Genomic DNA, 115,343 nt, shown 5'->3' with positions numbered 1-115,343 from the left:
ATTTCGCGCGCAGCCACCCGCAGGTGCCGCCCGGCACCTGGTCCGACGACGGCGCGCAGGCGCTGTGCCTCCTCGCGTCGCTGCAGCACGCCGGCGGCCTGGACCTGGACGACTTCGCGCATCGCCTCGTCAACTGGCGCGACGTGGGTTATCTCGCGGTCGACTACGACGTGTTCGACGTCGGCATCCAGACGAGCCGCGCGATCGCGAACCTGCGCAACGGCGTGCCGCCGCACCTGGCCGGCCCGAGCGGTGAACGCGACAACGGCAACGGTTCGCTGATGCGCGTGTTGCCGCTCGCGCTGTGGCATCGCGGCGGCGATCGCGAACTCGTCGAACTCGCCGCGCGGCAGTCGCTGCCCACGCACGGTCACGCGCGCTCGCAGGCCGCTTGCGCGTTCGCGTGCCTGTGGGCGCGCGCGGAACTCGACGGCGCGGCCGACGCCTGGTCCGCCGCCGCGACACGGCTGCGCGAGCACGCGCCGGCCGCCGGCCTGCCGGCCGCTGAAATCGATATCGTTCTCGACACGCGCAACGCCGATCGCGTCGCGGGCTCGGGCTACGTCGTCGATACGTTGTGGTCGGCGCGCCACGCGCTGGCCGCCGGCGCGTCGTTCGACGCGGTGGTGCGCGCCGCGATCGCGTTCGGCAACGACACGGACACCACCGCCGCCGTGGCCGGCGGCATCGCCGGCATCCGTCACGGCGAGGCCGGTATTCCGCGTGCTTGGCGCGAGGCGTTGCGCGGCCGCGAACTCGTCGCGCCGCTGCTTTCTCGACTTTCCTAAGGCACGAGCTCGATCGCAAACACCCGCCCGGTCGCGCCGAACCGCGAGCCGGCACTCGTCGAGCCGCTGATCGCGTAGAAGCGTCCATTCGCTGCGGCGCCGGCGACGCCGTGCACCGGCACCGGCAGGTTCGGCGCGAACGCCCAGCGGTCGCCGCCGGCGACGATCACCTCGACCGTCGGTTCGAGCCGGAACGGCGTGATGTTGATCAGCTCCCCGCCGCCGACGACGATCTGGTCGCCGACGACCGCCGCGGCGAAGCCGCCGCGCGTATTGCCCATGCGCGGACCGGCGCGCCAGCGCTGCGCGGCCGGGTCGTAGATCGCGACCGTGTCGGTTTCCGGACTGCGACCGCCGATCACCCACAGCTCGCCCAGAAACGCGACGACCTGCGCATGATCGCGCTCCGTGAGGTTCGGCGCCTCGATGCGCCGCTTGCTGCGCGCGCGCGGGTCGTATTCCTCGACGCTGCCGTCGCCGGCGCCGACGTACGCGCGGCCGTGCATCACCGCGGCCTGGCTGCCGAACGTGAACGACATCTCCGGGCGCGGCTCCCACGCGTTCGTCGCGACATCGTAGCGGTACGCCGATACGTCCTGACCGGCGCTGCCGATCGCGTCGCCGCCGACGAAGTACACGCCGCCGTCGATCGCGAACGCGGCGAGGTGATGGCGCCCCGACGGCAGGTCGGGCAGTTCGGTCCACTGGTTCGCGGCCGGGTCGTAGCGCTTGAAGCCGTTGCCGTCGCCGTAGCCGCCGAGCGCGTAGATCTTGCCGTCGAGCACGGTCGCGGCGTGTTCGGACTGCCCCGGCGCCGGCGTCGCCGCGACTTCGGTCCAGGTGCCGCTTCGCCGCAGCTGCGGCGTGCCGTCGATGCACGGCGCCGACGCGAGCATGCCCAGGCGCGTCGCCGTGCGTGCGTTCGCATCGTACCCCGGCAGCACCGATGCGTAGCGAAAGTCCGCTTTGTTGCATTCGGTAAACGTGAACTCGATCGAACCCCAGCGCGTGCGCTGCACGGCGGCGGGATCGAAGCCGCTGCCGAAGCGCGTGCCGCGCGTGATGGTCTGCTGGTCGACGACGAGACGCTCGCCGTCGCGCACGCCGGCGCCGACGGTCCACGCCTGATTGCCCTGCGGATCGTAGGTGAACCAGTACACGACGGTGACGCCGCCGGCGAGTTCCTCGACGAACCAGCCTTCGCCCGAACGCGTGGCGACGAACCACGGCCCGCTCTTGCTGCGCAGGCCGGCGAGCGAGCGCGCGCCGTTCGGCGTCGTCGCGCGCGCGCCGTCGCAGCGCAGTTCGTCGAGTTCGGTCAGCCGCGACAGTTCGAACGTGCCGCTGCCGTAGGCGGGCGTGCCGGCGTAGCGCACCGTCGCGCTCGTACAACTGTGGAATTCGAATTCGAGCGTGCCCCACGGCACGTTTTCGATGCGGGCGGGGTCGAACGCATCGCCCCAGACGCCGCCGCGCGTACGCGTGACGAGGTCGAAGCGGATGCGGTTGCCGGCGAGGCGTCCGCCCTGACCGATCAGCCAGGCCTGTTCGCCCGGTTCGCCGGCGGCGGGGTAGGTGAACCACACGACGACGGCGCTGCCGTCGGCGAGCACTTCGAGCACGAAACCCTCGCCGTTGCGCGCCGGATCGAACCACGAACCGCTGAGCGCGGGGCCGGCCCAGTATTCCCCGCCGGCCGGCACGGGATCGGAGTCTTCGCGATCGTGCAGCGCGGTGTGATGCGCGTGCGCGAGGAACGACGCGAGACAGAACAGAAGTACGACGCAGCGGCGGATCATGCGCGTTCTCCGCAGTCATACGAACGGGCTCGTAGTTTAGACCCGCGCTGAAGCGGTGCAAAGCAGACTCGACCTTCGCCTGTTGCAAGCCTCGTTTTTTCGGACTACTCTCCGCGCCTTCTTTCCCTTCCACCCTCGACCGCAAAGGAGCACGCGCCATGAAACTGGTCACTTGCCTTTGCAGGCTCAGCCTGGGTTGATTCGCCCGCGGCGTCGTCCGACGCCGCTTTCGCGTGTTGCCCCTGGCCTTGCGCCTGCCGTTCCAAGGCTTTCTTCCCTTTTGGAAAGGTACAATGGGCAACTCCATTCGGATTCCGTCCGACGGCGTCAGCGTCATCGCCGTGGACGACACGTGGATCGAAGGCAAAGCGATCCAGCAGCTTGAAACCACCGCCCGGCTGCCGGGCATGCATCGCGTCGTCGGCATGCCCGACCTGCATCCGGGCCGCGGCTATCCGGTCGGCGCCGCGTTCTTCTCGACCAACCGCCTGTATCCCGCGCTGGTCGGCAACGACATCGGCTGCGGCATGGCGCTGTGGCGCACCGACATCGCCGCGGCGAAGCTCAACATCGACAAGCTCGAAAAACGCCTGGGCTCGATCGACGCGCCGCTCGATCCGGCGTGGAACGACGTCGTCGCCGCGCTCGACCTGCCGCCGACCGGACACGAGCGCGCGCTCGGCACGATCGGCGGCGGCAACCACTTCGCCGAACTGCAGGCGCTCGACGAGTGCTACGACGACGATGCCGTGGCGCGCATGGGCATCGACCGCCGGCATCTGCTGCTGCTCGTGCACAGCGGCTCGCGCGGACTCGGCGAGGCGATCCTGCGCGACCACGTCGCCCGTCACGGACATGCCGGCCTCGAACGCGGCGGCGCCGACTGCGCGCAGTACCTCGACCGCCACGCGCAGGCGTTGCGTTTCGCGCGGGCGAACCGCAGCCTGATCGCGCAGCGCATGCTCATGCGCCTGCGCGCGAGCGGCTCGACCGCGATCGACGTCGACCACAACCTGGTGGCGCCGGCGATCGTCGACGGTCTCGCCGGCTGGCTGCACCGCAAGGGCGCCACGCCGTCGGACGCGGGGCCGGTCGTCATTCCCGGTTCGCGCGGCGACTACAGCTATCTCGTCGAACCGGTCGCCGACGCGCGCAGCCTTTACTCGCTCGCGCACGGCGCGGGTCGCAAGTGGATGCGCACCGAGTGCAAGGATCGCCTCTCGGCGCGCTACAGCGTCGCGCAGCTCGCGCGCACGGCGCTCGGCAGCCGCGTCGTCTGCGACGACCGCGCGCTGATCTACGAGGAAGCGCCCGAGGCGTACAAGAGCATCGACTCGGTCGTCGCGGCGCTGCGCGCGGCCGGCCTCGTGCGCCTGCTCGCGCGGCTGCGACCGGTGCTCACGTACAAGACGCGGGAGTGTTGCGAATGATCCTTTTGCAACTTTCCGCGGCGCAGGGGCCGGACGAATGCTGCCTTGCCGTCGCCAAGGCGCTCGCGCGCGTCGAGGCCGAAGCGCACGAGGCCGGCGTCGCGCTCGACGTGATCGAGCGCGACGCCGGTGCGCGCGCCGGCACGTGGCGATCGGTGCTCGTCGCGCTCGACGGCGACGGCGCCGAAGGGCTCGCGGCGCGCTGGAACGGCACGGTGCAATGGATCTGCGCCAGCCCCTACCGCCCGCAGCACGGCCGCAAGAACTGGTTCATCGGCGGCCGCCGCTACGCGCCGCCGCCGGCCGCGCTCGAAAGCGAAATCCGCTTCGAGACCGCGCGCGCGTCCGGCGCCGGCGGCCAGCACGTCAACAAGACCGAATCGGCGGTGCGCGCGACGCATGTCGCGAGCGGCATCGTCGTGCGCGTGCAGTCCGAGCGCAGCCAGCACGCGAACAAGCGCGTCGCGGTCGCGCTGATCGCGCAGAAACTCGCGCAGGCCGCGCAGCGCAACGAGGACGACCTGCGCGCGCAGCGGCGCCTCGCGCATCACGCGCTCGAACGCGGCGCCGCGGTGCTCGTGTTTCGCGGGGAGCGGTTCGAGGCGGCATAGCTTTCCTGACGGCGTGCGGTAATCGGACCGTGCGCGTGTTACTCAAGCGCGCGGCATCCGATTGCCGTGCGTGCTCCCATCACCGGAACAAGGCATCGACATGCGCCTCGCCCTATTTGCACAACCGCCCGGACCGAATGCGTTGCGCGCGATCGACATCCGTAGCGACGACGAAAGGGACTACGCCGCGTTCGATTGGAACGACGGCGCGCCGATCCACGACAGCTGGTATTACCGCGCCGTCGGGCGAGCGGAGCCGCATCTGCTCGAAATCGAAATCGCGGGCGGGCGCCTGCGCTCCGTCGATTGCCTGATCGGCCGCGCGACGCCGGGATTGTTCGACGCCGCGCGGTCGATCACCCGCGTCGCGCTCGACGCGCATCCGCTGCTGGCGCTCGAAGCGCTCGACACCGCGTCGGTCGCGCGCGTGATACCGCGCGGCGTCGATGTCAGAAGGGACGTGCAGGTGTGGCGTAGCCCCGGCCGGTTGATGGTCGGCTTCGGTTTCGACGAGGCGCGGCGGGCGTTCGGCGTCGGCTCCGATGTCACGTATTTCACAACCGAAGAAATGCATCTGGTCGGCCTGGATCTGCGCACGTAGCGGGCCGGGCCGCCTCAACCGCGATTCGCCGCACGGCGCCGATGCAACGCCCACAACAATCCCACCGCCAGCGCCGCGCTCGCGATCCGCAGCGAATTGCCGTACCAGCCCGTCGCCGCCGATTCCGACACCGCGAACGCGTTCCAGGCCGCGTTGAGCGAAACGTGAAATATCCAGCCGCTCCAGATCGTATAGCCGTCGAGCGCGTCGAGTATCGCGAATACGACGCCGCCGAACGCCGTGATTGCCAGCACCTGCAGCGCGATGCCGCTGCCGCCGCCCATGCCGTACCAGTGTACGAACCCGAACGCGAGCGCCTGCACCAGCACCGCCGCCACGATGCGCCAGCCGAGCGTACGCCGCGCGAACACGAAGCCGAATCCGCGGAAAACGATTTCCTCGGCGAACGGAAACACGACGGCGAGCATCAGGAGTGACAGCGCGGAACCTTCCGTCGACAGCGCGCTCGTCGCGCCGAGGCCGATCCAGAACGGCAGCGTCGCCGCGAGTGTCAGCGCCGGGCCTTTCCAGCCCGGCCAATGCAGTCCGAGGCCGCGTACGAGCGACGCGCCGCGACCCGACAGCACGAACGCCGCGATCAGCGCGAGCGCGACGGCGATCGCGTTGTCGAGAATCGCGCCGCCGTACGGCATCGGCAGGCCCGGTATGCGCAGGCCCAGCGCCTTGCCGATGTCCCGTACCTGCAAACCGATGCCGAGTACCGCGACGACGACGATCGCATTGATCCACGCCGGAAATTTCGTCGAATGATGCATTGCACGTACCTCAAGGTATGACGTCGGGACTGTCGATCCGGATCGACGCGTCGACGGGCCGCGCGTGTCGCGAATCTTGCGTGCGCGTCGGGCGAACGCCGACGCAGCCGATGCTTGATGCGCGCCGCGACGAAAGGGTTGAAAGAAACGTCTTCGTTGCGACGCCGATCAATCGTGCATCCCGCGCGTCGGGACGCCGCGCGATTGAGCGCTCCGTCATGGTTTGTCGCGACGGTCACAAATACAGTGTGCGCAGTTCGGCGCCGGGGATGGCCATGCAGCGGTCGTTTTTTGCGGGTGCGCTCGCGCGTGTCGCGTGCGCGTTGGGCGTATGCGCCGCGGGTGCGGCGAATGCGCAGCTCAGTCATCGCCCCGATGCGATGCTGCAGCACGGTTTCGAAGCGGCAAGCGCGGGTCCGGTCGGCGACGCCGCCGCCGCGCGGTTTCTCGCGCAGGCGACGTTCGGTCCGACGCTCGCCGACATCGCGCATCTGCGCGCCATCGGCTACCAGGCGTGGCTCGACGAGCAGTTCGCCGCGTCGACCACCACGAGCGAGCCGTATCTCGACTGGGTCGCCGGCCTGCCGGACGAACCCGACGGCAACAACTACGTCACCGACGATACGCGGCTGGAAAGCTGGGCGATCAACGTCGTCGGTTCGCCCGATCCGAGCCGCGGCAACCGCGTCGCGACCGACCAGCTGCGTCAGCGTGTCGCGTTCGCGCTGTCGGAAATCTTCGTCGTGTCGAGCGAGAACGGCACGCTCGCCTACAGCCCGTGGTCGCTCGCGAGCTATCACGACATGCTCGCCGCGAACGCGTTCGGCAACTACCGCACGCTGCTCGAACAGGTGACGCGCCATCCGGCGATGGGCATCTATCTCAATTCGATCCAGAACCAGAAGGCCGACGAAGCGCAGAACATCCATCCGGACGAGAACTACGCGCGCGAAGTGCTGCAGCTGTTCTCGGTGGGCCTCGTGCAGCTCAATCCGGACGGCACGGTGCTGCTGTCGGACGGCCAGCCGGTGGCGACATATACGCAGACGACGGTGCGCGGCTTCGCCGCGGTATTCACCGGCTGGAACTGGAGCAACGTCGGCTGCGGCGAGAACACGTATACGTGCTGCGACGAGGAAACGTTCCACTGGTGCGGGCCGAGCAATCCCGACGAGGCCCCGTGGCAGCGGCCGATGGAACCGGTCGACGCGTATCACGACACGACGACCGACAAGCAGCTGCTCGTCTACGACAACGTGGTGCTGCCGAACGGCCTGCTCGTGCACGGCGGCAATGCGCAGGTCGAACTCGGCAAGGCGCTCGACAACATCGCAAAGCACCCGAACGTCGGACCGTTCATGGCGCGGCGCCTGATCCAGCGTCTCGTCACGAGCAATCCGACGCCGGCCTACGTGCAGCGCGTCGCGGGCGCGTTCGACGACAACGGGCAGGGCGTGCGCGGCGATCTCAAGGCCGTGATTCGCGCGATTCTGCTCGATCCGGAAGCGCGCTACGGCCAGTGGTCGCGGCAGGACACGTTCGGCAAGCTGCGCGAACCGCTCCTGAAACTCACGCACCTGTGGCGCGCGATGGAAGGCCGTTCGACGGGCGGGCGCATCGGCAGCCTTGCGCCGTGGCCGCCGATCGAGGACTGGTACGGCCAGGCGCCGCTGCGCTCGCCGACGGTGTTCAATTTCTTCAAGCCGGATTTTCGCTATCCCGGCGAAGTGCGCACGCTCGGCCTCGTGAGTCCGGAATTTCAGATCCTGTCGGACACGATGGTCGTTTCGACGCCGAACAATCTCTACTACAACGTCTTTTGCTACTACACCGGCAGCGACCGCTGCTGGGACAGCGAAGACGCCGACACGATCCAGATGAACCTCGCGCGCGACGCGCCGCTCGCGGCGAGCAATCCCGCGCAGCTGATCGAAAAATACAATGTGCTGTTCATGTCGGGGCAGATGTCGCCGTTCATGCGCAACGTGCTGGCGACGCAGCTCGCGACGATCACGCAGTCGACGCACGGCTCGGCCTACGGCCGCGTGCGCGTGCAGAACGCGCTGTACCTCATCGTCAATTCGCCCGAATACTCGATCCAGAAGTGAGGCCGCGGCCATGCGCGTGAACCGACGTGATTTCATCAAGCGCAGCATCGCCGCGGCGCTCGGCGGCGCCAGCCTGTATTCGGCGTTCGGCAGCCTCTCGGCGATCGCCGCTGCCGCGACGCAGAAACGCTACGCGTTCGGCGACTACAAGGCGCTCGTCTGCATTTTTCTCTACGGCGGCAACGACAGCTTCAACACGATCGTGCCGTACGACACGACGAACTACGCGCGCTACCGGCAGTCGCGCAACGGCCTCGTCTCGGCCGGCGGCCTCGCGCTCGAGCAGGCCGCGATCCAGGCGCAGAGCCTGAACCCGCTCGCCGCGTCCGGCGGCCTGCCCGGCGGCCTGCCGGGCGACGGCAGCACGTACGGCCTGCATCCGTCGCTGGCGCCGCTGCGCGGATTGTTCAACGGCGAAAAAATGGCGGTCGTCGCGAACGTCGGCACGCTGCTGCATCCGATCACGCAGTCGCAGTACCAGAACGGCACCGTGCCGACGCCGCCGCAGCTGTTCTCGCACGACGACCAGACCACGTACTGGCAGACGTCGCGCCCCGACGATCCGAACGCGAACGGGTGGGGCGGACGCATCGCCGACCTGCTGTACGGCGCGAACACCGGCCTGATGCCGATGAGCATTTCGCTGTCGGGCGAAAACCGTTTCCAGCGCGGCGCGGTGATCAACCAGTATTCGATGTCGCCGGGCGGCGTCGACAAGATGAGCTATCTCGGCGACGGATCGGAGTCGTGGATCCAGGGCGACAACCCGAGCGGCAAGACCGCGTACGAAGCGCTGATCGCGCACGGCACGCAGACGCACGTGCTCGAACGCGCGTTCGCGAACGCGGCCGGCAGCGCGATCGACAACTACGAGATCCTCAGTGCCGCGCTCGACGGCTCGCCGCCGCTCGCGACGGCGTTTCCCGACACCGATCTCGGCAACCAGCTGAAGATGGTCGCGCGCCTGATCAAGATCCGCGCGGCGCTCGGCATGAGCCGGCAGGTGTTCTTCGTGTCGGCCGGCGCGTACGACACGCACGGCAGCCAGATCGCCGACCACGCCTACAACCTCACGGAGTTCGCGAACGCGACGAAGGCGTTCTACGACGCGACCGTCGAGCTCGGCCTCGCCAACAACGTCACGGCGTTCACGTCGTCGGACTTCGGCCGTTCGCTCGCGGTCAACGGCGACGGCACGGACCACGGCTGGGGCGGCCACCACTTCGTCGTCGGCGGCGCCGTGCGCGGCCGGCGTTTCTACGGCACGATGCCGTCGCTGGCGCAGAATACGAACGCGAACCCCCATGCGAACCCCGACGACACCGGCTATGGCCAGATCATTCCGACGACCGCGGTCGACCAGTACGCCGCCACGCTCGCGAGCTGGTTCGGCGTCGACGCCGGCGGCATCGCCGACATCCTGCCGAACCTCGGCCGCTTCGCCGCGCCGAACCTGCGGTTTCTCGGCTAGCGCGATCGCGCTCGTCGCGTGCATGGCGCTTGCCGGCGCCGCGCACGCGCGCACGCACATCGTGATCGCCAACCCCGATCTGACGTTCACGCCGACGCACCTGACGATCTACCAGTACGACGTGGTGAATTTTCGCAATGGCGGCGGAGTGCACAATGTCGTCGCCGACGACCGGCGCTTCAAGTGCTCGGTCAACTGCAATACGAACAACACGCCGAGCGCGCTCGCGTGGAGCGCGAACGTGCAGTTCACGCGCCTGGGCACGTTCGGGTATTTCTGCGAGCAGCACGGCGACACGATGATCGGCATGCGCGGGTCGATCACGGTGCTCGATCGGGTGTTCGTCGACGGGTTCGAGGGCGAGACGCCGACCGCTCCGTAGCTTTCGACAGTCGACAGTGTGCCGCGCGAACTCAGATCGTCGCGTCGCGCGGCCCGCCCGCCGCGCCTCGCGAGCCGCCTTCGATGACATTGATGCCGGCGCGGCGGCGTAGCGCGGCGCGCTCGCGCTTCTGCGCGTACATCGCCACGTCGGCGCGGCGCACGGCGTCGAGCAACTGGTCGGCGCGCGTGAACTCGGCATAGCCGTGCGACACCTGCACCGACGGGTCGCCGCCACGCAGCTTCGCGTTCAGCGACTCCAGCCGCGAGCGGAATTCGACGCCGTCGAGCGCGATCGTGATCAGCAGGAACTCGTCTCCGCCCCAGCGAAACAGGTGATCGTCGCGGCGCACGAGGCCGCGCAGCGTGTTCGCCACGCGCACGAGCGCGGCGTCGCCGGCGGCATGGCCGAAGCGGTCGTTGATCGTCTTCATGTCGTCGACGTCGATCACCGCGACGCAGCCGTGCGCGGTGTGCTGCTGCACCGCCAGCTCGTCGAGCAGATGGAAGAACGCGTGGCGGTTGCACGCGTCGGTCAGCGCGTCCTGCTCGGCTTCGATGCGGAAGCGGCGATTGTCGGCGAGCAGGTCGCGGTTGCGCACCGCGAGCGAACGGTGGCTCTGTTCGAGCACCAGCACCGCGCCGCCGAAACCGAGCACGAATTCGAACACGAGGTGCGCGGCGGAACTGAGCTTGAGCGCCGTCATCGGCAGCGGTTCGTTGAACAGGAGGTTCGCGCCGAAGATCGGGATGTAGTACAGGAAATTGACGATCAGGAGCGCGAGCGCAATGCGCATCGCGAGCAGGCCGGGGCTCGACGGATAGCGCTTCACGGCCGGCCGCAGCGCGAGCAACGCGACGATGAAGAAGCCCGACAGGAGCGTCGCCTGCACGAGAAACACGTTGCGGAATTCGTAGCCGATCAGCTGCGGCATCGCGATCGCGACGACCGCGGCGGGTGTCAGGAGCGGCTGCAGCAGTCCGGCCGGCCAGCGCCGTCCGGCAAAGTGCGCGCACCCGGCGATCAGGAAATAGCCGTAAAGGTATTCGCCGAACATGTACATCGGCAGCGTGAACGCCGACGTCTTCGGCGCCGCCTGCTGCACGAGCATCGCGATGAGCGCGAACGCGAGGCTCAGCCAGCCGGCGCTCCAGGCCGACAGCGCGGGCCGCTGCACGACGCGGTTGAGCATCAGACACAGCATGCCGATGAGTCCCGCGCCCATCGCCTGAATCGTCAGACCCAGCACATGCACGTTGTCGAATAGAGAGGCCATTCCGGCTCCCCCTCCCTGTTTGACATCGACTATACGCGCAGGTAAGGACAATGGCCAGTTTTGGACCCCCGCGAACCGAGGGGCTGTAAGTCACTGAACTTTGGCGTTTTTGTCCCGTAGACAGCGACGTGTTTCCGTCGACGCGGTTTCCGGACGCGCTGCCCGGGTCGCCATGGGAATACGGCGAGGTCCGGCGGCAGGTGCGGCGACCTTCTGGTAACCTTTCGCATTTCCTGGGCCGCTTCCGGCACGGGAGCGGATGTCAACGGAGCGACGCGAAACGCATGAAAACCGTACTCGTGACTGGCGGCGCCGGCTTCATCGGCGGCAACTTCGTGCTCGACACGCTCGGCCAAGGCGGCTGGCGCGTCGTCAATCTCGACAAACTCACCTACGCGGGCAACCTCGACACGCTCGCGCCGCTGCGTGCGAACGCCGATCACGTCTTCGTGCAGGGCGACATCGGCGATGCCGCGCTGCTCGAAAAAATCCTCGACGAACACAAGCCCGACGCGATCGTGAACTTCGCGGCCGAGTCGCACGTCGACCGCTCGATCGACGCGCCGGGCGACTTCGTACAGACGAACGTCGTCGGCACGCTGAACCTCCTGCAGCGCGCGACGGGCTACTGGCGCGGTCTGCCGCTCGACCGTCAGGACGGCTTCCGCTTCCTGCACGTCTCGACCGACGAGGTCTACGGCTCGCTCGGCCCGGTCGGCTACTTCACCGAAGAAACCGCGTACGCGCCGAATTCGCCGTATTCGGCGTCGAAGGCCTCGTCCGATCATCTCGTGCGCGCGTTCCATCACACGTACGGCCTGCCGACGCTGACGACGAACTGCTCGAACAACTACGGCCCGTACCAGTTTCCGGAAAAGCTCATTCCGCTGATGATCCAGAAGGCGATCGAAGGCAAGCCGCTGCCGGTCTACGGCGACGGACGCAACGTGCGCGACTGGCTGTACGTGCGCGACCACTGCCGCGCGATCGCGCGCGTGCTCGAAGCGGGGCGGCCGGGCGAGGTGTACAACGTCGGCGGCGATTCCGAGCGCGAAAATATTCATGTGGTGAAAACCATCTGTGCACTTCTGGACCAGCGCCGGCCGCTGGCCGACGGGCGCCGGCACGAAGCGCTGATCACGTACGTGAAGGATCGCCCCGGACACGACCGCCGCTATGCGATCGACGCGTCGAAGCTCAAGCGCGAGCTGGGATGGGCGCCGCAGGAGACGTTCGAAACCGGCATCGCGCGCACGGTCGACTGGTACCTCGCGAACCAGGAATGGTGCGGGCGCGTGCTCGACGGGTCGTACCGGATGGAGCGGTTGGGGGGCGTTTGAGCGTCCGCGCCGATTCGGCGCGAACGAAAACGGCGGCTGTCGTCTTTTGCTCGTCATTCCAGCGAAAGCTGGAATCCAGCTCTTGAGGTCGAACGGCAAAGGCTGGATCCCGGCTTTCGCCGGGATGACGGCCAGGGGCAGACGTTGCGCGAACAACCGTCCTTGCAAATAGAAGGGCAAAACATGTCCAGCAAGAAAGGCATCATCCTCGCCGGCGGTTCCGGCACGCGGCTGTACCCGCTGACGCAGGTCGTCAGCAAGCAGCTGCTGCCCGTGTACGACAAGCCGATGATCTACTACCCGCTGTCGGTGCTGATGCTCGCGGGCATCCGCGAAGTGCTCGTCATCAACACGCCGCACGAGCAGGCGCTGTTCAAGCAGCTGCTCGGCGACGGCTCGCAGTGGGGCATCTCGATCAGCTACGCCGTGCAGCCGTCGCCCGACGGTCTGGCGCAGGCGTACCTCATCGGCCGCGACTTCGTCGCCGGCGATCCGTCGTGCCTGATCCTCGGCGACAACATCTTCTACGGCCACGGCCTGACCGACGTGCTCAAGCGCGCGGCCGGACGCGAGCACGGCGCGACCGTGTTCGGCTACTACGTGCACGATCCCGAGCGCTACGGCGTCGCGGAGTTCGACGCCGCCGGCAAGGTGATCGGCCTCGAGGAAAAGCCGCCGCAGCCGAAGTCGAACTACGCGGTCACCGGCCTGTACTTCTACGACGGCCGCGCGTGCGACTACGCCGCGCAGTTGAAGCCCTCGTCGCGCGGCGAGCTCGAGATCACCGATCTCAACCGCTGCTATCTCGACGACGGCTCGCTGATGCTCGAAAAACTCGGCCGCGGCTATGCATGGCTCGACACGGGCACGCACGAATCGCTGGTCGAAGCGTCCAACTACATCGAGACGATCGAGAACCGCCAGGGCCTGAAAGTCTGCTGCCCGGAGGAGATCGCGTTCTCGCAGGGCTGGATCGACGCCGACCAGCTGCGCGCGCTGGCCAAGCCGCTCGCCAAGAACGGCTACGGCCGTTATCTGCTGCAGATCGCGGAACACGGGGTGATCGCGTGAAGTTCGTCGAAACCCGGCTGCCGGGCTGCGTCGTGATCGAACCCGCCGTGTTCGGCGACGCGCGCGGCTTTTTCTACGAAGGCTACAACGCGGCGAAGTTCAAAGAGGCGGGGCTCGATCTTTCATTCGTGCAGTCGAACGTGTCGCGTTCGGCGCGCGGCGTGCTGCGCGGGCTGCACTACCAGTGGCCCAATCCGCAAGGCAAGCTCGTCAGCGTGCTCGAAGGCGAGGTGTACGACGTCGGCGTCGACATCCGCCGCGGCTCGCCGACGTTCGGCCAGTGGGCCGGCGTCGTTCTTTCGGCCGAGAACAAACGCCACTTCTACGTGCCCGAAGGCTTCGCGCACGGCTTCGTCGTACTCAGCGACTACGCGACCTTCTGCTACCAGTGCACCGCGCTGTACGACGGCAAGGCCGACGCCGGCGTGCGCTGGAACGACGCGGACATCGGCGTCGACTGGCCGGTGAGCGCGCCGCTGTTGTCCGACAAGGATACGAAGGCGCCGTTCCTCGCCGACATCGCGCCCGAACGCCTGCCCGAGTATCGCGGCCGATGAAGATCCTGCTGCTCGGCGCGAACGGCCAGGTCGGTTTCGAACTGCAGCGCAGCCTTGCGCCGCTCGGCGAACTCGTCGCGGCGACGCGCAGCGGCGCGCTGCCCGGCGGCGCGCCGTGCGAAGTCGCCGATCTCGCCGACGCGCACGCGTTGACAGCGCTGCTCGATCGCGTCGCGCCGGATCTGATCGTCAACGCGGCCGCGTACACCGCGGTCGACCGCGCCGAGGACGAAGAAGCGCAGGCGACGCGCGCCAACGGCGACGCCGTCGGCGACATCGGCCGCTGGGCCGCCGACCGCGGCGCGAGCGTCGTGCATTACTCGACCGACTACGTGTTCGACGGCGCCGGCATGCGCCCGTATCGCGAAGACGACGCAACCGCGCCGCTCGGCGCGTACGGCCGCTCCAAGCTCGCCGGCGAAGACGCGCTGCGCGCGAGCGGCGCGATGCATCTGAACTTCCGCACCGCGTGGGTGTACGGCGCGCGCGGCGCCAACTTCCTGCGCACGATGCTGCGTCTGGCGCGCGAGCGCGATCGCCTGACGATCGTCGCCGACCAGCGCGGCGCGCCGACGCCGGCGCGGCTGATCGCGAACGTCACGGCCGCCGCGCTCGTGCGGTGGCTCGGATGGGACGACGCGCGCCGCCGCGCCACGAGCGGCACGTATCACCTCGTCAGCGCGGGCGAATGCTCGTGGCACGACTTCGCGAGCGCGATCGTCGCGCGCGCGCACGCCGCGGGGCTCGTCGAACGCGCGCCGGAAGTCGCCGCGATCACGACCGCGCAATTTCCGACGAAGGCGCGTCGGCCCGCCTACTCGGTACTCGATACCGCGCGCCTCGCCGCAACGTTCGGACTGCGTTTGCCGTCCTGGGAAGAGGGCCTGGCCTGCGTGATCGGCGAGATGGCCTGAGCCGCTCGCCGCACGTCGGTCCGCATCTGGTGGAAAAGTACCCATGTTGATTCCTGTCATTCTTTCCGGCGGCGCCGGAACCCGTCTCTGGCCCGTCTCGCGCAGCGCGTATCCGAAGCCGTTCATGCGCATGGGCGACGGCGAAACGCTGCTGTACAAGACGCTCGATCGCGCGCTCGCCGTCGCCGACGACGGCCACGTGCTGACCGTGACCGGCCGCGACTACTATTTTCTGACGCGCGACGAATACGCGACGCACCCGCGCGCGAACCTCGACCGACTGCCGTTTCTGCTCGAGCCGGCCGGGCGCAACACCGCGCCGGCGATCCTGCTCGCGGCGCTGCACGCGCACGCGCACATCAGCGCCGACGCCGTGCTGCTCGTGCTGCCGGCCGACCATCTAATTCGCGATCTCGACGCGTTCGCGGCCGACGTCGTGCGCGCCCGCGCGCTCGCGCAGGACGGCTGGCTCGCGACGTTCGGCATCGTGCCCTCGCACGCGGAAACCGGCTTCGGCTACATCCGCATGGCCGATGCGATCGCCGGGCGCGACGGACGGCAAATCGACGCGTTCGTCGAGAAGCCCAGGCGCGAGGTCGCCGAAGGCTACGTCGCGTCGGGCGACTACGTGTGGAATTCCGGCATGTTCTGTTTTCGCGCCGACGCGCTGATCGCCGCCGCGCAGGCCGCGTGCCCGGACGTGCTCGCCGCCGCGCGCGCATGCCACGATGCGGCGACGAGCCACGAAAGCCCGGTCGAGTACGCGCGCGAGGCGTTTCTCACGCAGCCCGATATCTCGATCGACTACGCGGTGATGGAGCGCGCTGCGCGGCGCGCCGTCGTCGCGGCCGGCTTCGACTGGAGCGACATCGGTTCGTGGAAGGCGATCAGCGATCTCGAGGCCGAGTCGGACGAGCACGGCAACCGCGTGCGCGGCCACGCGATCCTGATCGAAAGCGAGAACTGCTACATCCAGAGCGACAAGCGCATGGTCGCGGCCGTCGGCGTGAGGGATCTCGTGATCGTCGACACCGACGACGCCGTGCTCGTGGCCGACCGCGAACGCGCGCAGCAGGTCAAGCTCGTCGTCGACCGCCTGCGCGCCGACAAGCACGACGCCGCCGCGTTCCACCAGACCGTGCACCGGCCGTGGGGCAGTTTTACCGTTCTGGAAGATGCGGCGGATTGCAAAGTGAAGCGTCTGGTCGTGAAGCCCGGCCATGTGCTGAGCCTGCAGCTGCATCACCGGCGCAGCGAGCACTGGACCGTGGTCAAGGGCACGGCGAAGGTGCGCGTCGGCGACGACGAGAAGTTCCTGCACGCGAACCAGTCGACGTACATCCCGATGAACACGCTGCACCGGCTCGAAAATCCGACGACCGAGGACATCCACCTCATCGAGGTGCAGTGCGGCGAATACTTCGGCGAGGACGACATCGTGCGCCTCGAGGACCGCTACGGGCGCAAGTAGGGTCCTGGTGGCCCGTAGCGGACAAATCGAAAGCAGCTCGCTCGTCCTGGCCGCGCAGGACTTGCTGCTCACTCGGCCGATAGCGAGTGCTATCGGCGTCGCTCCGCAGCGGCGTCCTGCACGACCGGTCCTTCGCGATCCCTCTTCGCGGGCTTGATGTCGCGAGGCACGACGAGGTGCCGGTGCGCGTAGTCGACCGCCTCGCACGCGCCCGGGAACAATGCGAGCCGCGCGTCGAGGTCGAGCCTGTGCGCGTCGCACCACGCGTCGATCGGTTCGCCGTCGACGTGTTCCATCGCCAGGTACGGCGTGCCGGTATCGGCGTGCCCGGTGTCGATGAAGCGCGCGACGCCGGAGTGTTCGAGCCGCGCCAGCAGGTTCTGCTCGCGCAGAAATCACTCGGCGAAGCGCGTGCGGCTCACGCGCAGGAACTTGATCGCGACGCGCTGCTCCACCTTGCCGTCGTCGCGTTCGGCGAGCCACACCTCGCCCATACCGCCGGTGCCGAGCGGGCGCACCAGCACGAACGCGCCGACGCGTTCGCCCGCTTGGCGCCGCCCGGTCTGCGCCGCGCTCGTTGCGCAACGCTTCGAAGCCGGTGAACACGCGCTCGATCGCATTCAGATGCGCCGCCTCGACGGGCGACAAGCAGGTCAGCTCGCTCGCTTCCTCCGCCGTCGCGACGACCGGTTCGTCGCCGAGCATGCGCGCGACCAGTCGCTCGATCGTCGGTTTTTCGTCCGGCATTACGGCGGTCCGGGTTCGGCCATCGCGACCACCATCTTCTTAAGTGCGCGATTGAAGCGGCATCGCGATCGGCGGCTTCACGCACGCAGGCGGCGATCGGCATCGAAGCCGGTGCCGGCTCGTCGATCGTCGGCAACGACATCCGCGCGCCGGCCGCCTGTGTTTTCCGTGCGCCTGCGACTGGAAAATTTCCACGAATCGTTCCGGTCCGAAGTGCAAATTTGGCGAGGAATCTCGCTAGAATCCGCGCGGGGGTCCGGCTCTGGGCGCTGGACGTAGTCCACCATCCGCATTGGAGCCGCGCATGTTGCTGCGTAGTAACGTCTTGCGTCCGCGTTTTCTCGTTCAATCTCTCATGGCCGTCTGCGGCCTCGCCGCCGTCGCGCAGGCGCAGGCCGCGCAGCCGCTGCCCGTCGCCGATTTCGCCAAGCATCTGCAATACCGCACGGTGAAGATTTCGCCGGACGGCAACCACATCGCCACCGACAGCATGATCGACGGCAAGCGTCATCTGACGATGATCGATCTGGCCAATTCCAAAGGCATCAATATCCGTCCGCGCGGCGACGACGAAGTCGACGATTTCTGGTGGGTCGGGCCCAACCGCGTCGTGTACACGCTCTCGACGCTAGACGGCGGCCTCGAACAGCCGCTCGGCACCGGCGAACTGCTCGCGGTCGACGCCGACGGCAGCGCGAACGACATCCTGTTCGGCCGGCGCGTCGACGGCCAGGAAGCCGGCTCGCACATCAAGAAGAAAAAGAGCGAGCTCGCGTCGGCGACACTGATCGATACGCTGCGCGACGACGACGAGCACGTGCTGATCTCGACGATCCCGTTCGACAGCGGCTACGAGGGCGCGATGCCCGAAGTGTTCAAGCTCGACGTGAAGGACGGTTCGAAGTCGAAGCTGTTCTCCGCGCCGCTGCGCAACGCGCGGTTTCTCACCGACCACAAGGGCGTCGTGCGCTTCGCGTACGCGCCGGGCGCCGACAATTTCATGCGCGTGATGTATCGCGACGGCGACGGCAAGAACTGGGAAGAGGTATACAAGGCAAAAGATCGCACCGGCGCCGAGCGGCCGCTCGCGTTCGACCGCACGAACGAAATCGTCTACTGGCGCTGCGAGAAGGAAGGCGCGGTCGCGGCCGTGTGCACCTGGAACGTCAAGGAGCGTACGTTCAAGCCGGTGTGGAGCAGCAAGGACGTCGATCTGACGGATCTCGTGACGAGCCTGGACGAGCAGGACGTCGTCGCGATCACGTCGATGCCGGGCCGCGCCGCGGTCAACCCGCTCGACAAGAATTCCGACACGATCAAGACGCTGATCGAGCTGATGAAGCAGTTCCCGGGCGAGCAGGTGACGATCACGTCGTGCGACAAGGCCGGCAACCGCTGCATCGTCAAGGTGGCCAGCGACATCAATCCGGCCGAGTTCTTCCTCGTCGACAGCAAGGCGAAGAAGATGCAGCCCGTGCTCAAGTCGGCGCCGTGGATCGATCCGGAGAAGATGGCATCGAAGGAGCCGTTTGCGATCAAGTCGCGCGACGGCCTGCCGCTGCACGGATACCTGACGAAGCCGCTCGGCAAGGAAGCCGAAAAGAACCTGCCGCTCGTCGTCTACGTGCACGGCGGCCCGTACGGCATTCGCGACCTGTGGGAATACGATCCCGACGTGCAGCTCATGGCGAGCCGCGGCTACGCGGTACTGCAGGTGAACTTCCGCGGCTCGGGCGGCTACGGCGCGAGCTTCGAAGCCGCCGGCTACCGCGAGTGGGGCGCCAAGATGCAGGACGACGTGACCGACGCGACGAAGTGGGCGATCGAGCAGGGCGCGGCCGATCCCAAGCGCATCTGCATCTACGGCGCGAGCTACGGCGGCTATGCGGCGCTCAACGGCGCGGTGCGCGAACCGGACCTGTACCGCTGCACGATCGGCTACGTCGGCGTGTACAGCCTGCCGCTGATGTTCTCGCGCGGCGACATCCAGCAGTCGCTGTACGGCGAAAACTATCTGAAGACGGTGCTCGGCGAGGATCAGACCGTGCTCGCGCAGCGTTCGCCGGTGAACTACGTCGACAGGATCAAGGCGAAGATCATGATCGTCGCCGCCGGCATGGACAAGCGCGTGCCGCCGGTACATTCGCAGGACCTGCGCATCGCGCTCGAAAAGAAGGGCATCGCGCACGAATGGCTGTATCAGCGCAACGAAGCGCACGGCTACTACGACGAGAAGAACCGCGAAGACATGTATACGAAGCTCGTCGCGTTTCTCGATGCGAACATCGGGGCGAACGCGGGGGCGGCGACGGCCGCGCCGGCGGCGGCGAAGTCGGAGTAAGGTTTTCGGCTCGGAGTGCTTTGTCGCTTTCGTGCTCTTTGCTCGTCATTCCAGCGAAAGCTGGAATCCAGCCTTTGATGTTGCTTTTTGCTCGTCATTCCGGTGCGCCGGAATGACGAGCCGGGCTGAGACGAAAAAAGCGCAGAAAGCAAAAAAACTGGATCCCAGCTTGACTCGCGACTATGTCGCTCGCCCTTCGGGCCGGCTGCGCCGTTGTCGCTTCGCTCCTCGCTGGGATGACGAGCCAAAGCGACCGGCAAAAGATCAGCCCCCGAACCCCTCCAGCACGATCTTCCCCTTCGCCTTCCCGCTCTCGATCAACGCATGTGCGCGGCGCAGGTTTTCAGCGTCGATCGTGCCGTAGTGTTCGCCGAACGTCGTCTTCAACGTGCCGTCGTCGATCAGCGCGGCCACTTCGTCGAGCAGCTTGTGCTGCTCGATCATGTCGGGCGTTTCGAACACCGGTCGCGCGAACATCATTTCCCAGTGCAGCGACAGCGCCTTGCGCTTGAGTTTCATCACGTCGAGCGGCGTCGCCGGATCGTCGATCAGGCCGAGCCGGCCCTGCGGCTTCAGCGCTTCGACGATCGCGTCGTAGTGCTCGTGCGTATGCGTGAGACTTGCGACATAGTCCACTTGTTGCAAGCCGATGCGCGCAAGCTCGTCGCCGAGCGGGCGCGAATGGTCGATCACGTGATGCGCGCCGAGCGCTTCGACCCACGCGCGCGTTTCGGCGCGCGACGCGGTGCCGATCACGGTGAGCCGCGTCAGCTGGCGCGCGAGCTGTACGAGGATCGAGCCGACGCCGCCGGCGGCGCCGGTCACGAGCAGCGTCTGTCCGGCGCCGCCCTCCTGCGCGACGCCGAGACGGTCGAACAGCAGTTCCCACGCGGTGATCGCCGTCAGGGGCAGCGCCGCGGCATGCGCATGGTCGAGAGACGCCGGCTTGCGCCCGACGATGCGTTCGTCGACCGCCTGATACTGCGCGTTCGAACCTTGCCGCGCGATGGAGCCGGCGTAGTAGACGGCGTCGCCGGGCTTGAACAGCGTGACATCGGCGCCGATCGCGCGGACGACGCCCGACGCGTCGAAGCCGAGCACGCGGGCCTCGCCCGGTGGCGGCGCGGCATGGCGGCGCACCTTCGTGTCGACGGGGTTGACCGACACCGCGCGCACTTCGACGAGCAGATCGCGTGCGCCGGGCACGGGTTCGGGCAGTTCGAGGTCGACGAGCGCCTGCGCGTCGTCGACGGGAAGGTTCCGGTAGTAGCCGATCGCTTTCATGGGGGGTTCCTGTGGTGAGAAGAATGGCTCTAAATCGGCGCGACGGCGCTTATGTTGCCGCAGCTTCGCGGCGCGTCTTCGTATCGCTCAGCGCCCAGCGCGCGATCTGGTCCTTGCGTGCGCAGACGACGCCCGGCCTTGCGAGCGCGTAGGTCAGAAAGTCGTCGAGCGCGCGTGCGATAGCGGGACGCCCGCCGATGCGGTCGTGCGTGCTGATCGACATCATGCGCCGGCGCTTGCCGCCCTCGGCGTACAACTGGTCGAACTCGTCCTTGAGCTGCTCGAAGAACTGCCGGCTGGAAAAATGCCGTCCCTCGACCAGGACGATGTCGTTGCAGTGCAGCGTATACGGTACGACCGCGAAATCCTTTCCGTCGACCGGCACGACGAAGGGCTCGTCGCGGCTCAGATCGTCGATGTGGTAGAGAAAGCCGAGTTCTTGCAAGATGGACAAGGTATTGACGCTGCGACGCAGCCAGTTGCAGTTGTAGCCGACCGGGCGCACGCCGGTGGTCTTCTCGACGGCCTCGACGCCGGCGCGCACGAACGCGGTTTCCTCGGCCCGGCTCATTCCGAACTGCGACTTCCAGTCCATGCCGTGCGCGGCGGCTTCGTGGCCGCGCCTGACGATTTCTCGCGCGAGTTCGGGCGACTTGAGCACGGCCGAGCCGACCATGTGCGACGTGACCTTGACGCCGTGCTTGTCCCACAGATCGAGGAGGCGCGTCACGCCTTCGCGATACCCGTACTGGAACCAGGTGCGCGCCGGCAGGTCGGGCACGCCGGCCGGCAGCGGCTGGCCGGAGAACGGGCTGTCGGCGCCGGTGTCCGGCTCGCCGCCCGCTTCGAACTGCATCGAGATCGACAGCACCAGCCGCGCGTCGATCGGCCAGCGGCCGGCATCGACCGGCGCGGAGGGTTTCGGCGCGGCAACGAGCGAGCCCGCGGCGCCGGCGGCGGCGATCGCGCCGCTCGCGGCGAGGAAGTCACGGCGGGACAATCGGCTTGACGGGTTCATGCGGCGCTCCGTTTCGGGGTGAGGCATGCTCGCCTGTCGACGCCGCGAGAAAAACCGGGCCGGGCTAGAATCAGTTTCAACGATCGGTTGAAACCGACGCGCCGCCGGAGCGGTTATGAAAGCGTTGCTGGAACTCGAATTCTTCGTGCGCGCCGCCGATCACGGCAGCCTGTCGGCCGCGGCGCGGACGCTCGATCTCAGCCCCGCCGCGGCGAGCGCGGCGATCAAGCGGCTCGAGGCCGAACTCGGCGCGCCGCTGTTCGTGCGCTCGACGCGCAGCCTGCGCCTGACGCCGCAGGGCGAGCGTTTTCTCGCGCACTGCCGCATCGCGCTGCAGGCGCTCGACGAGGGCGAGCAGGCGCTGCGCGGCGATGCGACCGAACTGCGGGGCGCCGTGCAGCTGTCGGTGCCGTCGGATTTCGGCCGGCACGTGCTGGCGCCGTGGCTCGACGAATTCCTCGCGCGGCATCCGGCGCTGCTCCTGCGCCTGCAGGCGTCCGACCGCGTCGCCGACGTGTATCGCCAGCCGGTCGATCTCGCGGTGCGCTACGGCGCGCCGGCCGATTCGTCGCTGGTCGCGCTGCCGCTCCTGCCGCACAACCGGCGCGTGGTCGTCGCCTCCCCGGCGTGGATCGCCGCGCACGGCCGGCCGTCGCATCCGAACGATCTGAAAAAGCTCAACTGCCTGCGCTTTCTGCTCAGCGACGACGTGCACGCGCGCTGGCGCTTTGCCGGCGACGGCGGCGAGATCGCCGTGACCGTGCACGGCGACCGCGTCAGCGACGACGGCGACGTGGTGCGGCAATGGGCGCTGGCCGGACGCGGCGTGGCGTACAAGTCGTGGGCCGACGTCGCGGCCGACGTCGGCGCGGGCCGGCTCGAAGTATTGCTGCCGCACTGGCGCGGCGAGGCGGCACCGCTCCACTTCGTCTGCGCCGACCGGCGCCTGCTCAGTCCCGCGCTGCAGAAGCTGCGCGAGTTCGTCAGCGAGCGTTGCGCGCACCTGCCGCCGGTGCCGGAGCCTATTTGACCCCGTGCATCCACCGCCTGAGCCACGGCGCGACCAGAAACGCGGCGACGCCGCAGCCGACGCCGATCCACAGCATCACGGTGAAGAGGTGCGCGTACTTCGGCGCGGCGTCGGCGAACGACAGCGCCGTGCCCTCGGGAATCTCGATCGCCGCGAGCTTGCCGAACTGCGCGGCGAGCGTTTCGGAGAACGCCGTGGCGAGAAACCACGTGCCCATCATGAGGCTCACCACGCGCGGCACCGACAACTGCGTCACCGCCGACAAGCCGACCGGCGACAGGCACATCTCGCCGAGTTCGAGGATGAGATACGCCAGCACGATCCACCACACGCTCGCCATCGCGCCGCTTGCGCCCGCGATGTCGGCGGCGAAGATCAGCGGCACGAACGACACGCCCGCGAGCATCAGGCCGAGCGCCGACTTGGCAGGCTTGGACGGGTCCATGCCGCGCCGGTCGAGCCAGCCCCACAGGCCGCTGAACAGCGGCGCGAGCAGCACGAGGAAGAACGCGCCGAGATAGGTCAGCGAGCTTGCGGTCTGCGGCAGCACGACGAGATCGCGGATCAGCACCGCGAGCATCAGCGCGAACGACACGGCGAACATCAGCTGCGGCGCGCGCGACGCCGGATCGCGGTCGGACAGCTTCGCCGCGACGACGAAGATCAGCGGCGCGAGCAGCACCGACGCGCTCGACCACGGTGCCGTGCGCGCGAACAGCGCGAGGTTCGCGAGCCAGTCCGAACCCCACACGACGGGCGGCGTTTCCTGCACGAGCGACGGGAACACGTTCTTCGTCAGGAGGCGGTCGTTGAACGTCACCCACGAGCCGTACGTCTGCTCGTACAGCGTGAAGAACACGAGGCACATCGCGATGAGGCAGATCAGCGCGATCATCTGGTCGCGCTGCACCTTCGTGCACTGCGTGACGACGAACCAGACGAACCAGCCGAGCACGACCAGCATCATGAGGATCATCAGCGCGAGCGCCGGCGTGATCTCGTCGCCGAGCTTGAACGCGCCGTTCGCGACGGACCACATGAGCGCGGCGACCGGTACGAGGCCCGCGACCGCGGCGATGTAGATCCATGCTTCGCGCGGCAGGCCGGCGACGTGTTCGCGCAGGCGCTCGGGCGCCGGCGCCTCGGCGTGGCCGCGCAGGTACTTCTGGCCCCACAGGAACTGCGCGAGGCCGAGCAGCATGCCGATGCCGGCGACGCCGAAGCCCCAGCTCCAGCCGAGCGTTTCGCCGAGATAGCCGCAGATGATCGCCGAGAACAGCGAGCCGAGATTGATGCCGGCGTAGAACAGCGCGAAGCCCGAATCGCGGCGCGGATCGTTCGGTGCGTACAGCTTGCCGACGATCGTGGAAATGTTCGGTTTGAGAAAACCGACGCCCATGATGATCAGCGACAGCGAGAAGTAGAACGCGAGCAGCGCGCCGCCGTCGCGCACGACGACGCCGTCGACGACCGTCGCCGCGTGTCCCTCGATCGCCATGCCGATATGGCCGAACACGAGTAGGAGGCCGCCGAACACGACGGCCTTGCGCATGCCGAGCCAGCGGTCGGCGAGCATGCCGCCGATCACCGGCATGCAGTAGACGAGGCCGCCGTAGGCGCCGATGAGGTCGTAGCCGGTCTTGTCGCCGAACTTGTGGTGCTGCAGCAGATACAGCAGCAGGAGCGCCTTCATGCCGTAGAACGAGAAGCGCTCCCACATCTCGGTGAAGAAGCAGACGTAGACGCCTTTGGGGTGGCCCAGGAAGGTGTCGGTCTCGTCGTAGCGTTCGGCGAGCGGGAGGGCGGCGGACATGCGCGGTTCCGGCACTTGGGCGGGGCGGGGAGTATAGGGCGGGACCGCTCCGAGGCTTGCGCTTTTTGGCTCGCCGTTCCAGCTTTTGGAGGCGCGAAAACGAAGAGTAAAGGCCGGATCCCGGCTTTCGCCGGGATGACGAGCAAAGATCCGCGCAGGAAACGCAACCCCTGCGCCGCGGACGACTGTCCCGGAACCATTCAGGGACAATCAGGGCGGATTCGTCAGGTATGCTTGGCGCCCCCGCGTCAGCCGCGCGGGCCTAGACCTTCGGAGTCCGCATGAGCCAACCTGCCGCCGTCCCGCAGCTGACCGTACGCGCCGTCGTACTGTCGGTAGTGCTGGCGATGATTCTCGCCGCCGCCAATACCTATCTGGGCCTGTTCGCCGGCCTGACCATCGCGACCGCGATTCCGGCCGCCGTCGTTTCGATGGCCGTGCTGCGCCTGCTCGGCGGCGGCAGCATTCTCGAGAACAACATCGTGCAGACCGGCGCGTCGGCCGGCTCGTCGATCGCCGCCGGCGTGATCTTCACGATCCCGGCGCTGATCATCCTCGAATACTGGCAGGACTTCCGCTACTCCTGGGTGCTCGCGATCGCCGGCCTCGGCGGCCTGCTCGGCGTGCTGTTCTCGGTGCCGCTGCGCCGCACGATGATCGTCGAAGAACCGCTCGCGTTCCCCGAAGGCAAGGCCGCGGCCGAAGTGCTCAAGGCCGGCGAAAACCCGGGTCCTGGCGTGAAGATCCTCGCGATGGCCGGCGCGCTCGGCGCGTTCGTCAAGCTCGCCGCCGAAAGCGGCATGCGCCTGATTCCCGACACCGCCGCCGGCGGCGCGTTCTTCGGCAAGTGGATCGGCTACATCGGCACGAACCTGTCGCCGGCGCTGCTCGGCGTCGGCTACATCGTCGGCCTCAACGTCGGCATCGTCGTGCTGTCGGGTTCGATCCTGTCCTGGCACATCGCGATTCCGGCCTACTACGCGTGGTTCCAGGATTCCGATCCGACGTTCGCCGCGCGTCTGGCGACCATGACCGACGCCACGCCGATCGCGTTCGCGATCTGGTCGGCGAAAGTGCGCTACCTCGGTGTCGGCGCCATGCTGATCGGCGGCGTGTGGACGCTGTTCTCGCTGCGCAAGTCGCTGCTGTCGGGCATTCGCAGCGGCATCGCCGCGGCGCGCAAGGGCACCAATGCCGACGTGCCGGAAACCGAACGCGACCTGCCGATGAAGTGGATGCTGATCGCGCTCGTGATTTTCGTGCTGCCGCTCGGCGCGCTGTACCAGGCCATCGTCGGCAACTGGGCCGTGAGCATTCCGATGACGATCATCATGATCGTCGCGGGCTTCCTGTTCGTGTCCGTGTCGGGCTATCTCGCCGGCCTCGTCGGATCGAGCAACAACCCGGTGTCGGGCATCACGATCGCGACGATCCTGTTCGCCTCGCTGGTGCTGATGCTGCTGCTCGGCAAGGCGTCGACGATCGGCCCGGTCGCCGCGATCATGATCGGCGCGGTCGTGTGCTGCGCGGCCGCGGTCGGCGGCGACAACCTGCAGGATCTCAAGGCCGGCTATCTCGTCGGCGCGACGCCGTGGAAACAGCAGGTGATGCTCGCGATCGGCGCGTTCTCGTGCGCGCTCGTGATGGCGCCGGTGCTGAACCTGCTCGCGGCCGCCTACGGCATCGGCGCGCCGACGCCGGAACATCCGAACTCGCTCGCGGCACCGCAGGCGATGCTGATGGCGTCGGTCGCGCGCGGCCTGTTCGGCGGTGATCTGCCGTGGACGATGATCGGCCTCGGCGCCGTCGTCGGGGCGTTCGTGATCGCGCTCGACGAATGGCTCAAGTCGCGCAAGTCGTCGTTCCGCGTGCCGGTGCTCGGCGCGGCGATCGGCATCTACCTGCCGCTCGAACTGATGGTGCCGATCTTCCTCGGCGGTCTGCTCGCGCACGTCGTCGAGCGCTACCACGGCGTCGTCAACGGCAGCGAAGAAGACAAGGACCGCGTGCACCGTCCCGGCACGCTGTTCTCGGCCGGCCTCATCACCGGCGAGGCGCTGACGGGCATCCTCATCGCGATTCCGATCGTCGTGTCGCAGCGCGCCGACGTGCTGTCGGTCGGCCTGCACCTCGGCATGTGGGTGGGCCTCGGCGTGCTCGCGTTCACCGGCTGGCTCCTGTACCGCGTGGCGACGAAGCCGCATTCCGAAGGCACGCCGCCGCTCGCCACGCCGAACCGCCACTGATCAACTCAGCGAGAAAACCGCATGAAATCGACCGCAACACTGACGCTCGCGCTGCTCGCCGCCACCGGTGCGTCCGCGCACGCCGCGACGCGCGGCTTCAACGCCAGCGATCTCGTCAATCTCGACCGCGTTTCCGATCCGCAGGTGTCGCCGGACGGCCGCTACGTCGCGTTCCAGCTGCGCGAAACGAACTTCGACGCGAACAAGGGCGTCAACGGCATCTGGCTGCAGAAGCTCGACGGCAAGTCGACGCCGGTGAAGATCAGCGCGACCGGTGCGAGCAGCACCACGCCGCGCTGGGCGCCGAACGGCCGCAGCGTGTTCTACACCGCCGCGAAGGACGGACAGAGCCATCTGTGGCGCGTCGACATCGCGCCGGCGCTCGCCTCGCAGGACAAGGCGCGCGTCATGAGCGCCACGTTCGAGGCGTCGCCGCAGGCGCCGGTGCAGATCAGCGAAGGGCTGCCGCTCGACATCGGCTCTTTCAAGCTGTCGCCGGACGGCAGACACGTGCTGCTGTCGCTCGAAGTGTTCACCGACTGCGCCGATCTCGACTGCACGAAGAAGCGCCTCGACGACGCCGCGGCGAGCAAGGTCACCGGCAAGGTGTACGACCAGCTGTTCGTGCGCCACTGGGACACGTGGGCCGACGGCCGCCGCAACCAGCTGTACCTCGCCTCGCTGACCGACGACGGCCGGCTCGACCGCAAGCTCACGCTGATGTCGCGCGGCATCGACGGCGACGTGCCGTCCAAGCCGTTCGGCGACGACAGCGAATACGCGTTCTCGCCCGACGGCAAGACCGTGTACTTCGGCGCGCGCATCGCCGGCCGCACCGAGGCGTGGTCGACGAACTTCGATCTGTATTCCGTCGCGACCGAAGGCAAGGCGACGCCGAAGAACCTGACGCCCGGCAATCAGGCCTGGGACTCGTATCCGGTGCCGTCGCACGACGGCAAGACGCTGTATTACCTCGCGATGAAGCGTCCGACGTTCGAGGCCGACCGCTTCGGCGTGATGGCGCTCGATCTCGCCACCGGCGCCACGCGCGAGATCAACGCGGCGTGGGATCGCTCGGCCGGTTCGATCAAGCTGTCGCCGGACGGAAAAACGATTTACGCGACCGCCGACGACAACGGCAACCACGGCCTGTTCGGCATCGACGTCGCGAGCGGCAAGGCCGCGGCGATCGTCGGCACCGGCCACGTCGAAGGTTACGACGTCGCCGGCAAGACGCTCGTCTACGCGCGCGACACGCTGAAGGCGCCGGCCGATCTCTACCTCGCGGACGCCAAGAGCGGCAAGGGCAGGAAGATCACGAACTACAACGCCGACAAGCTCAAAGACGTCGCGTTCGGCGACGTCGAGTTCTTCGACTTCAAGGGTGCGAACGACGAGCGCGTGCAGGGCTACGTCGTCAAGCCGTGGAACTATGAAAAAGGCAAGAAGTACCCGGTCGCCTTCATCATTCACGGCGGGCCGCAGGGCGCGATGACCGACGATTTCCATTACCGCTGGAACCCGCAGACGTACACGGGCCAGGGCTACGCGGTGGTGACGATCAACTTCCACGGTTCGACCGGCTACGGTCAGGCGTTCACCGACGCGATCTCGGGCGACTGGGGCGGCAAGCCGCTCGAAGACCTGCAGAAGGGCTGGACGGCGGCGCTGGCGAAGTACGACTTCCTCGACGGCACTCGCGCGTGCGCGCTCGGCGCGTCGTACGGCGGCTACATGATCAACTGGATCGCCGGCAACTGGCAGCAGCCGTGGAAGTGCCTCGTCAACCACGACGGCGTGTTCGATGCGCGCATGATGGGCTATTCGACCGAAGAGCTGTGGTTCGACGAGTGGGAACACGGCGGCACGCCGTACGACAAGCCCGAGAGCTACGAGAAGTTCAACCCGGTGAACCATGTGGCGAAGTGGAAAGTGCCGATGCTCGTGGTGCAGGGCGGCCTCGACTTCCGCATTCCGCTGGAGCAGGGCCTGGGCGCGTTCACGGCGCTGCAGCGCCGCGGCATCGAGAGCCAGTTCCTGTATTTCCCCGACGAAAACCACTGGGTGCTCAAGCCGCAGAACAGCGTGAAGTGGCATGACACCGTCAATGCGTGGTTGAAGAAGCATATCGGGCAGTGAGGCTTTGCTCCCTCTCCCGACGGCCGTTGGCGAGAGAGAGAGTCCCTCGTTTCTGCTTTGCTCCCTCTCCCCCAAGCTCGCTTGGGGGAGAGGGCTGGGGTGAGGGGGAGGACGCGTCGTACTTCGTCGATGTCGAGGAAGTGCCGAGCGTCGCCCCCTCTCCCCTGACGGTTGTCGGGGGAGAGGGAGTCTTGTGTCACGGGTTGCGCCCCTTCACCCAGGCATCCCGCGCCGCGACACCCTTGTCCGGATTGTCGGTAAAGAACCCGTCCACGCCGCCGTCGAGCAGCGCGCGCACTTCCTCGTCGTACGACAGCCCGCGCGTGCGGTACTGCGTCTCGGTGCGCAGCGTGTACGCATGCACGCGCAGCCCCTGCGCCTTCGCCGCCGCGACGATGCCGTGCACCGTGGCCTCGCGCAGCAGGTCGTCCTTCCACGGCGCGATGCCGGTCGCATACGACTGCCGCATCCACCGGAGCGTTGCGGGCGACGCAAGGTCGGCATAGCGCGAGGGCCGCGACGTCAGCCCGGGATAGAGCGCCGCGAAATCGCCGCCGTGCGCGGCGTTCCAGCGCAGGTCGTAAGGCATCGCGAAATCGGCGTCGCCGCCGCTGCGCGACAGATCGCCCATGAGCTGCATCAGCGGAAAATCGACGCCGGCCTGCGGCATGATCTCGCGCTTGAGTTCGACGAGGTTCGCGATCTCGAACGACTGGATGTACACGCGTTCGCGCTCGACGAACTTCGCCTTGACGAGCGCGTCGATCAGCAGCCGCCCGAGCGAACGCCCGATCGGCTTGCCGTCGAGATAGCGGCCTTCGACCGCGAAGTACGTCGGATGCTTGGTTTCCGGATAGATCGCGACCTTGCGCGGCGACGCCTGCGCCAGCGCGATCACTTCGTCGAACGTAGGCACGTCGAACTGTCCGTCGTATGCCGTGCCGCGCAGTTGCGGCAGGCGTTCGCGCGCACGCAGCGATTTGATCTCGGCGAGCGTGAAGTCTTCGGCGAACCAGCCGGTCACGGCGACGCCGTCGACCGTCTTGGTCGTGTGGCGTGAAGCGAATTCGGCGTGCTGCGCGACGTCGGTCGTGCCGCCGATCTCGTTCTCGTGGCGCGCGATCAGCACGCCGTCGCGCGTGACGACGAGATCGGGTTCGATGACGTCGGCGCCCTGTTCGATCGCGAGCCGGTACGACGCGAGCGTGTGCTCGGGCCGATAGCCGCTCGCGCCGCGATGTCCGATCACGATCGGATCGGGATGGCGGTGCGCGTCGGCGGGCGAATCGGCCATCGGTAGCGTCGCGGTGAGAACGGTCGTCGCGACTATCGCAAGGCAGGTGGGCAGGAACAAGTTCATGGCCGCGGCGTTCGCAGGGAAAACGCGTACGGTGCGCGCGCAACGTTGCAGCGTCGCGACGCCTCGTTCGAGGCGTCGCGACCTTCCGTCAGCAGCAGCGCGAACGGCCCTTGCCGTAACGCGCTTCGAGCCGGTTTTCGAAGAACTGCTCGTACGTCATCGGCGTCGCGTCGGGATGCTGCGCGCGCATATGCGTCACGTACGCCTCGTAGCTCGGCACGCCGACGATCAGGCGGCCGAGCTCGCGCAGCCAGCGCCAGGCGGAACGCACCGACGCCGCCGCGCTCATGACGACGGCGCCAGCGCCACGAACGGCGTTTCCTGCGCGGTCGGCTGGTCGGTGCGGCGCGCCTTGAGCGCCGCGAGCAGGCCGAACACGACGACCGACAGGACCACCAGCAGGAACAGCGCGCACAACACCGCGTCGACGTACTGGTTGAACACGATGCGTTCCATCTCGGCGACCGATTTGGCCGGCGCGAGCAGCTCGCCCTTCGCGAGCGAATCGGAGAAGCGCTTCGCGTTCGACAGGAAACCGATCTTCGGGTTCTCGTGGAACAGTTTCTGCCAGCCCGCGGTAACCGTGCAGATGACGAGCCACGCGGTCGGCAGCGCCGGAATCCACAGGTATTTTTCGCGCTTCATCTTGATCAGCACGACGCACGCGAACACGAGCGCGATCGCCGCGAGCATCTGGTTGGCGATGCCGAACAGCGGCCACAGCGTGTTGACGCCGCCGAGCGGATCGACCACGCCCTGGTACAGGAAGTAGCCCCAGCCGGCGACGCACAGCGCGGTCGCGACGAGGTTGCCGGTCCACGATTCGGTGTGGCGCATCGGCGGATACACGGTGCCGAGCAGGTCCTGGATCATGAAGCGGCCGACGCGCGTGCCGGCGTCGATCGTCGTCAGGATGAACAGCGCTTCGAACAGGATCGCGTAGTGGTACCAGAACGCCATCATGCCGTTGCCGGAGACGAGCCCGTGGAGAATCTGCGCCATGCCGACCGCGAGCGTCGGCGCGCCGCCGGCACGTCCCAGGATGCTCGGCTCGCCGATTTCCTTCGCGGTCTGCGTCAGCATTTCGGGCGTGATCACGAACCCCCAGCTGCTGATCACCTGAGCCGCCGACTCGACCGTCGTGCCGACGATTCCCGCCGGCGCGTTCATCGCGAAGTACACGCCCGGCTGCAGCGCGCACGCGGCGATCAGCGCCATGATCGCGACGAACGCTTCCATCAGCATGCCGCCGTAGCCGATGAAGCGCGCCTCGGTTTCGTTCGCGACGAGCTTCGGCGTGGTGCCCGACGAGATCAGCGCATGGAAGCCCGACACCGCGCCGCATGCGATCGTGATGAACAGGAACGGGAACAGGCTGCCGGACCAGACCGGGCCCGAACCGTCGATGAACTTCGTCACCGCGGGCATCTGCAGGTTCGGCGCGGCGACGAAGATCGCGAGCGCGAGCAGGAGGATCGTGCCGATCTTCAGGAACGTCGACAGATAGTCGCGCGGCGCGAGCAGCAGCCACACCGGAATCACCGACGCGACGAAGCCGTAGGCGATCATCATCCACGCGAGCGCCTTGCCGTCGAACGAGAAGCGCGGACCCCACACCGGATCTTCGGCCACGACGCCGCCGAGCCAGATCGACAGCATCAAGAGCACGAAGCCGATGATCGACATCTCGAGCACGCGGCCCGGGCGCAGAAACTTCAGATAAAGGCCCATCAACAGCGCGATCGGTATCGTCATCGCGACCGTGAACGTGCCCCACGGGCTGCCCGGTTGCGTGCCGGTCGAGGCGAGCGCCTTGACCACGACGAGGCCGAGCACGGCGAGCAGGATGATCATGATCATCAGGATGCCGACCATCGCGATGGCGCCGGCGACGGGCCCCAGTTCGCTGCGGATCATGTCGCCGAGCGAGCGGCCGTCGCGGCGCAGCGAGCAGAACAGGATGATGAAATCCTGCACCGCGCCGGCGAGCACGACGCCGAATAAAATCCACAAAGTGCCAGGCAGATAGCCCATCTGCGCGGCGAGCACGGGACCGACCAGCGGACCCGCACCGGCGATCGCGGCGAAATGGTGGCCGTAGACGACCCACTTGTTCGTCGGCACGAAATCGAGGCCGTCGTTGCGGCGCACGGCCGGTGTCGCGCGATTCGCGTCGAGACCGAGCGCGGTCACCGCGATGTAGCGGCTGTAGAAGCGATAGGCGATCGTCAGCACGGCGATCGCCGCCGACACCAGCCAGATCGCGTTGATCGATTCGCCGCGTTCCAGCGCGACCACGCCGAGGCAGGCCGCCCCGAAGATCGCGAAGGCTCCCCAGCCCAGTTTGCTCACCATGCCGTTCATGCGCCGACCCCGTTGGACTCCGGCCGCAAGCGTCGTTCCGCGACCGCGCGCCGGTCAAGCCGCAGTGCGGGAAAAACGGATGGACATTGGTCGAACTGGCCGGATGTTTGAGTTTCTCAATCGAACGGCGCAAGCAAAGCTTGCGCACCTTCTGACGAGATTCAATCGCTTGCGCGATCGATTCTCGGGCGATCCATCCCTGGATCGCGTTGGCGCTCGGTTTCTCAGCAGTCTGCTACGCGTTCAATCCGGCCCGATGGAACGCCGCGGCCCACTGCGACTGCGCATCGGTGTCCGGCACGAGCGTGCCGCGCGCCCGCGCGAGCATCGCGAACGCGGACGGCGGCGCATGGCCGAGCCGCGACAGCACGCACGCGGCGATCAGGCCGGATCGCCCGATGCCGGCGCGGCAGTGCAGGACGACGCCGCGCCCCGCGCGCAGCTCGGCGACGAGCGCGTCGGCGAGATCGCGCACGGCGTCGTGGCGCTCGGGCACGCCGCGGTCGGGGATCGGAAACCCGATGTAGTCGATATCGTACCGCGCGCACAGCCGCGCCTCGTCGGCGAGATCGAGATCGCGCGCCTCGTGCGCTTCCAGCAGCGATACGACGACGTCGACGCCGTCGCGGCGCCAGCCGGCGAATTCGTCTTCCAGCCACTCGCCGGCGCGCGGGCGCGGCGCGATCGCCAGCCGCAGCGGGGCGACGTCGCTGACCCAGTAGACGTCCGGTCTCATGCCGCCGGCTCGTGCACGAGTTCGAGCTTGAGCCCGTCCGGGTCGGCGAAGAACACGGCGTAGTAGCCGGGCGAGTAGTCGTATTCGGCCGGCGCGTCGAGCACGGTCACGTCGTGCGTGACGAGAAATTTGTGGAATTCGTCGATTTGTTCGCGGCTGCGCGCGGCGAGCGCGAGGTGATGCAGGCCGGGCGCGTAGCGGTCGTGCGGCGTCGCGCTGCGCGCCTGGTGCAGCCCGAGGCTCCAGCGCCACGGGCCATCGGCGGGCGGCGCCCAGCACGGCACGTCGCCTTCGTAGTCGCCGATCCGAGCGTAGCCGAGGCGGCCGAGCACGAGGTCGTACCACCGCGTCGAACGTTCGCGGTCGGCGACGGTGAGATCGAGGTGGTGAATCACCGCGCGCCGCCGGCGAGCTGCTGCGCGATCTGCGCGCGCGTGCCGCCGTCGAGGCCGAGCGCGAAGCCGAGCTGTTCGAGCCAGTCGCTCTCTTCGAGCGTGTCGACGCGCACGGCGAGCAGCGCCGCCGCGTACACCTGCGGCGCGAAGCCCGGACGCGTGGCAGCGGCGATCTGCGCGGGCGTGCGCGGCGACGCGAGCTCCGTCTCGAGCAGGCGGCGCTCGTCCGCGTCGATGCCGGCCGCGCGCGAAAGAATCGCCTGGCGTTCGTCGTCGTCGATGCGGCCGTCGGCGGCGGCCGCGGCGATCATCGTACGTACGAGCAGGAGTGCATCGTCCTTTGCCTGCGTGGTCGGCGTCGCCGCGCGTGTCGGCGGCGGGGGCGGCGGCGGTCCTGCCGAGGGCGGCGGCGGAGGCGGCGGTCCGCCGGACGCCGGCTGCTTCTGGCTTTCGGTGTAATGCTCGTACGCGGCGATCGCGACGCCGAGCGCGCCCATTCCGAGCGCGGTCTTGCCGCCGAGATCGCCGCCGAGCAGCGAGCGGCCGCGACCGCCGAAAATATTGCCGAGCGAGCCCGAGAGCATCTGGCCGAGCAGGCGTTCCGGATCGAACATGCGTTGCACTCCGTGATCGTGTGGCTTGTCGTTTACGGCAGGCGCGCGCACGCCGTCAGTGCGCAAGGTCACTGCGCTGACGACGTGGGGATCGGTCGGCCCTCATCAAGGCGGGCGCGAGCGCAATGCACGTCGGAACGGTGGCCCGGTTTGCGAGCCACCGTTCCGGCCGTGCGGCGGGGCGGTCAGCCCGGTATCGACGGTTCCACGATGCGTTCGAGGAGCGTCAGGGATTCCTGCCAGCCGAGGTAGCACGATTCGGCGGGAATCACGTCCGGAATGCCGTCCTGGACGATGTGGATTTCGGTACCGCACGTCACTTCGCGAAACGTGATCGTGGTGACCATGACGCCGGGCAGGTTGGGATCGTCGAAGCGGTCGTCGTGGACGATGCGCTCGTTCGGCACGAGTTCGAGATAGGTGCCGCCGAAGCTGTGGCTGCCGCCGGCGGAGAAATTGGTGAAGCTCATGCGATAGCGGCCGCCGACGCGCGCGTCGAGCTCGTGCACGGTGCAGGTGAAGCCGTCGGGCGGGAGCCACTTGGCGAGCGCGGCGGCGTCGAGAAACGCGCGATAGGCGCGCTCGGGCGGGCAGGTGAATACGCGGTGCAGGCGGACGGTGCCGGGCATGGTGAAGCTCCTTGGGTTGGGAGGCGAATGTGCCTCATTGACTCCGACGAATGGGGGTGGTGGGGATCGACATCTTCTCCGAAGAAATTTTCCGTCTACGACTGAGGAGGGGCTTGCCGGTCTTTTGATCGACGGCCTTGCCGCTGCGATCGGCGCGCAGCACGTCAGTACTTCTTCGCACGTCCGTGCTGTAAGCGGCGTCGTTACGATGTCCTGGCGCCGACGTAGAAAAGACTACGCCGCATGCAAAAAAACGTTCTAGGATCGCCCCAGACTCCGGAGCACCCCCATGGCCGACCCGTTCAAGCAAGAAGCTCATAAATTGATCGATCAACTGCCGGACGATGCTTCATGGAGCGATCTCGCCGAACGCGTTCGCTTCCTTGCCGAAGTCGAGGACGGTGTCAAAGAGGCTGATCGGCGCGAATTTGCGAGCGCAGAAGAAATCCGTGCAATGTTCGCCGAATGGGGCGTCGATGTTGAAGCTTGAGTGGACGGCCAAGGCGGCTGTCCAGTTCAAGAAGAATCAGCGCTACTACAACCACATCGATCGTCAGGTCGCGCGCCTGCTTGCCATGCGTGTGAACTCCGCGCTGCTCCGTCTGCGTGTATTGCCCGACAGCGGGCGCAAAGGCATTTACTCCGGCACTCGCGAATGCGTCGTACAGCGCAGCCCTTACATCATCGTCTATCGTGTCGTTGACGACACGCTGCAGGTAGTCAGAGTCTGGCACGGGCGCCAGGACTGGACGAACGTTGTCGAGTGACATGCCCAATCCGGGCATCGAGTTCTTGCCAAAGCGGCGCATTCGCCTCCACGGATAGAAACCTTCCTGCTGTACCGCAGCATGACATTCCCCCACTCAGCAGACAGAATGAAAACGTTTACATCACCGTGAACGGGCAACGCATGCGTCGTCAGAGGTCGCCATGACCGTCACCATCAAGGATGTCGCGCGCGCCGCCGGCGTTTCGGTCGCGTCGGTCTCGCGCGCGCTCAACGGTCACGACAACGTCACGCCCGAAACGCGCGAGCGCATCGAAGGCGTCGCGCGCGAACTGCGCTACATGCCGCACGGCGCGGCGCGCAGCCTGATCACGAAACGCACGCAGACGATCGGCGCCGTGCTGCCCGATCTCTACGGCGAGTTCTTTTCGGAACTGATCCGCGGCATGGACGTCGCGGCCCGGCGCAACAACCTGCATCTGCTCGTGTCGAGCTCGCACGGCTCGGCATCGGAAACGGCGCAGGCGCTGCGCATGCTGCAGGGCCGCGTCGACGGTCTGCTCGTGATGTCGCCGCATGCCGACGCCGATCTCCTCGCCGAAAACCTGCCGACGCGACTGCCGGCCGTGCTGATGAACACGCGCGTGCGCGGCAACGGCTATCCGTCGCTGATCATCGACAACTACGCCGGCGCCTACGCGATGGTGCGGCATCTCGTCGAGCGCGGCTTTCGGCGCATCGCGCTGATCGCCGGTCCGGAACAGAACTTCGATGCGCAGGAGCGCCGTCGCGGCTATGCCACGGCGCTCGCGCAGCTCTTGCCCGGCGCGGCGGAAATCGTGCTGGCGGGCGACTTCACCGAAGGCGCCGGCTACCGCGCCGCGCAGGCCGTACAGGCCCGGCGCGAGCGGCCCGACGCGATCTTCGCGGCGAACGACACGATGGCGCTCGGCTGCCTGTTCGCGCTCAACGAAGCCGGCGTGCGCGTGCCGCAGGACATCGCCGTCGTCGGCTTCGACGACATTCCGATCGCGCGCTACGTCACGCCCGGGCTGACGACGGTGCGCGTGCGCATCGCCGAACTCGGCGAGCGCGCGATGGCGCGTCTGATTTCCTTGGTCGAGCAGCCGGACAGCGCGCAGACGCACGCCGAGACGCTCGGCTGCGACCTGATCGTGCGCCAGTCCTGCGCACGCACCGCCTGATTCGCGCAGTCGCGCGGCATTCGAATCGCAGGGAGCGTCCACCGAAAACCGAGCAACAGACAGCCACGTTGGGGAGGGGCCAGAAAATGAAACGTTTACATCGCAGCGCTCGCAAGCTGCTCATCACCGCCGTCGCCGCGGCCTTGGCGACGTTCGCCGCGGGCGGCGCATTGGCGCAGAACGTCAACGCGACGATCCGCGGCAAGGTCGAATCGGCGACGACCGGCGCCGAAGTCGTCGCGCGCGAGACGTCGACCGGCTACACCACGCGCGTCGCCGTCGGCGCCGACGGCCGCTATGTGCTGACCAGCCTGCGGCCGGGCACCTACGAGATCAGCGCGAGCGCCGGGGGAACGTCGCTCGGGTCGAGCGTCGTGACGGTGCTCGTCGGTCAGCAGCTGACGATCGATCTCGGCGCCGGCAAGCCGACGACCGAACTCGAAACGGTCAACGTGACCGCCGCCGCGCCGATCGAGCTGCGCACGTCGGAAGTCGCCACCAATATCACGCAGCAGCAGATGCGCACGCTGCCGCAGAGCGATCGCAACTTTCTCGCGTTCGCGGCGCTCGCGCCGGGCGTGGTCGTGTCGAACGAGAAATACAACAAGACGATCTCGGCCGCGGGCCAGCCGGCGAACCAGACCAACGTCTTCATCGACGGCGCGAACCTCAAGAACAACATCCTGCAGGGCGGCCTCGTCGGCCAGGATTCGAGCCGCGGCAATCCGTTCTCGCAGGAGGCGGTGCAGGAATTCCGCGTGCTGACGCAGAACTACAAGGCCGAGTACGAGCAGGCCGGCACCGCGATCATCACCGCCGTGACGAAGTCGGGCACGAACGAGTTTCACGGCACCGCGTACGGCTACTACCAGAACAAGGACATGGTCGCCCTCGACAAGATCAGCGAGGACAACGGCCTGGAGAAACCCGAGTATTCGCGCAAGCAGTACGGCGCGACGCTCGGCGGACCGATCGTCAAGGACGTGCTGCACTTCTTCGTCAGCTACGAGGTGAAGGAGGAGACCGGCAACCAGACAGTGCTGTTCCGCAACCCGACGAATCCCGCGTACACCGGCACGCCCGACTTCACGCAGTTCAACGGCAATTTCAATATCCCGTTCGAGCAGAAGGTCGGCTTCGGCAAGCTGTCGTGGCAGCCCAACGACGACAACAGCGTCGACCTGTCGTTCTCGCGCCGCAAGGACACCGAGGTGATCGGCGTGACGAACACGACCGCGTACACCGCGCGCCAGGACCGCGACAACAAGGTCGACGACACGCTGCTCAAGTGGCAGTACCGCGGCAACGGCTTCGTCAACGACATGCTGATCGACCACGGCTACTACCAGTATTCGCCGCGGCCGGCGCAGTCGGACATCGTCTCGTCCGACTACGAGGGCGCCGGCGTGATCGGCGGCGGCTCGAGCCTGCAGGACAAGGAACAGAAATCGACGACGTTCCGCAACGACGTGACGCTCGATCCGCTCGACTGGCACGGCGAGCACGTGGTCAAGTTCGGCGTCAAGTTCGCCAAGTACAATCTGAGACTTCTGGAAAACAACACGTCGAACCCGCGCTACTCGTACAGCTTCCGCTTCCCGACCGGCTACGAGATTCCGTACCGCGCGTCGTACTCGCCGAGCGGCAAGTTCGCCGACATCGACAACAAGCAGACCGGCCTCTTCATCCAGGACGACTGGGACGTCACGCAGCGCCTGCAGGTAAATCTCGGCCTGCGCTGGGACTACGAATCGGACGCGTACAACAACGGCTACGTCACGCCGCAGGCCCAGCTCGCGGTGATCGACCTGCTCGGCATCTCGCACGACTACGTCTCGACCGGCAGCGAGCGCAAAGCCTTCAAGAACGCGTACCAGCCGCGCCTGGGCTTCTCGTGGGACGTCAGCAAGGATGCCGACCAGTCGACGACGATCACCGGCGGCGCCGGCCGCTACTACGACCGCACGCCGCTCGACAATCCGATTCAGGAGTCGTTCCACTCGCAGTATCCGTATTACAATATCTACTTTTCTCGCGACGGATCACCGGTCGACGGCAATCCGTCGGTCGCGTGGGACCCGCGCTATCTCACGGCCGCGGGTCTGCAGGAACTGATCCAGAGCGGCAACGCCGGCAGCGGCGAGATCAACCTGCTCAACAACAAGCAGAAGCCGCCGTACAGCGACGCGTTCAGCCTCGGCGTCAAGCAGGTGCTCGGCGACTGGATCACGTCGGTGACGCTCTCGCGCGTGCTCGGCTACCGGCAGTTCACGTGGATCTGGGGCAATCGCCGCGAGAACGGCGACTTCATCGCGCCGCTGCCGAACGGCTACGGTCCGGTGCTGCTGTCGTCGACGAAGAAGTACTCGTCCAAGGGCGTGTTCTGGACTTTGGAAAAGCCCTACACCGACGAGTCGGGCTGGGGCTTCGGACTCAACTGGACGTTCCAGCTCGCCAAGAAGCAGGGCGGCGACGCGTATTCGCTCGACTACTCGACGCCGGCGATGTACCTCGGCAACAACGTCGGCGCCAAGCACAACGTCGTCATCAACGGTACCGTGAAGATGCCGTGGGACATGCGCCTGACCGGTCTCATCACGTTGAATTCGGGCGATCCGTATCCGCTCGCGACCGACTACCGCTACAACGGCGGCATCATCCTCGGCGGGTCGTATCCGAAGCGCTACGACTTCATCCTGCCGAACTTCTGGGCGTACCGCCAGGTCGATCTCGCGCTGTCGAAGGAGTTCCGGTTCGGCAAGGAACAGGCGCTCGAAGTGCGCGCCGACGCGTTCAATATTTTCAACTTCACCAACTACGACTGCTACAACCAGAACTTCAACGAGCCGACCTACGGCAAGGGCTTCTGCACGAAGGGCCCGACCCGCAGCTTCCAGGTCAGCGCGCGCTACCGGTTCTGAGCTGACGCCGGGGAACGGGCTGCAACCCGTTTCCCGGCTTTGTCGAAGGCCGGGCGGGGCGACGGCGCTCCCCCTCCTCAAGCAGGTCGACGTCGACCGCCCGGCCGCTTTTTGAAGTCCGCAACAACGACGCTGGAATCGCATGCGCAAGTTCGATCGCTTCCTCGCCACCATCGCCTTCGTCTTCACCGTCGCGTTCGCCGCTTGCGCCGGCGCCGATACGCGCGTCGCGCCGACACCCGCCGCGCAACCGGCGCTGTCGGGACAGGCGCTCGTCGACGACGTGCAGAAACGCGCCTTTCTGTATTTCTGGGAAACGGGCAACCGGCCGCACGGCCTCGTGCCCGACCGCTATCCGTACCAGGAGGCGTTCTCGAGCATCGCCGCGATCGGCTTCGGCCTCACGGCGTACGGCATCGGCGTCGAGCGCGGCTGGATCACGCGCGAGGCGGCGCGCGAGCGCACGCTGACGACGCTGCGTTTCTTCGCGAACGCAAAGCAGGGGCCGGAGGAAAAAGGCGTTACCGGCTACAAGGGATTTTTCCACCATTTCCTGAAGCTCGAGGACGGCACGCGCTATTCGGACTGGGTCGAGCTGTCGTCGGTCGATACCTCGCTGCTGCTCGGTGGCGTGCTGTTCGCGCAGAGCTACTACGATCGCGACGAGCCCGGGGAAAAAGAAATCCGCGCGCTCGCCGAAACGATCTACGGCCGTGTCGAATGGCCGTGGCTGCAGGTGCGCCCGCCGCTGATCTCGATGGGCTGGTATCCGTTTCGCGGCTTCATCCAGCACGACTGGAAAGGCTACAACGAGGCGATGCTCGTCTACGTGCTCGCGCTCGGCTCGCCGACGCATCCGATCGGCGCCGAGGCGTGGAGCGCCTGGACGAGCGGCTACGCGCGTTCGTGGGGCACGTTCTACGGTCAGGAACACTTGGGCTTCGGGCCGCTGTTCGGCCATCAGTATTCCCACGTGTGGATCGACTTTCGCGGCATCCGCGACGTCTACATGCGCGGCAAGGGCATCGACTATTTCGAGAACAGCCGCCGCGCGACGCTGTCGCAGCGCGCGTACGCGATCGAGAATCCGATGGGCTGGGCGGGCTACGGCGCCGACGTCTGGGGACTCACCGCGAGCGACGGCCCGCAAGGCGTCAAGCAGCCGTACAACGGACAGATCCGCGAATTTCGCCACTACTCGGCGCGCGGCGCGGGCCTCGTCGACGCGTACGACGACGGTACGATCGCGCCGACCGCGGCCGTCTCGTCGCTGCCGTTCGCGCCGGAGATCGTCAAGCCCGCGATCCAGGCGATGTACGATCGCTACGGCAAGACGATCTATTCCACCTATGGATTTCTCGACGCGTTCAATCCGAGCTACACGTATGCCTCGCCGCCGCTCAAGTACGGCAAGCAGGTCGAAGGCTTCGGCTGGGTGGCCGACGACTGGCTCGGCATCGACCAGGGGCCGATCGTCGCGATGATCGAAAATCACCGCAACGGCTTCGTCTGGCGCGTGATGCGCAAGAATCCGCATATCCGGCGCGGGCTCGAACGCGCGGGCTTCGCGGGCGGCTGGCTCGACGCCGACACCGCGGGCAAGCCGTGATCGCCGCGTTCGCGCGCCGCTTCGCCGTCGCGTGCCTGGTCACGTTGGGCCTTGCCGGTTGCGGGCGTTCCGACGATGCGACCGTCGTTCGCTTCTGGGCGATGGGCCGCGAGGCGGAAGTCGTCGGCGAGCTGATCGCCGACTTCGAACGCACGCATCCCGGCGTCCGCATCGATCTGCAGAAACTGCCGTGGACCGCCGCGCACGAGAAACTCCTGACTGCGTTCGCCGGCGATTCGCTGCCGGACCTGTGCCAACTCGGCAATACCTGGCTGCCGGAATTCGCCGCGCTCGGCGCGCTCGAACCGCTCGATGCCTACGTCGCGAAATCCGGCGTCGTCGACGCGTCGGACTACTTCCCGGGCATCTGGGATACGAACGTCGTCGACGAGCGTCTGCTCGGCGTGCCGTGGTACGTCGACACGCGATTGTTGTTCTACCGGCGCGACCTGCTCGCCGCGGCCGGCTTCGATGCGCCGCCGCGAACCTGGGACGAGTGGCGCCGCATGCTCGCCGCGATCAAGCGCAATGCCGGCGCCGACAAGTACGCGGTTCTGCTGCCGCTCGACGAATTCGAGCCGCTGCTGGGCCTTGCGATACAGCAGTCCGATCCGCTGCTCGCCGAACACGGCACGCGCGGCAATTTCGACAGCACCGGCTTTCGCCGTGCGCTCGCGTTCTACGTCGAGATGTTCCGCGAGACGTGGGCGCCGCCGATGAGCGACACGCAGATCGCCAACGTGTGGTTCGAGCTCGGGCGGGGTTTTTATACCTTTTACATTTCGGGGCCGTGGAACATCGTCGAGTTCAAGAAGCGACTGCCGCCGGAGGCGCTGGCCGAATTGCGCACCGCGCCGCTGCCTGGGCCGGACGGCGCTGGCGTCGGGGTCGGCGGCGGCACGAGCCTCGTGCTGTTCGCGCAGTCGAAACGCAAGGCGGCTGCGTGGCAGTTCGTCGAATACCTGTCGCGGCGCGAGGCGCAGCTGCGCCTGCACGCGCTGACCGGCGACCTGCCGCCGCGCCGCAGCGTGTGGGCCGATCCGCAGCTCGCCGGCGACACGCTCGCGCACGCGTTTCGCGAACAGCTCGAAAGCGTGCGACCGGCGCCGAAAGTGCCGGAGTGGGAGCGCATCGCGAACACGATGCAGCTGACCGCCGAGCGCGTCGTGCGCGGCGGCCTGCCGTTCGACGAAGGCGTCGCCGCGCTCGACGCGCAGGTCGACGCGATCCTCGAAAAGCGCCGCTGGATGCTCGCGCGGCAGGCGCCCAAGCCGTGAAGGTCGAGCGCGTCGCCTGGACGTTCGTAGCGCCGGCGCTCGCCGTGATCGGCCTGTTCTTCGTGCTGCCGGTGATCGCGGCGCTGCTGCTGAGCCTGACCGACTTCGACCTGTACGCGCTCGCCGACACGTCGAACCTGCGCTTCACGGGTTTGCGCAACTACATCGACACGTTGCACACGCCGCTGTTCTGGGAAGCGCTCGCCAACACGCTGTACTTCGTCGGCGTCGGCGTGCCGCTGTCGATGCTCGTTTCGCTCGGCACGGCGCTGCTGCTCGATTCGAAGCTCGCGCGGTTCAAGGGCTTCTTCCGTACCGCGCTGTTCGCGCCGGTCGTGACGACCGTCGTCGCGGTCGCGGTGATCTGGCGCTATCTCTTCAACACGCAATATGGGCTCGTGAACTACGCGCTCACGTCGCTCGGCTTCGGCGCGATCGACTGGCTCGGCGACGCGAACTGGTCGATGCCGACGATCATCCTGTTCGCCGTGTGGAAGAACTTCGGCTACAACATGATCATCCTGCTGGCCGGTCTGCAGGCGATACCGGGCGAGCTGTACGAGGCCGCGCGCATCGACGGCGCGTCGGCGTGGCAGCGCCTGCGCCACGTCACGTTGCCGATGCTGGCGCCGACCTTGCTGCTGGTCGCGATCATCACGGTCGCGGGCTATTTCCAATTGTTCGCCGAACCGTACGTGATGACGCGCGGCGGGCCGCTACGCAGCACGACGAGCGTGCTGTACTACATGTACGAGGAAGGCTTCCGCTGGTGGAATCTCGGACGCGCCTCCGCCATCGCGTTCCTGCTGTTCGCGCTGATACTCGCGGTCACCGCGGGGCTGCTGCGCTTCGCGCGCGGGAGTCGCGCCGCATGAGTTGGCGCCAATCAAGTCAAGGCGCGTCGCGCTGGCTCGTCAACGGCGCGCTGATCGGCGCGACCGCGCTGACGCTCGCACCGCTCGCGTGGATGCTGTCGGTGTCGTTCATGACGCGCGGAGAAGCGGCCGCTTTTCCGCCGCCGCTCGTGCCCACGCGGCCGACGCTTGCGAACTATGTGGAACTCTTCACCGTGCTCGGCGTCGGCCGACATCTCGTCAACAGCCTGCTGCTCGCGGGTGCCGTCACCGCACTGTCGCTGCTGTTCAACCTCGCGGCCGGCTACGCGTTCGCGAAGCTGCGCTTCGCCGGCCGCGACGCCCTGTTCCGCGGTCTGCTCGGCGCGCTCGTGATTCCGCTGCAGGTCGCGATGATGCCGCTGTTTCTCATGATGAAGAGCCTCGGCCTCGTCAACACGTACTGGGGCGTGATCGTGCCGTCGCTCGCGTCGGTGTTCGGCGTTTTTCTCGTGCGGCAGTACGCGCGCTCGATACCGGACGAACTCATCGAAGCCGCGCGCATCGACGGCGCCGGCGAATGGCGCATCTTCTTCTCGATCGTGCTGCCGCTCTTGCGGCCCATTATCGCGACGCTCGCGATCCTCACGTTTCTCACGTGCTGGAACGATTTCATGTGGCCGCTGATCGTGCTGAGCGGCGATGCGCAGCAGACGATGCCGGTCGCGCTCGCGTCGCTGTCGCGCGAGCACGTGCAGGACAACGAACTCATGATGGCCGGCGCGGTCGTCACGGTGCTGCCGGTGCTCCTTCTGTTCCTCGCGCTGCAGCGGCACTACCTGCAAGGCCTGATGCTCGGCGGCGTGAAAGGATGAAGGGCGTGCTTGCCGCGCTCGCGCTTCTCGTTGCCGGCGCCGCGGGCGCGCACGAGGCGCGCGTGCTCGACGATTTCGCCGATACGTCGGCGTGGCAGGCCGTCGCGTCGGACCAGGTGAGCGCGACGCTGCGTCGCGCCGACGGCGCGTTGTGCCTCGCGTACGACTTCAACGGCGTTTCGGGTTACGCCGGCATCCGGCGCGCGCTCGCGATCGACTATCCGCACGACTACGAATTCGACTTCCGCGTGCGCGGCAAAGGCCCGCCGAACGCGTTCCAGTTCAAGCTCGCCGATGCGAGCGGCGAGAACGTCTGGTGGGTCGAGCGGCCGAACACGACGTTTGCGGCCGACTGGCAGCCGGTGCGCTACAAGCGGCGGCAGATCGCGTTCGCGTGGGGGCCGGCGAAGGACAAGACGCTCGTGCGCAGCGACAGCGTCGAATTCACGATCTACGCGAATCAGGGCGGCGCGGGCGAGTTCTGCGTCGATGCGCTGACCTTGCGCGAGCGCGATCCGCCGCTGCCGTTCGGCACGCCGACGGCGAGCGCGTCGTCGTCGCTGCGCGGCGCGCCGGCGACGTTCGCGGTCGACGGCGATACGGCCTCGGCCTGGCGTGCCGTTACGAGCCGCGAGGTGCAGCTCCTGCTCGACTTCGGCCGCGTGCGCGAATTCGGCGGGCTCACTTTGCGCTGGGCGCCGGACCAGGCGGCGACGCGCTACGCGGTCGAGGTCTCGGACGATGCGAAAACGTGGAGAACGCTGCGAGAAGTGAAAGGCGGCGACGGCGGCGACGACGCGCTGCTGCTGACCGAGTCGGAAGCGCGGCTCGTCCGATTGCGGCTGCTGGCCGGGCAGGGCGCGACGTTCGGCCTGCGCGACGTCGCGGTCGAAGACCTCGCGTTCGGCGCGAACCCGAACGCGTTCTTCCAGGCGCTCGCCAAGCGCGAGCCGCGCGGCCGCTATCCGCGCGGATTTTCCGGCGAGCAGTCGTACTGGACGCTCGTCGGCGTCGACGGCGGTCGCGATTCTGGCCTGTTCGGCGAAGACGGCGCGATCGAACTTTCGCGCGGCGGCCTCTCGGTAGAGCCGTTCGTGCTCGACGGCGCGCACGTCGCGAGCTGGGCCGACGTGCGCATCGCGCACACGCTCGACGACGGCTATCTGCCTTTGCCGCACGCGATCTGGCGCGGCGACGGCTTCGACCTCGACGTCGGCGCTTTCGCGAGCGGCGACGCGAACGCCGCGAACCTCGTCGCGAGCTACACGTTGCGCAATTCGTCCGAACGCCCTCGGCGCCTGACGCTCGCGCTCGCGGTGCGGCCGTTCCAGGTCAATCCGCCGGCGCAGTTCCTGTCGACGCCGGGCGGCGTCGCGCCGATCCGCTCGCTCGCGTGGGACGGACGCGCGCTGGCCGTCGACGGCCGCGAGCGCCTGCGACCGCTCGTGGCGCCGGACGCGTTCTTCGCGAGCGGCTACGACGCCGGCATGGCGACGTCGCGGCTCGCCGAAACGCCGCGACCGGCGGCGCAACGCGTCGACGATCCCACCGGCTTCGCCTCGGGCGCATTTCTCCACACGTTCGAACTCGCGCCGGGCGAATCGCGCACGGTCGGCTTCGCCGCGCCGCTGATCGGCGCGCCGCCGCGTATCGAAACGACCGACGCGCCCGCGTGGCTCGCCGCCGAACGCGAACGCGTCGCGGCGCGGTGGCGCGCGACGCTCGATCGCGTGCGCATCGCGGTGCCGCCGGCCGGGCGCGCGCTGGCCGACAGCGTACGCACGGCGCTCGCGCACATCCTGATCTCGCGCGACGGCCCGATGCTGCGGCCCGGTACGCGCTCGTACGCGCGCTCGTGGATACGCGACGGCGCGATGATCGCCGAAGGCCTGCTGCGACTCGGCGATACGCAGGTCGCGCGCGAATACCTCGACTGGTACGCGCCGTACCAGTTCAGGAACGGCAAGGTGCCGTGCTGCGTCGACGCGCGCGGCGCCGATCCCGTGCCCGAGAACGACAGTCACGGCGAACTCGTCCACCTGGCCTGGCTCGTCTACCGCTACGGCGGCGACAAGGCGCTGCTCGCGGCGACGTGGCCGCGCATCGAAGCCGCCGTCGCGTATATGGATACGTTGCGGCGCAGTGAACAAGGCGAACAAAACCGCACGCCCGAACGCCGCGCGCTGTACGGCCTGATGCCGGCGTCGATCAGCCACGAAGGCTATTCGGCGAAGCCGATGCATTCGTACTGGGACGACTTCTGGGCGCTGACCGGCTACAAGGACGCCGCGAACGCGGCGCTCGCGCTCGGCCGCGACGCCGCGGCGATCGCGCGTTCGCGCGACGAATTTCGCGACGACCTGCACGCGTCGATCCGTGCGGCGACGGCGCGGCACGGCATCGATTTCATCCCCGGCGCGGCCGAACTCGGCGATTTCGACGCGACCTCGACGACGATCGCGCTCGCGCCGGCCGGCGAACAGCGCGCATTGCCGCAGGACCTGCTGCGCAACACGTTCGAGCGCTACTGGCGCGAATTCGTCGCGCGCCGCGACGGCGCGAAAGCCTGGAACGACTACACGCCGTACGAGTGGCGAACAGTGGGCACGTTCGTGCGACTGGGCTGGCGCAAGCGCGCGACGGAAGCCATCGACTTCTTCATGCGCGACCGCCGGCCGACGGCGTGGAATCAGTGGGCCGAAGTCGTCGGCCGCGATCCGCGCGAAGTGCGCTTCATCGGCGACATGCCGCACGCGTGGGTCGCGTCGGATTTCCTGCGCGCGGCGCTCGACCTGTTCGCGTACGAGCGCAGCGAGGACCAGGCGATGGTGATCGCCGCCGGCGTGCCGGCCGACTGGCTCGACGGCGACGGCGTCGCGATCGACGGGTTGCGCACGCCGTACGGCATTCTCAGTTACGCACTCGAGCGAGACGCCGACGCGATCGTCCTCGTCGTGCGTGACACCGGATTTTCGGCGCCCGGTGGAATACGCCTCGTGTGGCCGGAAGACGGTGCGCCGGGCCGCACCACGATCGACGGACGCGTCGCGCGGTGGCGCGACGGGGAACTCGCGATTCCCCGCGTGCCGGCGACAGTGACCGTCGAGCGCCGCTAGCCGTCCAGCGCGATCGCCGCCGCGCCGAGCAGCCCCGTGTGCGGGTGCGTGATCGCGAGCGTCGGGATCTTCGCCATCGTCGGCGAAAAACGGCCCTTGTCTTCAAAGCGACGGCGGAAGCCGCCGCGGCGTATCCACGGCAGCATCGGTTCGAGCAGTCCGCCGGTGAGATACACGCCGTCCCACGCGCCGAACGCGAACACGAGGTCGCCGCAGATCGCGCCGAAGATTTCGCAGAAGAGTTCCACCGCGCGTACCGCGTGCGCGTCGCCGCCGTCGGTCGCGGCGAGGCTCACGGCTTCCTGGTTCTGCGCGCGCGGTGTCTCGCCGGCGATTTCGCACAACGCGACGTAAAGGTTGTACAGCCCGTTGCCGCAGACGACGCGCTCGTTCGACACGCGGCCGAAGCGCGCACGTAGCCGCGCGAGCACGGCCACTTCCTCGTCGGAACCCGGTGCGAAGCTCAGGTGCCCGCCTTCGGTTTCGAGTTCGATCGCGCGGCCGTCGCGCATCAGCAGCGCGCCGACGCCGAGCCCCGTGCCGGGGCCGGCCACGGCGACCGTGCGTGCCGCGCCGCCGGCGAGCGACGGCGCCGGTACGCTGCCGATGACTTCGAGATCGTCGGACGTCAGCAGCGGCAGGCAGCGGCTTTGCGCGGCGAAGTCGTTGACGAGACGCACCGACGCGAGCGACAGCTGCTTCGCGACGGCCTGCGCCGACACGGTCCACGGCAGGTTCGTGATCTTCACCTCGCCGGCGTCGACGCGCCCGGCTACCGCGAACACGCCGGCGTGCGGCTGCACGGCGAGTTCGTCGACGTAGCGTGCCGCCGCTTCACCGAGCGAGCCGTGATCGGCGGCGCGGTAGCGGCGGATGCTGTCGGCGCGCAGCGGCTGCGACGGTCCTTCGCCGAGGGCGAAGCGCAGGTTCGTTCCGCCGATGTCGGCGAGGAGCACGGGCCTGATCGAATCAGGCTTGATCAACTCGGGCAAGGCGCGATCCATGAATCCCCCGATCGGCAAAGCGCCTAGGATAGCCGGCTATTGACCGTCGAGCACCGCGCCGTGCGAGGCGATGACTTCGGCGTAGAGTTTTCCGCTGGCCTTGATCGTGCGTTGCTGTGTCGCGTAGTCGACGTGCACGATGCCGAAGCGCTTGGAATAGCCGAGCGACCACTCGAAATTGTCGAGCAGCGACCACGCGTAGTAGCCGCGCAGATTGCAGCCGGCCTCGATCGCGGCGTGCACGGCGCGCAGGTGCTTCTTGAGGTAGCTCACGCGTAGGGGATCGTCGATCGCGCCGTCCTCGGCGACCGGCGGATCGTAGAACGCAGAACCGTTCTCGGTGACGTAGATTTCCGGATTGCCGTAGCGGTCGCGGATCCACGCGAGCGTGTCGGTGAGCCCTTGCGCGTACACCTCCCAGCCGGTTTCGCTGTAGGTGGCGCCCGCCTGCTTCACGCCGCTCGCGCGCAGCGGCCAGTTCGCCTCGTCGTGCCGCGTGACGTTGCGGGTGTAGTAGTTCAAACCGATGAAGTCGAGCGGCTGTTTGATCAGCGCGAAATCTTCCGCCGGCCAGTCGGGCCAGGCTTCGCCGAAGATGTCTTTCAGTTCCGGCGGATAGCTGCCGAGCAGCGCGGGGTCGAGGTACTGGCGGTTCATGTACGCGTCGGCGCGCTGCGTGGCGGCGAGGTCTTCGGGCGACTGCGACGCCGGGTACTTCGGTTCGATGTTCACGACGAGGCCGATCTTGTGCTTGCCCTCGGCGCGATACGCCTGCACGGCCTTGCCGTGCGCGCGCATGAGGTGATGCGAGGCGAGCGGCGCTTCGTAGAAATTCTTGTGGCCCGGTGCGAGCGCGCCGTGCAGATAGCCGCCGTCGGTGACGACCCAGGGTTCGTTCAACGTGGCCCACATCTTCACGCGATCGTCGAGCTTGCGGTAGACGACCTGTGCGTAGTCGGCGAACCAGTCGGCGATGTCGGGGGTGAGCCAGCCGCCGCGGTCGTCGAGCGCGGCGGGCAGGTCCCAGTGATACAGCGTGACGTTCGGCGCGATGCCGGCGGCGAGCAGTTCGTCGACGAGGCGATCGTAGAACGCGAGGCCGGCCGGATTGACGCGGCCCTTGCCCTCCGGCAGCACGCGAGCCCAGGCGATCGAAAAACGATACGAGTTCAAGCCGAGGCGACGCATCAATGCGACGTCGTCCTTGTAGCGGCGGTAGTGATCGCTGGCGATGTCGCCGTTCTCGCCGTCGCGGGTGAGGCCGGGAGTGCGGGTGAAGCGGTGCCAGATCGAGGGGCCGGCGCCGTCGGCGAGGGGCGAGCCTTCGATCTGATAAGCCGAGGTCGCACAACCCCAGAGGAAATCGCTCGGAAACCGGATCGGTGCGCTCATTGCGGTGCTGGCCTTGGGGCGATGAAAACGATTACATTGAGCATATCGCAGCGGTTGGCGGAAGGGAACGCGAAGAAGTGTGAAGGGCGGGCGGCGTGCGAAAGCGATGAAAATTGCGGGCGCAGGCTCCGGCTCCGGCTCCGGCTCCGGCTCGGGCTCGGGCTTTGGCTCCGGCTTTGGCTTTGGCGGTTGCGGTTGTTTCTGGCGGCAGGAAGCCGCCCGCTTTCCCCGGGGCCCCATCTGCCGCGAGCAAGTGACCGGCGATCAGGCCCGCAGGGGACGCACACGGATGTGCGTCGTCCGTCGTGGTCCATGGATGGACCATCGGCGGACCCCGCCGGGCGCTTGCGGTCCCTGGAGGGCAGGATGCCCGGAGGGGCGCGGCAGTTGGGGTGGCCTTCTTTGGTTACTTTCTTCGGCCAGTCGAAGAAAGTGACTCGGCCGCCGGCAGGCGGGCGAAACGCTTTGTCGAAGGCCTTGTGCAAAAGACGAAGCGGCCGTCAACGACGAGAGCGACGCGGGTTGGAGTAACGGCGAAAAACCAGCGTCGAGAGCTGGATCCCGGCCTTCGCCGGGATGACGAGCAAAAGCGAGTCAAAAGCTGGATCCCAGCTTTCGCTGGGATGACGGCAAAAAGCAACGAACAACGAGCGAGAGCCGACGAGGATCACACCCCGTGTCAAACGTCAGTTTGCACAACGTGCGCAAAGTATACGAAAACGGCCGAGTAGCCGTCGCGAGTGCGAGTTTCGAGATCGCCGCCGGGGAACTCGTCGTGCTCGTCGGCCCGTCAGGGTGCGGCAAGTCGACGCTGCTGCGCATGATCGCCGGCCTCGAATCGATTACCGCCGGCGACCTCGCGATCGCGGGCACCCGCGTCAACGATCTCGCGCCGCGCGATCGCGACATCGCGATGGTGTTTCAGAACTACGCGCTGTATCCGCATATGACCGTCGCCGAAAACCTCGCGTTCGGCATGAAGTTGCGCCGTACTCCGCGTGCCGAGATCGACCGCCGCGTCGGCGACGCCGCGCGCATGCTCGGCATCGAGGCGCTGCTGAAGCTGCGTCCCGCCGAGCTGTCGGGCGGGCAGCGCCAGCGCGTCGCGGTCGGCCGTGCGCTCGTGCGCCAGCCGAAGGTGTTTCTGCTCGACGAGCCGCTGTCGAACCTCGACGCGAAGCTGCGTCTGGCGATGCGCGTCGAGATCGCGCGGCTGCACCGCACGCTCGGCGCCACGATGGTCTACGTCACGCACGACCAGGTCGAAGCGATGACGCTCGGCCATCGCATCGTCGTCATGAGCGACGGGCACGTGCAGCAGATCGACACGCCGATGCGCATCTACGAAAAACCGGCGAACCTGTTCGTCGCGGGTTTTCTCGGCAGCCCCGCGATGAACCTCCTGCGCGGACGCGTCGTGCGCAACGGCGCCGCGCGCGTCGATCTGCGCACCGCATCGTTGCCGCTCGCCGATGTGCCGTTGCCGGACGGCGCCGACGTGGTCGTCGGCGTGCGCCCGGAAGACCTCGAACCGACCGAAGGCGCACCGCCCGGCGCGCGCATCGCCGCGACGCTCGAACTCGTCGAGCCGGTCGGCAACGAGTGCTTTCTGAATCTCGATCTCGACGGCCAGCCGCTCGTCGCGCGCGTGCCGCCGCGGTTCGCGCCCGAGGTCGGCAGCCGCGTGGAGTTCGCGATCGATCCAGCGCGCCTGCATTACTTCGATCCGCGCGACGGCAAGCGCATCGATGCGTAGCTTCCTCGCCGCGTTCGTGTTCGCGCTCGCGAGCATGGCGGCGTTCGCCGACGCGCCGGTCGAATCGTTCGCCGACGACATCGCGCGCTTCGTCGCGGCCGATCGCGCGGCAATGCCGGCGCCGGGCGGCGTCGTGTTCGTCGGTTCGTCGTCGATCCGCTTCTGGGACACGCTCGAGCGCGATTTTCCATTCGTCCACATCGTCAAACGCGGCTTCGGCGGTTCGACGCTCGCCGACGCGACGCGCTACGCCGACCGCATCGTCATACCGTACGTGCCGTCGCTCGTCGTGCTCTACGCGGGCGACAACGATCTCGCGGCCGGGCACACCGCGCGGCAGGTGTTCGACGATTACGTCGCGTTCGTCGCGCGCGTGCGGCGCGATCGGCCGGCGCAGAAGATCGCGTTCGTCGCGATCAAGCCGAGCCCCGCGCGCGCGGCGCTGACGGGCGCCGCGCGCGACGCGAACGAACGGATACGCCGCTACGCCGAACGCGACGCGGGGCTTTTTTTCGTCGACGTGTTCGCGCCGATGCTCGGGGCCGACGGCACGCCGCGCACTGAACTCTTCGGCCCTGACGGCCTGCACCTGAACGCCGACGGCTACGCGCTGTGGCGCGCGCTGCTCGAACCGGTGCTGCGCCGGCCGGCGAAGTAGGGCGGGATTTGCCGGCGAAGGCCGCCGCGACGCGGCTTTATGCCCTGATCGCGGCCAGGGCTTTGTGGCATCATACGGCGCTTTCCCGCCCCAACCTGGCGTCAGTCATGCTGATTTTCGAGCTTTCGCAGCCGGGCCGCGTCGCGGCCGCCCAGATTCCCGCCGAACGCGCCGTTCCTTCCGATCTTCCCGATTCGCTGCGCCGCAAGACGCCGATCGGCCTGCCGGAAGTGTCCGAGCTGCAGGCGCTGCGGCACTACACGAACCTGTCGCGCAAGAACTTCTCGATCGACACGCAGTTCTATCCGCTCGGCTCGTGCACGATGAAATACAACCCGCGCGCGTGCAATACGCTGGCTATGCTCGATCCGTTCGCGGGCCGCCATCCGTACGCGCCGGAAAGCCTGAGCCAGGGCTTCCTCGCGTGCATGTACGAGCTGCAGGAAATGCTCGCCGACGTCACCGGCATGAAGGGCGGCGTATCGCTCTCGCCGATGGCCGGCGCGCAGGGCGAATTCGCCGGCATCGCGATGATCATGGCGTACCACCGCCACCGCGGCGACAACGAGCGCACCGAAATCATCGTGCCCGACGCCGCGCACGGCACGAATCCGGCCACCGCGACGATGTGCGGCTGCAGCGTGCGCGAAATCCCGACGCTCGCCAACGGCGACGTCGACATCGAGGCGCTGAAGAAGGTGCTCGGCCCGAAGACCGCCGGCATCATGCTGACCAACCCGTCGACGATCGGCGTGTTCGAGCGCCGCATTGTGGAAATTGCCAAGCTGGTGCACGAGGCCGGCGGCCTGCTGTATTACGACGGCGCGAACCTCAACGCGATTCTCGGCAAGGTGCGTCCGGGCGACATGGGCTTCGACGCGATCCACATGAACCTGCACAAGACGTTCTCGACGCCGCACGGCGGCGGCGGTCCGGGCGCCGGTGCGGTCGGCGTGTCCGAGCGCCTGAAGCCGTTCCTGCCGATTCCGATGATCGAAAAGCGCGACGACGGCCGCTACGGCTGGGTGCGCAAGAAGGATCGTCCGCTGTCGATCGGCCGTCTGACGAGCTTCGCCGGCAACGCGGGCGTGCTGATCCGCGCCTACGTCTACGCGCGCATGCTCGGCCGCGAAGGCATGCGCCGCGTCGCCGAGTACGCGACGCTGAACGCGAACTACCTCGCCAAGCGTCTGGCCGCGGCCGGCTACGACCTTGCGTATCCCGAGCGCCGCGCGAGCCACGAGTTCATCGTGACGGTGGCGCGGCAGAAGAAGGAAAACGGCGTCACGGCGCTCGATTTCTCCAAATCGCTGCTCGATCGCAACATCCACGCGCCGACGAACTACTTCCCGCTGCTCGTGCCCGAGTGCCTGCTGATCGAGCCGACCGAAACCGAGAGCAAGGAAACGCTCGACGACTTCGTCGACGTGATGACCGACCTGATCAAGCTGGCCGCGTCGAATCCGCAGGCGATGAAGGATGCGCCGCTGACGATGCCGGTGCGGCGCCTCGACGACGTCAAGGCGGCGAAGGAACTCGATCTGGCTTACGGTGCGAATTTGCAGGAAGGCAAGCGCGAGGCGGCATAACGCCCCCCGCGTCGCGGAACACTCCCTCTCCCTCGCGCTTGCGCGAGGGAGAGGGTCGGGGTGAGGGGGCGGTGCGTCGGCTGCGTCGAGCGCAACGAGTGGCCTGGCGTCGCCCCCTCACCCAACCCTCTCCCCCAAGTGCGCTTGAGGGAGAGGGCTTCGAACCAGGCGACAAGAACAAGGCACCCCGATGCCCAGCACCGAACCGCGCGGTCCGCGCCAGATCTACAAAGCGTTTCTCTGGTCGATGAAAGGCCTGCGCGCCGGCTGGACCTTCGAGGCGTCGTTTCGCCTCGAGGTGTACCTCCTCGTGATCTTCGCGCCGCTCGGCCTGTACCTCGGCCGCGGCGCGATCGAGAAGGCGATCCTCGTCGGCAGTCTCCTTCTCGTCCTGTCCGCCGAACTGCTCAATTCCGCCGTCGAGGCCGTCGTCGACAAGGTCAGCCCCGAGTTCCACGAGCTCGCCGGGCGCGCCAAGGACATGGGGTCGGCCGCCGTGTTCCTGCTCATGATGAACGTCGTCATGTGCTGGGGCCTGATTCTCTGGTCGCACCGGTAGCATTCGCCGGCACTGTCTCTATATCCAAGGAAGGCTGACGCGAGAACCCGATGGACTGGATGCTCGACCCGCAGATCTGGATTGCGCTGGCGACGCTCTCGACGCTCGAGATCGTGCTCGGCGTCGACAATCTCGTGTTCATCTCGATCGCCGTCGCGCGCCTGCCGGCCGAACGCCGGCCCGCCGCGCGCCGCATCGGCCTTGCGCTCGCGTGCATCACCCGCATCGGGCTGCTCGTGTCGCTCGCGTACCTCTCGCGCATGAACGACACGCTGTTCAGCGTGCTCGGCAACGAAATCTCGATACGCGACCTCGTGCTCGTCGGCGGCGGCCTGTTCCTGCTCGTCAAGGGCACGATGGAAATCCACAACGCGGTCGAGTCCGCCGGCGAAGAAGCCGCGCCCGCCGCGAGCCTCGTGCCCGCCGCGTTCGGCTGGATCGTGGTGCAGATCGCCGTCATCGACATCGTGTTTTCGCTCGACTCGGTCATCACCGCGGTCGGCATGGTCGACAACATCGGCGTGATGATCGCCGCGATCGTGCTCGCGGTCGTCGTGATGATCTTCGCGTCGACGCCGATCGGCGAGTTCATCGAGCGCCATCGCACGGTGAAGATGCTGGCGCTTTCGTTCCTGATCCTCGTCGGCGTCGCGCTCGTCGGCGACGGCCTCGGCATGCACATCCCGCGCGGCTACCTGTACTTCGCGATGGCGTTCTCGGGGCTCGTCGAAACGCTCAACACGCTCGCCAATCCGCGCTGGCGCGCCAAGCGCATCGAGCGCAAGCGCCTGCGGCGCGAGCAGGCACAAGCTCAGGATTAACCCGGCAGTTCGTCGCGCAGCGCGTTCGCGGTGTAGATCGGCGGCCCGCAGGTCAGCCCGCGACACAGATACGCGACGCCGCCGAGCGGCGCCGCCTGCGCGCCGAGCACGCCGGGCAGACCGGTCGCACCGCTCGGAATCGGATACATCAGCACGTCGCGCCCCTCGACGGCGTCGCGCCAAGGGCCCTCGTCGCCGGGCTCGCAGCGCACGACGACATGCGCGCGCGGTGCGAGGTATTCGTCGAGCGCGAGCAGCAGCGTCGCGCACGCGTGCGGAAACGCATCGAGCGTGCCGGACGCCGCGCGCAGCGTGCGTTCAGCCGCGTCGAGCCAGCGCGTCTCGCCGACTAGATGGCCCAGGCGCAGCAACGCGCGCGCCGCGACGCCGTTGCCCGACGGCGTCGACTCGTCGACCCACGGTTTAGGCCGTTGTATGAGCGCCTCGTGGTCGTGCGCGGTGAAGAAGAAGCCGCCGTGTTCAACGTCCTCGAAGCGTTCGAGCAGGGCATCGGCGAGCTGCATCGCCCAGGCGAGGTCGCCCGCGTCGTAGCGGCTCTGCAGCGATTCGACGAGCGCGTCGAGCGCAAACGCGTAGTCGTCGAGATACGCCGGAAACTGCGCGCGGCCGCCGGCGTGACAGGCGTACAGGCGTCCGTCGATCCATAAGTGGCGATGGATAAAACGCAGCGTGTCGTCGGCGTACCGTTGCCATTCCGCCGCGAAGAACCGGAATCGACGCGCCGCGCGCGCGAGCGCGGCGCAGAGCAGCGCGTTCCAGCTCGTGAGAATCTTGTCGTCGAGGCCGGGCCGAACGCGTTTCTGTCGCTCGTCGAAAAGCGCGTGGCGCGCGCGTTCGATGCGTTCGTCGACTTCATCGCGCGTCAGCGACAATGCCGCGGCGATGTCGTCGAGGGTTTCCTCGGCCGTCAGGTGCCAGGCGTGATGCTCGAAGTTCGGCGCGCGGTCGAGGCCGTAGTGCCGTTCGGCGACGGCCCACGCGTCGGGGTCGAGCAGCGCGCGCACGTCCTCGCGCTGCCAGACGTAGTAGCGGCCTTCCTCGCCTTCGGAATCGGCGTCGAGCGTCGAGAAGAACGCGCCGCCCGGCGCCCGCATTTCGCGGACGAGCCAGCCGACGATGCCGTCGGCTGCGCCCGAGAACGTCCGGCGCGCCTCGTCGCTCGCGCCGTCGAGTCCCTCGTGCGCGTAGACCGACAGCAACTGCGCGTTGTCGTACAGCATCTTCTCGAAATGCGGGATCTCCCAGCGCGCATCGACCGCGTAGCGGAAGAATCCGCCGCCGAGATGGTCGTACAGGCCGCGCGTCGCCATCGCCTGCAGGGTCGCGATCGCGTGGCCCGCCTGCGGCTGCGCGGGCAGATCGGGGTGTTTGCGAACGGCCGGCGACAGCGCGAGTTCGAGCTCGCCGGCATGCGGAAACTTCGGTGCGCCGCGCCGCCCGCCGTTGACGGCGTCGAACTCGTGCGCCCAGTGCGCCAGCGCGCGGCGGATCGGCTCGGCGTCGAGCGCGTCGCCGTTCGCCGTGGCGCGGCCCTGTTCGTCGAGAAACTGCGCGAGCGAACGGTTCTGCTCTCGTACCTGGTCGCGCCGGCCGTCCCAGAAGCCGCGCACCTGCTGCAGAACGTAGGCGAACGGCGGCAGGCCGTGCTTGGCTTCGCGCGGAAAATACGTGCCGGCGTAGAACGGCAGGTGGTCGTCGGGCGTCAGGAACACCGTCAGCGGCCAGCCGCCGCCGCGGCCGGCGAGCGCCTGATGCGCGAGCTGGTACACCTTGTCGAGGTCCGGCCGCTCTTCGCGGTCGACCTTGATGTTGACGAACAGGTCGTTCATGACCCGCGCGGTCGCGGCGTCCTCGAAGCATTCGTGCGCCATCACATGGCACCAGTGGCACGCGGCGTAGCCGATCGACAGCAGGATCGGGCGGTCGGTTTGCCGCGCGAGCGCGAGCGCCGCGTCGTCCCACGGGTGCCAGTCGACCGGGTTTTCGGCGTGCTGGCGCAGGTACGGGCTGGTCGCGGCGGCGAGGCGGTTGGTCATGGCGGTGCTCCTTTCGCCCCATTTTGCCTGCGTTACGGTCCGCGCAGGCCGCTTGCGACTAAACTACGCGGCCGCTGCCCGAGGAATCGCCATGACCGACGCCGTCGACTATCCCGCCCTGTTTCTCAAACGCGGCGAGGACGCGCGCCTGCGCGCCGGGCATCTGTGGGTGTTTTCCAACGAAATCGACGTCAAGCGGTCGCCGCTGTCGGGTTTTCAGCCGGGTGAACTTTGCGCGATTGTGGATTCTGCCGGCAAGGCGATCGGCATCGGCTACGTCAATCCCAATTCGCTGATCGCCGCGCGCCTGGTCGTGCGCGGACTCGAACACGCGCTCGACCGCTCGCTCGTCGTGCATCGTCTGAACGTGGCGCTGGGCCTGCGCGAGCGCCTGTACGACGAGCCGTACTACCGCCTCGTGTTCGGCGAATCCGACGGTCTGCCGGGCCTGACGATTGACCGCTTCGGCGACGTCATCGTCGGCCAGACGACCACGGCCGGCATGGAGCGGTTGAAGGACGAAATCAGCGAGGCGATCGTCAAGGTGCTCAAGCCCGCCGCGATCGTGTGGAAGAACGACGCGTCAATCCGCGCGCTCGAACACCTGCCGGACTATGCCGACGTCGGCTACGGCGAACTCCCGACGCCGGTCGTGGTGCGCGAGGGCGGCCTCGAATTCGAATGCGATCCTATCGGCGGCCAGAAGACCGGCTGGTTCTACGACCAACACGCGAACCGCGACCGCCTCGCGCGCTACGTCGCCGGCAAGCGCGTGCTCGACGTGTGCAGCTACCTCGGCGGCTGGGGCCTGCGCGCCGCGGCGCAAGGGGCCAGCGAAGTGGTCTGCGTCGACGTGTCGGGCGGTGCGGTCGACGCGATCCGCCGCAACATCGAACGCAACGGCATGACCGACAAGGTGACGGCGGTCAAGGCTGACGCGTTCGACGAGTTGAAGCGCCTGCGCGAAGAACGCCAGCGCTTCGACGTCGTGATTCTCGACCCGCCCGCGTTCGTCAAGCGCAAGAAGGATTTCGCCGAAGGCCGCATCGCGTATCGCCGTCTCAACGAAATGGCGATGCAGATTCTCTCGCGCGAGGGAATTCTCGTGACCTGTTCGTGTTCCTACCACATGCCGCGCGCCGCGCTCCTCGAAAGCGTGCAGCAGGCCGCGCGGCACATCGACCGGCAGGTACAGGTGCTCGAGCAGCTGCAGCAGTCGCCCGACCATCCGGTGCATCCGGCGATCGTCGAAACCGAGTACCTGAAGGGTTTCATCTGCCGCGTGCTGCCGGCGTAACGCAACGTCCGTCGCGTATGGTGCGCGACGGCTCCTGAAAGAGTGAACGCCTTGCCTTATTTCCACGACATCGATCCGCTGGCTTTTTCGTTCGGCAACGTATCGGTCTTCGGACTGTTCACGCTGCCGGTCGCGGTGCACTGGTACGGCCTCATGTACCTCGGCGGCTTTCTCGGCGGCTGGTGGCTCGGCAAGCGCCGGCTGGCGGCCGGGCGGCTGCCGGTCAGCGTCGAGAAGTATTCCGACCTGATCTTCTACGTGATGCTCGGCGTCGTCGTCGGCGGGCGCCTCGGCTACATGCTGTTCTACGGCACTTCGCAGATCGTCGCCGATCCCGCGTCGATCCTGCGCGTGTGGGAAGGCGGCATGTCGTTCCACGGCGGCCTGCTCGGCGTGCTGTTCGCGGGCTGGTGGTGGTCGCGCAGCAACGATATCCATTTTTTCGATACGGTCGATTTCGTCGCGCCGCTCGTGCCGATCGGCCTCGGACTCGGGCGCCTCGGCAACTTCGTCGGCGGCGAGCTGTGGGGCAAGCAGACCGACCTGTCGTGGGGCGTGATTTTCCCGAAGGCGCTCGAACACCTCGGCAAGACGCCCGAAGAATTGAAGGCGATGTATCAGGCGGGCCTGCTGAACGGACAAGCGCGGCATCCGACGCAGCTCTACGAAATGCTGCTCGAAGGCGTCGTGCTGTTCGTCGTGTTGTGGCTGTATTCGGCGAAGCCGCGCCGCCGCTATGCGGTGTCCGGCGTGTTCGCGCTGCTGTACGGGGTGTTCCGCTTCGCGGTGGAATTCGTGCGCGAGCCCGATGCGCAGCTCGGGTATCTCGCGTTCGGGTGGGTCACGATGGGGCAGGTGTTGTCTGCGCCGCTGATCGTTCTCGGCATCGTGTTGCTCGTTCTGTCGCGCAGGCAGCCTGCGCCGCAGGCTTAGTCTTTTTTAGGCTTGTCATCCCGGCGAAGGCCGGGATCCAGCTCTTGATCTTGCCATTGCTCGTCATCCCAGCGAACGCTGGGATCCAGCTTTTTCTTGTCGCTTTGTAGTTTTTGTCTGGCTTTAGACAGAGCGTTCCGCTCGCTGCCGCGAGCGGGCAAGGAGAGGTTGCTTGCCCAACCCCTCCCTGCACCCTCCAAGAGCGCCTTTGACGTTGCTTTTGGCTCGTCATCCCAGCGAACGCTGGGATCCAGCTTTTTCATGTCGCTTTGTAGTTTTTGTCTGACTTTAGACAAAGCGTTCCGCTCGCTGCCGCGAGCGGGCAAGGAGAGGTTGCTTGCCCAACCCCTCCCTGCACCCTCCAAGAGCGCCTTTGACGTTGCTTTTGGCTCGTCATCCCAGCGAACGCTGGGATCCAGCTTTTTCTTGTCGCTTTGTAGCTTTTGTCTGGCTTTAGACAAAGCGTTCCGCTCGCTGCCGCGAGCGGGCAAGGAGAGGTTGCTTGCCCAACCCCTCCCTGCACCCTCCAAGAGCGCCTTTGACGTTGCTTTTGGCTCGTCATCCCAGCGAACGCTGGGATCCAGCTTTTTCTTGTCGCTTTGTAGTTTTTGTCTGGCTTTAGACAAAGCGTTCCGCTCGCTGCCGCGAGCGGGCAAGGGAATTTGCTTGTCCAAATTCCCCTTGCATCCCCAAAGGACACCCCGACGGCCGCGGTCTCCGGGCATCCTGCCCTCCGACTCCGCGAGCTTGCTCCGGGGTTCGTTGATGGGCCATCCATGGCCCGTCAACGAACTGCGCACATCCTGTGCGCACCCGCTGCGCGGGCTGATCCTCCGCAATCTCGCCGCGGCCGACGGGGCCCCGGGTAGAGCGGGCGGCTTCCTGCCGCCAGAAGCAACGGCAACGGCAACCGCAACGGCAACCGCAACGGCAACCGCAACGGCAACCGCAACGGCAACCGCAACGGCAACCGCAACGGCAACCGCAACCGCAACCGCAACCGCAACGGCAACCGCAACGGCAACCGCAACCGCAACCGCCGTCGCTTCTTCGTCGTCGTCGACGTTCGCTTGAATTATCTTTTGCTACAAGATTACTTTTCTTCCAGCAGGTTCTTGTAGATCGCCCCGCCGATCGCCGCGCCCACCAGCGGCGCCAGCCAGAACAGCCACAGCTGCGCGATCGCCGGGCCGCCCGCGTACAGCGCCACGCCCGTGCTGCGCGCCGGGTTCACCGACGTGTTCGTCACCGGAATGCTGATGAGATGGATCAGCGTCAGGGCGAGGCCGATCGCGATCGGCGCGAAGCCCGCCGGCGCGCGGCGGTCGGTCGCGCCCATGATCACGATCACGAAGAACGCCGTCAGAACGATTTCCGCGACCGCCGCGGCCTGCAGCGAATAGCCGCCCGGCGAGCGGTCGCCGAATCCGTTCGACGCGAAACCGGCGCTGACGTCGAAGCCCGCCTTGCCGCTCGCGATCAGGTACAGCACGCCGCCGGCCGCGAGACCGCCCAGCACCTGTGCGACGACGTACGGTACGAAATCCTTCGCCGGAAAACGTCCGCCGACCAGAAGACCCAGCGACACCGCCGGATTGAAGTGGCCGCCAGAGATGTGTCCGACCGCATAGGCCATCGTCAGCACCGTGAGGCCGAACGCGAGCGATACGCCAGCGAATCCGATGCCGAGCGACGGAAAGGCGGCGGCGAGTACCGCGCTGCCGCAACCGCCGAATACCAACCAGAACGTGCCGAGAAATTCCGCGGTGAGACGCTTGCTCATGCTCATCGTGACGCTCCTCAAAGTATGGACGGACTTGGGTGTGCCGGCACGAGCCGCGAGAACGACAACGCGCTCGCACCGGCAGCATACGCTCGTCGATCATCGCGGAAAACGCCGTACCGAAAACGTGAAAACGCAACAATCAACAGTTTGTTGCGTATGTGGCAATGTGTGACATGACGTGCGGCGACGTGTGTTGCGATGCAGCAGCCTCCGCCTCGCGACGGGGGGTTGCCGCGCGGTAACGGTGCGCATACGCTCGGCGGCGGCGTTGCGCTCGCGACGCCCGCCGCTGGGGGGCGGCGTCATCCATCGTGAGGACATGACATGCAAAAGCTCTTTGCAGGGTTTGCTGTGGCTATGTTGGGATTGGGTGGAGCAAGTGCGGTTTCGGCGGCGGGCCTGGAGTTGAGGCTCGACGCGCCGGTGGCCAAGGATTACGGCAGCGGCAAGATCAGTTACGCATTGACGAATACCAGCGGCGCGACGCTGCACGTGCTGCGCTGGCAGACGCCGGTCGGCGGCATGACCGGCCGGCTGTTCGAAGTGACGCGCAACGGCGAGAAGGTCGACTACGTCGGCCCGATGTTCAAGCGCGCCGAGCCGACCGCGGCGGACTATGTCGAGCTCAAGGCCGGCGAAACGCTGGCGACCGAGATCGACCTGACCGCGTACTACGACATGCGGGCCGGCGGCCAGTTCGAAGTGCGCTACGCGCGCGACGCACGCGACGTCGTCAAGGAAGTCAACGCGACGGCCAAGTCGGGCGTCTCGGCCGGCTATCTCGACTTCGATCGCAAGGGCGTGGCGACGATCTACGTCGATGCCGCGGTCGACGCGTTCGACGACGTCGACTTCAAGGCCGGCGCGGGCGTGCGCGCCGCGACGAACAGCTTCGTCGGCTGCACGACGACGCGCCAGAACCAGATCGCGAGCGCCCGCACCGGCGCGACGAGCTACGCGAACAACTCCAAGAGCTATCTGACGGCCGGTACGCAGGGCAGCCGCTATACGTGGTGGTTCGGCGCGTACAACAGCTCGCGCTATACGACCGCGCGCAATCACTTCAACAGCATCCACAGCGCGCTTTCTTCGCAGCCTTTCACGTTCCGCTGCGACTGCAACGACAGCGCCTACGCGTACGTGTATCCGAACCAGCCGTACACGGTGTACCTGTGCAACGCGTTCTGGTCGGCGCCGGCCACCGGCACCGATTCGAAGGCCGGCACGATCGTGCACGAGACGAGCCACTTCAACGTCGTGGCCGGCACCGACGACTGGGCATACGGCCAGTCCGCCGCGCATAGTCTGGCGACGAGCAATCCGTCGCGCGCCGTCGACAACGCCGACAGCCACGAGTACTTCGCCGAGAACACGCCGGCACGCAACTGATCGTCGGGCGTCGCAGCACAGCCTTTCGCCGGCGACGGCGAAAGGCTGTTTCCCGGCTGCGGTTCTTCGCCTCGGACGTCTTGAAGATTCAGCAAATTGTTCGAAACGGGGGTTTCGTACCTATCGTCGATGCGCTTCGCGGACATAGCCTTCGACCGCGTCGCGACAACGGCGCACGCCGGCCGGGCGGCGTCCATCGACAAGAGGAAACCCCATGAAGAAAATCACTGCGGCACTCGTCTTGCTGGCACTGGGTGCCGGCACGGCCGCCGCCGCCGGACTCGACGTCGCGCTGTCGGGGCCATCGGCCAAGAACGACGTCGGCAGCGGCAAGATCGCCTATACGTTGACGAACAACAGCGCCGCGACGCTGCACGTGCTGCGCCGGCAAACGCCGCTCGGCGGCTTGAGCAACCCGTTGTTCGAGGTGACGCGCAACGGCGAGACCATTGCGTATGTCGGTCCGACGACGCTTCATCTTCCGCCGACGACGGCCGACTACGTCGAGCTCAAGCCGGGTGAAACCCTTTCCACGCAGATCGACCTCACGGCGTACTACGACATGAAGGCCGGCGGCCGGTTCGAAGTGCGCTATCTGCAAGATGCGCGCGATGTCGTCAAGGAAGCCGGCGACGTCGCGAAGGCCGGCGTCTCGGCCGGTTACCTCGGTTTCGATCGGGAGGGCGCGGCGTCGATCTGGGTCGACGCGGCCGTCGACGCGTTCGACGCGTCCGAAAGCCCCGATCATCTCGACGGCGGCCGCTTCAAGGCCGGTGCCGCCGTGCTCGCCGCGAGCAACACGTTCAAGCAATGCACCGCGACCAGAAAGGCGCAGATCAAGGAAGCCCGTGCGGCGGCGACGCGATACGCGAAAGACGCCAAGGACTATCTGAATGCCGGCAGGCAGGGCGCGCGGTTTACGGCGTGGTTCGGTGGATATGACAGTGCGAAGTACACAAAAGTCAACGGCAGGTTCGACAAGATATACACGAAGCTGTCGTCTCGGCCGATGGCGTTCGATTGCGGCTGCCGCGACGCCGATGCCATCGCGTATGTTACGGGCGCAAGCCAGGACATCTACCTGTGTCCGCCGTTCTGGGAACTCGCGTTGGCGGGCGTCTATTCGAAAGCCGACACGCTTGTTCACGAGGTGAGCCACCTCTTCGGCACTGCCAACGAGGGGCCGCCGGAGAGCAACGCCTACGCCTATGAAGGCTTTGCCGTCAACGACGCACGACTCGACTGACGCGCACGTTCTGCGCCGACACCTTCCGTCGGCAACGGCGGAAGGTGAACGCGAGGTCCGATGCTCCATCCGACGACGTTTGTAGAATCAGGGAACTGTTCAAAACGGGTCGTTCGTAGCTACTCCGGACGCATTCTGTCGGCATAGCCTTCGAGAGCGCCGCAACGCGGCGTGCGCCGGCCGGGCGGCGTTCATCGATCGGAGGAAGCCTATGAAGAAAATCATCGCGGGACTCGTCGTTCTGGTACTCGGCACCGGCATGTCCGCTGCCGCCGGCCTCGACGTCTCACTGTCGGGCCCGCAGGCCAAGAACGACTACGGCAGCGGCAAGATTGCGTACGCGTTGACGAACAGCAGCGGCACGACGCTGCATGTGCTGCGCCGCCAGACGCCGCTCGGCGGCCTGACCGGCAAGTTGTTCGACGTGACGAAAAACGGCGTGAAAGTCGATTACGTCGGGCCGATCTACCTGTATCTTCCGCCCACCGCCGCCGACTACGTCGAACTCAAGCCCGGCGAAACGCTGGCGACCGAAATCGATCTCACCGCCTACTACGACATGAAGGGCGGCGGCCAGTTCGAAGTGCGCTACGCGCGCGACGCGCGCGACGTCGTCAAGGAGGCCGGCGAGGCCGCGAAGGCCGGCGTGACGGCCGGCTACCTCGATTTCGACCGCAAGGGCGCGGCGTCGATCTGGGTCGATGCGGCGGTCGATGCCCTCGATGTATCCGAGAATGCCTCGTACCGGGGCGACGCGGGCTTCAAGGCCGGCGCCGGCGTGCTCGCTGCGAGCAATACTTTCGAGATGTGCACCACGACGCAGAAGGCCGAGATCGCGAGCGCCCGCATCGTGGCGACGAACTATGCGAGGGATGCCAAGGCGTACATGGACGCCGGCAAGCGCGGCAGCCGATACACGGCCTCGTTCGGCGGATACAATGAAAATAAATATAAAACAATCAAGGGGAAGTTTCAAAAAATATACACGAAGCTGTCGTCGAAGAGCATGATCTTCAACTGCGGCTGCAACGGGTCGGATGCCGTCGCCTACGTCATCAACAGCGCCCCGCAAATCTTTTTGTGCTCGCCGTTCTGGGAGATGGGGATCGAAGGCTACTATGCGAAGGCCGGCGTGCTGGTGCACGAGACGAGCCACCTCAAGGACGGCGGAAATACCGACGACGTCAACCCGCTCTGGAACAACGCCTACAGCTACCATGGCTTCGCCGTGAACGAGGCGCGGCTCGACTGACACGGCCCCTCGGGCCGCAACCGGTCGCTGCCGGCGCCTGAAGTTTTCCGCGGGTCTGCGCGTATTTTTTCGGCAACGCGCAGCCCGCCGGTACCGCGTGCCGCAGGGGCCCGCCGCCCGGAACATCGGGCGGCGGGTTTTTCAACGCCGTCGAAACCAGCCCGCGATACTCAACCGCTCGCGCGACGCCGGCAGCACTTCGTGTTCGATCTCGGCCGACAGGAACAGCGCGAGCGTGCCGCCGCGCGGAACGACGTCGTGCGGGCCGTCGGGCAGGTGCAGCCGCAGATGCCCGCCGTCGGTGTCGTGCCACTCACCGTTGAGATAGGCCACAGCCGACATCACGCGTGCGTCGTCGTCGCGGAAGCGGTCGAGATGCCGCATGTAGCCGGCGCCGGGCGGGTAGAGCGCGTAGTGCGCTTCGAGGTCTTCCAGTCCGAGCAGCAGGCGCCGATTCAGCGCGACGCGCACGGCGTCCATGCGCGAGAAAAAGTCCGCCTGCGCCGCCGTGGGGCAGTCCGGCTCGAACCAGCGCGTGCGGTCGCCGCGCAGCGCGGAACGCTGCCTGCCCGCACCGCGGCCCGTCGAGGCGGGCACGAGGCTCGCGCCGGCGTCGAACGCGCGGCACTCTTCGGCGAGCGCCGTCGTCAGCCGCTTATCGAGGAAATCCGGCACGACGCACCACGAGTGCGCCTCGAGCGCCTGTGCGATCGCGTCGATGTCCATCAGTAGTCCGGGCGCAGGCGCACTTGCTCGAGTTCCTTGCGCAGCGCGCGCTGGAACAGCATCGGGGCGAACCACGTGTAGACGCAGAACCCTAGCCAGATGAAATTGACCGCGTTCGCCGCGCCGGGCTGCCCGAAATCGCCCAGAGCCATCGAGGCGACGCGCACGGCGAGGTACATGCCGACGAGCAGCAGCACCATGCGCGTGCTGCTGCCGCTGCCGATGAACGTCGCGAAGCGGAACCACAGGCCGGTCAGTGGATTTTTGCGCATTTTCACCGCGACGAGCAGCGACAGCGTCGCGCGGTCGGACGGATCGTTCTGCACGGCCCAGGCGGCATGTTCGAGGGCCTCGTCGACGCGGCCCTGGCGCAGCACCGCGTAGCCGAGCACGACGAGCGCCTCGCTCTCGTGCGGATCGATGCGGAGCGCTTCGCGCGCGATCGCCTCGGCACGCGCGGCATCGCCCGATTCGAGATGCCAGTGGGCCAGCGTCGCGAGGTTCGCGGCGTCCTCGGGATCGGCCTCGCACGCGGCGTCGAGCCAGGGTTTGGCATCGCGCAGGCGGCCCCAGACGAGATAGAGGCGGCCGAGCCCGCGGCGCGTCCAGTCGGCCTCCGGTGCCAGCTCGATCGCGGTCTGATAGTGCTGCTCGGCCTGGCGCCATTCGCGGCGCGCCTCGTGCACGGCGCCGGCCGCATAGTGCGAAAACGGATCCTGCGGCGCGCCGGCGAGCGCGGCGCCGGCTTCGAGCGCCGCGGCCGTGAGCCGGTTGCGGTCGCGCAGGCAGACGGCGAGCAGCGCATGCGCGCGCGCGACGTTCGGATCGAGTCCGAGCGCCTCGGTCAGCGTCGCGATGGCCATGTCGACCTGGCCGCGGCCCATCTGCTGCTGCGCCTGTTCGACGAGATACGTCACCCGGGCGGCGGTCATTGCAGGAGCACTCCGAGCACGCCGCCCGACAGCATCTTGGCGACGGGCGCCTTGAGCATGACGAAGCCGAGCACCAGCACGACGGCGCCGTTCTTCGCCTGTCCGCCGAAATAAGTGAACAATTCAAAAACGCGCGACTGCATGACGTGCAGGCCGTACGCGCACGCGAGCTTGATCGCGATTACGCCGAGCAGCGCGTACTTGAGCGAGCCGGGGTCGAGCCAGCCCGATTCGTACGCGCCGGCGAGGCCGAAGAACGCGAGCGCGGAGCCTGCGAGCGCGACGCCGATGAGGCCGAGTTCGCGCTGTTTCGTCGGGCTGCCGAGCGCGAACGCGTTCAGCGCGAACCACAGATAACCCATCCACGCGCCGACGAGGATGAACGCGAACATCGGCCACATCGGGTCGACCGCGGCCTGCGTCAGCGCGCCGGGGCGCGGCTCGTCGGGCAATTGATAGCGTTGCGTGCTCATCGGGCGTTGCGCTTGATGAAGTCGAGCACGTCGTCGTACTGGCCGCCTTCGTTCGCGTAGCGCGCGTAGTTGCGCGCGGTGGTCAGCCATTCGAGCGTGGTCGGCTTGAGATCGTCGAGCGCGAGCTTGAGATGTTCCTGCGTCAGCGGCACTTCGCGGCCGGCATCGAGCGACGCGTCGATCGCCTCGTCGATCGCGCTCTCGACGAGATGACGCAGATCGGCGCCGGAGAACGACGACGTCGCGCGCGCGAGGCCCGCGACGTCGATCTGGCCGTGCGTCGGCCGGTCGCGCAGCAGGCCTTTGAGAATGTCCTCGCGCGCGGCCTGGTCCGGCGGCGGCACGAACAGCACGCGGTCGAAGCGGCCGGGCCGGCGGAACGCCGGGTCGACCGCCCACGGCACGTTCGTCGCGCCGAGGATCAGCACGCCCTGGTTGTTCTGTCCGAAGCCGTCGAGTTCGGCGAGAAACTGGCTGATGAGCTTGGACGAGGTGGCCTCGCGCGTGTGCTCGCGCTTGCCGCCGAGCGCTTCGATCTCGTCGAAGAACAGCACCGACGGCGCGGTGCGGCGCGCCTCGTCGAAGATCGCGTGCAGCTTGCGCTCCGACTCGCCGATATACATGTCCAGAATGTCTTCGAGCGCGACGTTGTAGAACTTCGCGCCGCATTCGCCGGCGGTCGCGCGCGCGAGCAGCGTCTTGCCGCAGCCGGGCGGGCCGTACATCAGAATGCCGCCGCCGGCGCGGCGCCGGAAGCGCTCGAACAGCGACGGCTTCTGAAACGGCGTGATGATGCGGCGGCGGATCTGCTGCTTGATCTCGTCGAGCCCGCCGACGTCGGCGAACGTGACGCGCTGCACTTCGGGCTTGAGCAGGCGCGGAATCTCGGTGCGATCGGTGTCGTCGTTCGCGACCGTGCGTTCGGCGCCGGCCGGCGCGACGCGCGCCTTGAGTTCGGCCGTCAGGCGCGGATCTTCGAGCGTCGGATTCGCGGCGATCGCCGCGCGGTATTCGGCGAGGGCTTCGTCGCGGCGCCCGAGATCGAGCAGCGCGCGCGCGCGGACCAGGCGCGCGGCCGGATCGTCGCCGAGCGCGTATTCGAGCGCGCGCTCGTTCGCGCCCCAGTCGGCCGCGAGCGAGGCGATGCGCAGCTTGAGCGCCGGCCCGAGCGCGTCGCGCGCGGCGGGTGCGGCACGGGCGAGCAGGCGTTCGGCGCGCGGCCATTCGCTCGCGTCGGCGCAGGCGCCCAGGGCGAGCGCCAGGAGCGGCGCGTTGTCGGGCGAGGCGGCGAGTGCCTGTTCCAGGGCGTCGAGTTGATCCGATTGCATGGGGTTTCTTCGATCCTTGAGCGCGGCAAGCTTGCCACGATCACGCCGCGACGTGTACCTGCGCCGACTTGTTCCGCCGCGACGAGGCCCTATGTCGACGCGATGAATCTGCCGCCCGTCACGCTGTGGCTCGTGATCGCGAACCTCGCGATCTATCTGCTGCAGCAGCTTTTCGATGCGTTTCTGACGCTGCATTTCGCGTTGTGGCCGTTCGGCGAGCGGCTCGTGCGCGACGCTTCCGACGTGTACACGGTCGGCTTCGAACCGTTCCAGCTCGTCACCTACGGCTTCATGCACGCCGATATCGCGCATATCGCGCTGAACATGCTCGGTCTCGTGTCGTTCGGGCCGATCGTCGAGAACATCCTCGGCACGCGCCGTTTCGCGATCTACTGGTTCGTCTGTCTCGTCGTGGCGGGCCTGGCGCAGATCGCGGTCGTCGCGTTCGGCGGCGGCGACTTCTACCCGACCGTCGGCGCGTCGGGCGCGGTCTACGGCCTGCTCGCGGCCGGCGCGATGCTGTTTCCGCGCGAGCCTTTGTACCTGATGTTTCTGCCGATGCCGATCCAGGCCCGCACGCTCGCGCTCGTGATGGGCGGTGCCGAGCTGTTTCACGGCGTGTTCGGCACGCTCGCCGGCGTCGCGCACTTCGCGCATCTGGGCGGCATGGCCGGCGGCGTCGCGCTGATCGCGTACTGGCGCATCGGGGCGCAGACGCCGCGACCGCCGCGCCGCCGGCCGTCGAACCGCGATCGCTGGTAATGGCCTGCAACGGACAAATCGAAAGCAGCTCGCTCGTCCTGGCCGCGCAGTACTTGCTGCTCACTCAGCCAATAGCTTCGGCTATTGGCTTCGCTCCGCAGCAGCGTCCTGCACGGCCAGTCCTTCGCGATCCCTCTTCCGATTCGCCTGCTACAGGCCGGTAGACATCCGTCGCGGCGGGCCGCTCGTGTACGATGCGCGCCTCAACCCACGCGTTGCGAGCGGCGTCGATGCCCGATCGATCCCATTTTTCCATGATTCGCGGTTTCCACCTGGCCGACTGGTTCACGCTGGCCAATGCGGCGTGCGGCATGGCCGCCGTGTTCGCGGCGATGGCGAGCCTCGCCGGCGATTCGCACCTGCTGCTGGCCACCGCGTTCATTCCGTGCGCGTTCGTGTTCGACGTGCTCGACGGCCGCATCGCGCGGTGGCGCCAGCAGCAGTCGGCGCTCGGACGCGAACTCGACTCGCTCGCCGACGTCATCTCGTTCGGCGTCGCGCCCGCGGCGATCGGTTTCGCGGCCGGCATGAACGGCGTCTGGGACGCGATCGTGCTCGGCTATTTCGTCTGCTGCGGCGTCAGCCGGCTCGCGCGCTACAACATCACGGCCGAGGCGCTGTCGCGCGAGTCCGACGTCGGCAAGGTGAAATATTTCGAAGGCACGCCGATTCCCACGAGCATCCTCCTCGTCGGCGTGGTTGCGATCGCCGCGTGGACCGGCCGCACCGGCGGCGCGCTGTGGTTCGGCGCGATCGAGATCGGACCGTGGACGCTGCATCCGCTCGTCGCGATGTTCGCGCTGTCCGGATCGCTCATGATCAGCAAGACGCTGCGCATACCGAAGCTTTGAGCGACGGCTACCGCCGGTCGCGCAGCCGGTCGGCGAGCCACGCGCGGGCGAAGCGCCATTGCCGCACGACCGTCGCGCGCGAGACCGACTGCGTCTGCGCGATTTCGTCGGTCGTCAGGCCGGAGAAGAATTTCAGTTCGACCACCTGCGCGCAGGCGGGGTCGAGCGCTTCGAGATCGCCGAGCGCGTCGTGCACGGCGAGCCAGTCGATGCGCAGGTCGATCATGTCGTGATGCGCCGCTTCGTCGGCGACGTCGTCGAGCGACGCGAACGGCAGGTCGCCGCCGCGTTTTTCCGTGCCGCGTGCGCGCAGGTAGTCGACGATGAAGTTGCGGATCGCATGCGCCGCGACCGCGAAGAAGTGCATGCGGTTCTGCCACTGCGCGCCGCTCGCTCGCACGAGCTTCGCATACGCTTCGTTGACGAGTTCCGTCGCGCGCAGCGTGGGCTCGCCCGGCGACTGACGCAGGCGCGCGCGCGCCATGTCGCGCAGCACCGGGTACACGACGCGCATCAGCATGTCGTGCGCGGCGCGGTCGCCGTCGCGCCATTGCGCGAGCAGGGCGGTGATGTCGGGGCTGTCTGCGTCGGTCGGCACGGCGGCGATGATAGCTGGGCGGTGCGGGCGCACCTAGGTTGACGGGCGCGTTTTGCACAGTGTCGGTCGATGTCCGGCGACAGAGTGCCGCGCTAGAGCAAAACCTCTCGCCGTCTTGCGCACCATGGACAACCGCCGGACACTCGGCCATCGCTGGACATCGGAGCGCCGTCATGAGCATCTCTTCCGAACAAGCCGCCGCGCAAGCCGCGCCTGCCGACACGCTGCAGCGCGACCAGAGCGTCGCCAAGCACCTGTTCTTCGGCGACATCCTCGAACAGAACCTGTTTCCGTATCCGAGCCTGCGCGAGCGCGACCGCGACATGCTCGGCTCGATGATCGACGCGATCGACGACTTTCTCGCGCCGCAGCACGCCGCGCTCAAGCACTACGACCGCACCGCCGAACAGCCGCCCGAGTTCATCCAGGCGCTGCGCGACATGGGCCTGTTCGGCCTGATCATTCCCGAGGAATTCGGTGGATTGGAACTGTCCAACGCGGCCTACGCGCGCGTGCTGTCGCAGACGAGCAGCCACGACAGCTCCACGTCGCTGACGATCGGCGCGCACAGTTCGATCGGCATGAAGGGCCTGTTGCTGTTCGGCACGCCCGAGCAGAAGACGCGCTATCTGCCGAAGCTCGCGAGCGGCGAAACGATCGCCGCGTTCTGCCTGACCGAAGCCGGCGCGGGTTCCGACGCCGCGTCGATCCGCACGAAGGCGACGCGCAACGACGACGGCAGCTGGATACTCAACGGCGAGAAGATCTGGATCACGAACGGCGGCATCGCGGGCTTCTACACCGTGTTCGCGCGCACCGACACGCCCGAGGGCAAGATCACGGCGTTCATCGTCGAGGCGGGCCAGCCGGGCGTCAGCCACGGGCCGCACGAAGACAAGATGGGCATCCGCGCGTCGTCGACGACGACCGTCGCGTTCGCGGACGTGCGCGTGGAGCCGCAGAACGTGCTCGGCGACGTCGGCAAGGGCTTCAAGGTCGCGATGGCGATCTTGAACAACGGCCGCACGGGCCTCGGCGGCGGCGCGGTCGGCGGCATGAAGACGCTGATCAAGGCGGCGACCGCGCAGGCGCAGGAGCGCAAGCAGTTCGGCAAGTCGATCGCCGAATTCGGCCTCGTGCGCGAGAAGATCGCGCAGATGACGGTCGACTGCTTCGCGGCCGAAAGCGCCGTGTGGATGGTCGCGCACTACATCGATTCGGGCTGCACCGACTATTCCACCGAAGCGGCGATGAGCAAGGTGTTCGCGAGCGAGGCCGTGCAGCGCTGCGCGCAGGAGGCGCTGCAGATCGCCGGCGGCAACGGCTTCATGCGCGAGTTTCCGTACGAGCAGATCGTGCGCGACACGCGCATCCTGTCGATCTTCGAAGGCACGAACGAAATACTGCGGCTGTACGTCGCGCTGTCGGGCCTCAAGGAAGTCGGCACGACGCTGTCGAACCTGAAGTCGGCGGTCGGCAACATCTTCAACGATCCGATCAAGGGCTTCGGCGTGCTCGGCGGCTATGCGAGCCGGCGCGTGCGCGAAACGACCGGCGTCGGCACCGACAAGATCTTGCGTCAGCTCGACCCGCGCCTGCGCAAGGCCGCCGCGACGTACGAAAAATACGTCGTGGAACTTTCCAAATGTGCCGATGCGCTGCTGCGCAGGCACGGCAAGGCGATCGCCGACGCGCAGCATGCGCAGAAGCGCGTGGCGGATCTCGCGATCGACCTGTTCGTCGGCTGCTGCGTGCTGTCGCGCGCCGACCGTCTGTTGCGCGACGGGCATGCGCAGGCGGAGCAGGCGGTATCGATCGCGGAAATCTTCACGCGCCAGGCGCGCCGGCGCATGGCGCGCAACGTGCGCGGCATGGTGCGCAATGAGGACGAGCCGATGGAAGCGCTGGCGCAGGCGGTGCTGGCGAAGGGCGCTTATGGGTTCGATGTGATCTGACGAGAGTTGACGACATCCGTCCTCGGTTTGGTCGAAGACGGCTCGTCGTCGCTTACGCGGCTTCGAATTTCGCTACCAGACCTGCACGCTACATTGAGTCGCTGTCAGCTCGCCGTTGCTGTAGTAGTCGTAGCAGACCTGGTAGGTTCCGTGCAGTTGATTCGCCTGGTTCTGGTTGAACTGACGAAGATAGACGCTCGTGTTCTCGACCGCCATTCCATCGCCGGGCGCGTCGCGCCGGGTGCCGGGAATCGGGACGGCGGCCACGGAGCCGGTAAGGCCGGTCACAACGCCGCATTCCTTGGTGCGATTCTTGTAGGTAATTTTGAACGTCTTGCCGGGATCGATGCTCCTCGGACCATGTTCGATCCTGTATCTGGCAACTACCGCCGTCATGACATTGGTGCGAAGTACGTCCTCGTCATAAGCGCCGACGTTCTGATTCTGTACTGCGGGCAACACATTGTAAGGCGCCTGATTTACATTAATTGATGGCCCATTGCAGTTCAGTGTGGCAAGGGCCGAGGGGCTCGCCAGGGCGATGAACAACAGTGCAAGCAGTTGAGATAGTCCATTAAACAAGGTGCGCACAAGAATCTCCTTGTTGTCGGCTAAGGGAAAAGTCGATCGAAATTTCCATCGATTATTTCTTGCAAGATCTTCCTCTCCTCTGCGGCCGCTAATTCGAACTCCCACGGTGAAAGAAAGAAAAACCTGACTACTTCCCTGTAGTCGCCTCGTATGCAATTCCCGAAAACCATGCACGCTTGGCGTGTCTGCGCGCTGTCGGGTCCGCACGGCATTCCGAGGTCGCACGCGACCAGACGCCAAGCCATCGCATGCACCTTGCTGCCCGAGTACGGGCCGAAAAGTTCTCGATCGTCCGAACTCTCCGCCATTGCATCCGCGATACTTGCAATCGCCTCTCCGTTGCGCGACTGCACAATGCGACGTAGCGAATCTTTCACTTCGGACGCGCTCATCGATGCCGAAGAAGCCGTCAGCCGCCGCCCTTGGTCGACAAGGTCGTTGCCGTGTGACGCCGCCTCGTGCGCACTTCGGATTCGTTCTGGCGTAATTTTCTCGGCGCCTGCCAGATCTCCGCATCGCTCCTGAAACCGTGTGAGGTGCGCCAGCGCTGCATCTCGTCTGTTCGCCGGCATCGCCTCGGCGGACTTACGAATGCCCTCGACGAAGTTCGGAAAGACACTCAGGTGCGCACACTCGTCGAGTGCTTGGGCGACGACTCGCGCGGCTTCCGTGTCGCCAGCGGCTACGCGCGGTGCCAGCTCGCTCACCAGCCGGGCCAGGTTGTCCGATTTTTCGAAGGTCTGCGTCAGCGTTGAAATCGGGCCGGGCTGGAGCCCCGGAGGAAATGCCGGCGAATCGATGTTCGGATGGTTTGCCGCGCTGGTGACTGGCGGTCGCGATACCGGCGCTGTCGGCGAAGTTCTTGATGTATCCACGTCGGGAGTGACGGCAGTTGACCCTGTTTCCGGAGCGCGGGCGCGCCAAACTCCGAACAGGACGATCGTCGCTCCGGCAAGAAACAATGTTATTAGTGTGCGTTTGGACATTCAGCAGACTCTTTTTCGCGAGCGCGCCAAATTACGAGCGGCAAAGGCGTTCGGTAAACGAAATAGTGACAATCGGACTTCTCATACTCGCAATGCCATTGGTCGAAGGCTCGCGAGTTTGCTGAACCACGGCATGCCAACGCCAGTCATCGTGCATTCGCTTCGGTACTGATGGCTCGTGCGATGAATTTCCGATGATGATGGCCGTATCAGCGCGATTTCGCTTCAGGTTGACGTTCCGCCGGCGGCGCTCGACGCCGCCGGCGGACGCTATGCCGTCGCGGACGCGAACGGCATCACCGTGCTGCGGTTCAACCCCGCGTCAACGATCGCGACGTAGACGCTTTTCGGCCATTACGCGATCGGCCATGTGCCCGAACGCGCGGTCGCGCGCGCGGCGTTGCGCGAGGCTTTCGTTGTTGCGCGCTTCTTCGGCGACGAGCTTGCGCCAGCGCCCGACGCGTGCGGCGTCGATGTCGCCCGACGCGATCGCCGCGGCGATCGCGCAGCCCGGTTCCGTGTCGTGTCCGCAGTCGGCGAAGCGGCAGCGCTGCGCGAGCGCGGCCACGTCGTCGAATACCTCGTCGATGCCGGCGCGCACATCGGTCAGCTGCAGCTCACGCATGCCCGGCGTGTCGATCAGCCAGCCGCCGTCCGGCAATCGGTGCAGCGCGCGGCCGGTCGTCGTGTGGCGGCCTTTCGCGTCGTCTTCGCGGATGCCTTGCGTGTCGGCGCGATGCTCGCCGGCGAGCGCGTTCGTCAGCGTCGACTTGCCGACGCCGGACGAGCCGACCAGCGCGACGGTCTGTCCGTGTCCGCACCATGCCAAGAGCGGCGCGATGCCCGCGGCATCGCGCGCATCGAGCGTTTCGACGACGAGGCCGGGCATCAGCTTCGCCGCCGCGCGCGTGTAGTCGCCGGGTTCGTCGGCGAGGTCGGCCTTCGTCAGCACGACGACCGGCGTGACCTGCGCTTCGCGCGCAAGCGCGAGATAGCGTTCGAGGCGCGCGACGTTGAAGTCGGCGTTGCACGACGAGACGACGAGGAGCGTGTCGACGTTCGCGGCGATCAGTTGCACGCGTACGTCGGTCCCAGCCGCGCGGCGCTTGAAGACGCTCTTGCGATCGAGCCGGCGCAGCGGGCGCTGCGTATGCGCGTCGAGCAGCAGCCAGTCGCCGACGGTCGCGGCCTGTTCGCCGTCGCCGAACGGCGCGACGGACGTGTCGATGCCGGGCGCCGCGACGTGCAGGCGGTCGCGATGCACGGCGACGACGCGCGCGGGCAGCGTCGTATCGGTTTCGTCAGCGTGGATCTGCGTGGAGAAAAACGTCGCCCAGCCGTAGTCGGCGAGCGTGGAGGCTTCGGATGTCATGGGTCTCGTACCGGCGGTGCGCGCTTTTTTGCGCGCGCGAACGATGAGCACTCCTGCGAACAGGAGCGTCCTTGAGTTCACGGCTGGCCGGTGCTGCGGAGGACGAAGCGCGGTGGTTCGACGCGCGCTCGTGCGATGGGTTATCGCAGCGCCGCCAGCGGACGGGTGGCAAGATCCTGCATGAAGCCTCTCCCTGGGTGGACGAGTGGGGCGCAGCTTAGTCGCGATGCGGCGCGGTTTCAACGAAACGGCGGTCAGCAGGCGGTGATCGTGACGTCGAGAATATCGTCGGGACGCAGTACGAAATCGAAATCCTGGCCGATCTCGAACGACGCTTCGCCGTCGCGTTCGACGGCGAGCACGCAGTACCACATTTCGTTACCGTCGCGGCGCCGATAGATGACGAACCGTGACGACTGGTCCGGCACATCCTGTGGTTGCGGCGGCTGTGGCGTGACCTTGACGCCCAGATGCGCTTCGTACTCGCGCAACGCATCGCGAACGACCAGCGCATCGGTGCGAAACGCGCGGCTGTCGTCGATGTGACCGGTTTCGATATTGGTCATGACGCGGCGATTGTCCCATCCAAAGATCGTCGGCATTGTCGGCTCTCGTGCGGGTTCCCGATTTTACCGCCGGTTCGCTTCGCCGACACTTCGCAACTACGCGCCTTCGGTCGGCAACCCCGCCGCCAGCCACCCCGCGATACCCGCCGACATCACCGAGGCATTCGCGTACCCGAAGCGCTTCGCGCGCTGCGCCGCCTGCGGCCCCTTGCGGCACAGCGTGCTGGAGCAATAGAACACGAGCGTCGCGTCTTTCGCGGCGGGCAGATCGTCGGCCGTGAATGCCAGCGGGTCGAGGTTGCTTGCCCGCGGTACGTGCGCCGCGCGAAAGTGTTGCGGCGCGTTCACGTCGAAAACGTGCACGTCCGGATTTTGCAGCATCGCGTGCAGCGCGCGCGGCGCGACGTTCGGCACGCCCATCAGCAGCGCGTAGATCATGGCCCGCCCTCGCGCCGGCGCCGGCCGATGATGCGCATGCGGCTCCACGCCAGCGCGAAGATCCCGAGCGAGAACGCGACCGCCGCGCCGAGCAGTTCTTCGCGCTCCCAGGCCGCGTCGGACGCGCGCCACAGCACGACCATGTAGGTGGCCATCAGCGCGCCGTAGACATAGCCGTTGCGGCGCATCGCGCGGCGGTCGTCCGGGTCGCGCAGCTTCCGCAGATGACTGCGCGTTTCGAAGTACACCGCGCCGACGACGAGGCCGATCGACGCGAAGAGGCCGCCGAAGGCGCCGAGCAGCGCCTTCGGACCGAATTTCGCGAGCAGGCCGGCGCCCGCCGCCGCGGCCGGCGACGGTTGCAGCGAGAGCCCGGCGACCACGGCGCCCGTAAACGCGACGCCGGGTGCGCTGCGTTCGGCCGCGAGCCCCGCGCGCTGCAGGAATTCCGCGTTGAGGCTCGCCCGCGCGCGCTGCAGGCGCTTGCGCACCGCGGCTTCCGTCAGCCCCAGCAAGGCGGCGACGCTGCGGCCGTCCTGTCCTTCGCGATAGAACAGCAGCAGCACTTCGCGGCTGTCGGCCGGTATCTCGTCGAGCGCCTGCGCGAGCAGCGCGGCGTCCTCGCGCGCGCTCAGCGCTTCGGCCGGGCCGGGCCGCGATTCGGCGAGCTGCGCGACGAGTTCGTCCCAGTGGTCGGACGTGTCTTCGCGATAGCGCCCGGTGCGCACGTGATCGAGCGCACGGCGCCGCGCCACCTGGCGCAGCCACGGCAGAAAGCTCGCGGGATTGCGCATCAGCGCGAGGCGCCGCCACGCGGCGAAGAAGGTTTCCTGCGCGACGTCTTCGCTCTGCGCGACGTCGGCCGTCACCGCCAGCGCGATGCCGGTCACCATGCGTTGCGTGGCGGCGACGAGGCGCGCGAAGGCGGCGCGGTCGCCGCGTTGCGCGGCGCAGAAATCGCGATCGATCGCGGCGTCGATATCGAGGTTCATCGGGGAACGTCCGGTCAGGGTTCCCATACTAAGACGAGCGAGCGCGAGCGATGTGACGCGGTGCGGCAGTGTTGCGCGCAGCGCGGGTTTCGCCGCGGCGTGCGCGCGACCGCTGGCGCGGGAACGCGGCGCCGGTATGCTCTGCGCACCTTCGGCACCGGGGCGAACGCGATGCGCACAATTCGATGTGTTCCATTGGCCGCATTGGGACTGGCGGCGACGGCCGGCGCCGCGACGCTCGAATGGATCGGCGAGCCGCAGCTGTACGCCCCCGATGCCGTGTCGGGCGCGTCCGCCGACGTGCGCCTGGCGGTGAGTCCCGACGGCCGCCGCGAGCTGTGGGGCGCGATCGGCGCGATCGCCGGCAAGTCCGACTTCGACGTCTTCGAGCGCGTGCGCACCGGCGACGGCTGGAGCCGGCCGGCGCCCGTACCGTTCAACAGCGGCGCGAACGATTTCGACCCCGCGTTCGCGCCCGACGGTTCCGGCGCGTACTTCTTCTCGAACCGCGACGGCGGCCTCGGCGGCGACGACATCTGGTTCGTGGCGCTGAAGAACGGCGCGTGGGGTACGCCCGTCAACGTCGGCGCGCCGGTCAACACGCCGCATAACGAATGGGCGCCGACGCCGCTCGCGCGCGGCTGCCTGATGTTTTCGAGCGACGGCCACGGCGGCGCGGGCGGACAGGAGCTGCTGCAGTCGTGCCGCGGCGCGAACGGCTGGAGCGCGCCGCGCGGCTACGACGGCATCAACACGGCCGAATCGGAGTACGACGCGACATCGCTCGACGGCGGGCGCTTCGTGGTCTTCACGCGCAGCGCGAACCCCGACGAGGGCGGCACGCTGTACCTCGGCACGCGCGGTCGCGACGGCACGTATCGCAGCGAACGCCTGCCCGATGCGATCAACAGCGCGTCGGGCTGGAATTTCGGACCGAGCGTGTCGTCGGCGCATCCGGGCATGCTGTTCTATTCGAGCCACTGGCCGGACAAGACGAAGGGGCGCGCCGATATCTACGTCCTGCGCTATCGCGTGAAGTAGCGAGCGCGGAACGGACCGCACACGGCGGAGGTCGCCGGCATCGACGTGCCGGCCGAGCCGCCGCGTTGACGCGCTCGCGACACGGGCGGCGCAAAGATCGACGAATCGTCGCACCGGACGCTTCAGCTCGCCTGCGATTCTCGGCGGCCGGGCGGACGTCCGTTCGTTCCGTCGCCGCAGCGGCGTTTGAGTCAGAAGACCCGGGCGTCGCGCGTCGCATGATCTGCGACCGCCCGGATTGACGCTAACTCCGTACATGGGGGTGAACACCGCGCCGACCCCGGGCCCATCGAGGGTCTTGCACGGCCGGTATCAACGGGAGGGAATCATGACTATGCACGTTATGCATCGGCGTTCGATGGTCGCGGCAGTGCTGTTGGCGCTGACGCTCGGCGGCTCGGCCGCACTCGCAGCGCACGTCGCGCCCGCCGCTGCCGGCGTTCGCCTGACGCCGGCCGCATCGGCCGCGTCGTATCAGGTTCGCGTGTCCGGCCCGAACGGCTTTCTGTTCGAGCGCACGTTCGCAGGCAGTGCCGCGATCGACGTCGCGGCGCCCGCGGGCGGCTGGGCCGACGGCGCCTACCAGTACGAAATCACGGCACAGTCCGGCGCCGCGCGCGTGCGCGGCGACAACGATGCGATCGCCGCCGCCGACGCGAAGAACGCGATCGATTCGGGCACGTTCCGCGTCGCCGCCGGCGTCGTGTACACGGCCGATCCGTTCGCCGCGCGCAACGACAACGGCACGAACGCCGCGCCGGTGCCGAACGATCAGGTCATTCCGGACGATCTCATCGTGCAGGGCAGCACCTGCGTCGGCCTCGACTGCGTCAACAACGAGTCGTTCGGTTTCGACACGATCCGCCTCAAGGAAAACAACACGCGCATCAAGTTCGACGACACGTCGGCGTCGGCCGGCTTCCCGGCGACCGACTGGCAGCTCACCGCGAACGACAGCGCGTCGGGCGGCGCGAACAAGTTCTCGATCGAGGACATCACCGCCGCGACCGTGCCGTTCACCGTGACCGGCGCCGCGCCGACGAACTCGATCTTCGTCAGTTCGGTCGGCCGCGTCGGCTTCGGCACGTCGACGCCGGTGCTGAAGATGCACATGAACCAGAGCGACACGCCGGCCGTGCGCTTCGAGCAGAACAACTCGGGCGGCTTCACCGCGCAGACGTGGGACATCGGCGCCAACGAGGCGAACTTCTTCGTGCGCGACGTGACCGGCGGCAGCCGCCTGTCGTTCCGCATCCGGCCCGGCGCGCCGACGAGTTCGCTCGACATTGCCTCGACCGGCAACGTCGGCGTCGGCACGGCCTCGCCGAGTGCGAAGTTGCACGTGACCAATTCCGACGGCACGACGCAGGTGCTCGTCGCGGAGACCAGCGGCACGGCGACGGGGCGCGATCTGATGCGCCTGGAAAACAACGGCCCGTCGCGCATGCGCATGAAGAACACGGCGACCGGCAACGAGTGGAGCCTGAATGCGCACGACAGCGATTTCCGCCTGACGCTCGCCGGTGCGGCGGTGCCGTCGATGACGATCTTCCAGAACGGCAACGTCACGATCGCCGGCACGCTGACGCAGAACTCCGACCGCAACAGCAAGGAGAACTTCAAGCCGCTCGATCACAAGGCGCTACTCGACAAGATCGCCAAGCTCGACATCACCGAGTGGAACTTCAAGTCCGAAGCGGCCAATGTGCGCCACATCGGCCCGATGGCGCAGGACTTCCACAGCGTGTTCGGCCTGGGCGAGCGCGAAGACCGCATCGCGCCGCTCGATACGTCCGGCGTCGCGTTGGCGGCGGTGCAGGGCCTGCAGCGCGAGATCGCGACGCGCGACGCGCGCATCGCCGAACTCGAGGCGCGCATCGCGCGCCTCGACGTGGTGACGCAGCGCCTGGCGCGCCTGCAGGAAGAACAGGCGGTGCAGTCGCTGCCGACGGCGATGGCGCCGGAGTGCGCGGCGCCGACGAAGGTGGCCGCGTCGGGGTTGTAGTCCGGTCACGTCCCCGGCGCAAAGCCGGGGACGTTCGCTCGTCATCCTTTGCTCGTCATTCCAGCGAAAGCTGGAATCCAGCCTTTCGCTGTTGCTTCAAGTTCGAAAAGCTGGATCCCAGCTTGACTCGCGACTGCGTCGCTCACCCTCCGGGCCGGCGACGCCGTTGTCGCTTCGCTCCTCGCAGGGATGACGAGCAAAAAAACTACTTCACCACCTTTACCGATTGCACAAACGGCGCCACCCCCAACTCCCGATAGATCTCATCCGGGTAATACGCCGTCCCGCCCTTCATCACGAACGCGATCTTGCGCAGGCTCGTGATGTCCTGCGTCGGATCGCCGTCGACCAGCACGAGGTCGGCGTTCTTGCCCGTTGCGATTCCGCCGCCCTTGTCCGACGTGCGCGTGTACTTCGCGCCGTTGACCGTCGCGATCGCGAGCGCCTGCGCGGGCGTCATCCCCGCGCCTTCGACGTAGATCTGCAGTTCGCGATGCAGCGTGAAGCCCGGTATCGCGTCGGTGCCTGCGACCACGGGAATGCCCGCGCGGTACATCGCGCCGACGAACTGCGCCATCTTCTTCACCGAGCCGCGGTACGCGACGGCCTTGTCGTCGGGCACGCTGAAGAAGCCCGAGCGCAGCGAGCGTTGCAGCGACACCGGAAAATGATCGGCCACCGCGCGGTACGTCTGCATCGTTTCGCCGGCCTTGTCGCCCATGAATTCGAACACCGCGAGCGTCGGGTCGATCACGGTGCCGCGTTCCTTGAGCAGCGCGACGAAATCCTTCACCGGCTGGCTGTCGAGATCGAGCGCGTGCGCGTTTTCCGCGACGAGGTAGAAGCGCGCGAGCGTGCGCGTGTCGGTGTCGGGCTTGACGAAGAAGTTCAGCATCAGCTGGTTGATGTGCTGCACTTCGTCGTAGCCGAGCCGCACCACTTCTTCGGCGCGCATGAACGCCGGCACGTGGCCGCTGACGCGCAAGCCCTTCTCGTGCGCGTAGGCCGCCGTTTCCTTGACGAGATCCTTCGGAAACGAGTTGTAGATCTTGATCTGCGGATAGCGATGCTCGGCGTACCAGTCGACCGCCTTTTTCGCGCCGGCCAGATCCTTGATGACGAAGCCGTAGTGCGCCGAATACGGGCTTTCGCCCTCGATGAAGCCCGCCGGCACGATGCGCGCGCCGAGCCGCGTGCCGGCGTCGATCTGCGCCGAGAGGTCGGCGAGCATCGCGTTGTCGTTGCCGAGGTCGCGCACGGTCGTGACGCCGCCGGCGATCTGCAGCGGCGCGCCCCAGGCGGTTTCGTGGCCGTGCATGTCGTACAGGCCCGGCAGCAGCGCGCGGCCCTGCGCGTCGACCGTGTTCGCGGCCTTGCGCGCGCTCTTGCCGGTCGCGGCGATCTCGACGATGCGACCCGCCTCGACGTAGACGTCGGACGCCGCGCCGAGCGCGCCGCGTTCGGCGTCGAACACGCGCGCGTTGCGCACGACCGTGACGCCGGGCAGCGCATGCGAATGCTTTTTCGCGAACGCCGCCAGCATCTCGCTTTCGGCGTCGACCTGCCGGCGCTTGAGCGTCGCGACCTGGTCTTCCCAGCCGGCGAGTATCGTCGCGGAGTCGTCGAAGCCGGTCGAGATCGACGCGAACAGCGCCATGCCCGCGTCGTCGTCGAGCCAGACGAACGCCGGCTGCAGGCCGACGCCGCCGATCGCATGCAGCGCGACCTTGCGCCGCGCCTCGCCGCGCGCGACGTCGACCGACGCGAGCTTGCGCGCCGTCAGTTCGCCGGACGGCACGGCTTCGAGGCGACCGCCGGCCTTGCCGATCGCGCGCACGAGCGCGGCGAGATTCTCGACCGACGACTCGGCCGCCGGCAGGTAGATCGTCGGACCCTTGACGGATTTTTCGCCGTTGTCGGCGGTCGAACGCCACGTCGCGGTGTCGCCGTCGCGCGTATAGGTCTCGTTGATTTCCGAGCCGATCGTCGATTTGCCGGTGAGGCGGAAACTCGTGAGCGTGCCGTCGCGCGACCAGGAATATTCCTCTTTCACGTCGGGGCCGCGGCCGTTGTTGCGGAAGCTGAAATCGACCGTGACGCGGCCGTCGACGTCGGTCGTCGTCTGCGCGCCGCCGGGCTTGCCCTGGAACAGCACGCTGTAGCGCGAGGTGGTCTGCGCCGACGCGGCGGCGGCGCAGCCGAGCGCGGCGAGCGCGAGCGTTGCGGCGAATCGAATGCGTTTCATGCGGGGGCTCCGTCAGGGGGTGAGCGCGCGCAGCTTAGTGCGCTGCGGCCGGCGCGCCGGCGCGCAAACTCAAAAAAGCGAAAACGGATACATCGCAACGCGATCGGCCGGCGCGCGCATCGTCGAACAACACGCAACGCGCGGTCGGCGCGGCTCATTCTTTGCCGCGCCGGTTCTATCGATAGTCCGTTGCGGGCGCATCGCGGGGGTTTGTCGGCGCGCGCCGCCGCGCGTAAGCTCGCCAGCGGCGTTAAACAATCGTTAGGGTGGGGGCGGCCGGTCGGGGGACGGTCGCGTCCGGGTCAAGGAACAACCTAAGAGGATGGCTCGATGCGCGTCGCGACGAATCGCAGGCGGGGAACGGTGTTGTATCGGAGCGGCCTCGCGGCCGCGTTGGCGTATGCGCTCGCGGCCGGCGCCGCGACCGCGGAAACGGCGGCCGACCAGGCCGACGGCGGCGAAAAGGCGACGTCGCAGCTCGAAGCCGTGACGGTGACGGCGCAGCGGCGCGAGGAAGACGTGCAGAAGGTGCCGATCTCGATCACCACGGTCGAGGCGGAAAAACTGCAGAACATCGGCGCGGCCGGCGCCGACGTGCGCGCGCTCGCGGGCCGGCTGCCGAGTCTCAACATCGAATCGTCGTTCGGGCGAACGTTTCCCCGTTTCTACATTCGCGGCCTCGGCAACGCCGACTTCGACCTCAACGCGTCGCAGCCGGTGTCGCTGATCTTCGACGACGTCGTGCTCGAAAATCCGATCCTCAAGGGCTATCCGATCTTCGACATCGACCACGTCGAAATGCTGCGCGGCCCGCAGGGCACGCTGTTCGGCCGCAATACGCCGGCCGGCGTCGTGAAGTTCGATTCGGTGCGCCCGTCGCCGGACAACGAAGGCTATGCGCGCATCAACTACGGCCGCTACGGCACCGCGAATCTCGAAGCGGCGGCCGGCGGCGGCCTGTCCGACTCGGTGTCGGCGCGCGCGTCGATCCTGTACCAGCACCGCGACAACTGGGTCGACAACACGTTCGCCGGCGGCAAGAACCGCGAGCTGGAGGGCTACAACGAATTCGCCGGCCGCGTGCAGCTGCTCTACGGCGGCGACGATTTCGAAGCGCTGTTCAACCTGCACGCGCGCAATTTGAACGGCACGGCGCGGCTGTTCCGCGCGAACATCATCCAGCCCGGCACGAACAACATCGTCTCGGGATTCAAGCCCGACCAGGTGTCAATCGACGGCTACAACTCGCAGCACCTGGAAGGCTGGGGCGGCAGCGCGCGCCTGAAGTGGGACTTCGGCTCGGTGTCGCTGTTCTCGATCACCGGCTACGAAACGGTAGAAGTGTACAGCCGCGGCGACATCGACGGCGGCTACGGCGCGGTGTTCGCCCCGCCGTCGGGTCCGGGCGTCATCGCGTTTCCGTCCGAGTCGGCCGACGGCCTGCCGGACCACGGCCAGTTCACGCAGGAATTCCGCCTGCAGTCGAACGACTGGGGCCGCTTCGACTGGCAGGCCGGCCTGTACTACTTCGACGAGTCGATCACGATCGACAGTTTCAGCTACGACACGCTCGCCGGCGGCGGTCAGAACGGCTACGCGCAGCAGAAGCAGGACAACACGGCGTGGGCGGCGTACGCGTCGGGCGAATACGACCTCACCGACGCGTGGAAGCTGCGCGCCGGTCTGCGCTACACGCGCGACGAGAAAGATTTTCAGGCCACGCGCTACCAGTCGCCGGTCGGCGGCACGCCGATAGGGCCGCTGTACGCGAACCCGAGCGCCTCGGACGTCAGCGGCGACCTGAGCCTCGCCTATGCCGCGTCGGAGAACACGAACGTGTTCTTCCGCGTCGCGCGCGGCTTCCGCGCGCCGAGCATTCAGGGCCGCATCCTGTTCGGCGACACGCTGTCGGTCGCGAAGGAAGAAACGCTGACGTCGTTCGAGGCCGGCATCAAGGCCGACCTGTTCGACCGCCGCGCGCGCCTGGGCTTCACCGTGTTCGACTACACCGTGCACGACCAGCAGCTCACGGCGGTCGGCGGCGCGGCGAACTTCAACCGGCTGGTCAACGCGGATCGCAGCACGGGCCGCGGTTTCGAACTCGACCTCGAGGCGTATCTCGCCGACAACCTGCTGGTCACGACGGGCCTGAGCTACAACGACACGAAGATCGACGATCCGACGCTCGCGATCCAGCCGTGCGGCGCGCCCTGCACGGTGCTCGATCCGGCCGGCCCGGTCGCGGGCACGGTGCGCATTGACGGCAACCCGCTGCCGCAGGCGCCCAAGTGGATCGCCAACGTCACCGCGCGCTATTCGATTCCGGTCGACAACGGCGAGTGGTACGTATTCACCGACTGGTCGTACCGCGGCTCGGTGAATTTCTTCCTGTACGAGTCGAAGGAATTCAAGGGCAAGTCGCTGACCGAAGGCGGCCTGCGCGTCGGCTACAACTGGGACAACGCGCGCTACGACCTGTCGGTGTACGGCCGCAACATCACGAACCAGATCCGCGTGGTCGGCGGCATCGACTTCAACAACCTCACGGGCTTCATCAACGATCCGCGCGTGTGGGGTGTGGAGTTCGCGGTGCGGTATTGAGGCGACACGCTTGAACGCTCTCCCTCGAGTTCGCTTGGGGGAGAGCGCACAGAGGGGGCGAGGCCTCGCACTTCGTCGAGGTTGAGGAAGACCCCTGCGTTGCCCCCTCACCCCGACCCTCTCCCCCAAGCAAGCTTGGGGGAGAGGGAGTTCGCGATTTTCGCGTGTTCGTGAACTTGAACGATACTGTCTTATTTCAACGACTCGCGCCCCGCGAGATCGCATGCAGCACGATCGCGGCGGCCGTCAGACCCAGCGCGACGACGTCGGCGATGACGACCGTGCGCAGCGCCGCGTTGTAGCCGCCGGCCGACAGCGCGATCCATAGAAACGCGCCGATGGCGACCGACGCCGCGACGAACGCGGGCACGCGCAGCGCGGGCCTGAACGCCGCGCAGATGACGAATGCGCCGATGAGGCCGAGCAGCACCGCGCGATGACGCATCAGGATCACGAGATCGGGATCGTCGAACGCGATGCCGTAGAGGCGCGTGAGCGCCGCGGCGTCGACGACGCCGGCGACGGGCAGCGCGAGGATCGCGCCGACGAGGGTCAGAAGAACGGCGATGGCGAGGTTCATCGCCGCAGCGTAGCGCAGTTCGCGAGCGGCGGAGGTAACGAATGCGCGTCGGGGCGCGAGCTTTCGCCCGCGCCCCGGATCGAGGTAACGAAACCCGTTACAGGTCGGTCGACAGGCGGCTCAGCACCATGTCGTACCAGCTGCCGCCGTGCGTCGGTCGCGCACCGCCCGCGGTCATCGGGAACGTCGTCGAGCGCGTGTCGCCGGCAACCACGAGTTCGCCGTTGAACGGGTTGACGATCGCGCAATAGAGCCGGTCTTCCGATGCGCCGCCCAGGTACGTCGAGCGTTCGAGCGTCGTCAGCGACGCGTCGAGACGGCTGACGAAAGCGTCGTAGTCGCCACCGCCGTACGCGGCCTGCGCCGGCGCCGGCGTCACGAAGCGGCCCGGGAAGTCGGTCGATGCCGTGCGCCCGACGACGAACACGTCGCCGTTCGCCGGATCGATCGCAAGGCCGCGCGCCTCGTCGTAGTTGCGCCCGCCGAGGAACGTCGCCTGCCGCAGCGTCGCGAGATCGTCCGAGATGCGCGCGACGTACGCGTTGCCGCTCGCGATCGGATTCGCCGCGGGCGCCGGCTGTGCGCCGCCGGCGGTGCCTGCGAGCGTCGTCGCCGACGTGGTGCCGGCGATCAGCACGTCGCCGCCGGCCGGGTCGATCGCGAGCGCCGACACGGTCTCGCTCGCGTTGCCGCCGAACCACGCGGTCGCGACGAACGTCGACAGCTGCGGATTGATCCGCGTGACGAACGCGCCGGTCCAGGTGTCGGTGTCGAAGATGCCGGCGATCGCCGGAAAGTCCCACGACGACGTCGCGCCGGCGAGGTACAGATCGCCGTTGACCGGATGAAACGCGAGATTGCGCGTCGCGCCGAACTGCTGGTTGCCGCCGACGTTGTCGCCGCGCGTGCCGCCGACGTAGGTCGACTGTACGAGCGTCGTCAGCGCCGGGTTGAGCCTCGTGACGAACGCGTCGCCGTATTCCTGCGCGTTGACGACGTACGTCGGCTTGGCGCCGCCGGCCGCGCCGGGCAGGTTGGCCGAATACGTGTCGCCCGCGAGATAGACGTCGCCGGTGTCCGGCGCGATCGCGAGCAGGAAGCCGTAGTCGTTGCGGCTGCCGCCGACGAACGTCGACTGGTACACGGTCGTCAGATCGGCCGACAGGCGCGAGACCACCGCGTCGCGACCGCCGCCGTTGGCCGGCCGGGCGCCGCCTGCGGCATACGGGAAGTACGTGTCGAGCGTCGTGCCGGCCACGTAGACGTCGCCGGTCTGCGGATGGATGACCATCGCCGACAAGTCGTCCGACTGCCACGAACGGCCGAGGTATGTCGCCTGCAGCAGCGTCGTGAGATCGCTCGAGAGTCGCGCGATCACGAAGTCGCTGCCGTTAACGCCGAAGTAGCGCTGCGCGCCGCCGACGGTGCCGGGAAAGTTCGCCGACTGCGTGGTGCCGGCGACGTAGATCTGGCCGTTGACCGGATGCACCGCGAGCGCGGCCGTGTTGTCGAACTCGCCGCCGCCGAGAAACGTCGACTGCAGTACCGGATCGATGACGACCGCGCGGCTCGTATCGTGGTCGCCGAGCGCGAAGCCGTACTCGTTGCCGTGCACGGTGTACGCCACGTCGACCGCGCGGCGTTCGCCGCCGATCTCCTGGTACGCGACCGGCTTCGAGAAGGCCAGTTCGCCGGCGTCGGTGCGCGCGACGAGGCGGCCGTCCGATGCGGCGGCGAGCGACTGCGCGCCGCGCACGGCGACGCGGATCGCCGCGGCGCTGGCGCCCGGTTCTACCGAAAAGAACTTTTCCACGTTGTTGTTGCCGGCCTGCAGCCACACGTCGACGCCGTTCCAGGCGCGGCCGAGCGCGACGCGGCGATACGTCGCGGCGTCGTCGGCGCGGTCGCCGTCGATGCGCGTCACGCGTGCCGATGCGATGTCCGCGGCGCGCGGCGCGAGCGGCATCGCGCCGGCCAGCGATTCGACGAGCGTGTAGCGCGCGGGCTCGGCGCGGCCCGGCGCCGCGTAGGCGAGGTCGTGCACGATCTCGCCGGCGCGCGTGACGAACACCGTGCCGGCGAACGTCGTCGCGCTGTACGCGACGGCGTCGTCGTAGCGGCCGGTATTGGCGACGAACGGCACCTGCAACGTACCGGGATCGGCCGCGACCGGCGCGGGACGCGCGAGTACGGTGGGCGATACGAAGCCCGACACGACGCCCGCGATCGCGAGCGCCAGTGCGGCGCGGCTGCCTGATTTCCTGTTCGGCATAAATCCTCCGTTGATGGGATGCGCGTCGGTCGACGCGCAAGTCCAAATTAACGAAGGCGCGGCTCCGGCTCCTGCCGGATCTGTCAGGCGCCGCGTCGCGCGGCGCTTGCCGTCATGTCAGGTGTCTCAGATCTTCGGATTCACTGCTTGCCGCTGTGCTGGCGTTCCCAACGATCGAGATTGGCCTTGGCTTCCTGCAGCTCTGGCGTCAGCGGCGCGAGAAACAGGATCAGCCGGTTGAGCCACTTGACCCAGCCGCGCAGCGGGCGGTCGAAGTCGACGAACAGCACGACGCGGCGGCCGTCGGTATCGTTGTGCACTTCGTGCGGGTACATGTCGTCGATGACGAGCGCCTTGCCCTCGCTCCAGTTGCACAGCGTGTCGTCGACGCGTATCCAGCAGCGTTCGCGCGGCTCGGGCACGATGAGGCCCAGATGCAGCCGCAGCACGCCGTTGTACGGGCCGCGGTGGCGCGGGATGCGCTTGCCGGGCGAAAGGATCGAGAACATGCCCGTGCGCAGCCCGGGAATTCTTTTCAACGCGGCGGCCGTGCGCGGGCAGCGCCGCATATTGATGTCCGAGCGCAGGCCGTAGCCTAAGAACATGAATGTCTTCCACTGATCGTCGGTCGTGATCGTGCGCACTTCCGGCGTGATCTCGTGGAACGCGGGAATCACGGTCTCGGCGCCGAGCACCTCGTCGAGTTCGGCGCGGATCGCGCGCCAGTCGGCTTCGATCGCCTCGATCCACGGAAACGCGGCGTTGTCGAAGACCGGGTGATCGCCGACCAGCGAACCGGCGACGATCTTGCGTTGCGCCCATTCGACGAAGCGGTCGAACTGGCGTGCAGTGAACGAGCGCGGGGCGCTCGACTTGTCGTAAAGAATCGGATCGGTCGAGTTCATTGCGGAATTTTGCCGCGCCGCCCCGGGGTGGCGCCAGTCACGGTTTTCGGTGTAGGGCCGCGCATGGTGCGACAGGACGCGGCGCCCCGCGACACGGCCGTACGCCGGCGTAAACCCGCGGTTCATCTTTGCGGCGTCAGGCCGGCTCGTCGGCGAATTCGATCGCCAGCACCTCGACCGCGAGATCGCCGGCCGGCCGCTTCCACACGACGCTGTCGCCGACGCGCGCGCGGTCGAGCGCGCGGGCGAGCGGTGAGATCCAGCTGATGCGGCCGTGTTCGGGATCGGCCTCGTCTTCGCCGACGATGCGATAGACGAGTTCGCGGCCGTCGTCGTCGACCACGCGCACGATCGCGCCGAACGACACGCGATCGTGCGGCTTGCCGGCCGACGTCACCGGCATCGCCGCGCCGATGCGCGCGTCGAGCCAGCGGATTTCGCGGTCGATCTGTGCGCGCTCGAGCCGCGCGTCGACCGCGTCGGGATCGATCGCGGCGCGGCGCTGCGCGGCGTCGGCGCGTCTGGCCTCGAGCAGCGCGAGGCCGCGCGGCGTCACGTAGTTCGGATGCGGCGACAGCGGCAGCTCGGGCAGGTCGAACGCTTCGTCGCCGTCGCCGTCCTTGACGAACGCGCGGCTCATGGCGAATGCGGAAAGGTTGAAACGTCCATCAGCGCATAGTAGCGCCGCCGCGCGCGCATTGCGTAAGGTCGGCCTGGCGGTATTGGGTTTCGGGACACCCGACGAATCACGATGGGGTTTCGGGACACCCAACGAATCACGATGGGGTTTCGGGACACCCGACGCGGGTTTAGGGACACCCGAGGGGTTTCGGGACACCCAACGAATCATCATGCGGGGCCGCTATGCGGGCTTCGGGTCCGCTCCGGGACATCCAACGAATCAAGACGCGGGGTCAGACATGCAACGACGCTACCTCGCCGCGCTCGTCGCGGCATTCGCGGCCACGACGGCGCACGCCGACACGCCGGCGTTCGACCGGCCCGGCATCGCGTTCTCGACGACGACGCTGCCGCGCGGCGGCGTGTCGTGGGAGCAGGGGCTGCCGGATTTTCAACGCGACGACGACGGCGGCACGCGCGCCACGCAGTATGCCGCGAACACGAACCTGCGCATCGGGCTCGCCGACGGCGTCGAAGTGCAGGTGTCCGGCTCGCCGTTCAACGTCGCGCACGTGCGCGGCGCGCCGACCGAGCGTGGCGGCGGCGACAGCGGCGTGGCGGTGAAGATCGCACTGCCCTCGCGTGCCGAAAAATTCTCGTGGGCCGTGCTCGCCGGCGCGACGTTCGACACCGGCTCGCGCGCGTTCACGAACGGCGACACCGAATATAGCCTCGCGACGACGTTCGGCTACGACCTTTCCGATGTCGTGTCGTCGTCGCTGTATCTCGCCGCCAGCCGTTCGGGCGGCGAAAGCACGCGTGCCTGGTCGCCGGGCCTCGGCTTTACGGTCAGCGAGCGTTTCGGCGCATTCTTCGAAGCGGGCTTCGAGTATCCCGAACACGGCCCGGCAACGCGCGTCGCCGGCGGCGGCGTCACGTGGATGGCCACACCGCGGCTGCAACTGGACTTCTCGATGGACTTCGGCGTCAACGACGCTGCGCCCGACGTCCAGGGCGGCATCGGCTTTTCGCTGTATTTCGAATAGTCCCGCGCCGGATCGCGACCATACGTTGGAATAAATTGAGGAATTGCCACAGTCGCCGCCGCTCCCGGGCGGCTACACTCGGCCTGTTACGACTACTGCGCGGACCGTTCATGTTGACAGCGATTCCCCTGATGCTGAGCCTGCCCGTGGCAGCAGCCGCGGCGGGCGACGACGTGCTCGTCGTCGACATCGGCACCGCCGACAACGCGCGCGTCGAAGCGCTCAAGCACGGCGACGGCGTGCGCTGGTGGCTCGAACTCGGCGACCGCCTCGTCGTCGGCGGCGACCGCGAACCGATGCTGAGCCTTGCCGGCAAGCGCGACCTGCTCGGCGAACTGTCGGCCGTCGCGCCCGGCGACCTTGCACTGCGCGCGCGCGGCTGCGCCGAACATGCGGGCGACGCCGGTACGCTGATCGCGCGCGGCGGACGCTGGGAACTGCGCCGCTTTGCCGCGGGCGAAGCCAAGCCCGCGTTCGTCACCGACGCGCACGGCGGCTGGCGCGCGTTCACGCCCAACACGGTGATCTCGCGACAGTACCGGCTCGAAGGCATCGCGCCGGCCGCGGCCGATCCGACGATCCAGCCGATCGTCGACGCGATCGACACGCAGCGCTGGTTCGCCGACGTCACGACGCTCGCGAGCTGGGATCGATCGAGCTACGGCACGACGTCGCTGACCGCCGCGCGCGACTGGATCGGCACGCAGTTCGCCGGTCTCGGCCTTGCGGTGACGAAGCCGACGTTCTCGATGCCCGGCACGAGCGGCACGATCACGCGCAGCAACGTCGTCGGCACGTGGACCGGCACCGATCTGCCGAACGAATGGGTCGTCGTCGGCGGGCACTACGACTCGCGCAATCAGACCGCGTCGAGCACGACGAACACACCGGGCGCCGAGGACAACGCGACCGGCTGCGCGGGCGTCATCGAAATGGCGCGCGCGCTCGTGCCGAACCGGCCGCGGCGCAGCGTGGTGTTCATGTGCTACGCCGGCGAGGAGCAGAGTCTTTACGGCAGCAAGGCGCACGTCGCCGAACTGCAGGCGAACGGCGACCTCGCGAAGGTGAGGTCGGTCGTCATCATGGACATGATCGGCTACAGCGCGAACAACGTGCTCAACGCCGACTACGAAACGTATGCGACGCATTCTGCCTATATGAACAAGTTCGCCGCCGCCGCGGCGACGTACGTGCCGGCGCTGCAGGTGACGCTGAGCACGAATCCGTTCGGTTCCGACCACATGCCGTACCTGGGCGCCGGCAAGCCGACCGTGCTCGCGATCGAATCGGACTACGACGTCTATCCGCACTACCACAAGAGCACCGACCTGCCGGCCAACATCGGCCCGAACGCGCAGGCGATGGGCGGCGCGATCCTGAAGACGAACGTCGCGGTGCTCGCGGACGAAACCGGCACGACCGCGCAGCCTGCGGTCACCGATCGGATCTTCGAGGACGGCTTCGAATAAGCGCGTCGCGCCGCGCGATCGGGCGGCGACGTATTCTATTTTTGCGAAATGTATCATACCGTACGGTGTTCACATCGGTAGACTCGGCGGCTCCAGCCACGCAACAGGAGTTCGCATGCTTGCCGCTCTTGCCTTGATGTTGAGCATTCCCGCCGCCGCGAAGGGCGATCACGCCGCCGTCGTGGACATCAGTACCGCCGATATCGCCCAGGTCGAAGCGCTCAAGCACGGCGCGGGCGTGCGCTGGTGGCTCGAACTCGGCGACCGCCTCCTGATCGCCGGCGACCGCGAACCGATGCTGCGCCTGGCGCGCAAGCGCGACGTGCTCGGCGAAATCGCCGACGTCGCGCCGTCGCAGTTCGCGCTGCGCGCGCGCGGCTGCAAGGAGCACGCGGTCGAAGCCGGCAAGCTGATCGCGCGCGGCGGCCGGTGGGAGCTGCGCCGGCTCGGCGCGAACGAGAAGATGCCGTCGTTCGCCGGCGACGCCGAAAACGAGTGGCGCGCGATCGAACCGAACACCGTCGTCGCGCAGCAGTTTCGGCTTTCGGGCATCGCGCCGGCGCCGCGCGTCGCATCGGTGCAGGCGGTGGTCGACGCGATCGACGCGCAGCGCTGGTTCGGCGACGTGACGACGCTCGCCGGCTGGAGCCGTTCGAGCTATGGCACGACGTCGCTGACGCAGGCGCGCGACTGGATCGGCAACCGCTTCTCGTCGCTGGGCCTGACCGTGACCAAGCCCGCGTTCTCGATGCCGGGCTCGGGCGGCGGCACGATCTCGCGCACGAACGTCGTCGGCACGTGGACCGGCACGACGCTGCCGAACGAATGGATCGTCGTCGGCGGCCACTACGACTCGCGCAATACGAATCTTTCCAGCACGACGAACGCGCCGGGCGCCGAGGACAACGCGACCGGCTGCGCCGGCGTGATCGAGCTCGCGCGCGTGCTGGTGGCGAACCGGCCGCAGCGCAGCGTGCTGTTCATGTGCTACGCGGGCGAAGAGCAGAACCTCTACGGCAGCGCCGCGCACGTATCGCAGTTGCGGCAGAGTGGAAATCTGGCGAAAGTGAAGTCGGTCGTGATCATGGACATGATCGGCTACAGCGCCGACAACCGCCTGAATGCGGACGTCGAAACCTACAGTCGCTACAACACGTACCTGCAGAAGTTCGGCGCGGCGGCGGCCACCTACGTGCCGGCGCTGAACGTGACGCTGAGCACCAATCCGTTCGGCTCCGACCACATGCCGTACCTGCAGGCGAACAAGCAGGCGGTGCTCGCGATCGAGTCGGACTACGACATCTATCCGCACTACCACAAGAGCACCGATCTGCCGGCGAACATCGGCCCGAACGCACACGCGATGGGCTCGGCGATCCTCAAGATGAACGCGGCGGTCATCGCCGGCGAGGCGGGGTTGAACTGAAAGCCCCGCGCCTGCCGCGCCGTCGGGCGCGGCAGGCGCGATGGGTTACTGGACGAGCGTCCAGTTCAGCGTGATCTCGGCGTTGAACAGTTTCGAGACCGGGCAGCCTTTCTTTGCGCCGTCGGCGATCGGGCCGAACGCCGCGTCGTCGAGGCCCGGCACTTTCGCGGTCAAGGTCAGCGCCGAGCGGCTGATCTTGAAGCCGTCGCCGTCCTTTTCGAGCGACACGACCGCTTCGGTCTTGAGTTCATCGGCCGTATGCCCCGCGCGTTCGAGCGCGAACGCGAGCGCCATCGTGAAGCAGCCGGCGTGCGCGGCGGCGAGCAGTTCCTCGGGATTCGTGCCGGGGCCGTCCTCGAAACGGCTGCCGAAGCCGTAGTTCGCGTTCGACAGCACGGTCGACTGCGACGTCAGCGCGCCTTTGCCGTTCTTGCCGTTGCCGTGCCATACGGCCTGAGCCTTGCGATTCATGCTGCATCTCCTGCGGCGGGTGGGGAGTCCAAGCCTAGCCGTTCAAGATGAAAAGTACACACCCGTTCGGGTCAGGCTGCGCCGGTCGCTGCGGTAGCGGTCGCTTCGGCGAGCGGCGCACTCTCCGATATTGGACACCCAAAATCTGCCGATATCGGACACCCGATATTGGACACCCGGATCTGCGTGCTCGAACACCAATCAATCACGGACACCCAACATGCTGATTGTGCAAGACCCGCACCCCGTAAGTCCGATGTCGGTGGCGTCGCAATCGGAGGAATCCCAGCCCCGCACCAGCCGTTCGCCGATGCTTTCGGCGCGACGCGAGTCGACACTGCTGCGCATGACGATCGCTCGCCGATACATCGTGGACGCGCAGGCTTCCGGTACCTATCACGTCGTCTCGCGCTGTGTGCGCCGCGCCTTGCTTTGCGGGCGCGACCCATTGACGGGCCGCGATTTCTCGCATCGCAAGAATTGGATAGAAAAGCGAATCTTCGCGCTCGCCGCACGTTTCGCGATCGGCATCTACGCGTATGCCGTGATGAGCAACCACGTTCATCTGGTCATTCAGACGAATCCGGCCTCCGCGGACGCGCGGGACGCGGTGGATGTTTTGCGTCGCTGGTTCTCGGTGTCGCGTCGCGCCGGTGATACCGAGGCAACGATCGAAGCGCGTGCGCAGGCATCGGCAGGCAACGAAGCGCGCATTGCCGAGTATCGCGCGCGCCTCGCGAGCCTGAGCTGGTTCATGCGATTTCTCAACGAATCGATTGCACGGGCCGCGAATGTCGAGGATGGCTGCACGGGACGCTTCTGGGAGGGCCGGTTTCGCTGTCAGGCGCTGCTCGACGAAGCGGCCGTACTGAGCGCGATGACGTATGTCGATTTGAATCCTGTCCGGGCCGGGAACGTTGCAACACCCGAAGCGGCGGAGCACGTTTCGTTTCGGCGAAGAAGTGACGACATGCGGCGGCGCGCACCGGACGAGCCGTTGTCGACCGTTGCGGGAGCCGGTCCCGCGCTTGGCGTAAGTGCACGCGAATACCTGCTGCTCGTCGACGAAACCGGGCGGTTGTTGCATGCGGGGAAGCCCGGTGCCATCGATCGATCGCTGCCTTCCGTCGTCAAACGCCTCGGCCTTTCCGAGAACGCGTGGTTGCTGCAAGTGCGAGGAACGCAGTCGCACTACTGGCGCGCGATCGGGCTCGTCGACGCGATGGTCGACAAAGCTGCCGAACTCGGCCAGCGATGGTTGAAGGGACTGGCGTTCGCACGTCGGCTCGAGACGATCTGAACCGGATTCCGTGACGTTCGGCCAGTGAATTCGCCCTCGTCGGCGCGCTCGCGCTGGCCACGATATCGGTCGAGGCAATGGTGTCACCCTTCGCGAGAAAATGCCGGGCGCCACGATGCCGGCTGTCTGAGATATGGCTTTCGTCAGCGACGAAAGTCGGGTTGCCCGGTCTCCGCCTCCCGGTTTTCAGGTGTCCAGTTTCCGCGCGGTCTCCGTGCGGTTTCCGGGGGCCAGTTTTCCGGTGTCCAGTCCCCGGTCTCCGCACAGTTTCTGGGTGTCCAGTCTCCGCAGTTTCTGGGTGTCCAGTCTCCGCAGCCTCCGGCTTTCCCTGGAAAGACGAGTCCGGGCGAGGGCACGGCGATGGTTAAATACGTTCGACAGTATTGGCCCGATCCGTCCCCTCCGCGTCCCCTGCAGTGCTCGCGGCGCCAACCTCAGGGCGGTATCGTGGCCGCACTGTCCCACACTGGAGCGCACCGTGAGCCGCAACACCGCCTTGATCGTGATCGACGTACAACAGTCGTTCGAACAACGTCCGTACTGGTCCGAAACCGACCTGCCGGCATTCCGCGACAAGCTCACCGCGCTGATCGATGGCGCCGTCGCGGCCGGCATTCCGGTCGTGCGCGTGCTGCACGTCGACGCCGACGGCTCGTTTCGCAAGGAGTCCGGATTCGTCCGCCCGATGGACTGGGTGCCGCCCGCGCACGACGTCGTGTTCGAAAAAACCGTGCACAACGCATTCACCGACACCGGCCTCGACCGCTGGTTGCGCACGCGCGGCGTGACGCGCGTGATCGTCTGCGGCATCCGCACCGAGCAGTGCTGCGAGACGACGACGCGCGTCGCGTCCGATCTCGGCTACGACGTCGACTTCGTCACCGAAGCGACGCTGACCTTCCCGATGACGCACGCGCGCACCGGCCGGGTTTACGATAGCGCCGACATCAAGGCGCGCACCGAACTCGTCCTCGCCGGCCGGTTCGCGCGCATCGCCACCGTGGAGGAAGCGCTTGCCGCGTGACGTCTGGTTCGTCGTTCCGCCCGACCTCGTGCTGCTCGACTTCGCCGGCGCGGCGGAGGCGTTTCGCCTCGCCGCGCAAGACGGCGTGCCGCTGCAGCTGCGCTATGCCGCGACGGGCGAGGGCGCGGCGAGCACGTCGCTCGGCATCGGATTGACCGGCTTCGGCGCACTGCCGCCGACGCTCGCGGCCGACGACATCGTTATCGTCTGCGGCGCCCGCGGCAACGGCGAGGTGCTCGGCACGCGCGGCGGCAGGCAGATCGTCGCCTGGCTGCGGGATGTGGTCGCGCCGTCGGGCTGTCTGCTCGCCTGCATCTGCGCGGGCGCGCTGCTCGCCGGCCGCGCGGGCCTGCTCGCCGGCCGGCGCTGCACCACGCACCACAGCCTCGTGAATCTCCTGCGCGAGGTCGCGCCCGACGCCGACGTGCTCGACAGTCGCGTCTTTGTGGAAGATGATGGATTGTTCACCAGCGCCGGCATCACGGCCGGCATCGACCTCGCGCTGCACCTGATCGCCTCGCTCGCGTCGCCGCGACTGTCGGCCGAAGTGGCGCGCGAACTCGTCGTCTACCTGCGCCGCGCGCCGGACGATCCGGCGCTGTCGCCGTGGATCGAAGGCCGCAATCACATGGACGCGCGCGTGCATGCGGTGCAGGACCAGCTGATCCGCGAACCCGAGCGCAACTGGACGCTCGACGAACTCGCGCGTGCCGGCCATATGAGCGTACGCACGCTGACGCGCCGCTTTCGCGAGATGGCCGGCGCGTCGGTGCACGACTACCACGCGCGGCTGCGCGTCGCGCTCGCACGGCAGGCGCTCGCGGCCGGCGCGAGCGTCGAAGCCGCCGCGATGCAGGCGGGCGTCGGCTCCGCGCGGCAGTTGCGGCGCCTGTGGAGCGCGCACGCGGCCGGCACGCCGGGGGAGGCGTCAGCGCGGCGCTGACGCGGCGTCCAGCGCTTTGCGCACCGCGTCCATTTCCACGTCGCGGCCGCTCGCGATGTCGGCCGGCGTGGGCTGCGTGGCGATGTCGGGCTCGATGCCGGCGTCGGGCTGCGGCGTCAGCGGAAACTGCCCGACCAGCGGCAGGTCGAGTTCGATGCCGGTGTTGGGCAGCCGTACGAAGAAAAACCCGCTGCCGTTGATGCCGCGCCGGTTGCCGCCGGTCGTCTGCCCGACCAGTCGCGCGAGGCCGCTGCGCTTGACGCTGTCGGCGAATTCGAACGTCGCCGAGCTGTTGGTCGCGCCGACCAGCGCGAACACGCGGCCGGCATAGCGCGGCGCAATCGGCGCGATCGTGCGGTTGCCGGCGTTGCGGTCGTTGTCCGCGAATTGGTACCAGCCGCCTTCGACCGGCTGCACGCGCTCGCCCCAGTCCTTGAATGATTTGTCCCACGTCGAAAGATACGGCAGAAATTCATCGGCAACGCGGCGATAGCGCACGCGGTGCAGATATCCGGGCAGCGCCAGTTCGCGCTCGACGAGGTGCGCGATCAGCACCTGGCCGACATCGAGGCCGCCTTCGTTGCCGCGCACGTCGACGACGAGCGCGCGCACGTCGCGCCGCACGAGTTCGGCGAAGGTGTCGCGCAGCCACGCGCGCCAGTCCCACGTGCTTTCGTACAGCGCCCAGGTGGGCATGCGCAGCACGGCGATGCCGTCGTCGCCGATGCGCAGCGTCCACGGCTGCGCGCCCTCGGCCGGCGCGAGCGCCTTGTGCGCGGCCAGGCGCTGCGCGTAGGTAAGCGCGGTCACGGTCACGCGGCGCTCGCCGCTCGCGTCGCGCACGCGCAGCGCGTACGTCGTCGCCTGCGCGAACTTCGGATAGACCAGCGGCAGGAAAATGTCGAACGCCTCGTATTCGTCGTCGCCCTGGACGCCGAGGTAGGCGATGCGCTTGGCATCGTTGTGGCCGTCGGCGCGCGCGAGCGGCATGAGCCGCGCGAGGATTTTCTTCGCCGGCACGCCGCCGATCGCCAGCACTTCGGTGCCGGGCGGCAGGGCCGCCTCGCGCGAGAAGTCGCGCGTGACGATCATGCGGCCGTCGATCCACCGGAAATAGAACGGCACACGCGGCGGGGCGTCGAGCAGCGCCTGCCGGACCGCGTCGGACTGATTGTAGAAGTTCGCGTAGGTGTGCCCGCAGCGCACGGTGGCGGCGAAACGCGAGAACGCCAGGTACGCCGAGGCCAGCGACTGCGGCTTGTCCAGGTCGCGCCGCAGCGTGGCGAAGCGCGCGGCCATTTCGTCGGGCGTGTTGTAGCGGTACAGGCCGGGGTGCAGGGTTTCGTAGATGCGCTGCAGCAGCGCGGCGTCGGCCTGCAGCGCGGCGGGTTCGAACGGCGGCGGGGCGGCGGGCACGGGGCAGGCGATGAACAGCAAGATCAGGCAGAACAGGGTGCGCAGGAACATCGGTCGTCTCGTCGATGAGGTGCGCGCAGGCTGCCGCGGGACGGCCGGTGCGTCGTCGCAGAATCGACGAACGCCGCGAAAATTCACGCGTTGCGACGCGCCGCCGCGAGTTTTTGCCGGTATTCGCTCGGCGTGCCGCCGGCGTGCGCACGAAACGCGCGGTTGAAGCTCGCCTTCGACCCGAATCCGACGGCGAGCGCGATCGCGAGGATGTCGCCGTCGCCGGCCAGCAGCCCCTGCGCGGCTTCCACGCGCTGCCGGTTGATGAAGTCGCTATAGCGTTCGCCGAGCCCCTCGTTCAGCGCGCGCGACAGGTACTGCGTATTCGTGCCGAGCCGGCGCGCGAGATCGGCGAGGTCCAGGTCGGACTCGCGCCACCAGCCCTCGGCGGCCACGCGGCCGGCCCAACGCCGGCCGAGCGCGGCCCAGTCGTGCGCGGGGGCTTTGTCTGCCGCGGCGTGGTCGGCCGCCGGTTCGCGCACGGCGGGTTCGGGCGCGCGCATCGGCGGATACGTCACGCCCGCGTGGCGCCAGCCTTCGATGCCGAGGTAGTACACGAGCAGCGCGAGGCCCACGTACAGCGGAAAATCGTCGAAGTACGAAAGGCCGATCGTGACCTCGAACCCCTGGTGCACGATCAGCGCGACGGTGACCAGCGCCATCGCGCCGAGAAATCCGCGCAGCCAGAACAAGTGGAAATCTTCGCGCGCCGCGCTGTTGTCGACCAGCCAGCGCTGGTACGTGCGCGCGTGCCGCCACGCAGCGATCCAGTAGGCGATCAGCGATACGTCGAGCGCGAGCTTTTCGATCTTGTCGACGATCGGAACGTGGATGTCGTCGTCCCACTGCGACTTGTCTGCCGTCGACAGCGTGAACACCGCCGTGTAGTAGGCGCCCTGCACCAGCACCGGGATGAAATGCCGCCACCAGCCCGGCGCGGCCTGCGCGGCGCCGAGGTAGCGCACATAGCCGTACATCAGCGGGCCGAACGCAAGCGTCCAGCGCAGCGGCGCGAACGACAGCCACGGATACGCATCGTAGAAGCCGGCGTAGCCGATCGTATACGGCGTGATCAGCAGCACCACGGCGACGAGCAGCAGCGCCAGGCACCGGTTCGCCACGCGGTTGCGCGGTGCGCGCGCCAGCAGCCCCGCCACGACGAGGCCGTGCGCGCTCGCCAGCAGCAGCAACAGGCTCCACACGCCGATCTTGATCATGGGTGCGGTTTTATCATGCGCCGGTGTCCTGGCGGCACGTGGCGATTAGCTTTGCTCATGCGGTGGATCAGATAACCTCGCTCGCCGCATCGGTGCCGCGCATCGATACTCCTCGCCCCCAACGGAGGCCATCATGATCGACAGACGACACTTCTTGCGCATTGCCGGCGGCACGCTGGCGCTGGTCGGCGGCGGCATCGCGGCGGGTGCCGCGTGGGCGAAGCCGGCGGCGGTAAAAAAGGGAATATTGTCGACCGAAAGCATCGCGCAGATCGAACGCGCGAGCGGCGGCCGACTCGGCGTTGCGGTGCTCGACACGCAGACCGGCGAACGCTTCGCGTATCGCGACGGCGAGCGCTTCGCGATGTGCAGCACGTTCAAGTTCCTGCTCGCGACCGCGGTGTTGAAGCAGGTCGATCTCGGCCATGAACGGCTCGAACGCCTGATCCCGATCGCGCAGAGCGACCTCGTGCCGCATGCGCCGCTCGCGGAAAAACGCGTCGGGCAGGGCGCGACGGTGCAGGAGTTGTGCGAAGCGACGATGATCTTCAGCGACAACGCTGCGGCGAACCTGCTGCTGCCGATCGTCGGCGGTCCGGCGGGCCTGACGCGCTTCGCGCGCGACATCGGCGATACGGTGACGCGCCTGGACCGCGACGAACCGGAACTCGGCTCGGCGATACCGGGCGACGATCGCGACACGACGTCGCCGCGCGCGATGGTCGACAACCTCGAACGCATCGTGCTCGGCAAGATCGTCGACGCCGCGTCGCGCGAACGCGTGACGGGCTGGCTCAAGGACAACCGCACCGGCGACAAGCGCTTGCGTGCCGGCTTGCCGAAGGGCTGGGCGGTCGGCGACAAGACCGGCGCCGGCGCGAACGGCACGACGAACGACATCGCGGTGATCTGGCCGACCGGCCGCAAGCCGGTGCTGATCGCGGCGTATCTCACCGAAACGAAGCTCGATGACGACGGGCGCAACGGGGTGCATGTATCGGTCGCGCAGGAGTTGGCGAAGGCGCTGGCGGGTTGAGCGCTGTCGCGACGGGAACGCGGCACATGTCGCGTCCCCGCTGAACGGTCACTGCGGCTTGCAGACCGTCGCCGGATCGGCCTTGGCCGCGTCGGCGCCCCACAGGCAGACGATGCGATCGAGCGCCAGGCCGCTGCGCGAGTTGCTCAGGAACACGATGCCGTCGCGCGACTGCGGTCGCATCAGGAACCTGGCGCGGAATCCCGCCTGGTTGCGCCCGTCGTGGCCGACCGCGACGCTGCCGTCGGCCAGTCGTTCGATGAAATGTCCGAGTCCGTAGACCGCTTCGCCGGGCGCGCGTTCGGCGTCGAGCGGTGCGGGTGTGTACATATCCACCAGTTGCTCTTTGGACAGAACGCCGCCGCCGCCGTTCATGCCGGCGGCCATCCACTTCGCGAGATCGTTCACCGTCGTCGTCAACGTCGACGGCGCCCGTTCGACGTAGTAGCGCATCGGAACCGGGAGATGAAGACCGTATCGGGCGTCACCGGTATCGAACCCGCGTGATCGGCGTAGCCGAAGCCTTTCGCGTACACGAGCCTGCCGTCGACGATCAGGCCGACCGCGGCGCCCTTGATGTTGGCCGTTTTCATGATCGCGGGCACTTCGGTCTCTACGACGGCGGCGAACGGCGGCGGCGCGGCCGGCGGCTTGGCCGCGGCGGTGAGGCTGCCCGCGAGTGCGAGTGCGACGAAGGTTCGCATCGGCGGGACGATGCCAAGCGTGTTGCGGGTGATGCGTAGGGCGCTCGTCATGGGCTGGCTGGCTTCCGATCGGTAGAGGGCGCACGGCGCAACCTCGCGGTTGCGCGAATGCGGGAAAGAGAGTCCGCCGTGTCGCGGATGAGGAGCGGCGTTCGGGCCGGCTTGGGATGCGGCGTGCGGAAGAAGGGTTGAAGCGGCATGCGCGGAAGCCTCGACGCGCGAGGCTTCCGCGGCGTGGGCGTCAGGCGAGGGTGATGACGAGACGGCCGGGTGCGGCGTGGATCGTGACGAGGGCGTTCGGAGAGAAACCGGCTGCGGCGAGCCAGTGGCCGCGAAGCCGAAGGTAGGGGACTTCGCATTCGGCGGTGCGGTAGCCGGCGGGGTAGTGGGCCGTACCGATGCGAATTTGCTTTGTGGAAGGTTTGCGTGAGGTAGGATTGCGCTTAGCCATATGCCACCTGTATGTAAGTGGGGTGTGGTTAGCGAACGGCGTGGCTCGAACCCGCGCCGTTCGCGCTCTGCCTTCCAGCGATTGGTCGCTGTGGGCGACCTTTCAGAGCGCCGCGCGCAAGGCGGTCAAGGATTCGGTTTTGTCGAACTCGCGCAGTCCTTGACCGCCTTGTGCGCGGTGCTAGTCTGAGACGACTGCAGCGAGCTTTGTATTGCGCTCAATGCGGCGAGCTTTGGCTTCTAGCCGGACGAAACGGCAACGAAGACCGATGCGTCGCCCCCTCACCCAACCCTCTCCCCCAAAAGCGTTTGGGGGAGAGGGCTAGGCGTGGCGTGACTTGGTGTCCATGTGTTTACTTTGCGTAAAAGCTGGATGACTCGCCGCATCCGCGGCTCGGCCTTCGGCCCATTCGCTACGCGAATGTTCGCTTCGGCATCCATGCCTACGCAGTCCGGCCTCCGCCGGTATGGCGAGCGAAAGATCGCGACGGCGTTGCTTCTGGCGGCAGGAAGCCGCCCGCTCTACCCGGGGCCCCGTCGGTCGCGGCGAGATTGCGGAGGAAAAGCCCGAGCAGCGGGTGCGCGCAGTTCGTTGACGGGCCATGGATGGCCCATCAACGAACCCCGGAGCGATCTCGCGGAGTCGGAGGGCATGGATGCCCGGAGACCGCGGCCGTCGGGGTGCCCTTGGAGGGTGCAGGGAGGGGTTGGGCAAGCAACCTCTCCTTGCTCGCTCGCGGCAGCGAGCGAAACGCTTTGTTTAAAGCCGGGCAAAAACTACAAAGCGACAATCAAGGGCTGGATCCCAGCGTTCGCTGGATGACGAGCCAAAGACGACGAGCGGAAAGCGTCAACCCGCATTCTCACCGGAGCGATGCGCGATCCAGGCGCCAATGAGCGCCGACACGTACGGAATCGCCTGCGCCGCGAGCACGATCATCCACAACTCGCCCTCGACGTACTGGAACCCGTAGAACACGGCCATGCCGGCGATCGCCAGCATCAGCGCGACGAACATCAAGAGTTCCTCGCGCACCGACGAGAACGCGCTCGGGCGCTTGCCGATGCGCCGGCTCTTGGCCGTGCGCACGAACTCGCCCTTCTTCTTGGCGAGCCCCATGAAGATGCCGCGCGCGATCGCGTGCGACAGCGCCATGCTCGCGATCGACGCCATGATCGTGTCCTTCCACGAGCACGGCACGCGCACGCGGTACAGCGCGATGCCGAACACGGCTTTCGAAATGAAGAAGCCCATGATCGGCACGAGGAACAGCTGCAGCGGCAGGTTGAAATACTTCGGCAGGCCGAGCATCAGCGCCGTCCAGAACAGCGCCATCGTCGTGAACACGAGGTGCAGCGCGTCGGCGAACCAGCTGAACCAGCCCGTCAGGAAGTGGAAGCGCTGGCCCGCGCTGAGCGGTCCCTTGCGCGTGAGCCAGCTCCAGCGCGCCTTCAGAATCTGCATCGCGCCGAACGCCCAGCGGTAGCGCTGCGACTTGTACGCGGTGAAGTCGGCCGGCGTCAGGCCGCGGCCCATCACCTCGTCGACGTAGACGAGATCCATGCCTTCCTGCATCAGCCGCAGGCCGAGCTCGGCGTCTTCGCAGATCGTCCATTCCGACCAGCTGCCGGTGCGCTCGAGCGCTTCGCGGCGCACCATCGTCATCGTGCCGTGCTGGATGATCGCGTTGCGTTCGTTGCGATGGTGCATGCCGATGCGGAAGAAGCCGTCGTACTCCCAGTTCGTCATGCGGCGGAAGCTGTTGTGCTCCCAGTCGCGGTGCGCCTGCGGGCACTGCACCACGGCCACTTTCGGATCGTGGAAATAGCCGGTCAGCGCTTTGAGCCAGTCGGCGCGCACCGCGTAGTCGGCGTCGACCGCGGCGATGACTTCGGCGCGCGGATCGGTTTCCTTCAAGCCGAAGTTCAGCGCGCCGGCCTTGAAGCCGGGCCACGGATTCAGGTGGAAGAAGCGGAACTTCGGGCCGAGCTTTTCGCAGTGTTCCTCGACCGGTTTCCACACCGCTTCGTTCTTCGTGTTGTTGTCGATCACGAGCACTTCGAAGTTCTCGTAGTCGAGCGCGGCGAGCGAATCGAGCGTCAGGATGACCATCTCGGGCGGCTCGTTGCAGCACGCGAGATGGATCGACACGAACGGCTGGCGTTCGTCCGGCGCCGGCGTGAGCAGGCCGAACTTGCGCAGCCACGTGCGCAGCCAGATCACCTCGGTGAACTCGAACGCGTTGATCAGGAGGATGCCGATGATCGCCAGCTGCGCGGGCAGGAGCACGATCAGCATCGCCCAGTCGACCGGGTCGAGATAGAAGGTGTACGGCACCGTGATCGACCAGACGAGCACGCCGGCCGACAGCTGGATCAGCGCGAGCATGAACAGTTTGCCCGCGGTGCGGAAGCGCGCGAACTGCCAGGCGAACCACAGCATCGGCAGGAACGCGAGCGCGGACGCCGCAAACGCCTTCCACGGCCAGTTCGAATCTTCGATGACCGGACCGATCATCTTGAACTTCGGCAGGCGGTCGGCGCCGAAGATGCCCCAGTACGCGCCGGCGCGCCCCTCGGCCTCTTCCTTCCAGGGCTGGTCGAACGCCTCCATCAGGTAGTAGTCGAGATTCAGGTCGCGCGCGACGTTGAGCCAGTCGCGGATGAAATGCGCTTCCTCCGACAGCGTCGGCACGGCGAACATCTTGCGGTCGCCGTAGCTCGGCCAGCCCACTTCGCCGATGACCACCTTCTTGTTCGGGTACAGCGTCTGCAGTTCGCGGTAGTTGAACAGCGCGGCGTTGATGGCGTCCTTGCGCGCGACGCCTTCCCAGTACGGCAGAAGGTGCACGGTGATGAAGTCGACGTGCTCGACGAGTTCGGGATATTTCTTCCAGATGTGCGCGGGCTCCGCGGTCGACACCGGCTGGCGGATCGCCGCGCGCGCGCGATCGAGGTAGTCGATCATCTGCGCGACCGTGAGATCGTCGCGCAGCATCGTCTCGTTGCCGATCATCACGCGGTCGATGTTCGGCCAGCGCGCCGCCGCGCTGATCGCCGCGGCGAGTTCGAGCTCGTTGTGTTCGAGGCGGCGGTCGAGCCATGCGCCGGCCATCACGTTGAGGCCGAGATCGCGCGCCAGGCGCGGGATCGCGGCGCTCTCGAGCGACGAGTAGGTGCGCACGCGCTTGCCGTGGTCGGCGATGATGCGCAGGTCGGCGGCGAGCTCGTCGTCGCTCGGGTAGTTGTCGCGCAGCGGGCTCTGGTAGCGCTGGAACGCGGAGAACGCGAAACCCTCGACCTTGCCCTCCCAGTTCGCGATGTTCACCGGGCGGTTGATGAACGCCCACAGGCCGACGTTCAGGGCCGCCACGACGAGCGCCAGGAAGAAGGCGCCCCACAGCGACCGTTTCGGCGCAGCGGGCGGGGTCGGGCTGGCTTCGATAATTCGCGGCTCTTCCATTAGAACTCGTGCGGGGTTCGATCGGCGCGGATCGGGATGCGGGTGGTTCCGGTCAGTGCCGTCGACCCGTCGCGCGGACCGCGGCTCTCGTTATTTGCGCATCGCGAGCACGGACGCAGCGGCGAGCAAGGAAACGGCGCGCAGCATAGCCCATGCGCGAACGGGCTCACAACGCGAAAACGCGCCGGAGCGGGGCCGGACGATCAGCTGCCGCCGCGGCCGCGCAAGCGCTTGATCGCGATCGGCGCCAGCGACAGCGCGGCGAGCGCGAGCACGGGCACGAGGACGTGCGGGTCGGTCAGGAGTTTCGCGCCGATTTCGCCGTGCGCGGCGATGTTCTTGACGAGCCCGGCGCCGAGCGTGGTTTCGATCGCGGTGGTCAGGCTGCCGCCCACGCCGGTCGCGAGCGCGAACAGCCAGGCCGGGCAGCGCAGCCACGCGAGCGCCATGGTCACGGCGCCGAACGGGAAGAACGGCACCAGGCGCAGAAAGAAGGTGTAGCTGACGGGGTGCGCGGCGTAGCCGGCGCGCAGGCGTTCGACCAGTGCCGGCGGCGCCTCGCCGTGGCTGTGGTCGCCGAACGCGTAGCGGCTGGCGAAGAACAGGATCAGGGCGCCGAGCGTCACCGCGAAGCTCGACAGCAACGTGCCCCAGACGATGCCGAACAGCATGCCGCCGAGGAAGATCAGCACGACGGCACCGGGAATGCCGGTGGAAATCGCGAGCGTCAGCACCGCGACGTGGATCAGCCGCGACAGCACCGGATGCTCGACGACGTAGATTTCCAGCAGCGCCTCCTGCTGCGGCAGGGCGTCCGGCCGGAAGCGGTCGAGCGCGCCGGAAAAGAACAGGGCGACGCCGACCCCGACGAGCAGGATCAGCGGCAACAGCGAACGCAATCGTTTCATTCGCGGGTTATTCCGGCGTGTCGCATCAGTGGCGGTACAAAAAGCTTGGGGCCGGTTTCCCGGCCCCAAGGTGCACGCGGCCGTTGGCCGGCCGCCTAGGATAGTCGACTTTCGCCGACTACTGGGCTTCGAACCCGTTCGCGAAGATCTGATCCGTCGCGAGCTTGAACACGAAGCCGTCGTGGTCGGAGACGCCGATCGCCGGATGCGGGCACAGCGGCGGAGCCGGGGTCGGCACGATGTTGCACTGGCGCTCGACCTCGGCCGGTGCGTCCTCGTCGGCGCGGCCGTAGTCGAAGCCGGTGAACATGCGCTTGGCCGCCGTGCTCAGCAGCGCGTGGTCGAGCACCTGCTGCGTCGGCACGTCGCGGGTGTTGAAGCCCTGGATCTGGCCGAAGTTCTCGGTGAACAGGAACGAGTACTGCTCGTTCAGCGGCAGCGACGTGACGGCGTTCCACAGGCTCGGCGCGACGATGTTCGCGCCGAGATCGAGGAGGTTCGCCGCGTCGTCGTACGTGCCGGCCATGAGGCCCACGACGTCGGTCCAGCCGTCGGTGAACTGGTACGCGTTGAAGTCGCCGACGATCGCGAACGGCACGTTCGGATGCGCCGTCTGATACGCCTGGATCTGCTGCGCGTGGTACTTGCCCTGTTCGAAGCGCTTCAGGCGATTGCGGTCGACGTCGGCCTGCACGCAGGTCGCGCCGCCGGTCTGGTCGGTGCAGCTGCGCGCCTTCGGATGCACGACCATCACCATGAACGGCCGGCTGCCGCCGCCGCCGGTGAAGTTCGCCTCGAGCATCAGCGGCGGACGGTCGTGCAGCAGCGCGGTGGGGCTGCCGGTCGGGTCGTTCCACGTCTGCGTCTTGCCGAGCTGCGTCACGACGATGTTGCTGACGCGGTCGGTGCGGATCAGGAAGCCGACGTCGATGCCGCCGATGTCGTTGCCTTCTTCCAGGCGCGCGGTGTACGGCACGCCGCCGTCGGTCGTGAGCTTCGCGGCGAGCGCGTTGAGCACCGTGATGTTTTCGACTTCTTCGACGCCGAGCACGTCCGGCAGCTTGAGCACGTCCTTCACGTACGCCGACAGGCGCGCGACCTTGGCGTCGAGCCCGGCCTGCGTCGGCGTCGGGTTGAGGCACGGGTCCTGGCCGCTGCCGGCCGAGTTCACCGTGTCGCAGAAGCGCAGCATGTTGTACGCGCCGATCCGCAGGTCGGTCGAACCTTCGCTGTCGCGCACCGGACGCGGGTACGTCGGCGCCTGCGTGACGCTGAACTCGGTCGCCCACAGCTCGTAGTCGCCGAAGTCGTAGCCGAGCACGCCGGTCGCGCTGAACGTCGTGCCGCCGTAGATCGGCGAATCGACCGGCAGCGCGCCGAAGTAGTCGGCGTCGAGTTCGAACATGTCCGGGTTGCCGTCCCACTGGCCCGCGGCCATGTTGCCGGCGGTCGGCACGATCGGGAACAGGATGCCCGGTTCGCGCACGCCGCGGCGGCCGTTCGCGGTCACGAACACTTCGGCGAACGTTTCCGTCGCCGGGCTGCCGAAGCGCTGGTTGCCGGTGTTGACGAGGCCGTTGGCGATGCGAACGCGCATGAACTCGAAGCATTCGTAGTTCGAGCCGCTGGTGACGCAGGTCGGGTTGTTCGGATCCTGCGACGGCACGGTCTCGTTGAATTCGACGGGCGTCGGCAGCGGGTTTGCGACGCTCGTCGTCGCGATCGTCGCGTTCGTGATTTCGGTCAGGCCGTTGAACTCGGTGATCGTTCCGGTGACGTCGACCATGTCGCCGACGGCGACGGTCGGCGCCGTGCTCGTGAACACGTAGATGCCTTCGGACGTGTTGATGTCGGCGTCGGCGCGCACGTCCGGCGCCTGCATCGTAAAGCCCTGCGGACCCTTGCCCGTGACGATGTTGCCGCGCGTGACGACCGTGCCCGAGCGCGTCGTCGCGAGGCCGCTGCCCTGCAGGTCGTGGATTTCGAGGAAGTCGTCGTTGGTGATCGTGCCGGTGGCCGTGCCGTCCGTGACGTTCGCCTGCGTGACGTTCGAGAGCGTGACGGTGAGGGTTTCGTCCGGCTCGTACGTCGTGTCGCCGTTGACCGCGATCCGGACCGAAGCGCTGGTCGCGCCTTCCGGTATCGAGCTCAGGGCGTTCGTGGCGCCGGCGTAGTCGCCGTCGGCGATCGTGGCGGTGCCGTCAGCCGTCGAGAACGCGAAGTCGATGCCGCCGGCCGGCGCGGGGCCCGACAGCGTGATCGGGAACGTCAGCATCGCCGTGCCGCTGTTGCCTTCGACGACGCTCGCGTCGCCGATCGCAAGATCGGGTGCCACATCGTCGTTGGTGATCGTGCCGACGCCCTGGGCGTCGTCGATCGTCGCGCCGACCGCGTTGGTCAGGTTCACGAAGAACGTCTCGTTCGATTCGATCTTCGTGTCGCCGTTGACCTGCACGGCGACGCTCGTCGTCGTCATGCCCGGCAGGATCGTGGCGTTGAGGGCGATCGGCGAATAGTCGCCGTCGGCCGTCGTCGCGGTGTCGTCGGCACTCGCGACGTCGACGGTGATGCCGCCCGCCGGCGCCGGCAGCGTCGAGGTGATCGTGAACGTCGCGCTGGCCGTGCCGCTGTCGCCTTCGGTCACCGTCGCGTTGCTGATCGACAGCGTCGGGCTGATCGCGACGTCGTCGTTCGTGATCGTGCCGACGGCCTGCGCATCGGCGATCGACGCGTTCACGGCGTTCGTCAGATTGACGAAATAGGTTTCGTCCGGTTCGGCGGTCGTGTCGCCATTGATCGTGACGTCGAACGTCGCGGTGAGGGCGCCCGGCGCGATCGTCACGCCGCTCGCGCTCGCGGCGGCGAAGTCGTTGTCGGCGGTCGTCGCGGTGTCTTCGACGGTCGCGAGATCGAACGTCGTCGGCAGGCCGGAGACGGCCGACTGCGTGACCGTGAACGTCGCGGTCGTCGTGCCGGCGTTGCCTTCGGTCGTCGACACGTCGGCGATCGACAGCGACGGCTGCGCATCGTCGTTCGCGATCGTGCCGGTCGCGACGAGGTCGCCCGCGGTCGCGTTGGACAGGCCGCTCAGCGTCACCGTCAGCGTTTCGTCGGCCTCGAACTTCGCGTCGCCGATGACGGTGACGGTGATCGTCGTCGACGTCGCGCCGGCCGCGATGCTGCCGGTGCCGCTGTTGGCCGCGTAGTCGCCGTCGGCCGTCGTCGCGGTGCCGTCGCTCGTGGCGAAGCTGAAGCCGACGCCGCCGGCCGGCGCCGCGCCCGACAGCGTGACGTTGAACGTCAGCGTCGCGGTGCCGCCGTTGCCTTCGGTCACGGTCGCGTCGGCGATCGAGATCGACGGGGTCAGCGAGACGCAGGCCGAAGACAGGTTCTGCGGATTGCTCGGCGTCGTCAGCGCGAAGTCGCTCGCGTTGTTGTCGGTGTCGGTGCCGTTGCCCGAAGCGCCGCCCGGCTTGCGCTCGTAGCTCTGGTTCGCCGTGCCCGCGAGCGGCGTCAGCGTCGTGCCTTCCTTGAAAGCCGAACCGGCGCTCAGGCCCGCCGCGTCGATGATGGTGTTGGACGCGTTCGTCAGCGCGATGCCGCCGTCGTCGGTCACGCCGGTCGAGAACGTCTGGTTGCCCGCGACGCTGCCCGAATAGCCGGTGCCCGCGGTGCCGTTCGTCATCAGATAGTGGCAGCCGGGATTCAACGTGGTTCCCGCCGTGATCGTCACGCGGTCGCTGATCGTGCCCGATGCGTTGGACCCGCGAATCTTGAACCCGCCGATCGACTGCGCCGTGCCGCCGGCGTTGTAGATCTCGATGAATTCGTCGTTGCCGCCGTTCGGGCCGCGCGTACGGAATTCGCTGATGACCAGCGTCGCCGCGTTCGCGGAACCGACGCACGCCAACGCGAGTCCGGCAATCAGAGCTCGGTGCTTGCGAAGCATTAGTGTTCCCCACGTCAAAAGAATGCCCGGCCGCGAGCTGCCCGGCGTTTGAATTCAAGGATTGAGATCTTGCGATTCGTCGCGCGCTGCGCCCCGCGGCACGCTTCCCGGCTGTCCGGCTCACGCCGGTTCAGTGCGGCTCGCCCGCCGCACCGGGGCAGACGCGGGCACTCGGCCGCACGCCTGTCGAAAGGCCCCGCAGGCTAACATGCCTATTTGACGTTTTCATGTACCGCAACACCGGGTGGGAACGTGCTGCGGGTCGCCGGTACGGCGCCTTGCGCGCCGCCTGCGGCAAAGGCGCCGCGGATCGTTCGCCGATCCGCGGCGCCCGAGACTTACGCGAGCAGCGAACGCAACATCCAGGCGGTCTTCTCGTGCGCCTGCATGCGCTGAGTCGCCAGATCGGCCGTCGGCTGGTCGTCGGCCTTGTCGGCGAGCTTGAACAGTTCGCGCGCCGTGCGCGCGGCGGTCTCGTGGCCGTCGACGAGCTGGCCGACCATGCCCTTCCAGTCCGGCACCCCGGCTTCTTCCTTGATCGACGAGAGCTTGGCGAACTGGCCGCCCGAGCCCGGTGCGATCACGTCGAGCGAGCGGATGCGCTCGGCGACCTGGTCCATCGACAGCCACAGCTCGTTGTACTGCGTCTCGAACATCAGGTGCAGCGTGTTGAACATCGTGCCGGTGACGTTCCAGTGGAAGCCGTGCGTCTTCAGATACAGCGTGTAGGTGTCGGCAAGAAGGCGCGACAGGCCCTTGGCGATGGCTTCGCGATCCTTCTTGGCAATGCCGATGTCGATACCCATGAATGACTCTCCTTAGCGTGACGAAACGGGTCTACCTTACCGCCAAAGCGGACGGGTCGGCATGAATTCTCGCGATTGCGGCGATAATCGCGGGCTATCATTGACGGTTCATTGAGGCCGGTACCCGGCCGCTCAAGCAGACGAATGTCGGATATCCAACAACTTCGCGGCGCGCTCGACGCCGTCATGACGCGCGACCACGCGCGCCTGACCGGCCGCTGGCGCCGCCTCAAGGAAGCCGGCGCGAACGCGCCGGCGGCCGAAGTCGCAAGGCTCGCGGCCGATATCGAAACCTCGCGCGCGCGCCGCGCGGCGAGGGCCGCGCGCGTGCCCGAGATTCGCGTCGACGAAACGCTGCCGATCGCCGCGCGCGCCGACGAGATCGTCGAACTGATCAAAAAGCATCAGGTGATCGTGCTGGCCGGCGAAACCGGCTCGGGCAAGACGACGCAGCTGCCGAAGCTGTGTCTCGCGGCCGGTCGCGGCGTCGCCGGCCTCGTCGGCTGCACGCAGCCGCGCCGCATCGCCGCACGCAGCGTGGCGCGGCGCGTGGCCGAGGAGCTCGGCAGCGCGGTCGGCGATCTCGTCGGCTTCCAGGTGCGCTTCAACGACCAGGTGTCGGACGCCTCGCTCGTGAAGTTCATGACCGACGGCATCCTGCTCGCCGAAACGCAGGGCGACGGCTGGCTCAACGCCTACGACACGATCATTCTCGACGAGGCGCACGAGCGCAGCCTCAACATCGATTTCCTGCTCGGGTATCTGAAGCGCCTGCTCGCGAAGCGGCGCGACCTCAAGCTCATCGTCACGTCGGCGACGATCGACACGGCGCGCTTCGCGCAGCATTTCGGCGACGCGCCGGTCGTCAGCGTCGAGGGCCGCAGCTATCCGGTCGAGGTGCGCTGGCGCCCGCCGCCGGAGCGCGGCGAGACGAGCCTGACCGAACAGATCGTCGCGGCGGTCGACGAGATCACCTCGGAAGATCCGCGCGGCGACGTGCTCGTGTTCCTGCCCGGCGAACGCGAAATCCGCGACGCGCATCTCGCGCTTGCGCGCCGGCAGTACCGCGCGACCGAAGTGCTGCCGCTGTACGCGCGCCTCTCGGCGAACGACCAGGACCGCGTGTTCAAGCCCGGCTCGCTGCGGCGCATCGTGCTGGCGACGAACGTCGCCGAAACGTCGCTGACGGTGCCGCGCATCCGCTACGTCGTCGACACCGGCACCGCGCGCGTCAAGCGCTACACGCCGCGCTCGCAGCTCGAGCGCCTGCACATCGAGCCGATCTCGCAGGCCGCCGCCGAACAGCGCAAGGGCCGCTGCGGCCGCGTCGGTCCGGGCGTATGCCTGCGCCTGTACGGCGAGGACGACTTCTCGCAGCGCGCGCGCTACACCGATCCGGAAATCCTGCGCACGTCGCTCGCCGGCGTCATTTTGCGCATGCTCAATCTGCGCCTGGGCGAAGTGGACGAATTCCCGTTCGTCGAAGCGCCGCCCGAACGCGCGATCGGCGACGGCTACCGGCGCCTGTCCGAACTCGGCGCGATCGACGAGCGCAAGCGCCTGACGGCGATCGGCCGCACGCTCGCGCAGCTGCCGATCGACGTGTCGCTCGGCCGCATGCTGATCGAGTCGCGCGAACGCGGCGCGCTCGACGAGCTGTTGATCCTCACGTCGTTCCTGAGCGTGCAGGACCCGCGCGAACGGCCGGCCGACGCGCGGCAGGCGGCCGACCAGGCGCATGCGGCGTTCGCCGATCCGAAGTCCGATTTCGTGTCGGCGCTGAAGCTCTGGCGCGCGCACGCGCAGGCGCACGAGGATCTGTCGCAGTCGAAGCTGCGCGACTGGTGTCATGCGCGGTTCCTGTCGTACCTGCGCATGCGCGAGTGGCGCGAGCTGCATCGGCAGCTGCTGCTGATCGCCGACGAACTCGGCTGGCGCAGCGCGCCCGCGGCGCCGGCGGATAAAAAAGGCAAAAGCGCAAAAGTGCAGGAGGCGCCGGCCGACGGCGCGCTCCCGGCGGCGGAATTCGAAGCGGTGCATCGCTGTCTGCTGTCGGGCTGGCCGACGCAGGTGGGCCACAAGGACGAACGCGGCCAGTACCGCGCGACGCGCGAGCGGCGCTTCCAGATTTTCCCGGGTTCGTCGGTCGCCAAGGCGCCGCCGCCGTGGGTGCTCGCCGGGCAGATTCTCGATTTGCAAAAAGTATACGGCATGCTGTGCGCGCGCGTCGAACCGGAATGGATCGAGCAGCAGGCCGCGCATCTGGTCAAGCGCAGCTGGCGCGACGAGCACTGGTCGAAGAAGCGCGGCGCGGTGCTCGCTTACGAGCAGGTGAGCCTGTTCGGCCTGATTCTCGTCGAGAAGCGCGCCGTGCAGTTCGGCGAGCAGAATCCCGCACTCGCGCATGAGGTGTTCGTGCGCGAAGCGCTCGCGCGCGGAGACATCGACGCGAAGGCCGACTTCGTGCGCGCGAATGCGCGCGTGCTCGCCGAGGCGCACGAACTCGAAGCCAAGCAGCGTCGCGCGGGACTCGTGAAAGACGACGTCGCGCTCGCCGCCTGGTATGCCGGCAAGCTGCCGGCCGACATCAGCACGAGCGCCGCGCTCGACGCGTGGTACCGCCGTGCGAGCGGCGCCGAGCAGGCGGCGCTGCGCTGGTCGCTCGCGGACGTGCTCGGCGCGACGCCCGGCATCGCCGTGCAGGATTTTCCGACGCGGCTGGAATTCGCCGGCCACAAGCTCAAGCTCGAGTATCGCTTCGTGCCGGGCGACGCGGCCGACGGCGTCAGCTTGCAGGTGCCGCTCGCGTTCGTGAACGCCGTGAGCGCCGCGCGCTGCGACTGGCTCGTGCCGGGCCTGCTGCCGGAAAAAGTGGCCGAGCTGATCCGAGGGCTGCCCAAGGCGCTGCGCCGCAACTTCGTGCCCGCGCCGGATTTCGCGCGCGCGTTCGCCGAAAGCGAACGGCCGCGCGACGCGCCGGTCGCCGCGGTGCTCGCGGCGTATCTCAAGCGCGTGACGGGCGTCGACGTCGGCGCGGCCGACTTCGCCGGCGTCGAACTGCCGCCGCATCTGTCGATGCACTATCGCGTCTACGACGAGCACGGACGCACGCTCGCCGACGGCCGCGATCTCGCGCTGATCCAGTCGAACTGGGGCGGCGCCGCGCGCGCCGCGTTCTCGCGCCAGGCCGACGCGGAACTCACGCGCGAGG

Annotated in this window: 95 protein-coding genes (2 of these 95 cut by a window edge); 49 read left to right on the top strand and 46 right to left on the bottom strand. The window is 67.5% G+C overall.

Annotated elements, in window-relative coordinates:
• On the top strand, nucleotides 1-788 hold the 3' portion of the coding sequence (locus OD750_RS24745) for an ADP-ribosylglycohydrolase family protein (protein ID WP_263541297.1). 154 nt of this gene lie to the left of the window's left edge; the window shows 788 of its 942 coding nt (coding positions 155-942); its start codon lies off the left edge, out of view; its stop codon occupies nucleotides 786-788.
• Here the strand turns inward: OD750_RS24745 and OD750_RS24740 are convergent.
• Nucleotides 785-2,587 (bottom strand): Kelch repeat-containing protein, encoded by a 1,803-nt coding sequence (locus tag OD750_RS24740; protein ID WP_263541296.1) that lies wholly within the window; start codon nucleotides 2,585-2,587, stop codon nucleotides 785-787. The two genes, OD750_RS24745 and OD750_RS24740, sit on opposite strands and share 4 nt — an antisense overlap.
• A gap of 293 nt (nucleotides 2,588-2,880) precedes the next feature.
• Between OD750_RS24740 and OD750_RS24735 the strand changes: the two genes are divergently transcribed.
• From OD750_RS24735 to OD750_RS24725, 3 genes are all read left to right on the top strand, one after another.
• Nucleotides 2,881-4,017 carry an RNA ligase RtcB family protein gene (locus OD750_RS24735; RefSeq protein WP_263541295.1) on the top strand — a complete coding sequence of 379 codons (1,137 nt, stop codon included), beginning with the start codon at nucleotides 2,881-2,883 and terminating at the stop codon, nucleotides 4,015-4,017.
• Nucleotides 4,014-4,628: a peptide chain release factor H gene (gene prfH, locus OD750_RS24730; RefSeq protein WP_263541294.1), complete on the top strand. Its 615-nt coding sequence runs from the start codon at nucleotides 4,014-4,016 to the stop codon at nucleotides 4,626-4,628. Before OD750_RS24735 ends, prfH begins: the two co-directional genes overlap by 4 nt.
• Before the next feature lie 100 nt (nucleotides 4,629-4,728).
• The gene (locus tag OD750_RS24725) at nucleotides 4,729-5,229 is read left to right on the top strand and encodes a hypothetical protein (RefSeq protein WP_263541293.1); all 501 of its coding nucleotides are present in this window, start codon (nucleotides 4,729-4,731) and stop codon (nucleotides 5,227-5,229) included.
• Between the two features lie 14 nt (nucleotides 5,230-5,243).
• On the opposite strand, the gene OD750_RS24720 is transcribed toward OD750_RS24725, so the two are convergent.
• A complete protein-coding gene (locus OD750_RS24720; RefSeq protein ID WP_263541292.1) occupies nucleotides 5,244-6,005 on the bottom strand; it encodes a CPBP family intramembrane glutamic endopeptidase in 762 nt (253 codons plus the stop codon).
• Between the two features lie 275 nt (nucleotides 6,006-6,280).
• Between OD750_RS24720 and OD750_RS24715 the strand changes: the two genes are divergently transcribed.
• Genes OD750_RS24715 through OD750_RS24705 form a run of 3 tightly spaced genes read left to right on the top strand, consistent with a single transcriptional unit; the run spans nucleotide 6,281 to nucleotide 9,966 of the window.
• Entirely contained in the window at nucleotides 6,281-8,113 is a 1,833-nt protein-coding gene (locus OD750_RS24715) for a DUF1800 domain-containing protein (RefSeq protein WP_263541291.1), read from the top strand.
• Nucleotides 8,114-8,129: 16 nt separating this feature from the next.
• Nucleotides 8,130-9,584: a DUF1501 domain-containing protein gene (locus OD750_RS24710; protein ID WP_263541290.1), complete on the top strand. Its 1,455-nt coding sequence runs from the start codon at nucleotides 8,130-8,132 to the stop codon at nucleotides 9,582-9,584.
• Between the two features lie 22 nt (nucleotides 9,585-9,606).
• Nucleotides 9,607-9,966, top strand: a complete 360-nt coding sequence (locus OD750_RS24705; RefSeq protein WP_263541289.1) for a cupredoxin domain-containing protein — start codon at nucleotides 9,607-9,609, stop codon at nucleotides 9,964-9,966.
• 31 nt (nucleotides 9,967-9,997) lie between these two features.
• Here OD750_RS24705 and OD750_RS24700 read toward each other — a convergent pair whose 3' ends face one another.
• Nucleotides 9,998-11,242, bottom strand: a complete 1,245-nt coding sequence (locus OD750_RS24700) for a GGDEF domain-containing protein (RefSeq protein WP_263541288.1) — start codon at nucleotides 11,240-11,242, stop codon at nucleotides 9,998-10,000.
• 284 nt (nucleotides 11,243-11,526) lie between these two features.
• Between OD750_RS24700 and rfbB the strand changes: the two genes are divergently transcribed.
• From rfbB to OD750_RS24675, 5 genes are all read left to right on the top strand, one after another.
• Nucleotides 11,527-12,582: a dTDP-glucose 4,6-dehydratase gene (gene rfbB / locus OD750_RS24695; protein ID WP_263541287.1), complete on the top strand. Its 1,056-nt coding sequence runs from the start codon at nucleotides 11,527-11,529 to the stop codon at nucleotides 12,580-12,582.
• A gap of 183 nt (nucleotides 12,583-12,765) precedes the next feature.
• Entirely contained in the window at nucleotides 12,766-13,653 is an 888-nt protein-coding gene (rfbA, locus tag OD750_RS24690) for a glucose-1-phosphate thymidylyltransferase RfbA (RefSeq protein ID WP_263541286.1), read from the top strand.
• Nucleotides 13,650-14,210, top strand: a complete 561-nt coding sequence (gene rfbC / locus OD750_RS24685; protein ID WP_263541285.1) for a dTDP-4-dehydrorhamnose 3,5-epimerase — start codon at nucleotides 13,650-13,652, stop codon at nucleotides 14,208-14,210. Before rfbA ends, rfbC begins: the two co-directional genes overlap by 4 nt.
• Nucleotides 14,207-15,124 carry a dTDP-4-dehydrorhamnose reductase gene (rfbD, locus tag OD750_RS24680; RefSeq protein WP_263541284.1) on the top strand — a complete coding sequence of 306 codons (918 nt, stop codon included), beginning with the start codon at nucleotides 14,207-14,209 and terminating at the stop codon, nucleotides 15,122-15,124. The genes rfbC and rfbD overlap by 4 nt, the downstream gene beginning before the upstream one ends.
• Nucleotides 15,125-15,167: 43 nt before the next feature.
• On the top strand, nucleotides 15,168-16,595 hold the full coding sequence (locus OD750_RS24675) for a mannose-1-phosphate guanylyltransferase/mannose-6-phosphate isomerase (protein WP_263541283.1): 1,428 nt from the start codon (nucleotides 15,168-15,170) through the stop codon (nucleotides 16,593-16,595).
• Nucleotides 16,596-16,684: 89 nt separating this feature from the next.
• On the opposite strand, the gene OD750_RS24670 is transcribed toward OD750_RS24675, so the two are convergent.
• Together OD750_RS24670 and OD750_RS24665 are read right to left on the bottom strand one after the other, a co-directional pair.
• Nucleotides 16,685-16,891: a hypothetical protein gene (locus tag OD750_RS24670; protein ID WP_263541282.1), complete on the bottom strand. Its 207-nt coding sequence runs from the start codon at nucleotides 16,889-16,891 to the stop codon at nucleotides 16,685-16,687.
• Nucleotides 16,892-16,990: 99 nt separating this feature from the next.
• Complete coding sequence (locus OD750_RS24665) at nucleotides 16,991-17,119, bottom strand: hypothetical protein (RefSeq protein ID WP_263541281.1); 129 nt, start codon at nucleotides 17,117-17,119, stop codon at nucleotides 16,991-16,993.
• A gap of 527 nt (nucleotides 17,120-17,646) precedes the next feature.
• Here OD750_RS24665 and OD750_RS24660 point away from each other — a divergent pair.
• Nucleotides 17,647-19,683 (top strand): alpha/beta hydrolase family protein, encoded by a 2,037-nt coding sequence (locus OD750_RS24660; protein WP_263541280.1) that lies wholly within the window; start codon nucleotides 17,647-17,649, stop codon nucleotides 19,681-19,683.
• Nucleotides 19,684-19,947: 264 nt separating this feature from the next.
• On the opposite strand, the gene OD750_RS24655 is transcribed toward OD750_RS24660, so the two are convergent.
• Together OD750_RS24655 and OD750_RS24650 are read right to left on the bottom strand one after the other, a co-directional pair.
• Nucleotides 19,948-20,967, bottom strand: coding sequence for a zinc-binding alcohol dehydrogenase family protein (locus OD750_RS24655; protein WP_263541279.1), 1,020 nt, complete (start codon nucleotides 20,965-20,967; stop codon nucleotides 19,948-19,950).
• Nucleotides 20,968-21,016: 49 nt separating this feature from the next.
• Nucleotides 21,017-21,985, bottom strand: coding sequence for a polysaccharide deacetylase family protein (locus tag OD750_RS24650; RefSeq protein WP_263541278.1), 969 nt, complete (start codon nucleotides 21,983-21,985; stop codon nucleotides 21,017-21,019).
• Nucleotides 21,986-22,100: 115 nt separating this feature from the next.
• Here OD750_RS24650 and OD750_RS24645 point away from each other — a divergent pair, with 115 nt between their 5' ends.
• The gene (locus tag OD750_RS24645) at nucleotides 22,101-23,015 is read left to right on the top strand and encodes a LysR family transcriptional regulator (protein WP_263541277.1); all 915 of its coding nucleotides are present in this window, start codon (nucleotides 22,101-22,103) and stop codon (nucleotides 23,013-23,015) included.
• Here OD750_RS24645 and OD750_RS24640 read toward each other — a convergent pair.
• A complete protein-coding gene (locus OD750_RS24640; protein ID WP_263541276.1) occupies nucleotides 23,008-24,828 on the bottom strand; it encodes a peptide MFS transporter in 1,821 nt (606 codons plus the stop codon). The genes OD750_RS24645 and OD750_RS24640 overlap by 8 nt on opposite strands.
• Before the next feature lie 281 nt (nucleotides 24,829-25,109).
• Between OD750_RS24640 and OD750_RS24635 the strand changes: the two genes are divergently transcribed.
• Both OD750_RS24635 and OD750_RS24630 read left to right on the top strand, forming a co-directional pair.
• Nucleotides 25,110-27,074 carry an OPT family oligopeptide transporter gene (locus OD750_RS24635; protein ID WP_263541275.1) on the top strand — a complete coding sequence of 655 codons (1,965 nt, stop codon included), beginning with the start codon at nucleotides 25,110-25,112 and terminating at the stop codon, nucleotides 27,072-27,074.
• Nucleotides 27,075-27,095: 21 nt separating this feature from the next.
• Nucleotides 27,096-29,213, top strand: a complete 2,118-nt coding sequence (locus tag OD750_RS24630; RefSeq protein ID WP_263541274.1) for a S9 family peptidase — start codon at nucleotides 27,096-27,098, stop codon at nucleotides 29,211-29,213.
• A gap of 196 nt (nucleotides 29,214-29,409) precedes the next feature.
• Here OD750_RS24630 and OD750_RS24625 read toward each other — a convergent pair whose 3' ends face one another.
• The 7 genes from OD750_RS24625 to OD750_RS24595 form a co-directional block, all read right to left on the bottom strand.
• Entirely contained in the window at nucleotides 29,410-30,573 is a 1,164-nt protein-coding gene (locus OD750_RS24625) for a glycerophosphodiester phosphodiesterase family protein (RefSeq protein ID WP_263541273.1), read from the bottom strand.
• Nucleotides 30,574-30,661: 88 nt separating this feature from the next.
• Complete coding sequence (locus OD750_RS24620; protein WP_263541272.1) at nucleotides 30,662-30,862, bottom strand: YbdD/YjiX family protein; 201 nt, start codon at nucleotides 30,860-30,862, stop codon at nucleotides 30,662-30,664.
• Nucleotides 30,859-32,928 carry a carbon starvation CstA family protein gene (locus tag OD750_RS24615; protein ID WP_425508262.1) on the bottom strand — a complete coding sequence of 690 codons (2,070 nt, stop codon included), beginning with the start codon at nucleotides 32,926-32,928 and terminating at the stop codon, nucleotides 30,859-30,861. The genes OD750_RS24620 and OD750_RS24615 overlap by 4 nt, the downstream gene beginning before the upstream one ends.
• 244 nt (nucleotides 32,929-33,172) lie before the next feature.
• Nucleotides 33,173-33,673, bottom strand: a complete 501-nt coding sequence (locus OD750_RS24610) for a protein-tyrosine phosphatase family protein (RefSeq protein ID WP_263541270.1) — start codon at nucleotides 33,671-33,673, stop codon at nucleotides 33,173-33,175.
• The gene (locus tag OD750_RS24605; protein WP_263541269.1) at nucleotides 33,670-34,068 is read right to left on the bottom strand and encodes a VOC family protein; all 399 of its coding nucleotides are present in this window, start codon (nucleotides 34,066-34,068) and stop codon (nucleotides 33,670-33,672) included. Before OD750_RS24605 ends, OD750_RS24610 begins: the two co-directional genes overlap by 4 nt.
• A complete protein-coding gene (locus OD750_RS24600) occupies nucleotides 34,065-34,682 on the bottom strand; it encodes a tellurite resistance TerB family protein (protein ID WP_263541268.1) in 618 nt (205 codons plus the stop codon). The genes OD750_RS24605 and OD750_RS24600 overlap by 4 nt, the downstream gene beginning before the upstream one ends.
• A gap of 185 nt (nucleotides 34,683-34,867) precedes the next feature.
• Nucleotides 34,868-35,311: an SRPBCC family protein gene (locus tag OD750_RS24595; protein ID WP_263541267.1), complete on the bottom strand. Its 444-nt coding sequence runs from the start codon at nucleotides 35,309-35,311 to the stop codon at nucleotides 34,868-34,870.
• A 289-nt stretch (nucleotides 35,312-35,600) separates the two neighbouring features.
• Here OD750_RS24595 and OD750_RS24590 point away from each other — a divergent pair, with 289 nt between their 5' ends.
• From OD750_RS24590 to OD750_RS24550, 9 genes are all read left to right on the top strand, one after another.
• Entirely contained in the window at nucleotides 35,601-35,801 is a 201-nt protein-coding gene (locus OD750_RS24590; RefSeq protein WP_263541266.1) for a hypothetical protein, read from the top strand.
• On the top strand, nucleotides 35,788-36,078 hold the full coding sequence (locus OD750_RS24585; protein WP_263541265.1) for a type II toxin-antitoxin system RelE/ParE family toxin: 291 nt from the start codon (nucleotides 35,788-35,790) through the stop codon (nucleotides 36,076-36,078). The genes OD750_RS24590 and OD750_RS24585 overlap by 14 nt, the downstream gene beginning before the upstream one ends.
• A gap of 163 nt (nucleotides 36,079-36,241) precedes the next feature.
• Nucleotides 36,242-37,243, top strand: a complete 1,002-nt coding sequence (locus OD750_RS24580) for a LacI family DNA-binding transcriptional regulator (RefSeq protein WP_263541264.1) — start codon at nucleotides 36,242-36,244, stop codon at nucleotides 37,241-37,243.
• A gap of 86 nt (nucleotides 37,244-37,329) precedes the next feature.
• Nucleotides 37,330-40,164 (top strand): TonB-dependent receptor, encoded by a 2,835-nt coding sequence (locus OD750_RS24575; RefSeq protein ID WP_263541263.1) that lies wholly within the window; start codon nucleotides 37,330-37,332, stop codon nucleotides 40,162-40,164.
• A gap of 142 nt (nucleotides 40,165-40,306) precedes the next feature.
• Nucleotides 40,307-41,773 carry a glucoamylase family protein gene (locus tag OD750_RS24570; RefSeq protein WP_263541262.1) on the top strand — a complete coding sequence of 489 codons (1,467 nt, stop codon included), beginning with the start codon at nucleotides 40,307-40,309 and terminating at the stop codon, nucleotides 41,771-41,773.
• The gene (locus tag OD750_RS24565) at nucleotides 41,770-43,050 is read left to right on the top strand and encodes a sugar ABC transporter substrate-binding protein (RefSeq protein ID WP_263541261.1); all 1,281 of its coding nucleotides are present in this window, start codon (nucleotides 41,770-41,772) and stop codon (nucleotides 43,048-43,050) included. Before OD750_RS24570 ends, OD750_RS24565 begins: the two co-directional genes overlap by 4 nt.
• The gene (locus OD750_RS24560) at nucleotides 43,047-43,925 is read left to right on the top strand and encodes a carbohydrate ABC transporter permease (protein WP_263541260.1); all 879 of its coding nucleotides are present in this window, start codon (nucleotides 43,047-43,049) and stop codon (nucleotides 43,923-43,925) included. Before OD750_RS24565 ends, OD750_RS24560 begins: the two co-directional genes overlap by 4 nt.
• On the top strand, nucleotides 43,922-44,758 hold the full coding sequence (locus OD750_RS24555; protein ID WP_263541259.1) for a carbohydrate ABC transporter permease: 837 nt from the start codon (nucleotides 43,922-43,924) through the stop codon (nucleotides 44,756-44,758). Before OD750_RS24560 ends, OD750_RS24555 begins: the two co-directional genes overlap by 4 nt.
• Complete coding sequence (locus tag OD750_RS24550; protein WP_263541258.1) at nucleotides 44,755-47,874, top strand: discoidin domain-containing protein; 3,120 nt, start codon at nucleotides 44,755-44,757, stop codon at nucleotides 47,872-47,874. Before OD750_RS24555 ends, OD750_RS24550 begins: the two co-directional genes overlap by 4 nt.
• Here OD750_RS24550 and glk read toward each other — a convergent pair.
• Together glk and OD750_RS24540 are read right to left on the bottom strand one after the other, a co-directional pair.
• Complete coding sequence (gene glk / locus OD750_RS24545) at nucleotides 47,871-48,857, bottom strand: glucokinase (protein WP_263541392.1); 987 nt, start codon at nucleotides 48,855-48,857, stop codon at nucleotides 47,871-47,873. The genes OD750_RS24550 and glk overlap by 4 nt on opposite strands.
• A gap of 57 nt (nucleotides 48,858-48,914) precedes the next feature.
• Complete coding sequence (locus OD750_RS24540; RefSeq protein WP_263541257.1) at nucleotides 48,915-50,270, bottom strand: GH1 family beta-glucosidase; 1,356 nt, start codon at nucleotides 50,268-50,270, stop codon at nucleotides 48,915-48,917.
• A 676-nt stretch (nucleotides 50,271-50,946) separates the two neighbouring features.
• Here OD750_RS24540 and OD750_RS24535 point away from each other — a divergent pair.
• The 5 genes from OD750_RS24535 to OD750_RS24515 all read left to right on the top strand — a co-directional run bounded on the left by OD750_RS24535 (nucleotide 50,947) and on the right by OD750_RS24515 (nucleotide 55,653).
• Nucleotides 50,947-52,026 carry an ABC transporter ATP-binding protein gene (locus tag OD750_RS24535; protein WP_272842142.1) on the top strand — a complete coding sequence of 360 codons (1,080 nt, stop codon included), beginning with the start codon at nucleotides 50,947-50,949 and terminating at the stop codon, nucleotides 52,024-52,026.
• On the top strand, nucleotides 52,019-52,684 hold the full coding sequence (locus OD750_RS24530) for an SGNH/GDSL hydrolase family protein (RefSeq protein ID WP_263541256.1): 666 nt from the start codon (nucleotides 52,019-52,021) through the stop codon (nucleotides 52,682-52,684). The genes OD750_RS24535 and OD750_RS24530 overlap by 8 nt, the downstream gene beginning before the upstream one ends.
• A 107-nt stretch (nucleotides 52,685-52,791) precedes the next feature.
• A complete protein-coding gene (gene gcvPB, locus OD750_RS24525) occupies nucleotides 52,792-54,273 on the top strand; it encodes an aminomethyl-transferring glycine dehydrogenase subunit GcvPB (RefSeq protein ID WP_263541255.1) in 1,482 nt (493 codons plus the stop codon).
• 190 nt (nucleotides 54,274-54,463) lie between these two features.
• Entirely contained in the window at nucleotides 54,464-54,832 is a 369-nt protein-coding gene (locus OD750_RS24520; RefSeq protein ID WP_263541254.1) for a diacylglycerol kinase, read from the top strand.
• Nucleotides 54,833-54,882: 50 nt separating this feature from the next.
• On the top strand, nucleotides 54,883-55,653 hold the full coding sequence (locus OD750_RS24515) for a TerC family protein (RefSeq protein ID WP_263541253.1): 771 nt from the start codon (nucleotides 54,883-54,885) through the stop codon (nucleotides 55,651-55,653).
• Here OD750_RS24515 and OD750_RS24510 read toward each other — a convergent pair.
• The gene (locus OD750_RS24510) at nucleotides 55,650-57,710 is read right to left on the bottom strand and encodes a thioredoxin domain-containing protein (RefSeq protein WP_263541252.1); all 2,061 of its coding nucleotides are present in this window, start codon (nucleotides 57,708-57,710) and stop codon (nucleotides 55,650-55,652) included. The two genes, OD750_RS24515 and OD750_RS24510, sit on opposite strands and share 4 nt — an antisense overlap.
• 91 nt (nucleotides 57,711-57,801) lie before the next feature.
• Here OD750_RS24510 and OD750_RS24505 point away from each other — a divergent pair, with 91 nt between their 5' ends.
• Nucleotides 57,802-59,007 carry a class I SAM-dependent rRNA methyltransferase gene (locus tag OD750_RS24505; protein WP_263541251.1) on the top strand — a complete coding sequence of 402 codons (1,206 nt, stop codon included), beginning with the start codon at nucleotides 57,802-57,804 and terminating at the stop codon, nucleotides 59,005-59,007.
• Nucleotides 59,008-59,058: 51 nt separating this feature from the next.
• Nucleotides 59,059-59,940 carry a prolipoprotein diacylglyceryl transferase gene (gene lgt / locus OD750_RS24500; RefSeq protein WP_263541390.1) on the top strand — a complete coding sequence of 294 codons (882 nt, stop codon included), beginning with the start codon at nucleotides 59,059-59,061 and terminating at the stop codon, nucleotides 59,938-59,940.
• On the opposite strand, the gene OD750_RS24495 is transcribed toward lgt, so the two are convergent.
• Both OD750_RS24495 and aqpZ read right to left on the bottom strand, forming a co-directional pair.
• The gene (locus OD750_RS24495; RefSeq protein WP_272842141.1) at nucleotides 59,937-60,614 is read right to left on the bottom strand and encodes a hypothetical protein; all 678 of its coding nucleotides are present in this window, start codon (nucleotides 60,612-60,614) and stop codon (nucleotides 59,937-59,939) included. The genes lgt and OD750_RS24495 overlap by 4 nt on opposite strands.
• A 419-nt stretch (nucleotides 60,615-61,033) precedes the next feature.
• Nucleotides 61,034-61,729: an aquaporin Z gene (gene aqpZ, locus OD750_RS24490; RefSeq protein WP_263541249.1), complete on the bottom strand. Its 696-nt coding sequence runs from the start codon at nucleotides 61,727-61,729 to the stop codon at nucleotides 61,034-61,036.
• A 420-nt stretch (nucleotides 61,730-62,149) separates the two neighbouring features.
• On the opposite strand from aqpZ, the gene OD750_RS24485 reads away from it, so the two are divergent.
• The 3 genes from OD750_RS24485 to OD750_RS24475 all read left to right on the top strand — a co-directional run bounded on the left by OD750_RS24485 (nucleotide 62,150) and on the right by OD750_RS24475 (nucleotide 65,613).
• Entirely contained in the window at nucleotides 62,150-63,115 is a 966-nt protein-coding gene (locus tag OD750_RS24485; protein ID WP_263541248.1) for a M35 family metalloendopeptidase, read from the top strand.
• A gap of 214 nt (nucleotides 63,116-63,329) precedes the next feature.
• A complete protein-coding gene (locus tag OD750_RS24480; protein ID WP_263541247.1) occupies nucleotides 63,330-64,361 on the top strand; it encodes a M35 family metallo-endopeptidase in 1,032 nt (343 codons plus the stop codon).
• Between the two features lie 211 nt (nucleotides 64,362-64,572).
• A complete protein-coding gene (locus OD750_RS24475; RefSeq protein WP_263541246.1) occupies nucleotides 64,573-65,613 on the top strand; it encodes a M35 family metallo-endopeptidase in 1,041 nt (346 codons plus the stop codon).
• Between the two features lie 141 nt (nucleotides 65,614-65,754).
• On the opposite strand, the gene OD750_RS24470 is transcribed toward OD750_RS24475, so the two are convergent.
• From OD750_RS24470 to OD750_RS24455, 4 genes are read right to left on the bottom strand one after another with little or no spacing between them, the layout of a single operon-like run.
• Nucleotides 65,755-66,339 (bottom strand): 2OG-Fe(II) oxygenase, encoded by a 585-nt coding sequence (locus OD750_RS24470; protein ID WP_263541245.1) that lies wholly within the window; start codon nucleotides 66,337-66,339, stop codon nucleotides 65,755-65,757.
• Nucleotides 66,339-67,271 (bottom strand): tetratricopeptide repeat protein, encoded by a 933-nt coding sequence (locus OD750_RS24465; protein WP_263541244.1) that lies wholly within the window; start codon nucleotides 67,269-67,271, stop codon nucleotides 66,339-66,341. The genes OD750_RS24470 and OD750_RS24465 overlap by 1 nt, the downstream gene beginning before the upstream one ends.
• Nucleotides 67,268-67,744: a hypothetical protein gene (locus tag OD750_RS24460; protein ID WP_263541243.1), complete on the bottom strand. Its 477-nt coding sequence runs from the start codon at nucleotides 67,742-67,744 to the stop codon at nucleotides 67,268-67,270. Before OD750_RS24460 ends, OD750_RS24465 begins: the two co-directional genes overlap by 4 nt.
• Entirely contained in the window at nucleotides 67,741-69,072 is a 1,332-nt protein-coding gene (locus OD750_RS24455; RefSeq protein WP_263541242.1) for an ATP-binding protein, read from the bottom strand. Before OD750_RS24455 ends, OD750_RS24460 begins: the two co-directional genes overlap by 4 nt.
• A gap of 102 nt (nucleotides 69,073-69,174) precedes the next feature.
• Here OD750_RS24455 and OD750_RS24450 point away from each other — a divergent pair, with 102 nt between their 5' ends.
• Complete coding sequence (locus tag OD750_RS24450; protein WP_263541241.1) at nucleotides 69,175-69,834, top strand: rhomboid family intramembrane serine protease; 660 nt, start codon at nucleotides 69,175-69,177, stop codon at nucleotides 69,832-69,834.
• A gap of 194 nt (nucleotides 69,835-70,028) precedes the next feature.
• Complete coding sequence (locus OD750_RS24445; RefSeq protein WP_263541240.1) at nucleotides 70,029-70,685, top strand: CDP-alcohol phosphatidyltransferase family protein; 657 nt, start codon at nucleotides 70,029-70,031, stop codon at nucleotides 70,683-70,685.
• 7 nt (nucleotides 70,686-70,692) lie between these two features.
• Here the strand turns inward: OD750_RS24445 and OD750_RS24440 are convergent, their stop codons facing one another.
• Nucleotides 70,693-71,283, bottom strand: coding sequence for an ECF-type sigma factor (locus OD750_RS24440; protein ID WP_263541239.1), 591 nt, complete (start codon nucleotides 71,281-71,283; stop codon nucleotides 70,693-70,695).
• 173 nt (nucleotides 71,284-71,456) lie between these two features.
• Here OD750_RS24440 and OD750_RS24435 point away from each other — a divergent pair, with 173 nt between their 5' ends.
• On the top strand, nucleotides 71,457-73,238 hold the full coding sequence (locus OD750_RS24435; protein ID WP_263541238.1) for an acyl-CoA dehydrogenase family protein: 1,782 nt from the start codon (nucleotides 71,457-71,459) through the stop codon (nucleotides 73,236-73,238).
• 72 nt (nucleotides 73,239-73,310) lie between these two features.
• Here the strand turns inward: OD750_RS24435 and OD750_RS24430 are convergent, their stop codons facing one another.
• The 6 genes from OD750_RS24430 to OD750_RS24405 form a co-directional block, all read right to left on the bottom strand.
• Entirely contained in the window at nucleotides 73,311-73,829 is a 519-nt protein-coding gene (locus OD750_RS24430) for a hypothetical protein (RefSeq protein WP_263541237.1), read from the bottom strand.
• A gap of 20 nt (nucleotides 73,830-73,849) precedes the next feature.
• Nucleotides 73,850-74,815: a hypothetical protein gene (locus OD750_RS24425; RefSeq protein ID WP_263541236.1), complete on the bottom strand. Its 966-nt coding sequence runs from the start codon at nucleotides 74,813-74,815 to the stop codon at nucleotides 73,850-73,852.
• 322 nt (nucleotides 74,816-75,137) lie between these two features.
• Nucleotides 75,138-76,187, bottom strand: a complete 1,050-nt coding sequence (gene rsgA, locus OD750_RS24420) for a ribosome small subunit-dependent GTPase A (protein ID WP_263541235.1) — start codon at nucleotides 76,185-76,187, stop codon at nucleotides 75,138-75,140.
• A gap of 254 nt (nucleotides 76,188-76,441) precedes the next feature.
• The gene (locus OD750_RS24415; protein WP_263541234.1) at nucleotides 76,442-76,789 is read right to left on the bottom strand and encodes a hypothetical protein; all 348 of its coding nucleotides are present in this window, start codon (nucleotides 76,787-76,789) and stop codon (nucleotides 76,442-76,444) included.
• Between the two features lie 60 nt (nucleotides 76,790-76,849).
• Nucleotides 76,850-77,191 carry a rhodanese-like domain-containing protein gene (locus OD750_RS24410; RefSeq protein ID WP_263541233.1) on the bottom strand — a complete coding sequence of 114 codons (342 nt, stop codon included), beginning with the start codon at nucleotides 77,189-77,191 and terminating at the stop codon, nucleotides 76,850-76,852.
• Entirely contained in the window at nucleotides 77,188-78,183 is a 996-nt protein-coding gene (locus OD750_RS24405; protein ID WP_263541232.1) for an RNA polymerase sigma factor, read from the bottom strand. The genes OD750_RS24410 and OD750_RS24405 overlap by 4 nt, the downstream gene beginning before the upstream one ends.
• A 171-nt stretch (nucleotides 78,184-78,354) precedes the next feature.
• Between OD750_RS24405 and OD750_RS24400 the strand changes: the two genes are divergently transcribed.
• Together OD750_RS24400 and OD750_RS24395 are read left to right on the top strand one after the other, a co-directional pair.
• Nucleotides 78,355-79,224, top strand: a complete 870-nt coding sequence (locus OD750_RS24400; RefSeq protein ID WP_263541231.1) for a hypothetical protein — start codon at nucleotides 78,355-78,357, stop codon at nucleotides 79,222-79,224.
• Between the two features lie 328 nt (nucleotides 79,225-79,552).
• Complete coding sequence (locus OD750_RS24395) at nucleotides 79,553-81,229, top strand: tail fiber domain-containing protein (RefSeq protein WP_263541230.1); 1,677 nt, start codon at nucleotides 79,553-79,555, stop codon at nucleotides 81,227-81,229.
• A gap of 205 nt (nucleotides 81,230-81,434) precedes the next feature.
• Here the strand turns inward: OD750_RS24395 and OD750_RS24390 are convergent, their stop codons facing one another.
• Nucleotides 81,435-83,474: an amidohydrolase family protein gene (locus tag OD750_RS24390; protein ID WP_263541229.1), complete on the bottom strand. Its 2,040-nt coding sequence runs from the start codon at nucleotides 83,472-83,474 to the stop codon at nucleotides 81,435-81,437.
• 330 nt (nucleotides 83,475-83,804) lie between these two features.
• Between OD750_RS24390 and OD750_RS24385 the strand changes: the two genes are divergently transcribed.
• Complete coding sequence (locus tag OD750_RS24385; RefSeq protein WP_425508261.1) at nucleotides 83,805-86,075, top strand: TonB-dependent receptor; 2,271 nt, start codon at nucleotides 83,805-83,807, stop codon at nucleotides 86,073-86,075.
• A 196-nt stretch (nucleotides 86,076-86,271) separates the two neighbouring features.
• Here the strand turns inward: OD750_RS24385 and OD750_RS24380 are convergent, their stop codons facing one another.
• From OD750_RS24380 to OD750_RS24365, 4 genes are all read right to left on the bottom strand, one after another.
• Nucleotides 86,272-86,655 carry a hypothetical protein gene (locus OD750_RS24380; protein ID WP_263541227.1) on the bottom strand — a complete coding sequence of 128 codons (384 nt, stop codon included), beginning with the start codon at nucleotides 86,653-86,655 and terminating at the stop codon, nucleotides 86,272-86,274.
• 97 nt (nucleotides 86,656-86,752) lie between these two features.
• A complete protein-coding gene (locus tag OD750_RS24375) occupies nucleotides 86,753-88,927 on the bottom strand; it encodes a DUF7948 domain-containing protein (RefSeq protein WP_263541226.1) in 2,175 nt (724 codons plus the stop codon).
• Between the two features lie 140 nt (nucleotides 88,928-89,067).
• Nucleotides 89,068-89,832 carry an aspartyl/asparaginyl beta-hydroxylase domain-containing protein gene (locus OD750_RS24370; RefSeq protein ID WP_263541225.1) on the bottom strand — a complete coding sequence of 255 codons (765 nt, stop codon included), beginning with the start codon at nucleotides 89,830-89,832 and terminating at the stop codon, nucleotides 89,068-89,070.
• A gap of 136 nt (nucleotides 89,833-89,968) precedes the next feature.
• The gene (locus tag OD750_RS24365) at nucleotides 89,969-90,472 is read right to left on the bottom strand and encodes a GreA/GreB family elongation factor (protein ID WP_263541224.1); all 504 of its coding nucleotides are present in this window, start codon (nucleotides 90,470-90,472) and stop codon (nucleotides 89,969-89,971) included.
• A 280-nt stretch (nucleotides 90,473-90,752) separates the two neighbouring features.
• On the opposite strand from OD750_RS24365, the gene OD750_RS24360 reads away from it, so the two are divergent.
• The 3 genes from OD750_RS24360 (at nucleotide 90,753) to OD750_RS24350 (ending at nucleotide 94,394) form a co-directional block, all read left to right on the top strand.
• A complete protein-coding gene (locus tag OD750_RS24360; protein WP_263541223.1) occupies nucleotides 90,753-91,499 on the top strand; it encodes a transporter in 747 nt (248 codons plus the stop codon).
• 131 nt (nucleotides 91,500-91,630) lie between these two features.
• Entirely contained in the window at nucleotides 91,631-92,968 is a 1,338-nt protein-coding gene (locus OD750_RS24355) for a M28 family metallopeptidase (RefSeq protein WP_263541222.1), read from the top strand.
• Between the two features lie 115 nt (nucleotides 92,969-93,083).
• Complete coding sequence (locus OD750_RS24350; RefSeq protein ID WP_263541221.1) at nucleotides 93,084-94,394, top strand: M28 family metallopeptidase; 1,311 nt, start codon at nucleotides 93,084-93,086, stop codon at nucleotides 94,392-94,394.
• Between the two features lie 45 nt (nucleotides 94,395-94,439).
• On the opposite strand, the gene OD750_RS24345 is transcribed toward OD750_RS24350, so the two are convergent.
• Nucleotides 94,440-94,865 carry an OsmC family protein gene (locus OD750_RS24345; RefSeq protein ID WP_263541220.1) on the bottom strand — a complete coding sequence of 142 codons (426 nt, stop codon included), beginning with the start codon at nucleotides 94,863-94,865 and terminating at the stop codon, nucleotides 94,440-94,442.
• A 220-nt stretch (nucleotides 94,866-95,085) separates the two neighbouring features.
• Between OD750_RS24345 and OD750_RS24340 the strand changes: the two genes are divergently transcribed.
• From OD750_RS24340 to OD750_RS24330, 3 genes are all read left to right on the top strand, one after another.
• The gene (locus OD750_RS24340) at nucleotides 95,086-96,165 is read left to right on the top strand and encodes a transposase (protein WP_263541219.1); all 1,080 of its coding nucleotides are present in this window, start codon (nucleotides 95,086-95,088) and stop codon (nucleotides 96,163-96,165) included.
• 478 nt (nucleotides 96,166-96,643) lie between these two features.
• Entirely contained in the window at nucleotides 96,644-97,189 is a 546-nt protein-coding gene (locus OD750_RS24335) for an isochorismatase family protein (RefSeq protein WP_263541218.1), read from the top strand.
• Nucleotides 97,179-98,132, top strand: coding sequence for a GlxA family transcriptional regulator (locus OD750_RS24330; RefSeq protein ID WP_263541217.1), 954 nt, complete (start codon nucleotides 97,179-97,181; stop codon nucleotides 98,130-98,132). The genes OD750_RS24335 and OD750_RS24330 overlap by 11 nt, the downstream gene beginning before the upstream one ends.
• On the opposite strand, the gene OD750_RS24325 is transcribed toward OD750_RS24330, so the two are convergent.
• Nucleotides 98,118-99,599 carry a S41 family peptidase gene (locus tag OD750_RS24325; protein ID WP_263541216.1) on the bottom strand — a complete coding sequence of 494 codons (1,482 nt, stop codon included), beginning with the start codon at nucleotides 99,597-99,599 and terminating at the stop codon, nucleotides 98,118-98,120. The genes OD750_RS24330 and OD750_RS24325 overlap by 15 nt on opposite strands.
• An 83-nt stretch (nucleotides 99,600-99,682) precedes the next feature.
• Nucleotides 99,683-100,801: a helix-turn-helix domain-containing protein gene (locus tag OD750_RS24320; RefSeq protein WP_336407585.1), complete on the bottom strand. Its 1,119-nt coding sequence runs from the start codon at nucleotides 100,799-100,801 to the stop codon at nucleotides 99,683-99,685.
• Nucleotides 100,802-100,949: 148 nt separating this feature from the next.
• Here OD750_RS24320 and bla point away from each other — a divergent pair, with 148 nt between their 5' ends.
• The gene (gene bla / locus OD750_RS24315; RefSeq protein ID WP_263541214.1) at nucleotides 100,950-101,852 is read left to right on the top strand and encodes a class A beta-lactamase; all 903 of its coding nucleotides are present in this window, start codon (nucleotides 100,950-100,952) and stop codon (nucleotides 101,850-101,852) included.
• Nucleotides 101,853-101,900: 48 nt separating this feature from the next.
• Here bla and OD750_RS24310 read toward each other — a convergent pair whose 3' ends face one another.
• The 7 genes from OD750_RS24310 to OD750_RS24285 form a co-directional block, all read right to left on the bottom strand.
• Entirely contained in the window at nucleotides 101,901-102,305 is a 405-nt protein-coding gene (locus OD750_RS24310; RefSeq protein ID WP_336407580.1) for a serine hydrolase, read from the bottom strand.
• On the bottom strand, nucleotides 102,269-102,607 hold the full coding sequence (locus OD750_RS27455) for a serine hydrolase (protein WP_336407579.1): 339 nt from the start codon (nucleotides 102,605-102,607) through the stop codon (nucleotides 102,269-102,271). The genes OD750_RS24310 and OD750_RS27455 overlap by 37 nt, the downstream gene beginning before the upstream one ends.
• 190 nt (nucleotides 102,608-102,797) lie before the next feature.
• Nucleotides 102,798-103,007 (bottom strand): SymE family type I addiction module toxin, encoded by a 210-nt coding sequence (locus tag OD750_RS27550; RefSeq protein WP_425508260.1) that lies wholly within the window; start codon nucleotides 103,005-103,007, stop codon nucleotides 102,798-102,800.
• An 849-nt stretch (nucleotides 103,008-103,856) separates the two neighbouring features.
• The gene (locus OD750_RS24300) at nucleotides 103,857-106,469 is read right to left on the bottom strand and encodes a glycosyltransferase family 2 protein (protein ID WP_263541213.1); all 2,613 of its coding nucleotides are present in this window, start codon (nucleotides 106,467-106,469) and stop codon (nucleotides 103,857-103,859) included.
• 203 nt (nucleotides 106,470-106,672) lie between these two features.
• Nucleotides 106,673-107,377 carry a TVP38/TMEM64 family protein gene (locus OD750_RS24295; protein WP_263541212.1) on the bottom strand — a complete coding sequence of 235 codons (705 nt, stop codon included), beginning with the start codon at nucleotides 107,375-107,377 and terminating at the stop codon, nucleotides 106,673-106,675.
• 118 nt (nucleotides 107,378-107,495) lie between these two features.
• Entirely contained in the window at nucleotides 107,496-111,326 is a 3,831-nt protein-coding gene (locus OD750_RS24290; RefSeq protein ID WP_263541211.1) for a Calx-beta domain-containing protein, read from the bottom strand.
• A gap of 338 nt (nucleotides 111,327-111,664) precedes the next feature.
• Nucleotides 111,665-112,132, bottom strand: coding sequence for a Dps family protein (locus OD750_RS24285; RefSeq protein ID WP_263541210.1), 468 nt, complete (start codon nucleotides 112,130-112,132; stop codon nucleotides 111,665-111,667).
• A gap of 144 nt (nucleotides 112,133-112,276) precedes the next feature.
• Here OD750_RS24285 and hrpA point away from each other — a divergent pair, with 144 nt between their 5' ends.
• On the top strand, nucleotides 112,277-115,343 hold the 5' portion of the coding sequence (gene hrpA / locus OD750_RS24280; protein WP_263541209.1) for an ATP-dependent RNA helicase HrpA. Its footprint extends 839 nt past the window's final position; 3,067 of the gene's 3,906 nt are visible here — the first part of the coding sequence; its start codon is at nucleotides 112,277-112,279; the stop codon falls past the right edge of the window.

The sequence above is a fragment of the Tahibacter soli genome, assembly GCF_025717065.2.
Classification (GTDB): domain Bacteria; phylum Pseudomonadota; class Gammaproteobacteria; order Xanthomonadales; family Rhodanobacteraceae; genus Tahibacter; species Tahibacter soli.
The sequence above is the reverse complement of the archived record's forward strand: the minus strand, read 5'-3'. Positions and strand labels throughout refer to the sequence as shown.

Coding starts and splice junctions, on each gene's coding strand:
- OD750_RS24655 (WP_263541279.1), bottom strand. CDS start 20,967: ATGAAAGCGATCGGCTACTACCGGAACCTTCCCGTCGACGACGCGCAG.
- OD750_RS24700 (WP_263541288.1), bottom strand. CDS start 11,242: ATGGCCTCTCTATTCGACAACGTGCATGTGCTGGGTCTGACGATTCAG.
- OD750_RS24475 (WP_263541246.1), top strand. CDS start 64,573: ATGAAGAAAATCATCGCGGGACTCGTCGTTCTGGTACTCGGCACCGGC.
- OD750_RS24740 (WP_263541296.1), bottom strand. CDS start 2,587: ATGATCCGCCGCTGCGTCGTACTTCTGTTCTGTCTCGCGTCGTTCCTC.
- rfbA (WP_263541286.1), top strand. CDS start 12,766: ATGTCCAGCAAGAAAGGCATCATCCTCGCCGGCGGTTCCGGCACGCGG.
- gcvPB (WP_263541255.1), top strand. CDS start 52,792: ATGCTGATTTTCGAGCTTTCGCAGCCGGGCCGCGTCGCGGCCGCCCAG.
- OD750_RS24375 (WP_263541226.1), bottom strand. CDS start 88,927: ATGCCGAACAGGAAATCAGGCAGCCGCGCCGCACTGGCGCTCGCGATC.
- OD750_RS24355 (WP_263541222.1), top strand. CDS start 91,631: ATGCTGAGCCTGCCCGTGGCAGCAGCCGCGGCGGGCGACGACGTGCTC.
- OD750_RS24465 (WP_263541244.1), bottom strand. CDS start 67,271: ATGACCGCCGCCCGGGTGACGTATCTCGTCGAACAGGCGCAGCAGCAG.
- OD750_RS24615 (WP_425508262.1), bottom strand. CDS start 32,928: ATGGTGAGCAAACTGGGCTGGGGAGCCTTCGCGATCTTCGGGGCGGCC.
- OD750_RS24590 (WP_263541266.1), top strand. CDS start 35,601: ATGGCCGACCCGTTCAAGCAAGAAGCTCATAAATTGATCGATCAACTG.
- rfbD (WP_263541284.1), top strand. CDS start 14,207: ATGAAGATCCTGCTGCTCGGCGCGAACGGCCAGGTCGGTTTCGAACTG.
- OD750_RS24735 (WP_263541295.1), top strand. CDS start 2,881: ATGGGCAACTCCATTCGGATTCCGTCCGACGGCGTCAGCGTCATCGCC.
- OD750_RS24675 (WP_263541283.1), top strand. CDS start 15,168: ATGTTGATTCCTGTCATTCTTTCCGGCGGCGCCGGAACCCGTCTCTGG.
- OD750_RS24410 (WP_263541233.1), bottom strand. CDS start 77,191: ATGATCTACGCGCTGCTGATGGGCGTGCCGAACGTCGCGCCGCGCGCG.
- OD750_RS24550 (WP_263541258.1), top strand. CDS start 44,755: ATGAAGGGCGTGCTTGCCGCGCTCGCGCTTCTCGTTGCCGGCGCCGCG.
- OD750_RS24580 (WP_263541264.1), top strand. CDS start 36,242: ATGACCGTCACCATCAAGGATGTCGCGCGCGCCGCCGGCGTTTCGGTC.
- OD750_RS24720 (WP_263541292.1), bottom strand. CDS start 6,005: ATGCATCATTCGACGAAATTTCCGGCGTGGATCAATGCGATCGTCGTC.
- OD750_RS24650 (WP_263541278.1), bottom strand. CDS start 21,985: ATGAACCCGTCAAGCCGATTGTCCCGCCGTGACTTCCTCGCCGCGAGC.
- OD750_RS24390 (WP_263541229.1), bottom strand. CDS start 83,474: ATGAAACGCATTCGATTCGCCGCAACGCTCGCGCTCGCCGCGCTCGGC.
- OD750_RS24360 (WP_263541223.1), top strand. CDS start 90,753: ATGCAACGACGCTACCTCGCCGCGCTCGTCGCGGCATTCGCGGCCACG.
- OD750_RS24445 (WP_263541240.1), top strand. CDS start 70,029: ATGCGCGCCTCAACCCACGCGTTGCGAGCGGCGTCGATGCCCGATCGA.
- prfH (WP_263541294.1), top strand. CDS start 4,014: ATGATCCTTTTGCAACTTTCCGCGGCGCAGGGGCCGGACGAATGCTGC.
- OD750_RS24460 (WP_263541243.1), bottom strand. CDS start 67,744: ATGAGCACGCAACGCTATCAATTGCCCGACGAGCCGCGCCCCGGCGCG.
- OD750_RS24480 (WP_263541247.1), top strand. CDS start 63,330: ATGAAGAAAATCACTGCGGCACTCGTCTTGCTGGCACTGGGTGCCGGC.
- OD750_RS24435 (WP_263541238.1), top strand. CDS start 71,457: ATGAGCATCTCTTCCGAACAAGCCGCCGCGCAAGCCGCGCCTGCCGAC.
- OD750_RS24350 (WP_263541221.1), top strand. CDS start 93,084: ATGCTTGCCGCTCTTGCCTTGATGTTGAGCATTCCCGCCGCCGCGAAG.
- OD750_RS24455 (WP_263541242.1), bottom strand. CDS start 69,072: ATGCAATCGGATCAACTCGACGCCCTGGAACAGGCACTCGCCGCCTCG.
- OD750_RS24340 (WP_263541219.1), top strand. CDS start 95,086: ATGCTGATTGTGCAAGACCCGCACCCCGTAAGTCCGATGTCGGTGGCG.
- OD750_RS24325 (WP_263541216.1), bottom strand. CDS start 99,599: ATGTTCCTGCGCACCCTGTTCTGCCTGATCTTGCTGTTCATCGCCTGC.
- OD750_RS24285 (WP_263541210.1), bottom strand. CDS start 112,132: ATGGGTATCGACATCGGCATTGCCAAGAAGGATCGCGAAGCCATCGCC.
- rfbB (WP_263541287.1), top strand. CDS start 11,527: ATGAAAACCGTACTCGTGACTGGCGGCGCCGGCTTCATCGGCGGCAAC.
- OD750_RS24620 (WP_263541272.1), bottom strand. CDS start 30,862: ATGAGCGCGGCGGCGTCGGTGCGTTCCGCCTGGCGCTGGCTGCGCGAG.
- OD750_RS24670 (WP_263541282.1), bottom strand. CDS start 16,891: ATGGAACACGTCGACGGCGAACCGATCGACGCGTGGTGCGACGCGCAC.
- OD750_RS24380 (WP_263541227.1), bottom strand. CDS start 86,655: ATGAACCTCGCCATCGCCGTTCTTCTGACCCTCGTCGGCGCGATCCTC.
- OD750_RS24345 (WP_263541220.1), bottom strand. CDS start 94,865: ATGAATCGCAAGGCTCAGGCCGTATGGCACGGCAACGGCAAGAACGGC.
- OD750_RS24610 (WP_263541270.1), bottom strand. CDS start 33,673: ATGAGACCGGACGTCTACTGGGTCAGCGACGTCGCCCCGCTGCGGCTG.
- OD750_RS24635 (WP_263541275.1), top strand. CDS start 25,110: ATGAGCCAACCTGCCGCCGTCCCGCAGCTGACCGTACGCGCCGTCGTA.
- OD750_RS24625 (WP_263541273.1), bottom strand. CDS start 30,573: ATGAACTTGTTCCTGCCCACCTGCCTTGCGATAGTCGCGACGACCGTT.
- OD750_RS24540 (WP_263541257.1), bottom strand. CDS start 50,270: ATGAGCGCACCGATCCGGTTTCCGAGCGATTTCCTCTGGGGTTGTGCG.
- OD750_RS24510 (WP_263541252.1), bottom strand. CDS start 57,710: ATGACCAACCGCCTCGCCGCCGCGACCAGCCCGTACCTGCGCCAGCAC.
- OD750_RS24395 (WP_263541230.1), top strand. CDS start 79,553: ATGACTATGCACGTTATGCATCGGCGTTCGATGGTCGCGGCAGTGCTG.
- OD750_RS24515 (WP_263541253.1), top strand. CDS start 54,883: ATGGACTGGATGCTCGACCCGCAGATCTGGATTGCGCTGGCGACGCTC.
- OD750_RS24385 (WP_425508261.1), top strand. CDS start 83,805: ATGCGCGTCGCGACGAATCGCAGGCGGGGAACGGTGTTGTATCGGAGC.
- OD750_RS24570 (WP_263541262.1), top strand. CDS start 40,307: ATGCGCAAGTTCGATCGCTTCCTCGCCACCATCGCCTTCGTCTTCACC.
- OD750_RS24470 (WP_263541245.1), bottom strand. CDS start 66,339: ATGGACATCGACGCGATCGCACAGGCGCTCGAGGCGCACTCGTGGTGC.
- OD750_RS24585 (WP_263541265.1), top strand. CDS start 35,788: ATGTTGAAGCTTGAGTGGACGGCCAAGGCGGCTGTCCAGTTCAAGAAG.
- OD750_RS24290 (WP_263541211.1), bottom strand. CDS start 111,326: ATGCTTCGCAAGCACCGAGCTCTGATTGCCGGACTCGCGTTGGCGTGC.
- OD750_RS24630 (WP_263541274.1), top strand. CDS start 27,096: ATGAAATCGACCGCAACACTGACGCTCGCGCTGCTCGCCGCCACCGGT.
- OD750_RS24370 (WP_263541225.1), bottom strand. CDS start 89,832: ATGAACTCGACCGATCCGATTCTTTACGACAAGTCGAGCGCCCCGCGC.
- OD750_RS24295 (WP_263541212.1), bottom strand. CDS start 107,377: ATGAAACGATTGCGTTCGCTGTTGCCGCTGATCCTGCTCGTCGGGGTC.
- OD750_RS24530 (WP_263541256.1), top strand. CDS start 52,019: ATGCGTAGCTTCCTCGCCGCGTTCGTGTTCGCGCTCGCGAGCATGGCG.
- bla (WP_263541214.1), top strand. CDS start 100,950: ATGATCGACAGACGACACTTCTTGCGCATTGCCGGCGGCACGCTGGCG.
- aqpZ (WP_263541249.1), bottom strand. CDS start 61,729: ATGAGCATGAGCAAGCGTCTCACCGCGGAATTTCTCGGCACGTTCTGG.
- OD750_RS24310 (WP_336407580.1), bottom strand. CDS start 102,305: ATGCGCTACTACGTCGAACGGGCGCCGTCGACGTTGACGACGACGGTG.
- OD750_RS24715 (WP_263541291.1), top strand. CDS start 6,281: ATGCAGCGGTCGTTTTTTGCGGGTGCGCTCGCGCGTGTCGCGTGCGCG.
- OD750_RS24505 (WP_263541251.1), top strand. CDS start 57,802: ATGACCGACGCCGTCGACTATCCCGCCCTGTTTCTCAAACGCGGCGAG.
- OD750_RS24300 (WP_263541213.1), bottom strand. CDS start 106,469: ATGGAAGAGCCGCGAATTATCGAAGCCAGCCCGACCCCGCCCGCTGCG.
- OD750_RS24725 (WP_263541293.1), top strand. CDS start 4,729: ATGCGCCTCGCCCTATTTGCACAACCGCCCGGACCGAATGCGTTGCGC.
- OD750_RS27550 (WP_425508260.1), bottom strand. CDS start 103,007: ATGGCTAAGCGCAATCCTACCTCACGCAAACCTTCCACAAAGCAAATT.
- OD750_RS24520 (WP_263541254.1), top strand. CDS start 54,464: ATGCCCAGCACCGAACCGCGCGGTCCGCGCCAGATCTACAAAGCGTTT.
- OD750_RS27455 (WP_336407579.1), bottom strand. CDS start 102,607: ATGACGAGCGCCCTACGCATCACCCGCAACACGCTTGGCATCGTCCCG.
- rsgA (WP_263541235.1), bottom strand. CDS start 76,187: ATGACATCCGAAGCCTCCACGCTCGCCGACTACGGCTGGGCGACGTTT.
- OD750_RS24415 (WP_263541234.1), bottom strand. CDS start 76,789: ATGCCGACGATCTTTGGATGGGACAATCGCCGCGTCATGACCAATATC.
- OD750_RS24640 (WP_263541276.1), bottom strand. CDS start 24,828: ATGTCCGCCGCCCTCCCGCTCGCCGAACGCTACGACGAGACCGACACC.
- OD750_RS24425 (WP_263541236.1), bottom strand. CDS start 74,815: ATGTCCAAACGCACACTAATAACATTGTTTCTTGCCGGAGCGACGATC.
- OD750_RS24645 (WP_263541277.1), top strand. CDS start 22,101: ATGAAAGCGTTGCTGGAACTCGAATTCTTCGTGCGCGCCGCCGATCAC.
- OD750_RS24705 (WP_263541289.1), top strand. CDS start 9,607: ATGGCGCTTGCCGGCGCCGCGCACGCGCGCACGCACATCGTGATCGCC.
- OD750_RS24450 (WP_263541241.1), top strand. CDS start 69,175: ATGAATCTGCCGCCCGTCACGCTGTGGCTCGTGATCGCGAACCTCGCG.
- OD750_RS24575 (WP_263541263.1), top strand. CDS start 37,330: ATGAAACGTTTACATCGCAGCGCTCGCAAGCTGCTCATCACCGCCGTC.
- OD750_RS24365 (WP_263541224.1), bottom strand. CDS start 90,472: ATGAGCCGCGCGTTCGTCAAGGACGGCGACGGCGACGAAGCGTTCGAC.
- OD750_RS24595 (WP_263541267.1), bottom strand. CDS start 35,311: ATGCCCGGCACCGTCCGCCTGCACCGCGTATTCACCTGCCCGCCCGAG.
- OD750_RS24660 (WP_263541280.1), top strand. CDS start 17,647: ATGTTGCTGCGTAGTAACGTCTTGCGTCCGCGTTTTCTCGTTCAATCT.
- OD750_RS24600 (WP_263541268.1), bottom strand. CDS start 34,682: ATGTTCGATCCGGAACGCCTGCTCGGCCAGATGCTCTCGGGCTCGCTC.
- OD750_RS24400 (WP_263541231.1), top strand. CDS start 78,355: ATGCGCACAATTCGATGTGTTCCATTGGCCGCATTGGGACTGGCGGCG.
- OD750_RS24555 (WP_263541259.1), top strand. CDS start 43,922: ATGAGTTGGCGCCAATCAAGTCAAGGCGCGTCGCGCTGGCTCGTCAAC.
- OD750_RS24405 (WP_263541232.1), bottom strand. CDS start 78,183: ATGAACCTCGATATCGACGCCGCGATCGATCGCGATTTCTGCGCCGCG.